Source organism: Enhydrobacter sp. (genome assembly GCF_030246845.1).
GTDB lineage: Bacteria > Pseudomonadota > Alphaproteobacteria > Reyranellales > Reyranellaceae > Reyranella.
The window spans coordinates 110,360-217,986 of record NZ_CP126889.1; the positions used below are offsets into that span (position 1 = coordinate 110,360).

A 107,627-nucleotide genomic window follows, 5' to 3' on the forward strand; every position below is an offset into this window, starting at 1 on the left:
GCGGGCCATGCGCTCGCCGCTCATGGCGTCGAAGTCGTCGGCGACGCCGGTCCGCATCATCGTGGCGATGGCGTTGTGGCGCTCGTCCCGCCGATACCAGCCGTCCCGGAAATAGGTGTCGGCCGAGGGAGCCATGCTCTCGGTATGCGGCATGTCGGGCAGGACGTCGTCCGGCGCCGGCAACAGGACCGCGCCATGCGCCCCGGTCTCCGCCGTCACCACGTCGAGCGCGCGAACCCAGAGCGACGGATCGAGCGCCGCCTCGGCGAACGCGGCTTCCACGCGATCGAGATTCCAGGCCGACATCGGCGCCTCCCCCTGCCCCGACGTTCTCTCGACTCTCCGGCGCCGCCGGCTCACACGGCGCGGGTATCGAACACCAGGATGTCCACGCCGCCGGTGGCGAAGCCCTGCAGGTCCGCCACCGCCGCCTGGCCCTCGGCGCTCGCCAGCGCCTTCTGGATCGCGGCCACGTCGTCGTAATGGAGCAGCGCCACCAGGTGATAGGCCGACGGTCCGGCCGGCGTCGTGACCGGCCCTTGGCTCACCTCGTATTTCCTGAGCCCCGGCGTGCGCTTGGCGAGCGGCACATGCGTCTCGAAATAGTGCCTGTCGAAGGCGGCCGGATCCTTCGGCGCCCGGTACATCACCACGAGCTGGGCCATCGCGATCCTCCCCTTGTCGAAACCGCGCGGGCGGGCGCTACGGCGACTGCAGCACCGCCGCCAGGCCCTGGTCGTCGACCAGCGGCCGCGTATCCAGGATCAGCAGGTCGTTCCAGGCATTGGCCCAGCGGGCCAGCGCCTGCGCGTCGTCGGATTCCGAGATCGCGAAGCCGAACTCGCCGTCCGACGAATGGTAGCGCGCCAGCATCCTGACGCCGGCCGGCGGCGCGCCGCCGGTCTCCATGAAACGCTGTATGGCGGCCTTCCGCGACACGTGCGGGACCGTCCACCGGGTGATGAACAGCATGATCTTCCCCCAGAGTGCATTGCGGCGTACGCGGTACGGCACGCACGGGACCACGCGGCTCGACTGTGCCGAAATCGGCTACAACTGACAGTATAGCAAACGGACACGCCACCCGCATCACACATTCGGGTGACGCGCCTCGTCGAAGCAACGACCGACACCAGCGCGAGGAGCCGGCACCGGCGCAATCGAAGAAGGAGGGGGTGGCGCAGCAGCCTGTACATCCGAGGACCACCGCGCCGAGGCCAGCATGAGCCGTCCGTCGGCGCCGCTCCAGTGACAGATGCGTGTCCCCGGTCGCGATGCGTCGGCGGCGCGCCGCCGCGCGTCAATGGGGATGGAGGGCGCGCCAGTCCTGGGGCCAGGCGCATTTCCGCGCGTGGACGCCGAGGCCGTCGAAACGGGCCAGCCACTCCTCGGGCAGATAGCGGACCGAATAGGCCGACCACGCCAGACCGCGCCTCACCATCGCCGCGCCGATGTCCTCGCCGTTGACGCGGCAGATGGCGACCGTGCGGCCGTAGCGATCCGTCGTCACCCGTTCGCAATCGGGTCGGCCGGCCGCCAGGAGACCGGCCAGAGCATGGCGCGCGGCCGCGCCGGCCTGCCAGCCGTCGGCGCAGGCCTGTCCCGATTCGGGCGCGTCGATGCCATCGACGCGGATGCTCTCCCGGCCGATCCTGAAGGTGTCGCCGTCGACGACGGTCACCGCACCCGAGACCGATCCGGTCACGATCGGCGGCGGCGTCCAGGCCAGCCCGGCCGCCGCGAGCGCGGCGAAGGCGAGGATCAGCAGCGTCGACCGCCGCGGCATCCGCAAGCGCTGCCATGGGCGCGGCCGGCGCCGGCGAAGATCCGTGTCGAACCTCCGCCGCCCGGCCTTGCGCCATCGATCGAATGAAACGGACATCGCGGGTGTCTCGCGCGCTCCCCTGCCGGCGTCATCTCACGTCGCGGGGAACGCCTGCAACCGGCGCGCCGCAAACGATCGACTGCAACAATCGCAACGTTCGGCGATCGGGCCCTCAGCCCGGCGCCCGGGCGAACTGCTGCGCGCCGGCGGTGCGCGGCGTCCAGGGCTGGGCGCTGTCGCAATAGATCTCCATGTTGGGCCTGAGCCAGCCCGTGTCGTCGAGCGTCCCCGCCTTGAGGATCGCGAGGCCGGGCATGGCCTCGACCTCGGTGACGACCGGCGAGCCGCACTCCGGGCAGAACCGGCGCCGCACCGGCTTGCCGCTGTCGCCTTTGTCCTGGAAGGTCTTGATCGGCCCGGTCAGCGAAAGCGCGGCAGCCGGAATGCCGACATTGAGCGAGAACGACGCCCCCGCCTGCTTCTGGCAGTTCTTGCAATGGCAGATCGCGGTGAAGACCGGATCGGCGTCCGCGGTGTAGCGGACCTTGCCGCACAGGCATCCGCCCGACAGATGTCGCATGCTTTGCCCTCCCTTCTCGCGGTTGAAGCGGTTCCGGTCAGTTCGACCAGTGGATGGGCGCGTAGTGGCCGTTCTTGCCGGAGTTGTCCCAGCGCAGGCCATGGTCGGCGAAGGTGCTGTCCCTGCCGCCCACGGCAAGGGCGAGCTTTTCCGGTGCGACCGGATGGCCGAGCGCGGCCCAGATCTCACCGGACGGATGCAGGGTAGGCAGCGGCTCGACCGTCATGTTCATGACGCCAGGAATCTCGACCGTGCGCCTCTTCCCGTTCACGGCATATTCGATCGGCACTTTTTTGGCGCCGAGATTCTTGCCGACCAGCGGCGCGAACACCGCCATCGGCCCGCCCGCGGCGCCGCCGAAGATGGCGCCGAGCGCCTCGGTCTGCTTGTCGTCGGCGCGCTGGTCGACATAGGCGGCGAGCGTCCAGTTGCCCTCGCCCATGGCGCCGGGCGTATGGGCGACGACCACGACGTTGAGACCGTCCAGGGACACGTCGCCGTACTTTCCGCTGTCGACATGGAAGGCGAGCGCCACGTCGCAAACGCCCTGGGTCGGCCGCGCCGTCATCGGCGGCCCGGCCGAGACCAGGCACGGGCAGACCACGTCGCAGTTGCAGTTCTCGAAATAGTCGCCGGACAACTCCCACTTCGCCTGCGTCGCCATCGGTCCCTCCCCTGCGCGAGACGAAAGAGGCGTCGAGCTTACGCCGATGCCGCGCCGGCGGCCAGTGCGCAGCGGCGCGCCGCACGACAGGCCTGCGTCATCCCGAACGAACGCGAGGGATCCGCGAGCGCATGAGCGCAACTGGAGTTGCGCGCTCCGATGAGCGTTCGGAGGAGCGCGCTTCGGGATGACACAGCCTTGCCCAAGAACTTGTTCATTCCCGAGGGGCGACGCTGCCGGTGACGAGCGGCCCGCCTTGGTGGCGGCCGGGCGACCCTGTAGGCTCGCGTCGAAAGCGGCAGGGAGATTTCGCATGACGGCGCTCGGAATCCCGAAGACACCGGAGGCGCTCACGCCGGAATGGCTGGGCGCGGCCCTGCGGACCGAGGTCGTGTCGGCGGCCTACGAGCCGATCGCGGCGGGCGTGGGCTTCCTGGGCAAGCTCGGCCGCCTGCGTCTCGGCTATGCCAATGGCGGTGCCGGCCTGCCGGCGACGCTGATCGCCAAGCAGCCGACGCTCGACGAGAAGTCGCGCCAGCTCGCGATTATGTTCCGCTTCTACGATCGCGAGGTCGCGTTCTATCGCGACATCGGCCCGCAGGCGGGCATCCGCGTGCCGAAGCTGCACCACGGCGCCTCCGATCCGGCGAGCGGCGACTTCGTGATGCTGCTCGAGGATCTGGCGCCGGCCGCGCTCGGCGACCAGGTCGCGGGGTGCAGCACGGAGCAGGCGCGGCGGGCCATTACCGCGATCGCCCGATGCCACGCGCGCTGGTGGCAGGATCCGAAACTCGCGGCCTTCGCCTGGCTGCCGGTCACCAACGATCCGATCCACCATTTCGCGCAGCCGGCGTTCCAGCAGTGCTGGCCGGCCTTCGTCCAGTTCGTCGGCGACAAGCTCACGCCCGAGCTCAAGCGCACCGGCGAGGCCTTGGGCGGCAACGTGATCCGCATGCTCGACGGCGTGGCCGGCTGGCCGCAGACGCTGGTGCACGGCGACTACCGCGCCGACAACCTCTTCTTCGGCGGCGCGCAGGGCGGCGAGTCGCTGGCGGCGGTCGACTGGCAGGTCAGCAGCCGCGGCGGCGGCGCCTTCGACCTCGCCTATTTCCTGTCGGGCAATGTCACGCCGCAGACGCGGCGCGCGATCGAGAAGGACGTGGTGCGGCTCTACGTCGACACGCTCGCGGAGGCCGGCGTCCGGGGCTACGGCTTCGACGAGTGCTTCGAGCACTACCGCTTCGGCGTTCTCTACTGCCTGGTCTATTCGGTGATCGTGATCGGCACGCTCGACCCCTCCAATGCGCGCGGGCTTGCGATGTTCCATGCCAACTTCGAGCGCGTCGCCGCCGCCATCGCCGACCTCGACGCCGCCGCAACGATGCCGCGGTGAGGACTGTCGGCGTGAGGACCGTGTCATCCCTCGCTGCGCCCGGGACGACACCAGTGCTCAGTCGCCTGCGCCGGCAGCGGTCGCGGTCGGGGCGCGCGCACCGGCGGTCTCGGCGAGCAGCTTGTAGGCGAGGCCGGCGATGACCGCGCCCGCGATCGGCGCCAGCCAGAACAGCCAGAGCTGGCCGAGCGCGCCGTCGCCCACGAACAGCGCCGGGGCGGTGCTGCGGGCGGGGTTCACCGAGGTGTTGGTGACGGGGATCGACACGAGATGGATCAGCGTCAGCGCCAGCCCGATCGCGAGCGACGCCGCGGCGGCCGGGGCGCGCCTGTCGGTGGCGCCCAGGATCACGGTGACGAAACCGAAGGTCATCACCACCTCCGACACCAGGCAGGCCAGCAGGCCGTACTTGCCCGGCGAGCGGTCGCCGTAGCCGTTGGTGGCGAAGCTGCCGATGTCGGCGCCCGCCTTGCCGGTCGCGATCACGTAGAGGATCGCCGCGCCCACGATGCCGCCCAGCACCTGGGCCACGATATAAGGCACCACATCGCGCGCCGGCAGGCGGCCGGCCGTCGCGAGCCCGACCGTCACCGCCGGGTTGAAATGGCCGCCCGACACCGGCCCCAGCGCCGCCACCATGGTGAGCACGGTGAGGCCGAAGGCGAAGGCGACGCCGGCGAAGCCGATGCCGAGCCCGGGAAAGGCCGCCGCCAGCACGGCGCTGCCGCAGCCGCCCAGCACCAGCCAGGCGGTGCCGATGAACTCCGCGTAGAGACGATTGGTCAAAGGCATCATGGTCGTTCTCCCTCGAGTCATGGATGCGTGCGCCCGGACCGTTCTTGTGCGAGACCAGGGCAAGGATAAGTAGAATATCGTTGCCGGGCGATGAACAACCCTCGAATGAACGGCCCGCCACTTGACAAACCCTCAGTGCACCGGACGCACAGGCGCCATCGGCGCGCCATGCCGATTGCGGCCAGGTACTGAAGACATATATACAAAGCGAGTATCTATCTCGCGGGAGTGGCGCCATGTCCAAGGAAGCCGTGTTCACCATGAAGCTCGAATCGGAGCTGCGCGATGCCTTCATGGCCGAAGCCGAAGCGGCGCATCGGCCGGCGTCCCAGGTCGTGCGCGAGCTGATGCGCGACTTCGTCCGCCAGCAGCGCGAGACACGGGAATACGACAAGTTCCTGCGCCGCAAGGTCGAGGCCGCGCGCTCATCGGTGCGGGCCGGCCGTGGCCGGTCGAATGACGAGGTCGAGGCCGAGTTCGCCGTCCGGCGGACGAAGGCGACGCGCCGGGCGTGAAGGTCGTCTGGACGCCTGAGGCCGAGCAGGACCGTGCGCACATCTGGACCTACATCGCCGCCGACAATCCGCGCGCGGCCGCCCGAATGGACCAGCTGTTCAGCGACGCCGCCGCGAAGCTGGCCGATTTTCCAATGCTCGGCCGGGCCGGCAGGATTCCCGGCACGCGCGAGCTGATCCCGCACGAGAGCTACCGCCTTGTGTACGGGATCGAAGGCGATGTGGCATGGGTGCTGGCCTTGGTGCACACGGCCCGCCGCTGGCCGCCGCTGCCCGAAGAGTCGCGCAAGAGAGCCAGGAAAAGCCCCTCCGATCGTCAGACGGATCGTCGCCGGAGGGACAGAAGGAAATGAAAGATCGGGACAGGCATCGGCGCCATCCCCTGCTGCGCCGAGCGTAACCGGGGCCTTCGCCGGGCTGCTGATCTTCCGTCGGTCTACAGGAGGACACCGGTCAAGTGGGCGAGGTCATGACCCGGAATATCGTGAACCGCTGCAACCAGGCTCCCGGGCCGGCATTGATCGGCATGAACCGATGAATCGGATTGGACCGGAAAGGAGAGCAGCATGCTCAATCGTTCGATAACCCTTCTCGTCGCCGGCGGGCTGTCTCTCGGCGCCCTCGGCGTGACCACGGCCGCGACCGCTCAGACACAGGACTCTCCGTCGAAGTCGCCGCAGGGACAGGAAATGATGAACGGACACGGCGGCATGATGGGAGACGGCATGATGGGAAACATGGATTCGGAGCACATGAAGCAGATGACGAAGATGATGGAGAACTGCAATCGCATGATGGAGCGGGCCGATTCCTCCAACGGCACGCCGACACAGCAGTAGCATCACCAGTCGATTCGCCCAGTCGATTGGCATCGATCCGATCAGTCGCCCGTGACGGATGCCGTCGGCAGGGGCATGCCATAGGTCAAGGCCGCCTGCAGGTCGATCGCGGCGAGATCGAAGTCGCGCCGCGCGTCGAGGGCAGCGGCGTTGGCCGCGATCCGCGCCCGCTGGTCGGCCAGCACCCTGAAATAGTCGACGCGCATGCTTTCGTTCGCCAGAACGGCGGCGCCGTAGCGCAGCGCCATCTGCTTCGACACGACCTGGCGCAGGGGCAGCACACGCTTCTCATAGAAGCGGGCGATATCCCAGGTGCTGCGATAGGCATCGTAGGCGATGCGCGCCTCGGAACGGGCATTCACCGCCTTCGCGGCGAGCCGGTTGACGGCCCGCATGTAGGTCTCGCGCGCCTTGCGTTCCCGCGCCTCGCCGGTGTCGAAGATCGGGATCTCGAACTCGAGCGCGCCGCCGCCGCGGGTGATCGAGGTGTTGGTGGTGGTGAGCGGGTTGGCGTTCTCGTTGTTCACCAGCCCGGCAAGCTGCAGCATCGAGACGTAGCGCGTCGCCTGCGTGAGCTCGAGCGACTTGGCGAGCGCCACCACATCGTGGCGCGCCATCACGAGATCGACGCGGCGCTCGATCGCCTGCGCCTCGACATCCGCCCTCGCCCGGGGCTCGCCGGGCAAGGGCGGCAGATCGTCGGGCAGCCTGAAGTCGACGTCGGCTCCCCACAGGCCCATGAGCCGGGTGAGGGTTTCACGCTGGCGCCGGGCGGCAAGCCGGGCCTGGCCGAGGCGCACGCTGAGCTCGGCGTAGAAGGCCGCGATCTCCGCCTGCTCGAGCTGGTCGCCGCCGCCCGCCTCGCCGAGCTTCGCCATCAGCCGGGCGGACTCGTCGGCCGTGCGCCGTGCCTCCTCGAGGAAGCGGACCTGACGCTCGGCGGCGATCGTGCGCACCCAGGCGCGCCGCACATCGCCGGCTAGGGCGAGGGTCTTCTGCACGGCGCCGTGTCTCGCGTGCTCGAAATGCTCGGCGGCGATGCGACTGCGCCGGGGCAGCGTGATCAGGCTCAGGATGTCCTGGATCAGCCTCACCTCGAAGTCGGCGACACCGGTGCCGCCGTAGGTCATGAACGAGAATGTCGGATTGGGCGGCAGGCTTTGCTGGACATAGTCCGCCTCGGAGATGCCGAGATCATTGTAGGCCGCCTGCAGATCGCGATTGCCGAGGAGCGCCACCTGCACCGCCGCGTCCGCCGACAGGGGCTCGGCAAGCAGGGCGCTCACCTGTTCGTGCGCCCTGCGCGCCGCCTCGACGCTGTCGATCTTGACGGCGTTCGCGCCCGTTTCGCGCTTCACGTCCTGCACCACCTCGCCCATGCCGCCGTCGGGCGAGAAGGAAGCGCAGCCGGCCAGCAAAGCGGGCGCCACGAGAAGCGACAGGATGGTCCGCGCGCTCATGGCCTGTCTCCGATGCCGTGATACACCGTGCCCGCCATCACGGGCCGATAGGGCTGGGCCGCGGCCGGCGCCGCCGGATCGTCGGGGTTGGGAAAGGCCGATACGGTCGGCAGCGATGGGCCGTTGCCGCAGGCGGCCAGCAGCGCGAGGAGCGCGGCCAGGACGACGATTCTCACGTATGTGCCTCCCTGGCCGGCGCCGGCGCCGGCCCGGCGCGGAGCTGCCAGCCCTTGACCAGGCTGTAGATCACCGGAATGACGACGAGGGTGAGCAGCGTCGAGCTCGCCATGCCGCCCACCATCGGCACGGCGATGCGCTGCATCACCTCGGAGCCCGTGCCGGTGCTCCAGAGCAGCGGCAGCAGGCCGGCGACGATCGCGGTCACGGTCATCATCTTGGGCCGCACGCGCTCGACCGCGCCTTCGATGACGGCGGCGCGCAGATCGGCCGCCGTCGGCGCCCGACCCTCGGCGTCGCAGACCGCCCGGCGGTGCGCCAGCGCCGAGTCGAGATAGATCAGCATCACCACGCCGGTCTCGGCGGCAACGCCCGCCAATGCGATGAAGCCCACCGCCACGGCGACGCTCATGTTGAAGCCCATCAGCCACACCATCCACAGCCCGCCGACCAGCGAAAAGGGCAGCGACAGCATGACGATCAGCGTCTCGGCGATGCGGCCGAAGTTGAGGTAGAGCAGCACGAAGATCAGCAGCAGCGTCGCGGGGACGACGATCTGCAGCCGCGCCTCCGCCCGCTGCAGATATTCGAACTGGCCGCTCCAGAGCGCGACGGTGCCGGGCGGCAGCACGACCTTGTCGCGCACCGCCTTCTGCGCGTCGGCAACGTAGCCCGCGAGATCGCGGTCGCGGAAGTCGACGAAGACGTAGACGGCGAGCCGCGCATCCTCGGTGCGGATCGAGGTCGGGCCCTGCGTCAGCCGCACCCCGGCCAGTTGTCCCAGAGGGACCTGGCCGCCGTTCACGGTCGGCACCAGAACCTCCTGCGCGATGGCGCGCGGGTTCGAGCGCAGGTCGCGCGGATAGCGCACGTTCACCGAATAGCGCTCGCGGCCCTCGACCGTGGTGGTGACGGTCTCGCCGCCCAGCGCACTCGCCACCGCCTGCTGCACGTCGTCGAGCCGGACGCCGTACTGCGCCAGACGCTCGCGGTCGGGCACGACGTCGAGGAAGTAGCCGCCAGTCACGCGCTCGGCATAGGCCGAGGTCGTGCCGGGCACGCCACGGATCGCCGCTTCGACCTCGCGCGCGGCTTTCTCCAGCTCGCCGTAGTCGTGACCCAGCAGCTTGACGCCCACCGGCGTGCGGATGCCGGTCGCCAGCATGTCGATGCGGGCGCGGATCGGCATGGTCCAGGCGTTGCTGACGCCCGGGAACTGCAGCGCCTTGTCCATGTCGGCGACCAGCTTGTCGACGGTCATGCCCCGCCGCCATTCCGACCTGGGCTTGAGGTTGATCACCGTCTCGAACATCTCGAGCGGCGCGGGATCGGTCGCGGTCGCCGCCCGGCCCGCCTTGCCGAACACCGACGCGACCTCGGGGAACGACTTGATGATCTTGTCCTGGGTCTGCAACAGCTCGGCCGACCTGGTGACGGACATGCCGGGCAGCGTCGTCGGCATGTAGAACAATGTGCCCTCGTCGAGCTCGGGCATGAACTCGGTGCCGACATGCATCGCCGGCCAGGCCGTCACGGCGAGGACCGCCGCGGCGAGCGCGACCGTCAGCCACCGGGCGCGCAGCACGAGGCCGATCACCGGCCGGTAGAGCCAGATCAGGACGCGGTTCACCGGATTGCGGCGCTCGGGCAGGATGCGGCCGCGCACGAACAGCATCATCAGCGCCGGCACCAGCGTGACCGAAAGCAGCGCCGCCGAGCCCATGGCGAGGCTCTTGGTCCAGGCGAGCGGCTTGAACAGCCGCCCCTCCTGGGCCTCGAGCGCGAAAATCGGCAGGAACGACACGGTGATGATCAGCAGGCTGAAGAACAGCGCCGGCCCCACCTCGACCGCGGCATCGATGATGGCCCTCATTCTCCTCTCCCCCGATCGGGGGAGAGGTTGGGTGAGGGGGTTGCCCGCAGTGTCGGCTTCCCCCCTCACCCCGCCTCTCCCCCCGACGGGGGGAGAGGAGTTAGAAGACGAAGCGAGCCGCTCGAGGTGCTTGTGCGCGTTCTCGATCATGACGATGGCGGCATCGACCATGGCGCCGATGGCGATCGCGATGCCGCCGAGGCTCATGATGTTGGAGCCGACACCCAGCGCATGCATGGCGATGAAGGCCATCAGCACGCCCACCGGCAGGGTGACGATCGCGACCAGCGCCGAGCGCACATGCAGGAGGAAGACGACGCAGACCAGCGCCACGACGATGCTTTCCTCGAACAGCGTCGATTTCAGCGTGTCGATGGCGCGATGGATCAGCTCCGAGCGGTCGTACACGGTCTCGATGTGGACGCCTTCGGGAAGACTGGCCGCGATCTCCTTGATCCGCGCCTTGACGTGGTCGATCACGTCGAGCGCGTTCTGGCCGAAGCGCTGCAGGACGATGCCGGCCACGACCTCGCCTTCGCCGTCGAGCTCGGTGAGGCCGCGCCGCTCGTCCGGCCCCAGCGACACTTGCGCCACGTCGCCCAGCAGCACCGGCGCCCGGCCGTCGGCGCGCAGCACGATGTTCCGGAGGTCGCCCGGCCCTTTGAGGTAGCCGCGACCGCGCACCATGTACTCGGTCTCGGCCATCTCGACCACGCGGCCGCCCACTTCGCGGTTGCTGGCGCGGATGGCGTCGATCACCTGGCCGAGGGGAATGCCGTAGGCCCGGAGCTTCACCGGATCGACCACGACGTTGTACTGGCGCACGAAGCCGCCGACGCTCGCCACCTCGGCGACGCCCGGCGCCTTGGCGAGGCCGAAGCGGATGTACCAGTCCTGCAGCGAGCGCAGCTCGGCGAGGCTTTTGTCGGCGGCGGTCACGACATACTCGTAGACCCAGCCGACGCCGGTCGCGTCCGGGCCGAGCGCGGGCTTGACGTCAGGCGGCAGCTTGGCGGTGCCCGAGTTGAGGTATTCGAGCACGCGGCTGCGCGCCCAGTAGATATCGGTGCCGTCCTCGAAGATCACGTAGACGAACGACACGCCGAAGAAGGAGAAGCCGCGCACGGCCTTGCTGCGCGGCACGGCGAGCAGCGCCGTCGTGAGCGGATAGGTCACCTGGTCCTCGACCACCTGCGGCGCCTGTCCCGGCATCTCGGTGTAGACGATCACCTGGGTGTCGGAGAGATCGGGAATGGCGTCGAGCGGCAGCCGGCCGGCCGAGTAGAGTCCGCCCGCGACCAGCGCCGCGGCGAGGATCAGCATCAGCAGAATGTTGCGCGCCGACCAGCGGATGACCGACGCGATCATTGGCCGTCGCCCGCCGTGAAGGCAGCCAGCGCCGCGCGCAGGTTGCTCTCGGCGTCGATCAGGAAGGTCGCCGACGTCACCACCCGCTCGCCGGCCCGGAGGCCGGCGCGCACCTGCACATAGCCGCCGGCATGGGCGCCGAGCTCGACGCGGCGCGGCTCGTAGAGCCCCTGCCCGCGCTCGACCAGCACGACCTGGCGCAGGCCGCTGTCGATCACGGCCGACTCGGGGACGGCGACGGCCTTGCCGAGCGGCGACTCGATCTCGACCGTCGCCGCCATGTCGGCGCGCAGCAGGCCGTCTGGATTGGCGACCTCGATGCGCAGCCGGGCCGTGCGGCTCTTCGCGCCGACACTGGGATAGATGTAGGCGACCCTGCCGGCGATCGGCCGATCGGGCCAGGCGTTGATCGTGATCTTCGCGCTGTCGCCCGCCTTCACGAAGGCGAGATCCTGCTCGTAGACGTCGGCGATGACCCACATGGTCGAGGTGTCGACGATGCGGAACAGCACGTCGCCCGGCTGGAAGCGCGCGCCCTCGATCGCCTTCTTCTCGACCACGGTGCCGCTCGCGGGCGACGGAAAGCCGATGACGCGCGGCGGCAGCTCGCCGCGCCGCAGCTTGTCGAACTCGGCCTCCGGATAGTCGAGGTTGCGCAGCCGGTTGTCGGCCACCTGCTGGCGGCCCTGCACGCCGCGCGCCACGAGGTATTCCTGCTGCAGGACGTTCAGCTCGGGGCTATAGACCTCGAACAGCGTCTGTCCGCGCCGCACCGGATCGCCGGTCGCGTTCACCAGCAGCTTCTCGATCCAGCCACCGAACTTGGGCGCCACGACATACTGCCTGCGCTCGTCGAACTGCAGGGTCGCGAAGGCGCGCACCGTGCGCGACAGCGCCATCTCCTCGGCGATCGCGCTGCGCACGCCCAGCCTCTGCACCTTGTCCAGGCTCAGCTTCACCGTGCCGGCTGCCGGCGCGGGACCGGCAGGGTCGTCCTCGGCGCAGACCGGGATGTAGTCCATGCCCATGGAGTCTTTCTTCGGCACCGGCGAGGTGTCCGGCGCACCCATCGGATTGCGGTAGTACTTGACCTTGCCGCCCTTGCAGGCATCGTTGGCCGCCTGGGCCTGCGCAACGGCGCCCAGCGAGAAGGCGGCCAGAAAGACGAGGAAGGCGAGCGCGATCCGCGCCCGATGACGGTCCATTGACATGAGAGACTCCTGTGCGAAACGCACGCACGGGCGCAGCCGCACGGACGGGCGGGCACGCGACCTTCGTTTGTCAGGAGCTCAGGATCGGGGCGGAGACGGGTCGGGCGGCGGCGAGAGACCGCGCAAGGTGGCCAGGCGGACCGGCCAGATCTCGCCGCGGCCGGCGTGAAGCGGCAAGGCTGCGACCGCCGCGACCAGCGACGGCATCGTGCCGATGCAGGCGACCACGCAACCGGCCGCCGTCGGCGGGCACGGCATGCCTTCGCACTCCGGACAATGCTGGCTGCAGAGAGCGCTGACCGTCGTGTGCGCATGGCTTGCAGGCGAGCCGGACGGCATCCAGGCATAAGCCACCGTCGGCAGCCCCGCCGCCACGACGGCGAGGCAACCGAGGAGTCCGGCCAGGAGACGCAGGCGCTTCATGCGTCGGCCAAGATGCCCTGCCCTGCCGGCCTTGCCAACGCCCACGGTGTCACATTCGGGCGATCCGCCCGACCCGCACACCGGCCCGCGCGGATGCAACCGGCCCCCTCGCCGGGTTGTTCACCTTCTGTCGAGAGGGAACCAGGAGGACGCCATGCAAGTGAGCGACGTCATGACCCGGGGCATCACGACCGTCTCGCCCTACGCCAGCGTCTGCGGCGCGGCGCGCACGATGGATCGGCTGAACGTGGGAGCGCTGCCGGTATGCAGCGGCGAGCGGCTGGTCGGCATCGTCACCGACCGCGATATCACGGTGCGCTCGACGGCGGCGGGCGATTCGCCCCATGCGACGCGGGTATGCGACGTGATGAGCGACGATGTGTGCTGGTGCTACGACGACACGCCGGTCGACGCGGCCGAGGACAGGATGGGCCGCCTGCAGGTGCGGCGCCTGCCGGTGGTCGATCGCGGCCGGCGGCTGGTCGGCATGGTGAGCCTGGGCGATCTCGTCACCTGCCAGTCGCCCAACGTCGAAGGCACGCTGCGCGCGATCTCCGAGCCGTCGGAGCCCGACCGCGGCGGCGGGCCGATGCCGCTCGGCGGCCGCTACACCGAGGACTGACCGGCCGAATTGCGTGCCACCGAATTGCGCGCCATCGTCGCGGCGTCGAGGCGCTTCTCCCAGCGCAGCAGCTCGCCGAAGATGCCGTCGAAGTCGCGCTCGAACTCGGTCCTGATCAGCTTCCAGGAGAGGCCCTGCGTCAGCGCCGCGTCGATGCGGCGGATGATCGCCGCCTGGCGCGCCTTGAGGTCGGCGACGAAGGCGTCGCGCAGCTCGGCGAATTCGCCGCGGGTCTCGAACTCGCGCGCCTTGGCGCCGATCTGCCGCTGCAGCGTCGCCAGCGACTGGAGCAGGGCGTCATGTTCTTCCGGGGTCATGGAGGGGTCCTCGCAGGTTGGCCGATATCCGGCATTGGACCACGTCCGCCCGCTTCCCTCATTAATCTAGATGAAAGCCCGCGCGCCGGCGGAACCGCCGCCGCAGCCGGACGTTGCGTTGAGGTCCTCCCCGAAAAAGACAGGAGCGGCCCATGTTCTCCAGACTCTTCGCGATCACTGCGCTTTCCGCCGGCCTCGCCGCGCTGCCGATGCTCGCCTCGGCGCAAACCAGCACCACGACGACGCCGACGCCCCAGACCACCATGCCCCGGACCGCCCAGCCGATGAACCACGGCATGAACACCGGCTCGGGCACCATGGGCTCGGGCAACATGGCGCAGTCGGGCATGCACTCGGGCGGCATGAACATGGGCTCCACGGGCGCGAGCGGCTTCGACGCCCGTCACTACCGCACCGCCGCCGACTGCCTGAACGCCGCCACCGCCGCGCACGTCGATCTCAGCGCCTGCAGCAGCCTCCACAACCGCTGACGCGGAAGCCGGCCGACACAGAACAGCCCGCCTGCCCTTCCCGGGCAGGCGGGCTCTCTGTCGTCCCGGCCCTCAATCCGCAGCGGCGCCGGCGCGGCTCGCGACGGGCTTGCCCTGCTCGAGGTGATGCCCGGTGAGGGAGCGTGTCCGGATCGTGGGCAGGCCCTGCGTCTCGATCTGCTCCACCGTCTTGCTTCGTCTGGGTCCGCTAACCCGGATATCTCAAAGGAGAGAGGTGCATCGGAGGGCTGACTCTGAGAAAGTTGTTTTGCGACAACGACTTTATCCGAGAAAGGAAGCCGCTCCGATGCCGACAGAGTGTATTGCGGATTTGTTTGGATTTGCACCTGTTGAAAGGCGGGCGGTGGTTGCGTCGTTCGACGGCGGGTCGATCACACCGGACGCCGGCGGGCTGTTGCTGGGAGCGACGGATCGGGCGCTCGGACTGATCGATCGGTTAGCCGGCTGCTTTAGGGACTTTCGAGACCCGTCGCTGGTCGAGCACGCGGTGCGGACGCTGGTGGGGCAGCGGGTGTACGGGCTGGCGCTGGGCTACGAGGACCTCAACGACCACGACCATCTGCGCCACGATCGGCTGTTTGCGGTGCTGGCGGGCAAGCTCACGGCGCGCCGCCGGGACTGCGCGCCGGTGGCCGGCAAGAGCACGCTGAACCGGCTGGAACTGAGCGGGCCTGGGCGCTCGCTGTACCACAAGATCGACCACGACCCGGCGGCGATCGAGCGGCTGTTCGTGGCGGTGTTTGTGGAGGCGCACAAGCGGGCGCCGTCGCAGATCGTGCTCGACCTGGACGCCACCGACGATCCGCTGCACGGTGAGCAGGAGGGGCGGTTTTTCCACGGCTACTACGACGGCTATTGCTACCTGCCGCTCTACATCTTCTGCGGCCGTCATCTGCTGGCGGCCAAGCTGCGACGCTCCAACATCGATGCCTCGGCGGGGGCGGCGGAGGAGGTGGCGCGGATCGTGGCGCAGCTCCGCCGACACTGGCCACGGGTGCAAATCCTGCTGCGGGCCGATTCGGGCTTCGCTCGCGAGTCGCTGATGGCCTGGTGCGAGGCCAACGGGGTGGACTACCTCTTCGGCCTGGCGCGCAACGTTCGGCTGGCGGGCGAGATCGAGGCCGAGTTGGCGGCCGCCCAGGCCGAAAGCCGGCGGACCGGTCGGCCGGCCCGCCGCTTCAAGGACTTCCTGTGGTCGACGCGCGACAGCTGGAGCAGCAGGCGACGGGTCATCGCCAAGGCGGAATGGACGCACGGCGAGGCCAACCCGCGCTTCGTGGTGACCTCGCTGAAGGGCGGCAAGGCCCGGGCGATCTACGAGAAGCTGTACTGCGCGCGCGGCGACATGGAGAACCGCCTCAAGGAGTGCCAGGGCGAGCTGTTCGCCGACCGTACCTCGGCCGCCACCATGTGCGCCAACCAGCTGCGCCTGTGGTTTGCCTCGATGGCTTATGTGCTGCTCTGCGCCTTGCGCCGCATCGGGCTCAGGCACACCCGCTTCGCCCAGGCGAGCTGCGGCTCGATCCGCCTGGCGCTGCTCAAGATCGGGGCGCTGATCACCATCAGCGTGCGACGCATCAGGCTCGCCATGGCCTCGGCCTGGCCCAACCAGCGCTCCTTCAAGCAGGCCTGGATCTCACTCGCTGCCGCCGCCCGCTGACGACCCAGACAGCGCATAGGCCACATTCGCCCAGATAGCGTCGCAGCCCGCGGCGTGTTGCCGCTCGCCCGCGTTCACGCCCGCTCCCTCTTCGCCGCATCCACGCGGGCCACCATCTTCGACTGCCCGCCGATCATGACGTCAGAGATGATGGTTTGAGAAATCCGGGCTAACGTCGCGCAGGCGATGATCGTTGCGCGAGGTCGCCGCGCGACAGCGAGCCGCCGCCGGTCGCCTGTCATCCCGGCTGGATGGGGCCCGGCAGCCGGCGCTCGGCCTCGTCGGCCAGGCTCTGCTCGTGACGGCGCAGGAACAAGAGGCCGGCCACCAGGACCGCGGCGGCCAGCACGGTGGTGACGGCGCCGATCGGGCCGGACAGGCGCTCGAACTCGTTGCCCGCGGCATAGGCGGCGAGGCCGTAGAAGGTCGCCCAGGCGGCGCCGCCGCCCATGTTGAACACCAGGAAGCGCCGCCACGGCATGCGGTTCATGCCGGCGAGAAAGGCGCCGATGGCGCGCAGCAGCACCACGAAGCGGGCGAAGAACACCACCTTGGCGCCGTGCCGCCAGAACAGGTACTGCCCGAGCTTGATCCGCCGTTCGGTGAAATGGATGCGCCGGCCGTAGCGCAGCGCCAGCCTGAGGCCGATGCCGCGGCCGATCCAGAAGCCCGTGTTGTCACCCACCACCGCGCCGAGAAAGGCGGCCAGGATGACGGGGCCGATGCCGAGCTGGCCGGTCGAGCCGGCATAGATCGCCGCCCCCACCAGGGTCGCCTCGCCGGGCAGCGGCAGGCCCATGCCCTCGAGCGCGACCACGGCCGCCACGATCCAGCAGCCGTAGAGCTGCAGGAGGTGGGGGAATTCGAGCGCGATCAGCCGATGCATGTCAGAGGATAACAGCGCGCCCGAGAGTGCGCGCGCCACTCCAGTGCCGCCCAAACGGCGCCGAGGCAAGCGAAGATTGCGCCACGGGCGCCGCGCGCCCGCGAGCCGGCTCCGCCGGACGGGTCGGCGCGCGCGCGGGAAAACACAGAATTCCAACATCTCGGCCTGTAGATTTGTATATGCAGTCGTGGTGATAATATCGTGGCGCGACCTTCTCCCGGCCGATCGGGAGGCGAGTTCGTGCCAGCAAGCCGAGGTCCCCGAATGGTCAGGCGCATGCACACGAGTTTGCTCACGGAAACCTCCTTGTCGACGTCGGCCTTGCGCCTGATACCGGCAGCGCTCGTTGCGGCCGGCGCTCTCGCGGCGGCGCTTCCGGCCCGCGCTGCCAATTTCAACGTCGCCAGCGACGCACAGCTTCGCAGCGCCATCGCCAGCGCCGCGAACGGCGACACCATCACCTTCACCGCGAACATCACCTTGAGCTCCAACCTGCCGCAGGTGCAGCGCCATCTCGTCATCGACGGCGGCAACTTCACGCTCTCCGGCAACAACCAGTATCGCGGCCTGATAGTGCAATCGGGCAGCGTGATCATCAGCAACCTCACCATCGCCAACGCCCGGCCCCAGGGCGGCAATGGCGGAACCGGTGGCCAACTGGGTGGTGGCGGCGGCGGCGGCGCGGGACTGGGCGGAGCGCTTTACGTTGCCCGCGACGCGCAAGTGACGCTGAACAACGTCAGCCTGCAAAACGATACGGCGCAGGGCGGCAACGGCGCCGGCACGTCAGTCGCCGGCGGCAATTTCGTCGGCGGTGGCGGCGGCGGCATGTTCGGCGATGGAACCGCAGCAAAAAGCGGCACGGCGGGCCAGGGCGGCGCTGGTGGCGGCGGCAACGGCGGCAGCTTTGCCGGAGCGGGCACGGCTGGCGGCTTCGGCGGCGGTGGCGGCGGCGGCGAGCGAAGCGGAGGCGCTGGCGGGTTTGGCGGCGGCGGCGGCGGCAGCGGCGCTGGCGGCGGCGGCAAATCTCCGCCGGCAAGTGGCGGTTTCGGCGGCGGCAACGGTGGCACGAGCGTCGGTGGAGGAGGCGCCGGTCTGGGTGGCGCGATCTTTGTTCAGGAAGGCGGCATCCTGACTTTGGGGGGCAACCTCACCATCTCGAACAACAAGGTCGCCGGCGGCGCCGGGTCGAACGCCGAGACCGCCGGCCGGGGTATCGGATCAGGCATCTTTCTTCACGGCAACGGCTCCCTCACGTTCGCTCCCGGCGCCGGACAGAGCCAGACGGTAGCCGACACAATTGCCGACCAGACCGGCGTGACCGGCAGCGGCGGGAGCTGGTCGCTGGTGAAGAACGGGGCGGGCACGACCATTCTCACCGGAAAGAACGCCTATTCAGGCGGCGTTACAGTCAACAGTGGCGTCCTGCAGGGCAACACGTCGAGCCTGCGCGGCAATATCGTCCTGGGATGGCCATCGCAGTCTCCAGCCCCCGGAGCCGTCGTCTTCGACATTGCCAGCGTCGAGACCTATGGCGGCAACATCACCGGTAGCGGCAGCTTCACCAAGGCCGGCACCGGCACGTTGGTCCTCGACGGGACCAACACCTATACCGGCGGGACAACCGTCAGGGCCGGCACCTTGTACGGCACGACGCGGAGCCTGCAGGGCAACATCCTCAACGACGGCGCGCTGGTCTTTCGGCAGGATTTCGACGGCACCTATGGCGGCAACATCACGAGCGGCGGCCCCCTCACCACATTCACCAAGCGCGGCAAGGGCAAGCTCAATCTCACCGGCACCGTCGGCGCCGGCCTCACGACGCTCTAGCCCGGATATCTCAAAGGAGAGAGGTGCATCGGAGGGCTGACTCTGAGAAAGTTGTTTTGCGACAACGACTTTATCCGAGAAAGGAAGCCGCTCCGATGCCGACAGAGTGTATTGCGGATTTGTTTGGATTTGCACCTGTTGAAAGGCGGGCGGTGGTTGCGTCGTTCGACGGCGGGTCGATCACACCGGACGCCGGCGGGCTGTTGCTGGGAGCGACGGATCGGGCGCTCGGACTGATCGATCGGTTAGCCGGCTGCTTTAGGGACTTTCGAGACCCGTCGCTGGTCGAGCACGCGGTGCGGACGCTGGTGGGGCAGCGGGTGTACGGGCTGGCGCTGGGCTACGAGGACCTCAACGACCACGACCATCTGCGCCACGATCGGCTGTTTGCGGTGCTGGCGGGCAAGCTCACGGCGCGCCGCCGGGACTGCGCGCCGGTGGCCGGCAAGAGCACGCTGAACCGGCTGGAACTGAGCGGGCCTGGGCGCTCGCTGTACCACAAGATCGACCACGACCCGGCGGCGATCGAGCGGCTGTTCGTGGCGGTGTTTGTGGAGGCGCACAAGCGGGCGCCGTCGCAGATCGTGCTCGACCTGGACGCCACCGACGATCCGCTGCACGGTGAGCAGGAGGGGCGGTTTTTCCACGGCTACTACGACGGCTATTGCTACCTGCCGCTCTACATCTTCTGCGGCCGTCATCTGCTGGCGGCCAAGCTGCGACGCTCCAACATCGATGCCTCGGCGGGGGCGGCGGAGGAGGTGGCGCGGATCGTGGCGCAGCTCCGCCGACACTGGCCACGGGTGCAAATCCTGCTGCGGGCCGATTCGGGCTTCGCTCGCGAGTCGCTGATGGCCTGGTGCGAGGCCAACGGGGTGGACTACCTCTTCGGCCTGGCGCGCAACGTTCGGCTGGCGGGCGAGATCGAGGCCGAGTTGGCGGCCGCCCAGGCCGAAAGCCGGCGGACCGGTCGGCCGGCCCGCCGCTTCAAGGACTTCCTGTGGTCGACGCGCGACAGCTGGAGCAGCAGGCGACGGGTCATCGCCAAGGCGGAATGGACGCACGGCGAGGCCAACCCGCGCTTCGTGGTGACCTCGCTGAAGGGCGGCAAGGCCCGGGCGATCTACGAGAAGCTGTACTGCGCGCGCGGCGACATGGAGAACCGCCTCAAGGAGTGCCAGGGCGAGCTGTTCGCCGACCGTACCTCGGCCGCCACCATGTGCGCCAACCAGCTGCGCCTGTGGTTTGCCTCGATGGCTTATGTGCTGCTCTGCGCCTTGCGCCGCATCGGGCTCAGGCACACCCGCTTCGCCCAGGCGAGCTGCGGCTCGATCCGCCTGGCGCTGCTCAAGATCGGGGCGCTGATCACCATCAGCGTGCGACGCATCAGGCTCGCCATGGCCTCGGCCTGGCCCAACCAGCGCTCCTTCAAGCAGGCCTGGATCTCACTCGCTGCCGCCGCCCGCTGACGACCCAGACAGCGCATAGGCCACATTCGCCCAGATAGCGTCGCAGCCCGCGGCGTGTTGCCGCTCGCCCGCGTTCACGCCCGCTCCCTCTTCGCCGCATCCACGCGGGCCACCATCTTCGACTGCCCGCCGATCATGACGTCAGAGATGATGGTTTGAGAAATCCGGGCTAGGAGGGCGGCCTCGCCGTCAACGGCAGTCTGAGCGGCAACGTGCTGCTGAACGGCGGCATCCTGAGCGGCGTCGGCAACGTCACCGGCAACATCACCCAGAACGGCGGCGAGATCGCGCCGGGCAACTCGATCGGCAACCTCACGATCAACGGCAACCTCACGGTCAATCGCGGCGCTTTCGAGTTCGAGATCAACCCCAGCGGCGCCAGCGACCGCATCACCATCGTCGGCGCCGGCCACACGGCGAATCTGACAGCCGGCGTCCTCCAGGTCGTCGCGCAACCCGGCACCTATGCCCCGAACACGCGCTATACGATCGTCTCGGCGCCGGCCGGCGGCATCGCCAACTTCGGCAGCCTGACCGGCAGTGTCGGCTTGCTGACCCCGACCCTCAGCTACGATGCCAACAACCTCTACCTCTCGCTGCTGCTGCCGCCCGGCGCCTTCTCCGCGGCCGGCCAGACGACCAACCAGCGAGCGGTCGGCGGGGCGCTGGATGCGATCGCCGGCGGCGGCGATCCGGGAGGCCTCGTCACCGCCGTCGCCAACCTCGATCCGCAGCAGGCGCCGGCCGCCCTGCAGGCGCTGAGCCCCGAGGCCTATGCCGGGTTCGGCACCGCCAACGTGCGCGCGGGCCAGCTCTTCATGAACGCCGTCGGCCAGCGGCTCGCCTCCGGCCGCGGCCCGGTGGCCACCGGCGGCGGCAGCGTGGCGCTGGCCGAGCCGTGCGTCGCCGCCTGGGATGCCGGCGCCGACGCGCCCGCGCCCGCGCCGCTGCGCGCCTGGATCAGCGGCCTCGGCGGCGCCGGCAGCGTGCCGGGCGACGGCAACGCCTCCGGCCTCACCTACAATTTCGGCGGCACCGCCGTCGGCCTCGACTACCGCCTCGACCCGCGCTTCCTGGTCGGCCTCGCCGCCGGCTACGCGCACGGCACGCAATGGACCGGCGGCTTCCAGGGCAACGGCACTTCCGACACCTTCAGCGCCGCGCTCTACGGCTCTTACACCGAGGGCCGCTTCCATGCCGACGCACTGGCGGGCTACGCCCATGCCGACAACCGCCTGACGCGGCCGGTGTCGATCCCCGGCCTCGCCCCGCAGGCCGCCACCGGCCGCACCGGCGCCGACCAGTTCCTCGGCCAGCTCGAGACGGGCTACGGCTTCGGCGTCTATGCGCCGGCCCAGGCGACGCTGACGCCGTTCGCCCGCCTGCAGGTGGCGAGCGTCAGCCAGGCGGGCTTCACCGAGAGCGGCGCCAGTCTGTTCGACCTCGCCGTCGCGCCGCAGACCACCACCTCGGTGCGCGGCACGCTGGGCGTCGACCTCGCCGGCGCGATCGAGGTCGGCGCGCGCGCGCCGCTCGCGCTCCGGCTGCGGCTGGGCTGGATGCACGAATACGCCGACACCGGCCGTCCCGTCACCGCCGCCTTCGCCGGCGCGCCGACCGGCGCCTTCACGGTGCTGGGCGCCGCGCCGCCGCGCGACAGCGCCCTCGTCGGCCTCTCCGCCAGCCTCGCCGTGTCGCAATCCATCTCCCTCTATCTCGGCTACGATGGCGAGCTGGGCGGCGGCGCCGACAACCACGCCCTCACCGCCGGCCTCAGCATCGTGTGGTGAGCGCGCGATGGAGAAGACTGCAAGTGCTTTTGGCAAGGCTGTGTCATCCCGAGCGCAGCGAGGGATCTTTGGCTGACGCCGATCAAGCATCCCTCGCTATGCTCGGGATGACACGACACTGGGCGTCTGCTCTTGTTGTCAGTGGCACGCTCCTCCGAACGCTTATCCGGCACCACCTCATCCTGAGGAGCGCGCGAAGGACGGGCGACGGAGACGGTGCTCGTGCCCACCCTTCGAGACGCATCGCTGCGCGATGCTCCTCAGGGTGAGGTCTGCTTCTTGGTGACGCGCTCCGATGAAGAGCGCGCTGCCGTGTCGGCTCAATCGATCAGCCGCACGCCGCGCCACGTCCGGTTGCCCACTTTTCAAGTGCGATCGACGCCTTGAAGGTTGCCTCACTTTCCGGATCGCCGAGAGGATTTTGCGGGACGCTTCAAAATCTGGTGCAGCTCGGGCACGCGATGCTTTGCCGTGAGCCAAACGATCTCAAGGTCCACCGTGAAATAGCCGTGGACGAGAATGTGGAGATTGTGCACAACGGCATCCACGGTCTTCTGATCGGCGCAAAAGGCCGCGAAATCGAGGCCTTCGATATACGTCGCGATACGTGCGATCGACTGTTCGATATCCTCGAGCCATAGCCGCCAAGCCCTAGGCGGCACGAATCGCCTCTTTGAGAATTCGGCGGCGCAATCTGGGATGCATTCCTCCATGCGTGACCAGGTCGACACGACAGTCGAGAAGCTCCTCGAGCCGCAACTTGACGCCGGCGAACTCGATCAGATCGGGCGCACGGTGGAACTCGACCAGCAGGTCGACATCGCTGCCCGGTCGTGCCCGGTCGCGCGCAACCGAGCCGAAAACGGAGAGGGACTTGATTCCCAACCTGTCCAGCTCGGGCTTCACGTCGGCCAAGCGATTAAGCACGTCGCTGCGCTTCATGGCATCGAATTCCCAATATCCTTATTGCATGGCTTTCGTCGTGCATCCAGATGATCCATCGGGCCCCGTGCACGAAGCCGACTGTGTCACAAAGATCGTGGCAGCCCTCAATCGATCAGCCGCACGCCGCGCGAATAGGTGAGGTAGCGCCAGAGCCACTGCACACTGACCAGCGTGCGCTTCTCGAAGTCGATCAGCAGCACGATGTGCACCAGCGCCCAGAAGATCCAGGCGAGCCGGCCCTTCATCGTCCATCGGCCCCAGGCGTAGACGGCGGCGTTGCGACCGACGATCGCCGTGTCGCCGCGGTCGCGGAAGCGGAACGGTACGCCCGGCCGGTCGGCCCTGGCCAGCCAGCGGCCGAGATATGCCCCCTGCTGCTGCGCCACCTGTGCCAGCGCGGGCAGGTTGTCGTCGCCGACGGCGACGTCGCCCAGCGCATAGATGCCGTCGTGGCCCGGCACGGAAAGGTCGACGTCGACCTTGAGGCGGCCGTGCCGGCCGGTGGCGGCGCCGAGCCAGCCCGGGCCGTCGGCGCCTTCCACGCCGGCCGCCCAGACGATCGCGCCGGCGCCCATCTCCTGCCCGCCGGCGCGCACGCGGCCCGCCTCCACCGCCTCGACCTTGGTGTCGAGCCGCACCTCGACGCCCAGCCGCTCGAGCTCCGTCCTGGCGTAGGCCGACAGACGCTCGGGAAAGGCGGCGAGCAGCCGGGGCCCGGCCTCGACCAGCACGATGCGGGCGCGGGCGGGATCGATGCGGCGGAACTCGCGCGGCAGCGTGTAGCGCGCGAGCTCGGCCACCGAGCCCGCCATCTCGACGCCGGTGGGGCCACCGCCCACGATCACGGTCGTGAGCAGCGCCTCGCGCCGCGCCGGATCGGGACAGATCTCGGCCTCCTCGAAGGCCGCGAGCAGCTTGGTGCGAATCCGACGCGCATCGCCGATGCCCTTGAGGCTGAGCGCATGCCGGGCCCATTCGGGATGGCCGAAATAATTGTAGCGCGCGCCGGTCGCCAGCACGAGGACGTCGAACGGAACGTAGCCGCCCTCGGCGAGCGCGACGCGGCGGCGCGCCAGGTCGACGCCCTGCACGCTCGCCATCACGAGATCGACGTTGCGCGCGCGCCACAGGATGCGGCGGACGGGGATGGCGATGTCGGCCGGCGACAGCGCCGCCGTCGCCACCTGGTAGAGCAGCGGCTGGAAGAGATGATAGTTGCGCCGGTCGATCACCGTGACCCGCCGGTCGCTCTTCGCCAGCCGGCGCGCGCAGGCGAGGCCGCCGAACCCCGCCCCCACGATCACGACATGCCGCGCGCCGTCGACCGGCGCCGGCGTGCGATCGGCGGACGGGAAAGGGATCGGCTCGGCGGACATGTCGAAGGTGAACGTGCACCCCCAGATACGGTTCCGCGCCGCCGTCGCGGCCGCCGCCCAGCGCGGCGCGAGCCACAGCGTGGATCGCCAGCACCTCGGCGCGCGCCATCGACTCCACGCCTAGGGTCGGGTTACGGCGCGTCGTCGACCTTTTCCAGCCAGTCGACGGCCTTGCCGTTCAACGCCTCCTGGATCGCGATGTGGGTCCTGCTGGTGGTCGCCTTGGCGCCGTGGCAGTGCTTCTCGCCCGGCGCGGTCCAGATCACGTCGCCCGGCCGGATCTCCTCCACCGGGCCGCCCCGGCACTGCACCCAGCCGCAGCCCGCCATGACGATCAGGGTCTGGCCCATCGGATGGGTGTGCCAGGCGCTGCGCGCGCCGGGCTCGAAGGTGACGCTTGCCCCGCCGAGGCGCGCCGGCTCGCCCACCTGGAACAGCGGGTCGACGCGGACCGTGCCGGTGAAATAGTCGGCCGGCCCCCTGCTGGACGGCTGCGCGCCGTTGCGCTTGATCTCCATCGTCGCTCTCCTTCCTTGCCGGTCGGCGCGGCCCGGTCGACACGGCTGACGCCGCAGTGTTGCTCGCGATGATTTAGGATGCGCGGCGTCCGGGAACAGACGCCATAATCCGCATGCACTCATGACGAGAACCCATAAATGCCGCGCGGCAACCTGAACGACCTGCTCGCCTTCCTGGCCGTGGCGCGCGAGCGCAGCTTCACGCGGGCCGCCGCGAAGCTCGGCGTTTCCCAGTCGGCGCTCAGCCATACCGTCCGCGCGCTCGAGGCGCGGCTCGGCGTCCGCCTGCTCACCCGCACCACGCGCAGTGTCTCGCCGACCGAAGCGGGCGACCGCCTGCTGCAAAAGCTCGGCCCGCGTTTCGACGAGATCGAGGCCGAGCTCGAAGCCTTGAGCGAGCTGCGCGAGAAGCCCGCCGGCACCTTCCGCATCACCGCCACCGACTATGCGGCGGACAGGCTCCTCCTGCCCAGGCTGGCCAGGCTCCTGCACGAGTACCCCGACATCAAGGTCGAGATCGTCATCGACTACGGCCTGACCGACATCGTCGCCGAGCGCTACGACGCGGGCGTGCGGCATGGCGAGCAGGTGGCGAAGGACATGATCGCCGTGCGCATCGGTCCCCATATGCGCATGGCGGTCGTGGGCTCGCCGTCCTACTTCGAGACGCGGCCGATCCCGGAGAAGCCGCAGGACCTCGTCGCCCACAATTGCATCAACCTGCGCCTGCCCACCCATGGTGGGCTCTATGCCTGGGAGTTCGAGAAAGGCGACCACGAGCTGCGGGTGCGCGTCGACGGCCAGCTCGTCTGCAGCGGCGCCATGCAGATGCTGAACGCCGCGCTCGCCGGCCTCGGCCTCGCCTACATCCCGGAAGACCTGGCCGAGCCTCATCTCGCCGCCGGGCGGCTGAAGCGCGTGCTCGGGGACTGGTGCCCGCCCTTCGCCGGCTACCACCTCTATTATCCGAGCCGCCGTCAGTCCTCCGCCGCCTTCGCCCTGCTGGTCGACGCCTTGCGTCACCGGGGGTGACTCGTCGAAGCGCCCTCGAGGGAGCGCGCCACTCCTGTAGCGCAATCATCCTGTTTCATCGACGAGGACGGGCGCCGGCATTCAGTGCGCCCGCTTCTCGAACACGTCCTTCGCGACCGGCAGCGCGGAGAAGACGTTGGGCCAGCCGACATAGAAGGCGAGATGCGCGAGGACCTCGGCCGCCTGCGCCTGCGACAGTCCGTTGTCCATCGCCCGGCCGAGATGATAGGGAATCTGCGCGACCTGGCCTGCGGCGATCAGGGCGCTGACCGTGACCAGGCTGCGGTCGCGCGGCGCGAGATCCGGCCGCAGCCACAGGTCGCGGAACAGGATCTCGGTCGTGTACTGCACGACGCCCGGCGCCGTCCGGCCGAACTGTTGCCCGACGCGTTCCGCGCGCTGCGCCTCGGCCGCCTCGTCGAGCGGCAGAAGTGGCGGCGACGCCTGCGGGAGCTGGTCGGGACCGATGCCACGGCGGGCGAAGACATCCTTCGCGACCGCGGCCGCCGCCATCGCGTTCGACCAGCCGGAATAGAAGGCGAGATGGGTGACGATCTCGGAAATCTCGCGCGGCTCGACGCCCTCGTCGAGCGCGCGGTCGAGATAGTACGGCATCTCGATCGTCTGGTTGCGCGCGATCAGCGCCGCCAGCGTGACGATGCTGCGATCCCGGGCCGAGAGGCCGGGTCTCTTCCACACCTCGCCCAGCAGCCGGTCTTGCGTGTATTTCTCAAGGGCCGGCGCGACCTTCCGGACATCGTCAGGCATCGGCATGGGTTTCTGCTCCGCGTGGACTGCCAGGGAAACAACGAGGGAGAGCGACGCGATCGCCGTCGCGAGAACTTTCATTCGACCTCCTGTTCAGTGCGCCGTGAAGCCGCCATCGACGGCGAGGGCGTGACCGATCACGAAGCTCGCGCCCGGGCTGCACAGCCAGAGGACCGCGGCGGCGATCTCGTCGGCCCGGCCCAGCCGCCCGATCACCTGCTGCTTCATGATCTCGTCCATCGCCTCCTTCTGGCTCTTCAGCATGTCCGCGACCATCGGCGTGTCGATCGTGCCAGGACACACCGCATTGATGCGCACGCCGCGCGGCGCGTATTCGAGGGCGGCGCTCCTGGTGAGCCCGATCACCCCGTGCTTGCTCGCATGGTAGGCGGCGCGCTCCGGCAGGCCGATCAGGCCGCCGATCGAGGAGCAGTTGACGATGGCGCCGCTGCCCCGGCTGCGCATCTGCCGCAGCTCGTGCTTCATGCAGGCCCACACGCCGCGCAGGTTGATCGCGTTGACGCGGTCGAACGCCTCGGCCGGCTCGTCGGCGGCGTCGCTCGGCGGCACCTGCACGCCGGCGTTGTTGAAGGCCATGTCGAGCCGGCCGTACTCTGCGACCGCGCGGTCGACCATCGCGGCCACCTGTGCCTCGTCGGCGACATCGCAGCCCGTGCCGATCGCGGCGCCGCCCTCGGCGACGATCCGCCCGGCCTCCTTCGCGGCGAGATCGCCGTCGAGGTCGGCCAGCACGACGGAGGCGCCGCTTTCGGCGAACATGCGCGCGGTCGCCAGCCCCATGCCTTTCGCAGCGCCTGTGACCAGGGCCACCTGGCCTTTGAAGTCATAGATCGGGTTCATTTGCTCCTCGTTTGACGATGCGGGCGATGGGATCGGCGACTCGCGCCAGCCGATGGCGCGACAGTCCAACCGAACGAGAACGAATCGCCCCCGAATCGGCGGCGGGGCGCAGAGGAGACCACGGCTTCATGCCGGCTAGGCCCCGAACGAGGTCTTGGACAAAGGCAGGCTGCGGACCCGCTTGCCGGTCAGCGCGGCGACGGCGTTGACCACGGCCGGCGGAACGGCGGGCAAGGGCGGCTCGCCGATGCCGCCCATGGGAGCGCCGCTCTCGACGATACGGACATGCACGCGTGCCATCCGGTCCGGCGGCAGGATGGGATAGCCGTCGAAGTTGCGCGCCCGGGGCACGCCGTTCTCGTAGACCACCTCCTCCAGCAGCGCCGAGGAGAGACCCAGCGCCACGGCCGAATTGACCTGGGCCTCGACGATCGCCGGATTGACGATGCGGCCGGGGTCGATGGCGACCCAGATGTCGTGCACGACCACTTCGCCGGACTTCACCGACACCTCGGCGATGGTCGCGACCTCGCTGCCGAACGGCGAGGCCATGGCGACACCGCGGGCGCGCCTTGTGCCGTCGGCGGCGGTGAAGGGTCCGCGCTTCCAGCCGCCCGAGAGCTCGCCCACCGCCTCGAGCAGCGCCTTGTGCCGCGGCTTGTCCGCCAGCAGGCGAAGGCGGAGCGCATAGGGATCCTGCTTGCCGGCATCGGCCATCTCATCGAAGAACGTCTCGTAGAAGAAGTCGTTCATCGAATGCCCGACCGAGCGCCAGAAGCCGATGATCGCTGGGTTCGGCGCCGGCACATGGGCAACGCGCCTGTTGGCGATGGCGTAGGGCTTGCCGGCGATGCCTTCGACCGCCGACGGATCGGCGACATCGGCCTTGCGGCCGAACCAGCGGCCGGACGGTCCTTCGCCCACGGCCTCGGCCTGCAGGGCAACCGGCAGGCCCTCGGCATCGAGCCCGCCGCGGAAGCGCGCCAGGCCCATTGGGCGGAGCGCATCGCGCAGGAACTCCTCCTCGCGGCTCCAGATCAGCTTGACCGGCCGGCCGACCGCCTTGGCGAGCAGGATGGCCTGCGGGAATAGATTCGCGGTCTCATAGAGAAAGTGGCGGCCGAAGAAGCCGCCCAGGATCAGCGAGTGGATCGTCACTTTCCCGGGCGCGATGCCCGCCACCTTGGCCGCCGCTTGCTGGAACATCTCCGGCGCCTGGTTGGGCAGCCAGAGCTCGAGCGTGCCGTCGCTGTTGAAGCGCGCCAACGCCGACGGCGGCTCGAGCTGGCCGTGCGCCAGGAACGGCGCGTCATAGGTCGCCTCGACGGTTTTCGCCGCACCTCGCAGCGCCGCACCAACGTCGCCCTGCGTCTCGGCGGCGACACCGGGACCCGGCGCGGCGGCGAACGCAGCGCGCAGCGCCTCGGAGGAGAAGTCGGCCGGCATGGCGTTGCGCGTGCCGGCGGCCGGCCCGGTCCACGTCACCTTCAACGTCTCGACGGCACGGTGCGCACGCCACCAGCGATCGGCCAGCACCGCCACGGCGCCCGGCAGTCGATGGATGGAATGCACGCCCGGCATCGCCCTCACCTCCGGCTCGTTGGCAAAGGCACCGGGCTCGCCGCCCAGCCGCGGCGCGTGCCGGACGGCGGCCTGCAGCATGCCGTCGACTTTGGCGTCGATGGCATAGATGGCCCTGCCCGTGGACTTGTCGCGCCCGTCGAGCCGCGCGACAGGCTTGCCGATCCAGCGGAAATCCTTGTCGGCGCGCAGCGGCACGCGCTCGGGCACCGGCAGGACCGCGGCTTCCGCCGCGAGCGCACCGTACTCGATCTCGCGGCCCGACGCCGCGTGCCGGACTCGGCCGGGCTCGGTCGACAGGCTCGCCGCCTGGACGCCGAGGCGCGTGGCGGCCGCCTGCAGGAGCATCTGCCGCGCGGTGGCGCCCAGCCGGCGCATCGTCTCGTAGCTCGAACGCACGGCGCGGCTGCCGCCCGTGAACCGCCGGCCGTTCAGCACCAGGTAATCGGGCCCGGGCGGCGCGCACTCGACGGCAAAGCGCGCGGGATCGACATCCAGCTCCTCGCCGACGATCTGCGCCAGCGCGGTGTAGACGCCTTGGCCACCTTCGGCGAACGGGCTCTGCAGCACCACGCTGCCGTCGGCGTCGATCTTCAGAAAGGCGCGCAGTCGCGTGCCGGGTTCGACGTCGGCATCTCGGGCGCGCGCCGGCAACGTCACGGCGAGGACGAATGCGGCCGACGAGGCGGCGAGGAAGCCGCGGCGGGAGAAATCGAACGGGACGGCGTTCATGCTTCCTCCTCAGCCCCGCGCGGCCTGCCGCACGGCGGCGGCGATGGCGTTGTAGGTGCCGCAGCGGCAGAGATTGACCATGGCGCTCGCGATATCCTCGTCACCGGGCCCGGGGTTCTGCTTCAGGAGGGCGGTCGCCGCCATCACCTGGCCCGACTGGCAGTAGCCGCATTGCGGGACCTGATGCGCCACCCAGGCCGCGACGACACGACGGCCCACGGGATCGTCGGTGATCGCTTCGATGGTCGTAACCGGCTGATCGGCGACAGTCTCGACCGTGGTGACGCACGAGCGCGTGGGCTGGCCGTCGACCAGCACCGTGCAGGCACCGCACTGGGCGGCGCCGCAACCGTACTTCGTCCCGGTCATGCCGAGTTCGTCGCGGATCACCCACAGGAGCGGTGTCCCCGCCTCGGCCTCGATCTGGCGGGTCTTTCCGTTGATGGTCAGTTGCATGGGACGGAACTCCTTCCGGCCCCTTAGTTCGTAGCGGGACGCCACAGGGACTAGCCGCCATAATCCGCATGGACTTATGAGCAGGACCGATAAATGACGCGCGGCCCCGGGCGGTTCCCCCGATCCTTTCATCGCGCGCGCTCCCGTGGTCGCGTGAACCACAGGGCGATCGGCATCGAGCAGAGCGCCGCCAGCGCGCCGGCGAGGAACACCGCCGGCAGGCCGGCGCCGCCCGCGACCAATCCCAGGATCGGGCTGCCTGCGCCCAGCGCGATGTCGAGAAAGACGGTATAGGCGCCCATGGCGAGGCCTCGGCTCTCCGCCGGGACGCGAAGCACCGCTTCCACGCCGAAGCCGGGATAGACGAGCGAATAGCCGAAGCCCGTGAGACCAGCCCCGAGCAGCGCGAGCGCCGGAGAAGGTGCGAGCCAGATCAGCGCCTGGCCGGCGGCCTCGATCGGCACGCAGACCAGTGCCACCCTGGCGCCGCCCATCCTGTCCGGCAGATGGCCGAAGGCGAGGCGCGCGAGGATGAAGACTGCGGCGAAGGTCGTATAGGGCAGCCATCCGTCGCGCCATCCGCGGCTCGCGAACAGCAGCGTGACGAAGGCCGTGATCGCCCCAAAGCCGACCGTGCTCAGCGCCGAGCCGAGACCGGGCAACCATACGCTGCCGAGCACCCGCATGAAGCCGGCCCGCGCCTGCGGCAACGGGACGACCGGCGCCAGCGGGGCGACGAGCAGCAGGGTGGCCAGCGGCGCCAACGTGGTCGCGAGCGCGATCGTCCCGAAGCCGTAGGCCGAATAGAAGGCGGCGCCGACCGGCGCGCCGAGAGCAAAGGCCGCGAACATCGCCGCGCCGATCCAGGCGATGACCCGGCCGGTGTCCTGCGGACCGGCGATGGCCAGTCCCCAGCTCACCGCGCCGGTGATCACGAAGCTCTCCGCCCCGCCCAGCAGCAGCCGGCCAAGAAGCAGGATCGTCGCCGAGAGCGCCGGCAGGCCGGCAAGGCGCAGCGACAGGAGATAGAACAGCCCCGAGACTGCCGCGGCCAGCAGGCCCGCGACCACGGTGGGCTTGGTGCCGCGACTGTCGGCATAGTGACCCGCCCACGGCCGCGAGATCAGCGCCGCCGCGAACTGACCGCCGGCGACGAGGCCGACCACGAACGTGCCGAGGCCCAGCCTGTCGTGCACATGAAGCGGCAGCACTGGCATGGCGCAGCCGATGACGAGGAAGGCTGCGAAGACCACGCCCATGATCGGCAGCAGCACCGCGAGCGAACGGGATGCCTCCACCGTGCGGCCCAGCGAAATGCCTTGGTCCATGACCGCCCTGTTATGGACGCGGCCGCGGCCTCCGATTAGACGACGAGTGGCGCAAGGGCTTGTGAGAGGGGTTCATGAATGCGACAGGCCGACATGCCCCCTTTTGCGGCCGCTCAGCGCGGCTCGAGCCGCAGCGTGGTGGCGAGCACGTCGGCGCGCACCATCGACTCGGCATAGGGGCTGGTCCGGTACTTGCGCAGATATTCGCGGCTCGCGCGCTCGATCGCCGCGGCGTCGGTGGCGGGAACCGCCTGCACCGCCACCTGCCGGCCGTCGACATCCAGCGTCGCCGGTCCGCCTGCCGCGAGGTCGCGATACCAGCGGCCCTTGTCGCCACGCACCGAGCGCACGAAGACCTCGCCGTCGGCCACCGTGACCCAGATCGTCACCGGGTTCGCCGGATGCCGGCCCGTCCGGATCGCGATCTCCTGCCGGTCGCGCAGCGCACTGAGGGTGTCCGTGTCGAAACTGGCCATGGTCCCGTCCTCCCGACCAACATTTGCACGCAGCTTCCGAAACCAGTGTCTGGCGCGCCAGCTCTGCTCCTTGTCGGTGGCGCGCTCCCTCGACTCTATTCGTTGGCGAGCTCGTAGCGCAGCCAGACGGCGCCGCCCTCCAGCACCTCGCAGCTCTGCAGCGTCATCGCGGCGAGCGGCGCCGGCACGCCGGCCTCGGCGTCGCCCGAATCGAACACGCTGGGCGCGCCGCGGGCGCCGTCGACGGCCGGCACGATGGCGAGGCTGATCTCGTCAACGAGGCCCGCGCGCAGGAAGGCGCCGTTCGCACTGCCGCCGCCTTCCAGCAGCAGGCGCTCGATGCCGAGCTCGCTGTTCAGGATCTCGAGCGCCAGGGCGAGATCGACCTCCTGTCGGCCGGCAAAAATATAGGACACGCCGTCGCCGTGCAGCCCGGCGAGATGGGCGTCCGGCACCTGCTCGGTCAGCACGACGACGATCGGGTCGCCGCCGATATCGGCGCGTCCCCAGGCGATCTTGCCGTGGGCGTCGAGCACGATGCCCCAGGCGTCGGCGCCGCGCCGCGCGATCCAGGGCTTGCGGGGAAAGGGCCCGGCGGCCTGCGCCGGATAGGCCTCCTTGCGCGCGAACTCGCGGCCGGTCATGCGGCCGACCAGCCAGGCGTCGCCCTCGAGCTGGTCGTGCAGGCGCTCGAACAGGTTGCCCGCGTTGGCGCCCTTGGGCCGCCAGCGGCTGTTCAGGATGCGGCCGTCCACGCTCGAGACCATGTGGCAGATCACGTGCGGCTTCATGGCTCTCCCTCGCGACGTTGCCCGCCGAGGATCGCCCGACGGCGGGCCGATGTCATCCCGGGCGTGGCGAGGGGCGGCGAGTCCGGCCAGCCGCCCCGCAAGCAGTTCAGTGTCATCCCGAGCGACGCGAGGGATCTTTAGTTGGGCGTCGCTGAAAGATCCCTCGCTCGCTGCGCTCGGGACGACACGGTAATCGCTCGGGTGACAGGGGAATCGTCGCAGGCCGATCACTCGGGAGTGATCGGCGCCCGCCCGGGAAGGTCTCGAACGCAGGCGCACAGGATGGGATGATGGGCGGCATCAGCGATGCGGCCGCCGCCATGCGCAAGTCCCGTCTTTTCCTTCTGCTCCTGCTTCCCGCCCTCTTGCCGGCCGCGGCGTCGGCGGAAGGAAGCGACGCCGCCTACTGCGCGGCGCTGTCGGACCAGGCGCAGCGCTACCTCGTCTCCTGCGCCATCGACGGCGACAACAAGCCCGACCTCGAGACGCGGACGGCGATCGACGCCTGCAACCAGGGCCGCACCGCCGTCGGCATCGCCGTGCTGGAACGCAAGCTCCGCACCAGCGGCTTCACGCTGCCGCAGCGATAGCCTTCTTCGCCGGGCGTCGCGGCCCTTGCGGATCGCGACGCCCGATCGCCTTCACTGCCGGAAGGTCATCAGCATGGCGCCGGTGAGCGCCGAGCCGTTCACGAGGATGAACGAGCCGAGCGTCAGCAGCGCGATCAGGATCAGCGCCGCGGAGCCCATGCCCGCCAGCGCCAGGATGCCCAGCACAACCGCCGTCAGGCCGGCCACCGCCTGGATCGCGACCGAACCCGACAGGATGCCGGCCGCCATCCGCTGCGCCTCCTCGCCCAGGCCGACCATGGTCAGCCGCATGAGGTTGAGCTGGGCCGCCGAGCCGCTGCCCAGCACCAGCGCGCCGCCGAAGGCGATGACGGCGATCGCGATCAGGTCCATCGACGAAACCTGCAGCAGGGCCAGGATGCCCAGCACGATGCCGGCCGCGCCGACCAGCAGCTCGAGCGACCACGCCGCGCTGCCGCCGAGATCGGCGGCGGCCGGACGCGTCTCGCCCGGTTCGGCGACCAGGCTGGCATATTCTGTGGCGACCATGCCGCCGCGGAAGATCATGGCGACGCCGACGGCGATGGTGGCGACGGCCATGAGGAAGGTGGGCGAGACATGCGCCAGGCCCAGGATCGTGAGCACGATGGCGACGATGCCGGCGACGGCTTCCGACGCCGAAGCGCCGGACGCCGCCTTCGCGCTGTCGAAATGTCCATGATGGGTGACCGACATGTTGGTTCTCCTTTCTGCGAACGACAGGGAACTGCCTCGCGAGAACGACTTGTCGGCACGATCGAACTGCACCCGGAACGGTCGATAGCGGAACCCGTGGGCAATCAACGACGAAACGCCCTGCCGCCACGGGGCGGAGGGTGTCCCGACTCCTGCCACGCCAGATAAATGGGAATGCGGCCTTCCGGGTTACAGCCCTCGCGCGCAAAACCGGTGCGTCATCCCGCCCTACCCGGCGACATGACGGACGTTCAACCGCGGCTATCCGCCCATGTCCTTCTCGATGCCCGGTCCAACGCACAGCTTCTGGTGCGGATAGCACTTGTCCAGCCTGGCGCGCGACAGCACGACCGTCTGGCCCGGCCGGCGCTCGGTCACGCGGATCAGCCGCGAGGGGGACAGGCCGCGCACGAGCCGCGGCGGCGCAGTCTCGACCAATGCACCTTCGAAAGTGACCCGGTCGAAATCCGGCAGCGGATGAAGGTCCGTTGCGCCGAGCTTGGTCGGCCGCTCGGCGATCCATTCGGCAGTCACGCCCTCGACCGGAAAGATCCTGAAGAAGGGCAACGTGGCGAGCGCCTCCTGGGGCGCAGCAATCGGCTGGTAGAACGGAATGCCCTTCGTGACGTTGGTGATGCTCACTCCGACATGAGTGGAATCCCACACGTCGAGCGCGCATGCGACCTCGTCGCAGGCATCGAGGTCGAGACCGGGAATCAGCACAGGCGGAAACGCGTGGTCCCGCACCCACCACTGATACCAAGCCTCGTAAGTGCATCGTGGCGCGCCATCCCTCAGGATGACGGTCTGGCTGGTGCCCACCTGCGGCATCGAGAACGAGGTTCGCGCGTGGCCGTCAAGGCCGATCCAGACCGAGCAACGATACTCCACGTCGGGCAGAGCGCCTGCGGGCAATTGGACCCTCGGCACATGCCATCCGCCCAGGATTTGGCCGAAGGGTCGCCCGGCCTCGGCTTCGATGACGGCCCCCGACCAGTTGGCGCTCGTCTCCTGACGCGCGCCGCCGGTCAACCGATTGACGGCGATCCTGTAGCTGGGCAACAGCCCGCCGGGGACAGGAAACGAGAAGTCGAGCAGTCGTCCAGGCGCGCTGACGATCTTCTCCCAGATCACGAGGGCTGCCTCGTCTTCCGGTCGCGGCGGAAAGCCGTAGAGCGTGAGTTCGTCCGCCGTAGCATCTATGGCTTGAAATCCCTCTGGTCGCCGAGGCACGACCAGCAGACGCTGCCGCAGGTCGTCGTTCATGCGCGCCGCGAGCTCGTCGCGCTCGGCGTCGGTCAACATCACGCCCACTCCAACTTGGCCTCGTCCACGGCGTCACTGAACAGGCTGCAGGTATTCAGATAATCCAGCACCTTCCCTGCCAGCTCCCGCCCCGCCGCAGAGTCGCTGGGATAATGGAGGCCGGCGATCTCGCGGTTCCGGGCGATCCGCACCGCGAGCTTTTCGAGATCGTGCGATAGCGTGTCGGCAATCCCGTTCGCGCTGGGCAGGGCAAGCTCGACACACTTCGCGACCAGCCACGACTGGGTCGCATGCCCGCTGGGCCAGGAAGCATGGCCAGGGACCAGGATCGGCGGCATCAGGGCCGGGCAAAGCTGCGACGGCCGCGAACGCTTCTTGTCGTACTTGAAGTACATGACGGCGAACTTGCCGACCAGCTCGCCGATATGCAGCAGCCTGCGCGTCTTGGGATACGTTGCCGGATTGATGCCCAGCAGGGCCACGAAGAAGCTCAGGAACTCGTCGGCCTGCGCCACGATCTCACCCAGGGCGTCGGCGCGCTCGTCGATCGCCGCCTTGAGCAGATTGTCGAGCTCGGGCTTGGGGTCGGCCGGAATCTGCGAATCGCCGCCAGTCAGGGTGATCGTCATCCAGTCCGTCTTCGCGAACTGCTGCAGGACGAGCCACGACAGCCACTGCGGATCCCAGAGCATGTCCGGATAGTTCGGCAGCGTCGTAAGGTGATCGGTCCCGCCGGCGTCGAACGCAAACGGCAGGTCGATGCGATCGGGAAAGAACCAGCCGCCGCCCCCGCCGGCATTGCCGATGTTGCCGGTATTGCCGGTGTTTCCCGTGTTTCCCGTATTTCCCGTGTTCCCCGTCATGGTGTCCCCCCTTCGCGTGAACCGTCCGTCAGTCGGGCAATCCGGCCGCCCGCAGCCGTTCGATGAAGGTGTCGCGCATCTCGCCCTGAAGCGGCGTGCGCTTCGCGAAGGTGGCGAGGCTCATGCCCGGATCGAGCTCGAGCAAACGCCTCGCCATCCGGCGCGCCTCCTCCTCCTGGCCGATCGCCATCAGCGCAGCGACGAGGCAGCGGAGGTTGGAGGTCAGGCGATCGTTGTGCTTGGCCGCGCGACGACCCCACACCACGGCCTCGTCGTAGTTGGCGTTGGTGTAATGCGCCTGCGAGAGTATGTGCTCGTGATAGACGACGTGCGGACCGCGCGGCGACAGCTCGAGCCCGCGCTCGGCGCGCACGACGGCGGCCGCACCCTGACCTACAAGCCCGCGCGTGACGCTGCTCAGGGTCCAGGCCATCGCGCAGCTCGGTCCGACCTCGATGGCGCGATCCTGCAGCTCGATGGCGGTGTCGAAATCCTTCCTCAGATAGGAATAGACATGGCCGCAGATCGCCAACGCCAGCGCATCGTTCTCGTCGAGCTCGATCGCCGTGGCGGCGGCCCGTCCTGCCGCTTCTGCGTCCGCCATGATGTCGGGCGACCAGCCCTGGCCGACGCGCAGCAAGTGCCAGTAGGCCGTGTACGAATGGGCTGGCCCGTAGTGCGGGTCGTGAGAGATGGCGCTCTGTAACAGGCCGTGGGCGAGCGAGAACGACTCGTAATCCATGTGGAACAGCGGCCCCAGCGCCTGCAGCACGAAGTCGTAGGCCGTCATGTTCCGCGGATGCTTGCGAAGCGCGCGCAGCCGTTCCCGCTCGCGGACCTGCGGCGCGATCGTCGTCACCACCCGCGCCGCGATCCGCCGTTGCAGGTCGAACAGATCGGTGGTCCGGCCGGTATACTGATCGGTATAGACGATCGCCCCCGACTCGGCGTTGCAGAGCTCGGCGCGAATGCGGATATCGGGCTCGGCGCGCCGCACGTTGCCATGCAGGACGTAGCGAACGCCCAGCTCGCGGCCGATGGCGCGCACGTCGAAGGCGGGATCACGGAAGCCCAAGGTCGAGCCGCGGGCGATGACGAACAGCTCCTTCAGCCCCGCAAGAGCATGGATGATGTCGTCGACGATGCCTTCGGCGAAATACTCCTCGCCGGGCCGGCTCGGCTGCTCGGTGAACGGCAGCACGACGATCGACGCACGCTCGTCGAAGCCCGGCGCCGCGTCGGCCAGGGGCGGCGATATGGACGTGGCGTGCCCCAGGCTGAAAGCCCTGACGGGCCGGCCGATATTGCGCAGCGGCAGATCCCCGAGATCGTGCAGGGCGATACCATCTCCACCCGAGATATGCCGTGCCACCATGTCAGTGACAACGATTCCGCCCGGCTCGGCGTAGGTCTGAAGGCGCGCGGCGATGTTCACGCCGTCGCCGAAGACGTCGTGGTCCTCGACGATCACGTCGGCGACATTGACACCCATGCGATAGTTGATGCGCCGACTGAGCGGCTCCTTCTCGTTCCAGGCGAAGAGGGTCCGCTGCAGCTCGACCGTACAGTCGATAGCATCCTCGACATTGTCGAACGTCGCCAGAAAGCCGTCGCCCGTATGCTTGACGATTTCGCCGCCACGCGCCGCTATCTGCGGTCTCAGGATCTGCGACTCGATCTCCTTCATTCGCGCATGCGTGTCGTTTTCATCGACATGCATGAGACGCGAATATCCGGCGACATCCGCCGCCACCACGGCGACCAGTCGTCTCTTTCCGCCGGAACTGCCGGAGGCGGACCAACCGGCAGGAGGCGCATCGTCAGCTTGCGCTGCGACTAGACCGGGCTCCCGCATCGTTGAAAAGCCCCCTGATCCCGCGTTCCATGCTGGCGGTGTTTGCAGGGCTTCGCAAGGAAAACAGCCCAATCATTCTACACCAAAGCGCGAGCACACCCCATCACGCCATCAGGTAGGATAGCGACGGAAAAAGGAGACGACGATGAACCTCCCGCTCTCCCCGGCCGAGCCGATTGCCGTTCCCGACGAGCTGCGCGCCTGCTTCGAGCGGCAGCGGGCGGCGTATCTGGCGGCGCCGGCGCCGACCGAGCGCGAGCGGCGGGACGATCTCGCGGCGCTGGCGCGGCTTCTCAAGGAGAACCGGGATGCGCTGGTCGCCGCCATCGACGCCGACTATGGCGGCCGCTCCGCGTTCGAGACGCTGTTCGCCGAATACTTCGTCGTGCTCGAGACGATCGCGCACACGGCGAAGCATTTGAAGAAATGGATGAGGCCCGAGCGCCGGCCGATCGACGTCCTGAGCTATCCCGGCGCGCGCAACCGGGTGATCCCGCAGCCGCTCGGCGTGGTCGGCGTGGTCGTGCCGTGGAACTTCCCGCTCAACCTCTCCTTCTGCCCGCTGGCCGCGATCCTCGCCGCCGGCAACCGCGCCATGGTGAAGATGTCGGAGAATTCGCGCCGGCTGGCGGCGCTGCTGGCCGAGCTCTCGCCCAAATACCTGCCGGCCGACAAGCTCGCCTTCTTCGAGGACGGCGGCGGGCCCGATGGCGTTGGCAGAGGGCCGGCCTTCTCGTCCCTGCCCTTCGATCACCTGCTGTTCACCGGCTCGGGCGCGACCGGTCGCGCGGTGATGGCCAACGCCGCGCGCAACCTCACGCCGGTGACGCTGGAGCTGGGCGGCAAGGCGCCGGCGATCGTGGGGCCCGACTTCCCGATCGAGACGGCGGCGAAACGCATCCTCTGGGTGAAGATGCTGAACGCGGGCCAGATCTGCACCAGCGTCGACTACGTCTTCGTGCCGAAGGGCAAGGAGCAGGACTTCGCCGCTCACTGCGTGCGGCTGTTCAGGGAGCGCTATCCCGACATCAACGGGCCGGACTTCACCTCGATCATCGACCGGCGCGCGTTCGAGCGCCTGCACGCCGCGCTCGACGATGCCCGCGCGAAGGGCGCGCGGCTCATCGACCTCGCCGAGGGCCAGGCGCCCGACGCGGCGCGGCGCAGGTTCCCGCCGCATCTCGTGCTCGATCCCGGCGACGACATGGTGCTGATGCAGCGCGAGATCTTCGGCCCCATCCTGCCGGTCAGGACCTACACCGACCGCCAGGAGGTGGCCGACTACATCAACGCCCGCGACCGCCCGCTCGCGCTCTATCCCTTCACCCACGACGCCGCCCTGCGCGACTTCTATATAACGCACGTGATGTCGGGCGGCGTGTCGGTCAACGAGCCGCTCTTGCATGTCGGCCAGCACGACCTGCCGTTCGGCGGCGTCGGTGCGAGCGGCATGGGCCACTATCACGGCCGCGAGGGCTTCCTGACCTTCTCCAAGCTCCGCCCCGTCTTCCACCAGGGCCCCTTCTCCCCCATCCAGCTCCTGCTGCAACCGCCCTACGCCGGCACCCCGATGAAGATCCTGCGCCTGATGCTCAGGCTGCGGACGTGACCGACGATCCTCATGAGCGCCACTGGAGTGGCGCGCTCCGACGAGCGCTCTGCGGAGCGTGCCACCAGCGAGAAGCACGTCATTCGCTGCAGCCACTGCCGTGTCATCCCGAGCGCAGTGAGGAATCCTTTGTCGTCGCCGCGAAAGATCCCTCGCTGCGCTCGGGATGACACGACACTGGTTGAGCGCCTGCTCTTGCTTCTCGTTGGTGGCGCCAGCCCTGGGTGCAGCCGAGGGGCGCTCCGACGGGCGCTCGGCGGAGCGTGCCGCCAGCGAGAAGCAGGTCATTCGCTGCAGCCACTGCCGTGTCATCCCGAGCGCAGCGAGGGATCCTTTGTCGTCGCCGCGAAGGATCCCTCACTACGTTCGGGATGACACGATACTGGTTGGGCCCCTGCTCTTGCTTCTCGTTGGTGGCGCTCGTCGGCGGGCGGAGGCGTGCAGCGTCGGAGGAGGGCCGATATAGTCGGCGCGGCGCCCGGCGTCACAGAACAGGAGGAGATGTCTCATGGCCAAGGGTTACTGGATTGCGTGCTACCGCTCGGTGTCGGACCCGGCGGCGCTGGCCGAATACGCGAAGCTGGGCGGCCCGGCGCTGATCGCGGCCGGAGGGAAGGTGCTGGCGCGCGGCGGCACGGCCAAGGTGTTCGAGGCCGGCATCGAGCAGCGCACCGTCGTCCTCGAGTTCGAAAGCGTCGAGAAGGCGATCGCAGCCTACAACAGCGAGGGCTACAAGGCCGCCCGGGCGGTCCTCGGCAACGCCGCGGAGCGCGACCTGCGCATCGTCGAGGGCGTCGGCTGAGGCAGCCGGCCCGCGTCCGCCTCGAGAGCTTCCCCTACTCCGGCACCCGTCCGCGCACCGCCCAGGCCGTCGCGGTGTAGGAGCGCGGGCCGTCGGGCTCGCCGTCGAGATAGGCGAGCTGCACGAGGTCGTGCAGCTTCGCTTTCGCGGCGGCGTCGAGCGTACGCACGTAGTCGGCGAGCGCGCCGTCGTGGCCTTCGCAGGGCCTCCAGAAGTCGGCGAAGGAGGCGAAATCCATGCGGATGGCGAGCGTGCCGTCGACGACATCGACGAGCCCGATGTCGCGCCAGGCCTGCGCCAGCTCGCCCGGCCGCGTCATCGGTCGCACGAAATAGCGCGCCCGCCGCGCGTTGGCGTCGGGATCGATCACCGCCGCGGTGTCGAGGACGATGCGCATCATCACCAGGTTGCGCGAGTCCCAGGTCACGGCGGCCACGGTGCCGCCCGGACGCGTCACGCGGCGCATCTCGCGCGCGGCGTCCTCGGCGCGCGGGACGAACTGCAGCACGAGCATCGCGGCCGCATGGTCGAACGACGCCGTCTCGAACGGCAGGGCGCAGGCGTCGCCGGTGCGGAAATCGACCCGCGCATCGGCGTTGCGCCGCCTGGCATAGTCGACATAGGCGGGCGAGAAATCGATGCCGGTGACGCGGCCGATGGCCGGGTTGCGCGCAAGCGTGAAGGCGAGGCTGCCGGTGCCGCAACCGACGTCGAGCACATGCGCGCCGCTGTCGATGCCGGCGAAATCGATCAGCAGCGGCGCGAGCCTGCGGCTCCAGCGCCCCATCTGCAGCTCGTAGCCGTCGCCGTCGGCGGACACGAATGTCGACGAAACGGCTGTCGACGAAACGGCCATGCTCCCCTCCCCTGCCGGCCGCGATCATAAAGCCTCCGCGGGGGCGGCTCCATGGGCGTCGAGCGCCACCTGCAGCTCCGCCAGGGTCGTGGCGGGCTCCTCGGCCGGCAGGAAGATGAAATTGTTGACGTAACGGTCGAAGCGCGCGCGCGGCAGGCCGGGCGCGTAGCCCGCGATGTCCTCGCTGCGCTGCATGCGCCGCGGATCGAAGCGCTCGATCGGCGCCAGGCAATGCTGGAAGACGAAGTAGCCGCGATAGGCGCGCCGGCCGAAGAAGGCCTGGACGCGCTGCACCGCGCCCGCCCCGTGGCGCTCCTCGGCCTCGACCAGCACGCGCGGCCGGCAGCGATCGATCGTGCGTTGCGCGCCCTGCAGCACGCTGTCCTCGTGGCCCTCGACATCGATCTTGATGAAGCCGACGTCGCCCTCGTAGATCTCGTCGAGCGGCCGCGTCTCGACGGCGATGTCGCGGCACGGCGCCTCCTGCGCGGCCAGCTCGTCCGACAGCGTCGAGAGCCCGGTGACGGGCGCGCCGTCGACCACCGGGATGTGCAGCGCGGCGGTGCGCGCCTCGCGCGACAGGGCGACCTCCCTGACGACGATCTTCGGCCCGAACTTGCGCGCCAGCATCCGCGCCAGCCACGGCACCGGCTCGAAGGCATAGACGCGCCGCGAGTGCCGTCGCATGGCGTGCAGATAGGTGCCGACATTGGCGCCGACATCGATCGAGTCGCGGTCCGGCCGGCAGAGCGGCCCGACGAGGCGCAGCTCGACCTCGCCGAACCGCGCGAAATAGAACGCCTCGCACCACGCCACCATCGGCCAGGGCAGGACGGCGCGCAGCCAGACCTTGGCCTGCTGCACCACGAAGCGCCGCGTCGAGGGGCCGATGGAAAACCGGCCGATGGAAAGCCGGGCGGCGGACCGCGGGGCGACGGACAACAGAGGCGCAACGGACAAACGCATTCCATCTCAAGCGCCGGGGTTGCCGGCGGTTGCGCCCCGGGCGGTGCATAGTCCAAATGCGCGTCGCTCGGGTCTCGCGCGGAAAGGAGCACGGTGCGGGCAGCTTCATGCCCCCTGCTCCGCCTCTCATGGCGGAGAGGCGGAGAAAGGGCGCCGGACGCGGCGGCAGGCTAGGCCAGCGTCGCCAGGGCCGCCTGCACGCGGTGCCGCTGCGTCTCGGTCGTCAGGCTCGACAGCACCTTGCCGAAATGGGGATGCCGGGCGCCCGAGAGGATGAACTGCCAGCGATACGCTCGGAGGAGGCCGTTCTCGATCGCCCTCGCCTCGTCGCGAGCGACGGTCCGGCCGCAACAGCCGACGAAGTAGCCGGCATCGGCCGCGGCCTGCGCCCTCAGGATGCCGTCCACCGCCTCGACGAGATCGATGAAGTCGTCGACGGCGCGATCGCGCTCGGCCGGAGACAGCCCGGCGTCGCACCGCCGCCACTCCAGCTCGTCGAGCGTCGCATGCTGACACTCCTCCTTCCAGTGATGGAGGAAGACGTCCTTGAACAGCGGCGAGATCCCCTGGCCGTCGCGGATGCTTTCGAGATAGTGCGCCTGCGTGAACAGCTCGATGTGCAGGGTGAGCGCGAGGACCGACCATGTGCTCTTGCCCAGCACGGCGCCGGCCACGGCATCGGGATCGAAATCGAAGCGATAGCCCGCAGGCATCGCTTCGCCGATCAGGAGCTCGATGCGGCGGAACAGCGCCTGATGCTTCAGCTCCTCGTCGCTGAACCGCACCAGCGCCTCGAGCGCGATCTGGTCGCCGAACCAGTGGTCGCGGCTGAGCTCCAGCACCTTGGCGTTGATGAAGCGCTCGACGAGGCCGAAGGCATTGGCATAGGTTCGCCCCTGGACCTGGCTCAGGAAGCGCCGCTCGGGCTCTGACAGGCTCGTGAAGTCGGCGGCGAACGAGAGTCCGTCGGGCAGATACTTGTCGGCGCGGTCGAAGCTGCGCCCGCGGATCACGTCCCGGTCGATATCCCAGCGCACCCGCTGGGAGGCACTGATGCAGCGTGCGTACAGGTCGTGGGCGGGTATGGTCGTCATGGTGGTCATGGCCTGCTCCTTTCGTGCTTGCGCTCATGTCTTGATCGCGGCCGTGATGTAGGTCCGGTCCGGGCGCCGGTATATGACCGCCCGTCCGGGAGTTATGATCGGTCTGCCGGATCGACAGCGGGGAGCCGATGGACGCGCTTTCGGAAGTGCTGCGCGAGGTGCATCTGACGGGAGGCGTGTTCCTCCATGCCGAGTTCAACGCACCCTGGTGCATCACGGTGCAGGTCACGCACGAGCATTGCGGGCCGGTGCTGGGCGGGTCGTCCCACCTCATTCCCTACCACTATGTCGTGGAAGGCATCATGCACGTGCAGGTCGAGGGCGGGGAGGCGGCGGTGCTGCGCGCCGGCGAGATTCTCCTGCTGCCGCGCAACGACCGCCACACCATGGGAAGCGATCTCGCCCTGCCGCCGGCCAGCGCCGGCGAGCTGATCCAGCGCTCGTCCTCGGGCGGCCTGGCGTCGATCCGCCATGGCGGCGACGGCGCCGGCGCGCGCATGATCTGCGGCTTCCTCGCCTGCGACGACTTCGACGGCAATCCGATGCTGTCGGCCCTGCCGAGCTCGCTGACGCTCGACGTCGAGAGTGGTGACGGCGCCGACTGGATCCGCTCGACGTTCCGCTATGCCGCCGCCGAGGTCGGCGCCGGCCGTCCCGGCTCGGAGGCGGTGCTGGTGAAGCTTTCGGAGGTCCTGTTCGTCGAGGCCGTGCGGCGCCATGCCCAGAGCCTGCCGCCGAACGAGACGGGCTGGCTCGCCGGGCTGCGCGATCCGCATATCGCCCGCGCCCTAGCGCTGCTGCATCGCGATTGCGCGCGGGAATGGACGCTCGACGAGATCGGCCGCGAGGTCGGCCTGTCGCGCTCGGTGCTGGCCGACCGGTTCGCGCGCCTGATCGGCCTGCCGCCGATGCAGTATCTCGCCGGATGCCGCATGCAGCTCGCCGCGCGCAAGCTCCGCGAGTCGCAGGCCTCGCTGGCGCGGATCGCCGAGGCCGTGGGCTACGAGTCCGAGGCTGCCTTCTCCCGCGCCTTCAAGAAGACCTTCGGTGCGGCGCCGGCCACCTGGCGCCGGGTGCAGGGCTAGCCGTCGAGCCGCCGCTCCGGCCGCTCGTCCATGCAACGCGGCATGCAACGCGGGCGCTGCGGCGGCCGTTGACGGCCCGACATGGCCGCCACCCCCAAGTCCATCGGCGCGCTGGCTCGCGGCGCGCGGTGCGCGGACGCTGATCGTGACCGGCGGCGAGACCGACGTCTGCGTGCTCGCCACCGTGATGGCCGCGGTCGATCGCGGCTTCCATGTCGTGCTGCCGACCGACGCGCTGTGCAGCGGCAACGACACCAGCCACGACGCCCTGCTGACGCTCTACCGCCAGCGCTTCGGCCAGCAGATCACGACCAGCTCGACCGAGGAGATCCTGTCGCGCTGGGAGTGACGGTCGGTCGCGCAGCGTGCCACCGATCCGCCACCGCATTGCTACAACTCGCCCACACCCGTCGCCCATCGTCGCGCGCTAGGAAGAGCAGGCGATCAACGGGTGTAGCAGCATGGCCGACAATGTCGTGATCCTGTGCGAGCGGCGCGAGGCGCGGGCCGCCGAGGCGAAGACCGCCCTTCTCCACGATCTCCTGTGCAAGGCGGCCGTGGCTTCCGACGTGCGCAACCTGAGCTGGGACGACCGCTACCTGATCGCGCACGAGGTGGTCGCCGCCGCGCTCGGGCCCGGCTGGGCGATCGTCCACGAGCCGTGAGCCGCCGGCCGTGAACCCGCACGATCTCCTGCTCGGCGCCGTCGAGTTCACCGCCGCGCTGGTGCCGTTCCTGGCCGTGATCTTCGTCGGCAGCCTCGCGGCCCTCGTCCGGCCGGCGCTGCGCAAGGCCGCCCGCGGCCCGTCACGCGCCCTCCCCGCCTTCCACCGCCGCCGTCGTCCCTTCTAGCGCCGCCCGGCGCTCCACAGCTACGAGCGCAACTGGAGTTGCGCGCTCCGATGAGCGCTCAAGGGAGCGCGCCACTCCAGTGGCGCAATCTTCTTCCTTCTTCTCCACTGTTCTTTGGCCGCCCTCAAAACCCCTTGCGGCGCATGCAGTCCTGGAAGAAGGAAGTTTCCGCCGAGAACAGGTTGGGGTTCTCGAAGGTCATTTCACGGCCGCGGTTGTTGATACGCTGTGGCGGATAGCGCGCCTCGGCCTGGCGCCGGGCTTCGGCGCGGCAGTCTTGCGTATCGCCGAGCCGTGGCCCCGGGCCGCTCCCGCTTCCCCCGCCGTAGAGCGGCTGCTGCGGCTGGACCGGCTGCTGCTGCGCGTGCGCCGGCAGGACCGACAGGACGACGGTCGCGGCCACCACCAGAACGTTCCTCATGATCGCCTCCGGCGCTTGCAGCAATCATATCATCGCTCGACCCAGCCGGAACGTTGCAGCGCCCGACAGCAAGTCATGCGCTCCAGCCATCTCCGTGTCATCCCGAGCGAATGCGAGGGATCCTTGATCGGCGCCGGCCAAAGATCCCCCTGAGTTCACAAACGAAGTGCAACACCGGACTAGGGTGTTGCCATGGGGAGACATTACAGCCACCTCACCCTCGAGGAGCGGTGCACGATTGCCCAGCTTCGGCAAGCCGGCCAATCGGTCGGCCAGATCGCGGCAGCTCTGGATCGCCCGATCGACGAGGCCGAGCGCGACAGGCTCCGCCGCCTCCACCGCTGGGAAGTGCTGGGCCCCAACCACTGTGAGGGCTCGGCAGCCGCCCACCGGCGGCCTTCGTCATGCCGCCGCGGCGCCCAGGAGTCGCCACCATCGCTTTCGTACTCCCTTCGGACGGGCCACGGGGCCCGCGAACGGAGGCGATCATGCGCTACCTGAAGATGACCATCGGCGCCCTTCTGCTGATGTCGGCCGCCGGCTGCGCCTACTACGCACCGGGCTATCGCTACCCGCCCGGCCACTATTACTATCCCTACGGCCGGCCCGCCTATCACTGGTGGGGATACAGATAGACGCGATGACGCCGCCATCACAGCTTTGTCAGAAGCCGTGCAACATTGGTCACTGGCTGGCCGGGCCGCGGGTTGCAATTCTTCGCGCATGCCCAAGTCCGCCACCATCGACCCGCGCGAGGCGGGTCCGGTCTACGCCCTCCATCAAGGCCTGGAAGCGCTCGGCCGGAGCGGCCGCGGCATCCAGATCGACGATGTCGCCGGCGTCGAGGCCTTCTGGTCGGCCGATGCCATGGACGTGGCCTCGTGCGGCTTCGTGCTGCGGTTGCAGGACAGCCGGCGCCTCTACCTCGATGTCTGGGTCGAGCCCGCGGCCGACCCCGATGACGAGGACCGGGCGCGGCCGCCCAAGGTCGACATCGAGGTCGTGCCGCTCGCGGTCGGGCAGCGCTATCCGCACTTCCCCAGCCCGGCCGACCCGGTGGGCGGCTGGCGCGAGGATGTCGCGACCCTGAACGACTTCCTCGAGCGCGCCTCTCCGGCGGGCTGAGCCGAAGGCTTCGATCGCCGCCAGGCGCCGAGCCGCGTAGCCCATAGCAACCAGCGGGCGGCGACGGTGTTTCCCTTTCCAGCGGCACGCACGCCGTGCGGAAAGCGGAGGCGACCATGAGCGTACCCTATGGAACCGTTCCCGGTCCGGCCGAGGTCGGATCGCCGGTGGCGCCGATGGCGCTGGGACAGTTGACCGGCGTGGTGAAGCGGGTGTCGTGGCCCGCCATCTTCTCGGGCGTGGTGCTCGTGCTGGCGGTCGAGGTGCTGCTGGACATGCTGGGCGCGGGCATCGGCCTCGGCCTGGTCAATCCCGGCGGCGACACGCCCGACGCCCGCGGGCTGGGCATCGGCGCCGGCCTGTGGTGGTTCGCCAGCACCGTCATCGCGCTCCTGTTCGGCTGCTATGTCGCGGCCCGGCTGGCCGGCGTGGCGACGCGCTTCGACGGCGCCCTGCACGGCCTGGTGATCTGGGGGCTGGCGCTCCTGATCACGATCTATCTGCTGAGCACCGCAGTCGGCTCCGTGATCGGCGGCGCCTTCACGCTGGTGGGGGACACCGTGTCGGCGGCCGGCAAGGGGCTGGCCGCGGCGGCGCCGCAGGTCGCGCAGGCGGCCGGCGTCACGCCGGAGATGGTGCAGCGGCAGGCCGAGGCCTATCTGCAGCCCACCAATCCCGATCCGGCGACGATGAGCCCGCAGGACGCGCAGAAGGAGATCGCGCGCGCGATCCCCGATCTCGGGGCCGGCGGCGCGCGCGCCGACCAGGCCAGGGACCGGATCGTCACGATCATGGCGGGCCAGCTCAAGATCGGCAAGGAAGAGGCGGCGCAGCGCTTCGACGAGGCGCAGGCCAGGCTGGTCCAGACCCGCGACAGCACGGTCCGGACGGCCAGGAACGTCGCCGACCGTGGCGCCGCGGCCGCCTCGCGCGCCTCGCTGTGGGCCTTCGCCGCCCTGCTGATCGGCGCCATCGCCGCCGCCATCGGCGGCGCGCTCGCCTCGCCGCGGCTGACGGCCCGGCCCGTGGTCGATGTCGACTAGAAGCTCGCACGGCTTCTCGGGGCGAAGCCGGTTTCTCGTTGGCGGCGCGCTCCCCTGAACGCTCGAAGGGCCGCGATCACGCGCCGCGGTGGAGGAGCGTGCCGATCACGCGGCGCTCGAACCAGAGGAGGCAGAGCGCGAGCACGGCCGTGCCGGCGGCGAGCGCTGCCCACCATCGGGCGTCCCACGTTTCGGGCAAGGCGGCGATGGCGAGCGCCACGGCCGCCGAGCAGAGGAGCGGCGGGACGATCAGGGGAAGCACCGGGTGGCGGAAGATGTCGTGGCGCCGGCGGGCGCTGAGGCCCAGCACGAGCACCAGGGCCTCCGAGCCGATGGTGGTCGCCACGGCGCCCCACGCGCCCCAGAGCGGGATGATCGCCAGGTTGGCGGCGATGTTGGCGACCGCGCCCCAGGCGACGATGCGGAACTGGATGCGGCCATAGCCCCACGGGACGAGGATCTGCGACAGACCGTGATTGACGAACTGCAGCGCGACGGCGAGGCATAGCCATTCGAACAGCCGGCCGGCCTCGGCGAAGGCCGGGCCGTACATCATCGCGACGACATGCCGGCCGACGGCCCAGCCCAGCGCCGCGATCGGGAAGCCGCTCCAGGCGAGCAGCCCGAGATACTCGCGCGACAGGCGGACCGCCTGCGCCGGCGCCTCGCGGCTGCGCGCCAGCACCGGGAAGTAGGCGTTCCACAGCGAGGCGGTGACGAACGCCGAGACCATCATCAGGCGATAGGCGGTCGAGTACTGGCCCACCGCCTCGTCGCCGTCGGTCACGCCCAGGATCAGGGTGTCGGCGTAGAGGAAGACCAGGCCCGCGCCCTGCGCCAGGGCGAGCGGCCAGGCCTCGGCCAGCAGCGCGCGCGCCCCGGCGAGCCCGATCCGCCACGCCGCGACGAGGCGGTGGCGCGCCACGTACCAGACGGTGAACAGCGCCATCAGGCCGGGATAGGAAAGGCCCAGGCCCGCATACCAGTAGACGTCCGCCGGACCGTGAACGAAGGGCAGGAAGAGCGGGAGCTGCAAAGCGTTGAAGGCGAGGTTGGCGAAGCTCGGCGCCACCATGCGCTCGTGCGCCTGCAGGACCCAGCCGAGGTTCCAGGCGACGAAGAGCAGCCCCACCGCCTGGATCGCGAGCAGCAGGCTGCGCACGCGGCCCAGCGCCCCCAGCGCCGCGCAGACGAGGCAGACGGCGACCGCCAGCGCGGCGAGGAGCGTCTGCAAGGTCACGATCAGGCCGGGCAGATCCGCCTTCCTGTCCCTGGCGAGCTCGCGCTGGCCCACCGTCGTGAGGCCGGGATTGATCAGGATCGCGCCGAAGCCCAGCGCGGCCTGGACCCAGTTGACCTGTCCCACCGCCTCGGGGCCGAGGATGCGCCGCACGTAGATGCTGATGCCGATGGTGGCGAGGAAGCCGAGCAGGTAGGTGACGGAGAGGCTCAGGACATTGGTGGCGATGCGCTTCCGATTCGGCGCGACAACGCCCCGGGAGCCAATCCCTCCCGCGACGGCGCGCCCGCCGACCACCACCGTTTCGCTCACGACCCGCCTCCTGCAACAGGCGGTTGCTACGATTTCGTCACAGCAACCGATGTGGACAGTGTGGGCCATCGCGCGATGCGCGGGAGTTGCAAACGGGTGACCATGCCGTGAGCGCGCCGTGACCGGACGTCACGGCCACAACCTCTCCGTGTCCGACGGAGAGGAGCGACGCCCGGGCCTACATCGACGGCTGTTTCTTCGGCATCGCCGCCTCGTCGATCCACTTCAGCGCCTCGGTGCCGCTGATGGTGGCGCAGCGAAAGATCCCTCGCTGCGCTCGGGGGAGCGCGCCACTCCAGTGGCGCAATCTTTGCGTTCCAACAACCCCTGAGCGCAACTGGAGTTGCGCGCTCCGATGAGTGCTCGACGAGGCGCGCCGCTCCGGTGGCGCGATCTTCCCGCCGCTACACCGCATGCGCGCGATCGGGGTCGCGCGCTTGGGTGACCGCCGACGGCGGGCCGAGCACGATGCCCTCGTAGCCGCTCATCGCCACCTGGTTGAGGATCGAGGTGTATTTGGGCTGGCCGCCGTTGTAGACGACGTAGCGCACGTGGCCTTCCTCGTGGCCGGGCACGTTCGAGTTGTAGCCCGTGAACCAGCCCTTGGCCTTGCGCAGCAGCAGCATGGCGTACATGTCCTGCACGTGCTTGGTCCAGCGCGCCTGGGCCGCCAGCGTCGGCTCGCAGCGCGCCTGGCCGTGCTCGCGCATGTGGATCAGCAGGTCCGTGCACCAGTTGACGCCGAGCTCGATGCCGCGCGGGAAGTTGACCGACGCCGAGCCGCTTTGCGGGCCGGTCGGCATCAGCATGTTGGGGAAGCCCGCCACCATCAGGCCAAGGAAGGTCGAGGGACCATCCTTCCACAGCTCGGCCAGCCGCTCGCCGCCGGTGCCGCGGATGTCGATATGGTCGTAGGCGCCGGTGATGGCGTCGAAGCCGGTGGCGTAGACGATGATGTCGAAGTCGTAGTCGCGCTCGGTGGTGGCGAGGCCGGTCTCGGTCACGCGCACGATCGGCGTCGCGCTGACATCGACCAGGTGCACGTTGTCGCGGTTGTAGGCCTCGTAGTAGTTGGTCTCGAGCGGCACGCGCTGCACGCCGAAGCCGTGATCGCGCGGGATCAGCTTCTCGGCCGTCGCCGGATCCTTGACGCGCCGGCGGATGCGCCCGGCGATGTACTCGGAGAACTCGGCGTTGGCCTTCTCGTCGGTGAAGATCTCGCGGAAGTTCCGCAGCCAGATGCCGAAGCCCGGCTCGTCGTAAAGACGATCCCAGAGCCTGAGCCGCTCCTCGCGCGAGACCTCCCAGAAGCCGCGCCGGTCGGGCTCGTGCTCGAAGCCGCCGGGCGTGCGCGCGCAGGTGGCGAAGATCTCGTCGTAGCGGCGGCGGATGTCGGCCATCTCCTCCTCGGAGATCGGCCCGTTGTTCAAGGGCGCCGCCCAGTTGGGCCGGCGCTGGAAAACGGTGAGCTCGGCCGCCGTCTCCGCGATCACCGGGATCGCCTGGATGGCGGTGGCGCCGGTGCCGATCACGGCCACCTTCTTGCCGGCGAACGGCACGCCCTCGTGCGGCCAGTCGAAGGTGTGGAACGAGCGGCCCTTGAACTGCTCCATGCCGGGATAGCGCGGCCGGGCGGGAATGGAGAGCAGCCCCAGCGTCATGATCACGAAGCGCGCGGTGAGCGTGCGGCCGTCCGACACCGTGAGCCGCCAGAAGTTCCCCGCCTCGTCCCAGTGCGCGGCGTCGACGCGGCAGTTGAACTGCATGTGCCGGCGCAGGTCGAACTTGTCGGCGACGTGGTTCAGGTAGCGCAGGTTCTCGGGCTGGCCGGAGAAGCGCTCCTTCCAGTGCCATTCGTCCAGGAGCTCGCGCGAGAAGGAATAGCCGTAGGTGTAGCTCTCCGAATCGAAGCGCGCGCCGGGATAGCGGTTGTTGTACCACGTCCCGCCGAGCCCGCCCGCCGCCTCCAGCACGGTGGCCCTTATGCCGAGATCGACCAGCCGCTTGATCTGATAGATCCCGGCAACGCCCGCCCCGATGACGATGACTTCGTAGTCGAGCATGGGTCTGGTTCCTGTGTACTTGTTCCGATGATGGTAACGCGGGCGGCGGCCGAGTACAGACGGCAAAGATGCCGCTTTCGCGGGCCGGAAGCCAGTAGGCCGGCAGCCAGTATGGCCGATGGTAGTTACCGAGGTCCGGATGAACTGCATGGTGATTTTCGTAGCGCCCGCCCCGAAGCTGCGCCGCTGCTGCTCGCGCTCAGCGGCCGTCATGGCCAAGTGAGCGGCACTGGAGGTCGTCACCGGCAGCGTGACCCTCGAAAATGAAACGGGTGCCTTGGATCGCAACAGGTTGTGTCATCCCGAGCGGAGCGAGGGATCTTTGGCTGGCGCCGATAAAGGATCCCTCGCTGACGCTCGGGATGACACGATACTGGGCGTCTGCTCTTGTCGCTTGTCAGTGGCGCTCAGTGCTTGTGCCCGAACTCGCCCCTGGCCATCGCCAGGTGGTGAGGCTGGTGGTGCGAGCCGCTCGCCATCAGGCCGATGAAGCCGAGCCCGCGGATGTGCCGGATCTCCCCGGGGTCGGTCGCGGTCACCGTGAGCGACTCGCCGTTCGGCAGCGCCGTCGCCTTCGTCGTCCAGCCCTTGTGGCCGTTCATGGTCGCCGCCCAGGCCGGGACCATCCGCTGGATCGCCGCGAGCGTCCGGCCCTCGCCGATGACCGCGATCTCCAGGCCGCCATCGACGACTTTCGGAGTCTCGGCCGCCTTCAGCGTAAGCTCGTTCATGTCGATCAGGTGCTGCCGCAGGGCTTCGAGGTCGACCTTCGACCAGTCGGTCCCGGGATCGGCCTCCAGCATGTGCACGATCTCCTGAATGGCGCCGAATGCATCCTGTCCCGGAGCGGTCGGAAGCGTCGCGCTCCCGGCCGCGCCGGCATGGCCGGCCATCGGCATCATTCCTTCATGACGATGCATCGGCATCGGGCCGGCATCCATCGGCGGCTGGGCCGGCGGGCTTTGCGCCCAAGCAGCGAATGCCCCTGCCGCAACCAGCACGCCGCCGATCGCCATCAGACTGCGGATCGAAGCCATCGATCGTCCTCCAGAAGTCCCGGTTGAATTTACCCGGACGGCGCTGCCGATCGCATGATCAGGATCATGCGCGGCCAACTTATCTCGACGTGTCCCTGGTGATCCTTATGTCGGACTTCGTGCGCGCGATCCGCCCTTCCGCCTCGAGCGATGCGAGCGTGCGATACAGCGCCTCGCGGGTCAGGCCGACCTCTGCCGCAATGTCCTGCAACCGGCTCTCGACGGCGATGCGCCGGCCGCCGGCGCCTGCGCGTGAGCGAAGGTATTGCATTACGCGCTCCCGGGCCGACCGGATGTTCCGCAACTCCATCCGGGCACGGAGGTCCTGAAGCTGCCGTGCCAGCCGGGCCATGAACGCCTCCGAAAGTGCCGGATCCGTCCGGAGCGCGTCCTTGATCGCCTTCTTCGCATAAACGCGAATGCGCGAGGGCGCCGTGGCAACGGCGTCGCAATGGTACGCCTCGGCGAAAAGCGCGGCCTCGGAAAAGAACTCACCTTCCCGGGCGGTGTGGAGGATCACGAGATGGTCGTCGATGGTCCGGCGGACCAGGCGGAGCCGTCCGCTTTCTACCCTGTAGATTGCCGTAACGGGATCGCCCTGGCGAAACAGCGGTTCGCCGTTCGCAAGCTCGCGCATCGTGCTCCCTGCCTCCAGGGAGCGCGGCAGGAGGTGGCCCAGGTCAGTCAATCTGCTCCTTGGGCGCCCGATCGGCGCACCCGGGAAAACGTACAGGATGGCGCTCCCGCGCACACCCGGAACGAGCGTCCCCGAAGCCGCACCTGCCGATGCGGGCAGACGTGCTGGCGATGCAGCGCGCTGCTGCCGCCGGGCAAGTCGCGCCACAGCACTCAAGGCCGCGTCATCCCGAGCGGAGCGCTTGCCCTGAGCGAAGCCGAAGGGAGGGATCCTTGGTCGGCGTCGCGAAGGATCCCTCGCCTTCGGCTCGGGATGACACGGAGATTGCCGGGCCGCTTTCCGTGGGCGCTATCGCGCGGCGGGATGGAAGATCGCCAGCCGTGCGGTGCCTTGCCAGACGGAGGCGCCGTCGCCGAAGCGGGCGAAGTAGATGTTGCCGCGCGAGTCGCGCAGGTCGCTGCCGGCATAGACGGCGGGCGGCACCGGGCCGACCAGGCCGACCGCGCCCGAGGCGATGTCGTAGGCGTAGAGGTTCGAGCCCCGGGCATGGCTGCGGCGGGGAATGCCGTAGAGGCGCGTCTCGTCGGCCGAGAGCGTGATGCCGTAGAGCTGGTCCACCCGCTCGCCGGCCGCGATCTCCTCGCGCGGCAGGAACGTCCCGAGATGCGTGAAGGCGCCGCTCGCGACATCGAGCCGGTAGAGCTCGCCGTTCACCGTCGAGAGCCAGATCGTGCGGCCGTCGCGCGTTTTGGTCTGGCCGTTCCAGAAGCCGCCGCTCGCGGTGTAGGCGGTCGCGGCCATCGCTCCCGTCGCGAGGTCGTAGGCCCAGATGCGATGCACCGCCCCACGCCGCGCCGGATCCTCGGTGCCGCGATAGGTGTATATCCTGCCCGCCTTCGTAGCGACGATCTCGCGGCTCAGGGGATTGCCGAGACGCCACGGAATGCCGGCCACGACCTCGCGCACGCGGTTGCGCTTGGTGTCGAACAGCACGATGTCGCTCGACGGATGGGCGAGACCGACCAGCAGATCGGAGCCCGGCGCGTGGGCGAGCGCGATCAGGCCCTGGTAGCGCGTCACCACGCCGCCCGGCAGCGCGCGGCTCACGTCCTCCAGCTTGTCGCGCGCGATGTCGTAGGCGTAGAGATGCGACCCGCGATAGCCGGGCAGCGCATCGATCGATTCCTTGAGATCGTGGAAGCCCTGCGAGCCCATGTAGATCCGGCCGTCGATCTCGACCAGGTGCGTGTGGCCCTTGGGAATCTCCTCGCCGGGCGCGAGATTGCCGACCGTCCGCGCGGCGTCCATGAAGGTGCCGAGGAAGCGGCGCTCGCCGCTCGCCGGGTCGTAGCGGAAGACGGCGAAATCCTCGCGCCCGTCGGCGCGCCGGCTGGTGAAGCCGATATAGACCCGCTCGCGGCGGTCCATGCCGATCGCGTCCCAGCACTGCTCGAGCACGAGGCCGGCCGGCGCGATGTCGTCGAAGGCGATCGGCCGTTCGCTGGCCGCGAGCGCGCGGCTTGTCGGGCCTGCCTGGGACGGCGATGAGCCGACGATGCACGTGACGGCGATCGCAGCGGCAAGAGCGGCCAGCAGGGCGACCGCAAGAAGGACGTGACGCATCGATTGCTCCTGCCGACGGGGCGGCATCATTGTCTCAAGAGCGCGTCCAGTCTGCGGCTCCATTCGGGATTGAGATGTTTCAGCGGCTTGAGAAGGTTGCTGGTCGAATCGGTGGCGCGTCGCATCGCATCGAAATGCCGTGCCGCCTTCTCGGTCTGCCCGATCTGGGCGCAACAGAGCGCGGCCACCTCAAGGGTCATCTGGGCCTCCGGGCGGATCTCCAACGCCTTGTTGGCCGCCGCCAAAGCGAGGTCCCGCTCCTCCAGGAACAGATGAGCGAGCGCCAGCAGGTCGAACCAGGCGAAATTGTGCGGATCGTAAGCATTCAATCGCAGCCCTTGCCGCAGCGCGTCTCTCGCTTCCTGTGCGCGGCCGGCGTAGAGGTGCGCCATTCCGAGCACGAGATGGCCGAGGGCGAAGCTCGAGCTGAGTTCGATGATGCGATGCGCCGCGTGCACCGCCTGGTCGAGCCGGTGCGCGGCGCAGCTCGTGATGGCGAGGCCGTAATGGGCGTACGGGTTTTTCGCATCGAGGCGGACCGCCGTCATCGCCGCCGTCAGCCCTTCCTGAATCACCGCCTCCGGCCGGTCGCTCCATCCCCATAAGCCGATGCCGCCGCACACGCGCGCCAGCCAGATGTGCGCCTCGGGCAAAAACGGATCCAGCTTCGTCGCCGTCTGGAAAAGCTTGCGAGCCTGTTCGTGCGGCTCCCGGGCGACGCGATGGAACAGCAGGACGCCCCGGCGGACGAGGTTCCATGCCGTCTGCATGTCGCCATGGCGAAGCGCGGCCGGTCCGGTCTCTGACTTCAGAAGCTCGGGCTCGATGGCGCCGACAACGTGATCGGTGATGTCGTCCTGGATGGCGAACACGTCGGACAGGTCGCGCTCGTAGCGCTCGGCCCAGATATGACCGCCGGTCGCGGCATCGATGAGCTGCGCCGTGACGCGAATGCGTCCGCCGGCCGAGCGATAGCTTCCGGCCACGAGATAGCGCACACCCAGCCGGGCCGCGACCTCCCGGACATCGACTGATGCGTCGCGGAAGGCGAAGCTCGTATTGCGCGCTACAACCATGAACCACTTGAACCGCGTGAGAGCCATGATGATGTCGTCGGCAATGGCGTCACCGAAGTGGTGGTGGGCAGTGTGGTCCGACAAATCGACGAACGGCAACACGGCGATCGACGAACGAGCCCGCGTGTCGGGTTCTGCAGTGACAGCCGGGCCGACATAGCGATAGCCACGTCTCGGCAGCGTCTCGATCCATCGCTCCCCGCCCGGCTCGAGGCCGAGCGCCTTGCGCAGCGTCGTCATCTGGGTAGCGAGATTGCCTTCTTCCACCGCCCGACCGCTCCACGCCTGCTCAATGAGCAAGTCCTTGGAGACCGGCAGGCCTGGGTGCTGGAGGAGAACGCGCAGCAGGGACACTGCCCGACCACCCAGGCCGACGAGGTCGTCGCCGTGAAACAGGGCCTTCGTCGTCACGTCCAGGCGAAAGGCTCCAAACGTGTACGAGGTCTCGGCAGGCGGTTCCGGGCTCATTGCCCGGACATTTTAAGAACTTATTGAGCGTCCGTTCAGGACTTTAATGCCGGCAGGCGAGCACGGTGGCATTCCTGGGAAGACGGGAGGAATGACTATGACCGGCATCAAGGATCGGATTCACAAAAGCAATGAGCCGCTGGGAGGTTATATCTGTCTCATCCCTTCAGCGGTAGTGACGCAGGCCTTTGCCGCAGCAGGAGCGGACTGGCTGGTTGTCGACCAGGAGCATGCCCCAATCGGCATCGAGACCCTCCATGCCATGGTCGCAGCGACGGCAGGCACGAACTGTTCGCCATGGGTGCGTGTCCCCAAACGCGACGAAGCCTTCGTCAAGCCGGCGCTCGACGCCGGGGCCGAAGGCATCATGTTTCCACTGGTGCGGACAGCGGAGGAGGCCGCCGAATGCGTGGACCTCACCACCTATCCTCCGAAGGGCCATCGCGGCTGGGGACCGTTCGTCGCCCATTCCCGATGGAACGTCGAGATGATGGACTACTTGCCCAACCGCGGCGGCGAGACGGTGTGCGGCCTTCTCATCGAGACCAGGGCTGCGGTCGACAACATCGAGGAGATCTGCAAGGTCGAGGGCATCGACTACATGATCATTGCCACGTTCGACCTCTCGACCGAACTCGGCGTGTCGGGCCAATTCGACTCGCCTGTCCTCGTGGAAGCGATTCGGCATGCGGAGAACGCGATCCTCAAGTCGGGCATCGCACTTGGCGCCTCCGCGCTGACCAAGGAGCAGGCGCAGGCGAACCGGAGCCGAGGCCATCGCCTTCTGGTCTATGGATTCGACATCGTCATGCTGAAGCAGCACGCGCGTCAGGCGGCCACTTGGGTGACAGAATAGCGCGCTTCTCGTTCCACTTACCGATCACCACCAGCCTCATCCTGCGTCCCAGCACTGCTCGAGCACGAGGCCGGCCGGCGCGATGTCGTCGAAGGCGATCGCGCGCTGCTCGACGGCGCCGGCATGCGAGGGCAGGCAGCCGGCGAGCAGGGCCACGAGCGCCACCAACAAGAAACAAGTCATGTGCTGCAGCCACTTCCGCTCGGGATGACACCGGTTCTTGCAGCCGACCTCTGCGAACGCAAGCCTGTGCATGCAAGGCCGCTTGAGCCGGTGACGGCGGGACGGCATCGTGCGCGGCGCGAAAGGAACGGAGGACCGGAAATGACTCTCCCGAGAATCGTGTGCGGGCTCGCGGTCGCGGCGGCCGGCTGTCTGGCGGCTCTTCCCGCGGCGGCGCAGACGGCGCACGCGGCGCTGAAGGACGCCAAGGGCAAGGCGGTGGGCGAGGTCCGGCTGACCCAGACGCCGCACGGCGTGCTGCTCCGGATCTCGGTCGCGGGCCTGCCGCCGGGCGAGCATGCCGTGCACATCCACGCCGTCGGCAAGTGCGAGCCGCCCGCCTTCACCAGCGCCGGCGGTCATTTCAATCCCGGCCACAGGAAGCACGGCATGGAGGCGGCCGAGGGGCTGCATGCCGGCGACATGCCCAACCTCTCCGTCCCCGCCTCCGGCGCGCTCGCGGTCGAGATCGCCAATCCCATGATCACGCTGGCCAGGGGCCAGCCCAACTCGGTGCTCGACGCCGACGGCTCGGCGATCGTGATCCATGCCCGCGCCGACGACTACAAGAGCGACCCGGCCGGCAATGCCGGCGATCGCATCGCCTGCGGCGTGGTCACGGAGTGAGGCCGAAGAGCGCCGCTTCCACGCGCCGGCTCGGGCGCGCGCCGGATCAGGCCGGCGGATCGACCGTGACGCCGCTGCGCGCGGCGATCGCGACGATCTCCTCGACCGGCGGCATGCCGGCCCCGGCCTTGCGCACGGCCGCGTCGAAGGCGCCGAACATGCGCTCCAGCCCGGCGCCCGGCAGCGCCAGGACCAGCATCTTCGCCTCGGCCGCCGACTCGTTGCGGAAGGCATGCCGGCTGCCGCGCGGGGCGAGGACGAAGCCGCCGGCGCCGAGCCGCAGCGGCCGGGACCGGCCTTCGATCTCGAAGGTCATCTCGCCCGCCACGATGTAGAACGCCTCGTCCTCGCGGCTGTGGGTGTGCGGCGGCGCGCCGATCCCGGGCGGGATGGTCTCCTCGAACACCGAGAGGCTGCCGCCGGTTTCCGCCGCCAATACCTTATAGAGGTGCGTGGCGCCCAGGACATCGTGGCGCGAGCCTTCGCCCGGCGCTCGCACGACCGGAGACATCTGTTGCGTGGCTTCGGCGGTCGTCGTGAGGGCGGTCATCGTGAGGCTCCTGTGCTGATGCTATCCTCGCCGCGAGTCGATACGCCCGCGTCGGCCGATGCGGAAATCGAATGATCGTATGGGTCCGATCGATGCCATGAATTTCGCCGCCTTCGACCTCAATCTCCTGCGCGTCTTCGACGCCCTGATGCGCGAGCGCAGCGCCACGCGCGCGGGCGAGCGCGTCGGGCTCAGCCAGCCGGCGGTCAGCGCCGCGCTCGGCCGGCTGCGCCATCTGCTGGGCGACGAGCTGTTCGTGCGGCAGGGCAACGAGATGGTGCCGACGCCGCGCGCGCTGGCGCTGGGCGAGCCGCTGCGCGACGCGCTCGCCCGCATCGAGCAGGCGCTCTCCGCCGGCGCCCGCTTCGATCCCGCCGCCGAGAAGCGCGGCTTCACCCTGCTCGGCGCCGACTTCTTCTCCATGCTGATGATGCCGGATCTGTCCGAGACGGTGGCGCGCGCCGCGCCCGGCATCACGCTGCATTTCCTCGACAGCGCGCGCGGCGATGTCGACCGGCTCCTGAGCGACGACAAGATCGACATGGCGATCGAGCGGCCGCTCGACCTGCCGGACTGGGTCTCGCGCCGACCGCTGTTCCGCGGGCCGTTCGCGGTCATCGCAGCCAGAGGCCATCCCGATCTCGCCGCCGCCGGCGTGCGCGAGGGCGAGCCCGTCCCGCTCGATCTCTTCTGCGCCCTGCCGCACGCGCTGCGCTCGATCGACGGCAGCACCACCGGCTCGGCGGTCTCCGATGCGCTGGCGGCGATCGGCCGGCGACGGCGCGTCGTCCTCACGCTGCCGCAGTTCCACGGCGTGGCGCTCGCCGTCGCGCGCGGCCGGCTGCTGGCCGCGGTGCCGGTGCAACTGGCCCGCGCGGTCGCGGACGAGCTCGCGCTCGGCGTCTACCAGCCGCCGATCCCGGTCCCGGTGCCGGAGGTGCACCTCTACTGGCACCGCCGCCACGACCACGAGCCCGCGCACCGCTGGCTGCGCGAGCAGGTCGTGAAGGCCACCGAGGTCTTCGCCTGATCCAGCCGCCACACCGCACACGGCGCCTGCAGATTGACGCCGCACCTTCGCCGATTTTGCCGGCGACAGTGCGCGGCCCTTGGGAAAACACCAGCACGGGCAACGCAGCACGGGGATGACTCATCGATTTGTTGCGCCTGGAATCCGATCGGATGGCGGCTAGCCAGCCGGTCACGGACATCCATCTCTTCATGCGCGCGCTCGCGCTCGCGGTGACGCGCGGGCTGGCGCCACGCGACATCCAGTGCGTCGAGGCGCGCTGGACCCTGACGCACGGCGATCTGCTGGCCGGCGGCTTCATCCTCGCCCTGCCCGAGCGCCGGCGGGTCTACCTGGAATACAGCCGCGACGAGACGCGCCCCGCGCTCGCCGAGCACATCGCCCTCGAGCCGCTCGACGCCGCCACGCTCTACCCGCGCCCCAGCCCACATCTGCCGCCGGCGCGGTGGTCGACCAGGGTCGGCCACCTCAACCTGCGTCTGCCCAAGGTGGGATAGCTAGCGACTGTAGGAACCGCCCCGGTCGCGGTCATAGCTGCCGTTGTCGTAGCGCGGCTGCTGGTACGGGCGGGCCTGGCGGGCTTCGTCGTCACGGCCGCGCCGGTATCCCCGTTCGTAGGCCTGTTGCACGGCGTTGTCGCGATCCTGATTGCCGGTGAGCAGGTTGCCCACCGCCTGCCGCCAGTCCGGCGCCTGCGAGGAGGTCTGGGCGACCGCGGGAACGGCGAAGGCGAGGCTGACGAGCATGGCCGCAAGGACTCGTTGCATGATTCCTGGCATGATTCGTGATCCTTCGACTGTGGAAAGGGTCGTCCAGAAAAAATGGTCGTCGCACCGGCGGGGTTGCCCGCGAAGGCAGGCACCTCGGTCGGGAACACCGGGCACGCGGCACGTTGAGCGGCGCCCTCGCCGCCGATCGAAGTCCCTGAGCCCGAAGCTGAGGGACGGCAGCCAAGCGGCTACAATCGTTACAATTTTCCAGACGACTGTTACACCTTCGCTGCAGACTTTCCCCTGCGATTCGAGGCATAAGCACACCGTTCGCTCCGAGGGGTCGGGGCGGGCAGATGTCCCGAGGGGTCGGGACGCAAGGTGTGTGGACCATGAATCGCATCGCATTGGCGATCCTCGGATCGCTGCTGGCGGCCGGCTGCGCGACGCAGGCCGAGCCGCAGAAGACGTCCCTGCAACCGGACGCCAAACATATCCGCCTGTGCGACCAGCGCGTCGCCTATGCCATCAAGCCGTCCGATGCCGCGCGGCCGGAGGATCGGCCCTACTACGGCATCTGGAAGGGCGACGTCATGCTCGGCGGCTCGTCGGGAACGATGTGCGTCGCCATGGTCGTGCAGGACATCCGGCAGGGCAAGGCCGACAACTGGTGGGTGTGGAACCTCGGCGACGGCCAGGACATGACCAACTTCCAGGGCATGGGCGTGGCCAACTGGTGGGGCCGCATGGAAGGCGGCCGCATGTTCCTCGACTCCGACCAGCCGTACCTCGACAACCTCTACGGTTTCGAGTTCGGCCCGCCCGATGCCAGGGGCGAGATCCGCGGCAAGTTCAAGGTCGAAAGCACGGACCGCGCGCGCAAGGCCGCCTATCCGGTCGTTCTGTATCGCTACCCGACGCCGGCCCCGACGGCCGCGCCGAGCGTGGCCGCGAAGTAAGGGGGCTCGCCGTGCTCGATCTCATCACCAGCCACGAGGTCGGCCTCTGCGCCCTCCTCGCCGTCCAGACCGTCTACGCCCTCACCTTCGCGGCCGACCTCTATCTCTTCTCGCTGCCGGTCAACATGGTCGACATGAGCGAGGAGGCCGACCTGCGCAAGGGCGACGACGCCGACTGGCCCTTCATCGTCATGTTCTACCCCGTGCTCCGGGAGGCGCGGGAGACGATGGAGACGACGTTCCGCGCGCTGGCGAAGATGGAATATCCGCGCCATCGCTACAAGGTGGTGGCCATCCCCAATGCGTCCGACGAGGCGACGATTGCGTCCCTGCGCGACCTGCAGCGCCAGTTCGACTTCCTCGACCTGATGGTCGTGCCGCCGACCAGCGATCCCTCCTGGAACGTCGTGTGGGCGTCGTGGGAAACGGTCCGGCTGCCCAACGGCAAGCCCGCCGCCTACTGGTGGCACGAGGGCGCGCGCGCCCGCAACCGCGACCTGCCGCCCAAGAAGACGCGCCAGCTCATCTACGCCTTCTACAACACGCTGCTCGAGCGCGGCTCGAGCGACTTCCTGGTGAGCTACATCGACGCCGACTCCGCGCCGCCCAGCGACCACTTCCTGGCCGCCGCCATCGGCATCCGCCGCTACGACGTGCTGCAGGCCAAGAACATCGCCGGCAACCTGCTCGACAGCTGGACGGCCACCTTCTGCGCCATGGACCACATGGCCTGGGACGGCTTCAAGTACCAGCATCTCTCCAGCAACGGCCGCAACCCGTACTGGGTGCTGGGCAAGGGCCTGATCTTCAAGGCCAGGGACCTGCTGGCGCTGGGCAGCTTCCACCCCTGGCTCACGATCGAGGACCCCGAGGTCGGCATGCGGTTCTGGAAGAACGGCCGGCGGCTCGGCATCATCGAGGGCTCGCTGATCGAGGAGGCGCCCAAGGCGCTCTCGACCTGCATCCTGCAGCGCAAGCGCTGGGTCGCGGGCTTCTTCCAGAGCCTCACCGTGCCGCTCGACGCGATGGGCTTCACCTTGGTCGAGAAGCTGAAGGCGTGGGCGATCTTCGTGCCCTGCCTCAGCCTGTCGTTCAACGTGATCGGCCTGCCGGTCGGCGTCTGGACGGCGTGGAACTTCTTCAGCGGCGCCGACCAGCTTCCGGGATGGACGGTCTATCTCGCGCTCGCCAACCTCTGGATGCTGGTGACCTCGCTCACCTGCCTCTACGTCAACACCTGGAAGCGCACGCGGCTGGTCGAGACCAGCGTCTGGCGCCGCCTCCGCTTCATGCTGCGCGTGAACCCGCTGTTCCTGATGGCGTGGTGGACCTTCTGGACGCTGCCGCTCGTGATCGGCTTCCGCATGTGGCGCCGCGACGAGGGGCTGGTGTGGGAGCGCACGCTGAAGCTCGACCGCAACCGCGAGCTGGTGCCCGAGCTGATCCGGCTCGGCACGCTGGGCTACGACTCGAAGAACCGGATCATCGCTCCGCCGGCGGGGGCCGGCATCGGGGTGCCGCACGCAGCCAACGAGGCGGCGTAGCGCGACGGTTTTGTGTGGTGATCCGCCGGCCTGGGAACCGGCGGTGCGTAGAGTGTCAATGTGGGAACGAAAGGGTGTGTGGAAGATGTCTGCGACGAAGGAAAAGCATGCGCTGGTGACCGGCGGGGCCGGGTTCATCGGCTCCCATCTGGTCGACGACCTGATCGACAACGGCTTCAAGGTGACGGTGCTCGACGCGCTGCTGCCGCAGGTCCATGCCGACGGCGACAACGACGCCGACGGCTGGCCGAAGTACCTCAACCGGAAGGCCATCCGCATCAAGGGCGACGTGCTGGAGCCGGGCCTGGTGGCCAATGCGCTCGAGGGCGGCGTCACCCATCTCGTGCACATGGCGGCCTCGGTGGGCGTCGGCCAGAGCGCGACCGATCCCTACCTCTATACGCGCAACAACGACCTCGCCGCGGCGGTCATCATGGAGGCGCTGAACAACACCGACCGCCATTCGCTCGAGCGCATGGTGGTGGCGTCCAGCATGTCGATCTACGGCGAGGGCGCGTACGTCGCGCCGGGCGGCCGGCTGCAGGCGCGCGTGCGCGAGCGCTCGATGGAGCAGCTCAGGAACCGCCAGTGGGAGGTGACGGACGGCGCCGGCAACCCGTTCAGCCCGGTGCCGACGGCCGAGGACAAGGCGCTGGAGCCCGCGTCGATCTACGCGCTCGGCAAGTACGTGCACGAGCGCATGTTCCTGGTGCACGGCAAGGCGCGCGGCATCCCGACGGTGGCGCTGCGCCTGTTCAACGCCTACGGCTCGCGCCAGGCGCTCAGCAACCCCTACACCGGCGTGTGCGCCATCTTCATCGGCCGGCTGTTGAACGACCAGGCGCCGCTGATCAACGAGGACGGCGAGCAGAAGCGCGACTTCGTGCACGTGAAGGACGTGACCGACGCCTTCATGCACGCCATCACCTCCGACCAGGAGATCTGGGACGCCTTCAACGTCGGCAGCGGCGAGGCCATCACCGTCAACCGGGTGGCCCGCGTGCTGGCCGAGAAGCTGCACAAGAACATCGCGCCCGAGATCACCAACAAGTATCGCGTCGGCGACATCCGCCACTGCTTCGCCGACATCGGCAAGATGCAGCAGCGCTTCGGCTGGACGCCCAAGCGCTCGTTCGAGGACGGCATGCCCGAGCTGATCGACTGGGTGCGCAAGGCCCCCCGCCCCGTCGACCGCACCCTCGCCATGCGCGCCGAGCAGGCCCGCGCCGGCGTCGTGGTGTGAGGCTTCGCGAAAGATCCCTCGGCTTCGCCTCGGGATGACACACTTTCCGTGTCATCCCGAGCACAGCGAGGGAGATTCGTCGGAGCGCGCCACTCCAGTGGCGCAATCTTCTGGCGGCTAGCCCGACGGCATGACGCCGACATCGAACTGACGGACGATCCAGACGATCTGGTAGATCAGGCCAAGGGTGAGAAAGGTGCCCTGGAAGATCCGGTTGCCGACGATCATCGCCACCAGCGACAGGACGCAGAACAAGGCTGTCCGTACGAGATACTCGGACCCGAGCGCCGCCAGATGGGCCGAGCCCTTGAAGACCGCGTCGCCGAGGTCGACGAGAAAGACGGCGGCCAGGAGGCCGAAGAACCATCGTTGCTGCCGCCGCCGGCTCTCCTCCGAGTCGGCATATTCGTCGTCGTCGTCGGGAAAGAGCACCGTGCAGACGACGAACAGCAGGATCGCGTAGAAGATCACGAAGAGATAGAGCTCGAACGTCCACTTCTCGACCTTCAGCAGGCCGAGCTCGAACCACCAGAAGTGGACGATGAACAGCAGCAGGAACAACGCCCATCCGACATGAAGCGTGCCGTTTCCCTGCCATTCGGCCCGCCGGACGACCCGCGCCAGTCCGGTCAGCAGGCGCGAAATGGCGAGACCGGTGACGATGCCGATGATGATCCTGACGTGAAGAAATGCATCGAGGTGTGTCATGCCGTCGAACTATTGGCACGCACCGGTCGATCCGATCAATCTCGGCCCGCCCGCCCGGACTCCATCACCAGGAGAATTTGAGCCCCGCGGTTCCGGCGATGCCCTGGCCGCGGCCGGAGAGCTCGGCGCTGGCGCTGGCGAACAGCGAGGTCCGGTCGCCGATCGCATAGGTGAGGCCGAGGTCGAGCCGCGCCGCGTCGCTGGCCGCGCGGGCGCCGTCGACGATGAAGGAGGTTCCCGGCAGCGCCGTGAATCCCGCCGTGACGCCTCGGCCGGTCATGAACTCGTGCACCCAGCTCGTGCGCAGCCACGCCTTCAGCGGCTTGCCGTCGAGCGCGCTTTGCAGGTCGAACTGGGCGCCCAGGAACAAGGGCAGCGAGGTCGTGGCCGCGGGTTGGTAGTCGAGCGCAAAGACGCCCGGCGCGCCCGACAGGGTGACGCTGGTTTCCCTCGTGCCGGAGGTCCAAAGCTGCGTGGGCTGCAGCGCGGCGAGCGGCGTGATGCCGAACCGGCCGTCCTCGAAGGTCGCCACCTCGAACGGGCGCCCGATCTCGAGCCGCCCACCGAGCTCGTTGGAGGTGGCAGAGGACCTGGCCGTCTCCGTGGCGCCGATGCCGGCGATCGGCCGGGTGGCGTTGCCGTCGAAATGGCTGTAGGCGATCGCGGCGGCGAGATAGAAGCCGCGCCAGTCGTGTTGCCCGTAGAGGCCGAAATGCGCGCCCGTCGCCCGGCCGGTGGCGCCGGTCGCGGACGCCCAGTAGGTCGAATCGCTGGCCCCGGCGCCGACGCCCAGGACCGTGTCGGCATCGATGCGATAGTCGATACCGACGCCGCCGCCGCCGATGCTCTGCTGCGCGGCGGACGAGCCGGCCAGGGGATCCGCGTTCAGCCACTGCCCGCCCCCGAATCCCGCCGCCCAGACGCTCCACTCGCGCGGCAACTCGCAGAACGATACCCCGCAAGGAGCGGCAGCCAGGGATTGCGCACGGCCCGCCGTCGCCTGGCCGGCACGACCCGTGACGGCGCCCGCGCGGTTGGCCAGCAGGGTGACGAACTGGCCGCCGGCGGCGATCTCCATCGATTGACCGACGCTGGCATTGTCGCCGGACAGCATCGACAACGCGGCCGGCAGTTGGCCGGTCGAAAGGCCGAACAGGGCCGGCATGGCGTCCCAGCCGGGGCCGGCGTTGAAGGCGGAATCGAGGACGCGCGCAACGGCGATCTGGTCGCCGCCCAGCCCCGGCGTGGCGGCCATTGCCGATTGCAGGTTCAAGGTGACGTCGGTTGCCGAATAGCCGAGGCTGGTGTCGAAGAAGCCCGGCAAGCCGAAGCTGGCGAGACCCTGGAAGCCGCCGTCGAGGCCGCCGGCCGCCGACAGGATGGTGTAGCTGCGCGCCAAGCCGGCGCCCGAGAAGGAAGCTTCCGCCGTCCCGCCGAGGACCGCCGCGCCGGTGACGTTGGCGCGCGCCGCTACCGTCGTTCCCGCGATCGCGACCTGATAGGCGCTCCCGGGATTGAAGGTCAGGTTGCCGTTGACCGTGAGGTTGCCCGTGGGATTGCCGGCGGGATTGCCCGCCGGATTGCCGGGCGCCAGCACGCCGCTTACCGTCGTCGTCGGCACGATGCCGGTGCCGCCCAGCGTGCCGGCCGCATCGACGAACAGCGCACTCGAGCTGGTGAGATTGCCGTTGGCGATCAGCCGCCCGCCCAGCACGCCGGTCGTGCCGGTATAGGAAGTGGTGCCGTCGATGGTCAGGGTGCCCGTGCCGACCTTCTCGAGGTTGCGGCTGGCGTAGTCGCCGTTGGTCAGGATCGAATCGGGCGGCGTCGAGTCGTTGTCGGCGAGGCCGAAGCGCAGCACGAGCGCCGAGGGGAAGTAGGCCGTCACGTCGTACAGCAGCCACGCTCCCCTTCCCCACAGGCTGACCGCCAGCACGTCGGCGTCGGGATTGTAGACGAGCTGGTTGGCGATCGTGTTGGGCAGGCCGAAGCCGAAGGCGCGCCACGGCGAAAGCGCGCCGGTGCCGTCGCTGTCGGCCACGGCAAGCGGACCCTGCGCCCCGTTGCCGAAGCCGCCCGCCAGCAAGGCATTGACGCCGTTGCTGGAGATGAATTCGAGCGCCGTCGGCCGGCTGAGCGTGGATGGGCCGATGTCGTTGAAGGAGCCGCCGGTATCCGTCGTGCCCCATACAGCCGCGGTGTCGGCGGCATAGAAGCGCGCCATCGTGCGCGGATCGAAGACCAGGGAGGTCGGCGCGCCGCCGCCGTAGCTCGTGAGATGGTGCAGCGATCCCGGCGCGGCCGTCGCGCTGAGGAAGAGGCCGCCGGCCGAGCCCGCGAGCAGCGCGTTGACGTTGTCCTGCGTGCCGTAGGCCAGCGCGGTGACGGGGCCGATCTTCGGTCCGAGGTTGGCAAGATGCAGCGTGTCGGCCGACGCGTTCGGGTCGACGGCGGTATAGACGTAGTTCGTGCCGAACGCGATCATCGAGGGATCGATCCTGTTCAGCACGATCTTGCTGGAGAAAGGCAGGCTCTTCTCCGCCGGACGTTCCTCGCTCTCGTCGGTGAAGTCGTCGCTCGCGTAGCCCTGGACCTCGAGGGTGGTGTTGGCGACCGTGCGGCCCTGCGCGTCGACGATCCGCCGCTGCAACGGATCGAGGCCCTGCGAGCTCGTGTAGATCGCGCTCTCGCCCTGTCCGCGCAGCGTCTTGTCGTTCACCACGGCGTTGAGCCCGTCGCCTTGCCCGATGGCCTCGTACTGCGCGCTGTTGGGCGCATTCTGGAAGGCGACGCCGGTGTCCTGCGACGCCACGACCAGACGCTTGCTGATCGCGTCGTAGGCAACTGCATAGGCCTCGCGTATCGCGAGCGTGGAGTTCAGCCCTGTCCACACGCCGTTGGGGCCCGACGGATCGCTGAGCGCATAGACGCCACCGTCGCCCACCATGATCAGGCGCCCATTGGCGTCGAAGGCGAAGTTGCGCACGTCGGCATGCACGGTCGTGTTCGAGGTGAAGCTGTCGGTCATCGGCACGGTGGTCGTCGTGCCGTCGGCGTTCAGGGTGACGCGGTAGGCCGCCAGGGTGGGATTGCCGCCCTCCTTCGCATCGCCCGCGACGTAGACGATGTTGGGGTTGCTGCGGTCGATCGCGACGGCGAGGTCGGTCGAGGCCTGGCCGCCCGGATTGACGTTGGGCGCGCCGAGATTGACCCATGTGCCGGCGGCGCCGCCCGCCTTCGACAGCATCAGCGCCACCAGCCTGTTGTTGCTGTCGGGCCTGGTGACGTCGGCCGGCGCATAGACCGCCGCCACGACCGAGCCGTCGGGTCCCGCGGCCAGCCGCGCGATCTGCCCCGGGGCGAGATCCAGCCCCTTGGTCCAGCTCGCCCCGGTGTTGCTGCTGAAATAGACGCCGCGATCGGCCGTCACCGTCGAATTGACGGCGGCGTAGAAGACGTTCCGGTTGCCGGGATCGGCCGCCAGAGCCGTCACCGCCACCGTCCCTCCTCCCGAGCCGAGCGTCACCGGCTGGAAGCTGCCGCCGCCGTTGTCGCTGATGAACAGGCCGCCCGCGGCGGAAGCGGCATTGGGTTCGGCGGCGGCGGCGAGGATGGTGCTGCCGCGCACCGCGACGCCGACGATGCTCTTGCCAGCCAGCACGGCGCCGCCTGCCTCGCTCCAGGAGGCGCCGCCGTTGGTGCTGAGGAGAAGGCCGATGCGCGCGCCGCCGCGGTTCGCCAGATTGCTCGGGTCGGCGAAGGCGCCATTCGAGGTGAGGCCGGTTCCGGCGACCAGGACGTTGGGATTGCCCGGATCCATGGCGAGGCTGGCGATCGACAGCGAGCGCTGGTTGTCGCCGAGCGGCGTCCAGCTCGCCCCGCCGTCATGGGTCGCCCACACCCCGCCATTGACGGCACCGATATACAGGGTGCTCGGATCGGTCGGGCTGGCGACGATCGCCTGCACGGCGCCGGACACCGAGCCGGTCTGGCCGTCCGGCCCGTCGCCGCTTTGAACGGTGCCGGCCGGGCCGGCACTCGGCGCCGGTCCTTGCGAGACGAAGGTCTGGCCTGACGCCGCCGGTGCGACCACAAGGACGGCAAACGCGAAAGCGACTACTGAAGCGCGACTCATCGCGCCACGATAGCGCCGGCGGAATCACGGAAGAAGAAGGTGGAAACTACCAAGGCATGGTAGATTGCGACTAGCTTCGCCCCGGTGTCGTGGTGCGACACCGCACGAGCGCAGCTGGAGTTGCGCGCTCCGATGAACGCTGGAGGAAGCGCGCCGCTCCGGTGGCGCAATCTTCCTGTCTCGACGCGCCGCCCCGTCACCCGACGACGTGCTCGGTCCGGGGTGTCGCCGCCGCGAAAGATCCCTCGGCTTCGCCTCGGGATGACACACTTTCCCGTGTCATCCCGAGCGTAGCGAAGGATCCTTGACTCATCGGAGCGCGCCGCTCCAGTGGCGCAATCTTCCTGTCTCGACGCGCCGTCACCCCGCGATGTGCTCGCTCGCCACCCGGATGCGGCCGGAGCGACGGGCGGCGGCGAGCGCGTCGTGGTCGCGCTCGGTCTGCTTCAGGTACGCCATCGCGAACTTCCCGATCGCCTCGTCGAGCGCCGCGCCGCGCCCGCAATAGCCCGCGATCATCGCCGGGTCGCCCGACTTGGCGTGGGCCAGCGCCAGCGCCCAGCCGCAGAGCCCGCAATACTCGACGAAGCCGTCGAGGTCGCGGTCGTCGCCTTCGGTGAACTTGATGCCGCCCTTCATGTCGGCGAGCTGGCGGACGTAGAGGTCCTTGCCGTCGGCCTCGCCCCAGCCGAGGAAGATGTCCGGCGAGCCCTGCGTCAGGCGCTGGCCGACCACCACGCGCTGGCCCTGGTTGGCGAACGGGAAATCGTGCACGACGTACGGCGCCAGCACCGAAGCCTGCGCCTCCTTGACCTGGAGAAAGAGCGGGTCGTCGCCGTCGACGCCCTGCAGCATCACCACCCAGCAGGCCGTGCCGACGCTGCCAACACCCACCACCTTGCGCACCACGTCGACGATGCGATAGCGCGCCAGCAGCACCCGGCGGTCGAGGCCGAGCGAGGCGGCGTACGATCGCAGCACGCGGTCGAGCGCCACCCGGGCCGGCGTGCCGGCGTCGGTGTGGGTCTCGCGCACGATGAGCGGCACGTCCTCGATGATCCGCGGCTCGCCGTCGACCTGCTCGGTGAGCTTCTCCAGCACGGCGACGTGGTTCTTCTGCCGCGCCTTGTCCATGACCTGGCGGGCGACCTTGCCCGCACGGGGCGTCAGGACGTCGAGCACGGCGCGCTCGTCGATGCGTGCGTACCAGACCTGCAGATGGCCCATCCCGGCGTAGCGGCGCATCCGCCTGCGGTAGCTGCACACGGTCGCGCGGGCGGCCCGTTCGGCAGCCGGCTTGTCGCCGCCGCGGAAGCGCACGGCGACCGCGGCGCTCGCCGCCAGGCGCTTGAGATCCCATTCCCACGGTCCGGGATGGACCTCGTCGAAATCGTTGATGGCGAACACCAGGTTCCGCTCGGCCGATGCGAACACGCCGAAGTTCGAGACATGCATGTCGCCACAGGCGGCGACGGCGAGTCCGCTGGCCGGCGTGGACGCGAGATCCGCCGCCATGACCGCCGCCGAGCCGCGCAGGTAGGCGAAGGGCGATGCGAGCATGCGCGCATAGCGCACCGGCACGAGCTTCTGCACGCGCGTGCGGTTTTGCCGCTCGAGAATGTCCACGGGATCCGCCCAGTCGCCGCGCGGCTCGAACGCGGCATGGTCGGCGCGCGCGACCTTCTTGCGCAACTGCCGGCCCTGTTCCAGGCGCTCGGCCACGGAGCTGCGCGGGGCGACGAAGCTCTCCGACAGCGAGCGCGCCGAGTCCGGCGACGCCAGCCGGCTCAAGGTCTGATCCACGTGCGTGCGCAGGTCGGTGATCGTCATGTCGGGATCCCCCCGGGACGGCCGAGGATAGGGGGCGAGGCGACGGCAATCCACCGCCAGGCGCCGTCGAAGGGCAAGAAAGGGAACGAGCGTGGTGTCGCCGCCGCGAAAGATCCCTCGGCTGCGCCTCGGGATGACACACTTTCCCGTGTCATCCCGAGCACGGCGAGGGATCCTTGATTCATCGGAGCGCGCCACTCCAGTGGCGCAATCTTCCTGTCTCGACGCGCCGCCCCGTCACCCGACGACGTGACACGATCCTTTGGGTCAGCAAGCCCGTGTCATCCCGAGCGTCAGCGAGGGATCTTTCCTGCCGCGCTCACGCCGCCTTGGGCGCGGCGCGGGCGTCGGGGATGCGGTAGACGTTGAGGCCGTCGCGGATGCCGCGCAGCTTGGCCAGTTGCCGCTCGGCCGGCCATTCGGCCAGGATCGGCCGCACGTCGTCCGCCTCGAAGACGTCCTCGGAGACGAAGATCTCGTCGGCGTCGGCCAGCGCCTGCACGCGCGCGGCGACGTTCACCGTCTGGCCGAAATAGTCGAGCCGGTCGTTGAGCGTGACCACGATGGCCGGCCCCTTGTGGATGCCGATCTTGAGCACGATCTCCCGGTCGGGCCGGTCGCGGTTGAACGCCGCGATCTCGCTGCGCATCTCCAGCGCGGCGCGGACCGCGTCGGCCGGCCCGAGGAAGGCCGCCATCACCGCATCGCCGATCGTCTTGATGATGGCGCCGCGATGGCGGACCGTCACCGCCTGCAGGCGCTCGAAATGCTGGTGGACGAGGGCGAAGGCGTTGAGATCGCCGATCCGGTCGTAGAGCGCGGTCGAGCCCTTGAGGTCGGTGAACAGCAGCGTGATGTCGGTGACGCCCAGGCCCTCGCTGGCGCGGATCACCTCCGAGCGGAACAGGTCGCGGAAGGTCTGGGTCGTGAGCAGGCGCTTGCCGGTGAGGAAGGGCACGAACTGCAGCGGCTGGCCGGGGACGAAGCCGGGCGGCAGGACGGCGAGCACGAAGGTGCCGCGCGCGCGGGTCGTGTTGGTGACGGCGAAGGTCATGGCGCCCGGCGCCACCTTCGCGGTGGCGTATTGCCGGACCGGCTCGCCGAACTCGATGTCGAAGCGCTGCGGCCCGGTCGCCGGGGCGCCTTCGATCGCATAAAGAAGTGCCGCGCCGCCCTCGTGGCTGACGCCGATCACGGTGCCTTCGCTGGCATCGATCGACATCAGCGTCGTCTCGCCCGGCGGCAGGTGGCTCGCCGCGCGCGCCACCGCCTCCTGTGCCTTGACGAAGGGGGTTCCGTCGGGCAGCCGGCCGTCGCTGATGGCGCCGTACTCGAGAAAATAGTCGCGCGGCGACAGCTCCTCCGGGCGATGGAATTTGATCGGCCGCACGCTCGGCAGCACGGTGAAGGTGACGGCGACGAACTCGTCCAGCCTCGACGTGAAATCGGCCTGGCAGACGTTGCAGTGATAGTGGCTGTGGACGCCCTTCAGCTCGCGGAAGCTTTCGACGACGCACGAGCAGAGCGGGCACACCAGCAGCCAGTTCATCTCGACCAGCCGCTGGGCCGTGGCATGGAGGAAGAGATCGATGGTCTCGGTCTCGGACAGGTTGCGCTCGCGGGCGAAGGTCAGCGGATTGATGCGAAACAGCGCCTCGTCGGGCGCGCCGCGCAGATGGCTCTCCAGCTTCGACACCAGGCGCGGGCTCCAGGGGCGCACCGCCTCCAGGGCGGCCAGCCGTTCGTCGAGCAGCTTCTCGTCGAGTTGAGCGACCATCGGTTCCTCCCGCACGCAGGGCCTGCAAACACGGACGCGCCGGCAACTCGCCAGCCGCCAGTTGCGCACCATTCGGGCCGGATTGCAACGGTTCGCCCCTCTTCTCGACATGTAGGCACCACGAAAGATCCCTCGGCTCCGCCTCGGGATGACACATCTCCCCGAGCGCAGCGAGGGATCTTTTATCCCTTCCCCCCGAGGTGGCGTCGCGGCAACCGGCTGACCTATGCTCGCGGCGGAGGAGATCGCCGATGCCCAAGCTTGGATACCTGCTGCCGACGCGCGAGCGCGTGATGGAGAACCAGCCCGAGACCGGGTCGCTGCTGGCGCTCGCCGAGCGCGCCGAGGCGCTGGGCTTCGATTCGATCTGGGTGGGCGATTCGGTGACGGCGCGGCCGCGCCACGATCCCTTGACCCTGCTGGCCGCCGTCGCCGCCCGCACGCGCCGCGCCGAGCTCGGCACCGCCGTGCTGCTGCCGGCGCTGCGCAACCCGGTGCTGCTCGCCCACCAGGTGGCAACGCTAGACCGCATCGCCGAGGGCCGGCTGATCCTGGGCATCGGCATCGCCGCCGACATGCCGGCGATCCGGCGCGAGTTCGAGGCCACGGGCGTGCCGTTCGACAAGCGCGTCGGCCGCATGAACGAGGCGATGCGCCTCTGCAGGGCGCTGTGGAGCGGCAAGCCGATCGACTGGGAGGGGCTCTGGACGGTGAAGCAGGGCACGGTCGGCCCGACGCCGCACCGGCCGGGCGGACCGCCGATCTGGTTCGGCGGCGGCCTGCCGGCGGGACGCCAGCGCACCGGCCGGCTCTACGACGGCTGGTTCCCCAACCTGCCGACGCCCGAGGAATATCCGGTGCAGATGGAGGAGGTGCGCGCGGCGGCGCGCGCTGCCGGCCGCGATCCGAAGGCGATCACGGCGGCGATGTATCTCACGCTCGCCATCGACGACGACGCGGCGCGCGCCGATGCGCGCATCAACTCCTATCTCGAGCACTACTACAACGTGCCGGCCGCCGGCATGCGCGCCCGCCAGCGCGCCTTCGCCGGCCCCGCCGCGAAGGCCGCCGCCTGGATCGAGAGCTACGCCAATGCCGGCGTCGGCCACGTTATGCTGCGCTTCGCCGGCGACCACGAACGCCATCTCGAGGTCGCGTCGAGGATCAGGCGCGACCTCGGCTGGTGACGCTTCGCTGGCCAATCATCGTTGGATCTCACTTCAAGCCGTCGGCTCGTCAGCACCCAAAGCGGACGTAGCTTATGCTGGCAAAGTGGGCGCGCGCCGGCAACTCACGCAGTCTCCTTTTGGCGCCGGCGACCATGAGCGGCTCCTCGACGTCGCGCGAAGATCAAGCGCGATCCCGGATGGTGATGCTCCGCTGGTTTCCGTATTGCGCTCAGCCGAGTTCCTGGGCGAGTCCGATGAGAAGCCCTCCGGGCCCGCGGATGTAGCAGAGCCGATAAGCGTCTTCATACTGGACCACTTCGCCTACGAGCTGGGCGCCGCGCTTGCGGAGCCTTTCAAGCGTCTCGTCGATGTCGTCCACGGCGAACATGACGCGCAGGTAGCCGAGAGCGTTGACCGGGGCGTTGCGGTGATCCGCGACGGCAGGCGGCGCGAGGAAGCGGGACAGCTCGAGCCGGCCGTGACCGTCCGGCGTGCGCATCATGGCAATCTCGACGCGCTGATCGCCCAGTCCGGTGACGCGTCCCGCCCATTGTCCTTCGATCGTGGTCCGCCCTTCGAGCTCGAGGCCGAGCTCGCGAAAGAAATCAATCGTCCCTCCGAGGTCATCGACGACGATTCCTACGTTGTCCATCCGTTTGAGCGCCATGTGTCCAATCTACAGGGTGCCGCCCAGGCCGTGAACCCATGGAACCGCCTTACGCTTCGCACAGGCCCGCCTTGCGCAGGCCGTCGAGGAAGTGCTTTCGATCACGCGGAGTGGCACGCGAGTGGTTCGCCGATCCGCGCGGCTTCGTCGCCGCGACCGGCGCCGGCGGCACGGCGACGCCCGTCGAGGGAGGCTATCGCGTCACCGGACGCTGGCCGTTCGAACGCGGCGCCCATCACGCATCGCTGTTCACGCGCCTCGGCCTCGCTGCGCGACCGCGAAGCCGTGCAGGCGACCGTCGGGCGTGCCGAGGCGATGCACCGCGCCGCCCGTACGGGCTGCGCCTCGACCCGGGGACGTCGAGATTTTTGAAGGGCAGGCGTGGGTCCGGCCCGCGCTTCGCCGGCGACCACGAACGCCATCTCGAGGTCGCGTCGAGGATCAGGCGCGACCTCGGCTGGTGACGCGTCACCCCGGCGGCTTCATGCTCCGCGCGTGAAGCAGCAGCGATTGCAACCTCGGACCGCGCCGGGCATTTAGAGAGGGAGGCGCTCTTGCCCATGGGTGTGTGGAGGTTGGGCAATGGGAGAGGAAGAGTTCGCCCGCCGAAAGAATATCGAGCGATACGAAACGCTGCTTGCCGAAACCACGGAGGAAGCGGAGCGCAAGGTTCTCCTGGAACTGTTGCGCGCCGAGAAGGACAAGACGCCGCCGCCCGGAGGGCGGCGCGCCAAAGATTGCTGAGCAAGGCTGCCCGGGCATGGCCATACGGCAAGTGTGGGGCCGGTAGCCTGCTCGGCCGCGGGCACGGGAGGATCGCGGCGACCTGCATCCTCCCGTAGCCGCCGCCAATCGGCCGGTCGTGGGCCGTGCCCGCTGTCCCTCGTGGATTGAAGGCGATTGGATCACCCTTGATCTGAATCAACGACTCCGACGCTCGCGATGCATTCATTGCCGGATATTTCGACGAGGGAAGAATGACAGTGGGAAGGTGAGGAGAAATGCTCAGCTAGTCTCGTTGCTCAAGGGAGATACCAATAATGACGACACCGCCCGATGTATCGCGGAAGGCGGCCGCTATTGCCAAGGCTGCTGCGGACCTCGCAAGACGCATGGCGGCCGGCCTGGAAGGGCCTCCGAATGGCAAGTTGCTGCTGATTGCGGAGAGGCTCGACGCGGAGGCTGCCGAACTGGCGGCGTCGGCGAATGACGGGCCCGGCAACCCGGCGCCGGTCAAGGCGTTGAACGAAGTAGAGTCTTTTGCGTCAGTACAATCGATGCCTCCCCGCTATACCATTTCGAGCCGCGCCCTTTTCGGCGATGAAATCCTCAAGATCCTCAAAGGATTCGATGCCTACGTGCGCGCCGAGCTTGCGAAGGGTTCTCAACCGTCGGTCGCCGGCTTCCATTCGCTGCATGGCGCAGAGCTCAAGTTTTCCGAGCAGTCGCTGCTGAGATGGCTGGACCTGCGACGGCGGCACGGCCAGCGCCGAGAGGATTGAATCCAAATCGCGCCGCGGCGCATGGCTCGAGCTGGATCGTATGCCAAGCTCCGCGGGGCGATAGGCGGGGCGGACAACCAACCTGGTCGCCTCGCCTCGAGTTCGGCGAAGCGCTTTCGTCGCCAGCGCCTGATGCGGCGGCCCGAGCTACGCCACCTTCTCCACTGCTGGCGGGGTCCAGGTGCCGTCGATGATCGACGGCGCTGTCTCGGTCGGCCAGTAGAGCCGCATCATGAGAACGAACTTGCCCGTCGGCGCCGGGAGCCAATTCGACTCCTTGTCCGTCCCCGGCGACTGGTTCTGGATGTAGAGATCGACTGAACCGTCGTCGTTGACCTTCAGGTTCTGGCGAGCGCTGATCGAGTAGCGATCGATCGGATTGGCGACGAAGAAGTAGTTGGCGTCGTACATGGTCAGCGACCAGAACCCGCGAGCCGGCGGAAGCTGACCCTTCGGAAAGCGCACGACGTACCGGTTCGCGCCGGAGTAGTCGTTGCCATTGGCGTCCTTCGGGGACGTGGGATAGACGGCATCCTGCATGCGGTTCGCGCCGAGCCCGATCGCCGTGACGAAGGCGCGGTTGAGGTAGTCCGTGCCGTAGACGCCGGTGACCGTATCGAACATCCAGCCCTTGATGTTCCTGACCGACTTGCCGACCTTGAACTGCAGCATGATGCGGTCGAAGGCGATCTGCGGGATGCGTTTGGCGAAGTCGGCCCCGAGCTTGCCGGCGTCGAAAGTCTTGCCGGGCACGAGGCCGATCCGCGCATAGCGCGAAGCCTCCGCGGCGTCCTCCGCCGCGGGCGGATTGCTCTTCATGAGATCGGCCAGCAGGGTGAAATACTGGATGGCGTCCATGCCGTTCACCTGATCGCGCACCGCCGTCTTCATGTCGATCGAGGGATCGGCCGTCCCGGCCGGCGGCGCATACTCCTTGCCCCACGAGCCGAGCGGCACGAGCTTGCACTGGTCCTGGAGGGCATGGACGGCCGCATAGTCCTCGGGCGTGCCGGTGCAATAGATGCGGCCGAGGATCCAGACGAGTGCCGTGGGCGACTTGTATTCCGTCACGCCGGCCGGCAGCGTGCCGCTCCAGCCCGGGCCGGTGATGGCATAGGCCTGCGCGCCCGTTCCCGTGGTGCGCGTGCCGGGGACCTGGAACACGTTGGTCCATCCGTCCAGCAGCGGGAACAGAAAGTAGCGATCCTTCATGTCGGGCAGGCTCAGCACCCACGGCTCCTTGCCGACATCGATCCAGGCCGTGGTGTAGAGCGTGTCGGCGTTGGGCGCCGTGACATCGCGGAACGTGGCGTCAGGATACTGGCGTGCCTTGACGAACTGGCCCATTGGCCCGCGGGTGCCTGCGGGTGCGACGACGTTCGTCATGACCCGCCGCGTCATCTCCATCGTCACCAGCGGGTAGCCGAAGACGTAGGCATCCGTCGCGAGCCAGAAATCTTCCAGGCCGTCCATGGCCCTGGAAAGAAGCCCGTCGTCGGCGCGCGACGCCGGCGGCGAGAAGGCGGAAAGTGCGCCGCCGAGGCCGGCGCCCACAACGAAACGACGCGAGACGTCCATGATCGTCCTCCTTCATCCTCCGCCGGGCCGGTGGATCAATGCGGGCTCTCTCGAGTACATCGGCATCTCCCCACGGGGTGGTACAGCCTGCACCGAGAGCCGGTCCGGCAAATGATCTGGATCAAGGCAAGCTCACTGCCGGTCGAACCGGCATCCCGGCTTCGAGCGCTCGGCGACCGGCATGACCTTGGCGAGGATAACGGCATTGACGCCTGCGAAGCGCTGCGCGACGAACCCATGTCCGACTCGCCCGGGATCACGGCCTCATCGAGAACGAGGAGTCCGAGCACCATCCAGAGGTGGACGAACATGACCAGGAAACGGTGAGGTTCGTGGATTCCCCGATCTGCAGAATGGCCGCGCCGGTCTCGGTGCGGTTGCCGACATGCCGGTGAAGCACGCGATGCGCCGATCGAAGCCGACGTCGTGGCTCATGGCAGCGGGAATGGCGTTCACCGTTGCCCTGTCGCAACCGACGCCGGCGCGCGCCGCTCCTCCCTCCGTCGACGAGGTCTGCCGCACGCTGGCGCAGGCGGCGGCCGACAACAGGCTCCCCGAGGCGTTCTTCACGCGCCTGATCTGGCAGGAGAGCCGCTTCGATCCGGCAGCGGTCAGCCCGGCGGGAGCGCAGGGCATCGCGCAGTTCATGCCGCAGACCGCCGCGACACGCGGGCTCACCGACGCCTTCGAGCCGCTGCAGGCGCTGCGCGAGTCGGCGAGCTACCTGCGCGAGCTGCGCACCACCTTCCACGGCAACCTCGGTCTGGCCGCGGCCGCCTACAACGCCGGGCCCGACCAGGTCGAGGCCTGGCTCGCCGGCCGCCGTCCCCTTCCGGCCGAGACGCAGGCCTATGTCCGCATCGTCACGGGCTACAGTGCCGAGGCGTGGACCTCGAAGCCGCCACCGCAGGTCGAGCCCTCGAACACGACAGGAGGCGCGCGCTGCATCGAGGTCGCCAGGCTGATGATCGAGAGCACCCGGCACCGTCCCGACCTCACGGGCAACCCGGCCTGGGGACCGTGGGGCGTCCAGCTCGCCGGCAACTGGTCCGAGGGGCGCGTGCTCGCCACCTACGAGCGGCTGCGGCGCCGCTACGCCGCCGTCCTGGGCGACCGGCTGCCGCTGGTCCTGCATGCGCGCCGGCCCGATCTCCCGACCTTCGCCGTCCGGGTCTCGGAAAAAAGCCGGGCCGAAGCGGACGCGCTGTGCGCGAAGCTGCGCGCCGCCGGCGGCGCCTGCGTCGTCTTCCGCAACCCGCGCAATTAGAGCATGTCCCGTTTGGGCAGAATCACCTCACCCTGGGGAGCGGCCGCCGGCCGCGTCTCGAAGGGTGGGAACAAGCACCGCGTCTGTTGCCGACCCTTCGAGACGCATCGCTACGCGATGCTCCTCAGGGTGAGGGTAGGATGGGTCCACCATTCGGAATCCGCTCCTGGGTAAGGACCCAAAAACTGAACAAGAACCCGGAGGACGACTTCCGGCCCGGGACGGACTTCAATCGGCCGGTCGGTGGCTTGCAGCGCAGACCGCCAGTTGGGCGGCGAAGGCCCGCTGGTAGGCGGGCCGCGCTTCGCCGCGGGCGACATAGGCGGCGAGGTTCGGGTATTCGCCCAGCATGCCCGACGATTTCAGCCGGAGCAGCACCGAGACCATCATCAGGTCGCCCGCGCTGAACCCGCCGTCGAGCCAGTCGGCCTCGTCCAGGCGACCGGCGAGCTGCCGCAGCCGGTGGCGGACACGATCCTCGACCAGAGGCAGGCGCGCCTCGGACCAGGGCTCGCCGCTTTCCAGCAGCCTGGCGTTCGCGAGCTCGAGGATCGGCGGCTCCACCGTGTTGAGCGCGGCGAACATCCAGGCGATCGCGCGCGCCCGGGCATCGGCATCGTCCGGCAGCAGGCCGGCATGGCGCTGGGCGACATGCAGCACGATCGCCCCCGTCTCGAACAGGGCGAGATCGCCTTCCTCGTAGGTCGGAATCTGGCCGAAAGGATGAAGGGCGAGGTGCGCGGGTTCCTTCATGGCGCGGAACGAAAGGAGGCGCACCTCGTAGGGCTGGCCCACTTCCTCGAGCGCCCAGCGAACGCGCGTGTCGCGCGCCAGCCCCCTGCCGCCGTCGGGCGACCGCTCGAAGGCGGTGATGGTGATGGTCATCGTGAGGCTCCTCCTCGGCGAAAAGCATCGGCCGCAGAGCCGGCGAGCTGTCAAGGCAAACTCAGCGAGCTTCCTGTCCCTATTCTCCGAGCGCGGAGAGCTGGTCCGTGTCGTACCGCGCGCGCAGGCTCGCGATCTTGTCAGGCTCCGCGGCGCCGCCGCGTGCTACCGCGTGGGCCAGCTCCTCGAAATAGTGCTCATGGCCGGGCGGTGACACCGTCATCAGGACGCGTGCCGGCCTGTCGCTTGCGTTGGCGATGTCGTGCGGCACGCCGGGCGGCAGGAACAGATAGGTACCGGACACGGCGCGCACGCGCTCGGCACCGACCTGCCAGTCGCATTCGCCCTCCAGCACATAGAACGTCTCCTCCTGCACGCGATGCACGTGCAGCCCGGTGGAGAAACCGGGTGGGATCGTCCACTCGAACATCGAGGTGTGTTTCGTGTCCTCGCCCGTGACGAGGAACGCCATGGGGTGGCCTGAAAGTCTTACACTCTTGCCTTCGCCGGGTCGTCGGATGATCGCCTTTGCTGACATGTCGGGTCCTCCGCAGTTGGGGGTGCGCATTGAAGGCACGTCCCTACCCTGCCTCGGCCCTTGCCCAAAGGTCGTGAAAGCGGTCCGAAATTGTTGCAAAATTTTGCCGAAATGGATCGCCCGCCGCCGTCAGCCGCCTACAAGTTCGGCACCTTCACGCTCGATGCTGAGGCCGGCTTGCTGTTCCGCGGCGGGAAGCCCGCGCTGCTGGGCCAGCGCGCCGTCGCGCTGCTGCGCCTTCTCCTGGAGCGCACCGCCTCTCCTGTCTCCAAGGATGCGCTGATCGCGGCGGCATGGCCGGGACTTGCCGTCGAGGACAGCAATCTCACGGTCCAGATCGCAGCCCTCCGCCGCGTGCTGGAGCAGGACGGCGGCGCCGGCTGGATCGAGACGCTGCCGCGCCGCGGCTATCGCTATGTCGGGCCGCCGGCATTGCGCGTCGACGCCGATGCGAGCGAAACGCCAAGAACGCCTGCGCTGCCGGCGCCCGAGAAGCCGTCGATCGCGGTCCTGCCGTTCGAGCATTCGGGTGACACCGCCTGGTTCGCCGACGGCATGGTCGACGACATCATCACCGGGCTGTCGCGCATCAAGTGGCTGTTCGTGATCGCGCGCAACTCGAGCTTCGTCTATCGCGACCGGATGATTGACGTGAAGCAGGTCGGCCGCGACCTCGGCGTGCACTATGTGCTCCAGGGCAGCGTTCGGCGGAGCGACAATCGCGTCCGCATCAACGCCCAGCTCGCCCACAGCACGAGCGGCGCGCAGGTCTGGGCCGAGCGTTACGATCGCACCTTGCACGACGTGTTTGCGCTGCAGGACGAGATCGCGCTCTCGGTGGTGGGCGCCATCGAGCCGAGTCTGCGCCGCGCCGAGGTCGAGCGCATCAAGCGCAAACGGCCCGACAGCCTCGACGCCTACGAGCTCGTGCTGCGTGCACAGCCCGATGTCGATTCGGGCATGCCCGATCGCGCCGCATCGGCGCTGCCGCTGCTGATGCGCGCCCTCGCGCTCGATCCCACCTACGCTCTCGCCCATGGCCTCGCGGCGATGGCCCATCACAATCGCTTCCTGCGCGCCGGCCTGAAGGAGGAGGATCGCCTCGCCTCGATGCGTCACGCGCGTCTCGCGCTGGAACACGGTCGCGACGATGCGCTGGCACTCACCTTCGCCGGCTTTTCGCTCGGCATGGATGCCCACGATCGCGCCGCCGCATTCGCCGCATTCGAGGCCGCGCTCGCGCTCAGCCCGTCGACCGCGCTTGGCTTCATTCTCGGCAGCGTCGTTCATAGCTGGGCGGCGGAAGCAGAGCCCGCGATCGCTTGGGGCGAGCGCGCGCTCCGCCTCTCGCCGTTCGATTCCTGGGCGTTCGCGGCGTTCGGCTCGCAGGCGCTCGGTCATTTCCTGCTGGAGCGGCCGCACGAAGCGGCAAAGGCGGCCTACCAGGCGGTGCAGGCCAACCTTGGCCACAGCATCAACTATGTGATCCTGATCGGGCCGCTGGTTGTGCTCGGCCGGCTAAGTGAAGCGAAGACCGCCGCCTCACGCGTGATGGAACTGCAGCCCACGTTCCGCATCAGCCGGCAATTTGCCGGTGTAGACTGCGCGCCCGTGCTCGCCGCGAAGCTGGGTGCCGCGCTGCGTGCGGCCGGATTGCCCGAATAGGAAGATATGAATAAGAAGATATGGAAGTGAAGAAGCCCGTCGCACGGGTCGGACTCGCGTCGATCGGGAGCATGTGCTGAAAGGTGTGGTGGCGATCGCCTTGCCCAGCGGGCTTGTCCGTTGCCCTATCGGCTACTGCTGATCGCCGGTAGCCTCTACGTGATCGCGTGCCGCCGTACGAACATTCGGCGGCCCTTGGCCGGGACAGAGCCACGCCTGGGCAAAGTGGCCCGGAACTGAAAGCAGAATCGAAGAACAGGGAGATCTTCATGAAAAAATTGCTACTGCTGGCGGCGATCGGCCTGGCCGCGATCTCGTCCTCGGGCCCGGCGCTGGCCGGCAAGGACCTCGACACGGTCCGGGCCCGCGGCACGCTGATCTGCGGCGTGGCGGCGGGCGGCCTGGCCGGCTTCATGACGGTCGACAGCCAGGGCAAGTGGACGGGCATGGACGTCGATGTCTGCCACGCCGTGGCGGCGACGATCTTCGGCGATTCGGAGAAGGTGAAGTTCGTGCCGGTGTCGGGCCAGCAGCGCTTCACCGCGCTGCAGTCGGGCGAGGTCGACCTGCTGTCCAACAACACGACCTGGACCCTGACGCGCGACACCGCGCTCGGCCTCGACTTCACCGGCGTCACCTACTACGACGGCCAGGGCTTCATGGTGAACAGGAAGCTCGGCGTGAAGAGCGCCAGGGAGCTGAACGGCGCCTCGATCTGCGTGCCCTCGGGCAGCACCACCGAGCTCAACATCGCCGACTATTTCCGGGCGCAGAAGATGACCTTCAAGCCGGTCGTGTTCGACGACGCCGACCAGATCCGCGCCGCCTTCTTCTCCGGCCGCTGCGACGTCTATACCGGCGACCGCGCCCGCCTGTTCGCCACCCGCGCCGCCAACCCGCCGCCGCCGCTCAAGCCCGACGACTTCGTCGTGCTGCCCGAGATCATCTCCAAGGAGCCGCTGGGCCCGGCCGTGCGGCACGGCGACAACCAGTTCGCCGACATCGTGCGCTGGGCGCAGTACGCGATGATCGAGGCCGAGGAGTACGGCATCACCTCGAAGAACGTCGACGAGATGCTGAAGAGCGACAATCCCAACATCAAGCGCATCCTCGGCGTCACGCCGGGCATGGGCAAGGCGCTGGGCGTCGACGAGAAGTGGGTCTACACCATCGTCAAGCAGGTCGGGAACTACGGCGAGGCCTTCGACCGCAACCTCGGCGCCGGCAGCCCGCTCAAGATCGACCGCGGCCTCAACAAGCTGTGGAAGGACGGCGGCCTGCAATACGCCCCGCCGATCCGATGAGGGCGATATCGTCGTTGTCCAGAGACAGGTGTCATCCTGAGCGCAGCGAAGGATCTTTGATTGGCGGCGCGAAAGATCCCTCACTTCGTTCGGGATGACACCCATCTTGCGGCGAGCAGCGCCGTTTCATCCCCGAGGGTCGACGCGGCCGGCGACGAACTCCGGTGGCGCTCGTCTTGCCGTTGCGGCGGGCGGCTCCTACCCTGCGGCTCGGGGAGGACGATGCCATGACCCATGTCTCCATGACCGTGCTGATCGGGCTGGTCGCGTGGACGCTGCTGCTCGTGATCGTGATGGAGGTCCTCAGGGCGCGGCTGATCCTGACCGGGGCGGTCGCGGTGACGGCGCTGAAGCCGGACAATGCCAACCTGTCGCCGTTCATGCAGCGGCTGACGCGGGCGCACGCCAATTGCGTCGAGAGCCTGCCGGTGCTGGCGACGCTGCTGATCGCGGCGCTGGTGGCCGACCGCGCCGCCGTCACCGACCCGCTGGCGCCGTGGCTGCTGGCGGCGCGGGTCGCGCAGTCCTGCGCCCATCTCGCCTCGTCCGGCGCCTTCGCCACCAACACCCGCTTCGCCTTCTTCGTCGTGCAGGTGGCGATCGCCGTCTACTGGATCTGCGCGCTGCTCGCGGGCTGACGGCCGTGCCGGAGCGGCGGCGGCTCGCGGCAATCGTGGCGGCGGACGTCGCGGGCTACTCGCGGCTGATGGGACGCGACGAGAGCGGCACGCTGGAGGCACTGCGGACGGTGCGCCGCAAGATCGTCGACCCGGCGATCGCCGCGCACGGCGGGCGGCTGGTGAAGACGACCGGCGACGGGCTCCTGATCGAGTTCGCGAGCGCGGTCGATGCGGTGCGCTGCATGGTCGGGCTGCAGACGGCGATGGCGGCGCACAATGCCGGCCTGCCGGAGGACCGGCGCCTGGTGTTCCGCGTCGGCGTCAATCTCGGCGACATCATCAGCGAGGACGACGACATCTTCGGCGACGGCGTCAATGTCGCCGCGCGCCTGCAGGCGATCGCGCCGCCGGGCGGCCTCTGCCTCGCCGCCCGCGTGCACGACGAGGTGCGCGACCGGCTGGAGGTCGCGTTCGAGGACGGCGGCGCGCAGAGCCTCAAGAACATCGCCCGGCCGGTCCAGGTCTGGTGCTGGTCTCCGGAAGGAACGGCCGCGGCGCCGGCGCGGCCGGCCGCGGTCGAGCCGGCCGCGATGGCGCGCACGCTCGCCGGCAAGCCGTCGGTCGCGGTGCTGCCGTTCCGCAACCTGAGCGGAGATTCCGGCCAGGACTATTTCACCGATGGCGTCACCGAGGAGATCATCACCGCGCTCGCGCGCTTCCACGCGCTCAGGGTCGCCGCGCGCAGCGCGAGCTTCCCGTTCAAGGGCGGCACGCTCGAGGTGCGCGAGATCGCCCGCCGGCTCGGCGTGCAATACCTGCTCACCGGCAGCATGCGGCGCGCGGCGAACCGCATCCGCGTCACCGCCGAGCTGACGAACGCGGAGAACGGCCTGCAGGTCTGGACCGACCGCTACGACCGCGACCTCGCCGACATCTTCGACCTGCAGGATGATATCGGCCGCACCGTCGCGGCGGTGGTCGAGCCCGCCGTGCGCGGCGCCGAGATCGAGCGTGCGCGGCGCAAGCCGACCGGAAGCCTCACCGCCTACGATCTCTACCTGCGCGCGCTGCCGCCCATGTGGGAAGGCACGCGCGAGGCGATCCCGCAGGCCATCGCGCTCTTGCGCCAGTCGCTGGCGCACGACCCCGAGAGCGTGCCCACCCTGGCGGCGCTCTCCTGGTGCCTGTTCATGGCCCCGATCGCGGGCGCCGCACGTCCGGGCGAAACCTGGGCCGAGGCGCTGGAGCTGGCGCGCCGGGCCGTCGAACGGGACGGCGCCGACGCCTTCGCGCAGGCGATCTACGCCCAGGCCCTGTCGGGGCTCGGCGACCAGCACGATCAGGCCCTCCTGCACGCCGAGGAGGCGGTGCGCCTCAATCCCGGCCTGGCCCTGGCCTGGGGCGCACTGGGCTATGCCTGCAACAGGACCGGCGATTTCGCGCGCGGCGTCGAAAGCCTCGAGCTCGCCATCCGCCTCGCGCCGGCCGACGCGTTCGCCTATTTCTCGCTGACCGGGCTCGCCGCCGCCCACTTCGCGCTCGGTCGCCACGACGACGGCATCGCCTGGGCGCGCAAGGCGGTGCAGCGCAACCCGGGCTACGGCACCGCGCACCGCCTGCTCGCCGCCCATCTCGCCCTGGCCGGCCGCCTCGACGAGGCGCGCGAGATCACCCGCCGGCGCGACGCGGTGCAGCGCACGACGCTCACCGAGCTGCGCGCGCTGCGCCTGTTCCACCGCCCCGACATCCTCGACCGCTACCTCGCCGCCCAGCGCGCCTGCGGCGTCAGCGAGTAGCTTCGAGGGAGCGCGCAATCGATTTCCGTGTCATCCCGAGGCGAAGCCGAGGGATCTTTACTGTTCACGAAAGATCCCTCGCTGCGCTCGGGATGACACGACTTTGCTACTCGCCCCGCGGCCGCCGCACGGCGCGCACCTTGCCGCTGCGGCCGCCGCCGCAGAAGAAGCGGTCGGCGCCGTCGGACTCGAGGCCGGACACCCCGGCGCCGGCCGGCATCTCGAGCCGCTCCAGCACCTCGCCGGTCTGCGGATCGATCCGCCGCACGTCGCTTTCGTCGCCTTCCCACGTGCCGTGCCACAGCTCGCCGTCGACCCAGGTGACGCCCGTCACGACGCGGTTGGACTCGATGGTGCGCAGGATCTTGCCGGTCTCGGGATCGATCTGATGGATCTTGCGGCCGCGATGCTGGCCGACCCACAGCGTGCCCTCGGCCCAGGCGAGGCCCGAATCGCCGCCGTTGCCGGGCGCCGGGATGGTGGCCAGCACGCGGCCGGTCGCGGGATCGATCCGGTGGATGCGGTCCTCGGCGATCTGGAACAGGTGCCGACCGTCGAACGCGGTCCCGGCGTGGGCTGCGACCTCGATCGATCGCACCACCTTGCCGTTCGCCGGATCGAGGGCGTTCACCTTCTCCCCCGACGCGAACCACACCTGCCGGCCGTCGAACGTGACGCCGTGCACGGCCTCGACGCCGGGAAAGGGTCCATACTCCTCGATGATCTCGGCGGCCGATCGCTTCATCGCTGTCACTCCGGTTTTCATGTCACCCGGACCGCATCGGAAAGATCCCTCGGCTTCGCCTCGGATGCCGTCGGTCCCGAAGACCGTGTCATCCCGAGCGTCGGCGAGGGATCTTTTCCTCTCGCTCCGATCGACATGACCCTAGCCGCCCGGCAGCGGGCCGGGGAGTAACAAGGTTGTCGGGAAGCCGGGCACGGGCGGGCTCATCCAGCGGCGCGCGCGGCCGCGGCCGAACGACTGGACCTTGCCCGCCTCGGCGAGCGCCTCGAGCGCGCGCTGCACCGTGCGCGCGCTGGCGCCCAGCGCCAGTGCCAGCGCCGAGCTCGACCACGACTCGCCGTCGGCGAGAAAAGCGAGCACCGCCGCATGCTTTTCCTCGACCGGCGGGGCCAGCACCACGACCTCGCGCGCGCCGACCGGCGCCAGGGCGAAGCCCCGCTCCGTCGCATTCACCTCGGCGAGCGGACGGAGCGCGGCGCGCAGCCGCCCGACCTCGACGCGCAGGCGCGCGCGGTGCGAGTCGTCGGCGTGCCGCGCACGAAAGGCGCGTGCGAGCAGCGCACTTCGCGGCACGTCGGCCGGCCACGCCTCGGCCAGCGCGCGCACGATCGCGAACAGCACCGGGCGCGTCGCGAGCGAGACCACCGTGTCGGCTTCTCGCACGACATTGCGGCAGGCGTCGACGACCAGCGCGCCCGATGCCAGCAGCGTCTCGACCTCGTCGAGCAGGAGGGCGCGCTCCGTGCCGCGCGCGATCAGCCGCGCCGCCGGCCTGTCGAGCGTCGCCGTCGTGCCCTCGACCTCCGCCATCAGCGCCGGCACACCCGCCTCGCGCGCCGCGGTGCCGGCCCGCGCCAGCGCCGCGCGCGCGGTCCTGGTGTGCAGCCGCCGCATCGCGATGCCGGCGACGACCAGCTCGTGGGCGGCGCGCAGCGCGGGCGGCAGCGCCATGGGCTCGAGCGCGGCCAGCGCCCGTTCGGCCTCGTCGAGCCGGCCGATCAGCAGCAGGCGCCGCACCTCGAGATGCCGCGCGTGGGCCGAATTCACGCGATCGCCGTGCGCCTCGAGTGCGGCCCGCGCCGCCGCCAGCGTCCTGGCCGGCCAGCCGAGCTCGCGCGACACGAGCGCGATCTCGGCCTCGGCGACGACGCAGCGTGCGCGGGCCACCGCTTCGCGCGGGCCGAAGCCGCGCGCCGCGCGATGCAGCAAGGCCCTGGCGCGCGCCAGATCGCCGAGCTGGGCCATGGCGATGCCGCGCAGCGCCAGCGCCGGCGGGTCGTCGCGCAGCGCCACCCGCTTCAGCGCGCCCAGCAGATCGCCGGCCGCCAGCGCCCGCGCCGCCGCGTTGATCAGCGAATCCATCGCACTCCCGTCACACTTGTAACTCCCGCCGTCCGCCTCCCCTCCGTATCTATCCCACGACCCGCGACCGCCCAAGGGAGGGAAGACCATGACGACATCGACGATCGGCACGACCGAGGAAAGATCCCTCGCTGCGCTCGGGATGACACGGTCTTCCGGATCGATGAAATCGTGTCATCCCGAGCCGAAGGCGAGGGATCTTTCGTCAGCCGCCGACTGGCTCGGGCTCGCCGCCGCGCCGACCTTCGCCGCCATGGCGCTGCTGACGGGCGTCCTCGAAGGCGGCGCGCCAGCCATGATGTGCGCGCCCGACGCCTCGCCGCTCGGCAGCATGGCCTGGATGTATCTGCTGATGAGCGCCTTCCATTCGGCGCCCTGGCTGCGGCGGATCTCGCGATCGAGAAAGATCCCTCGCTGACGCTCGGGGCGACACCACCTTGGCCGTGTCATCGCGAGCGAAGGCGAGGGATCTTTCGCCGGTGCCTTCTACCGCTTCCCCCACTTGTTCCAGCACGAGCCGATCTGGTGGGCCTCGCGCTGGACGGCGATCCAGCGGCGGGAGAAGCGCAGGCCGGTGCGGGCCTCGATGGCGCGGGCGATCTCGCCGTCGGTGAGGCCCTGCGCGTTCAGCCGCTCCAGCAGCGCGCTGCATTCGGCGGTCCACCGCTCGCCGATCGGTCGGCGGATCGCGCGCATCGCTTTCGGGCGCGGCCGGCTCACGGTCCGGCCTCGCGCCACTCGGCGAGGATCGGCGGCGGCACGCGGGCGCGGCCGCTCTCGGGGCGCGGGCCCCAGTCGCCCTCGAGCCAGAAGCCGCCCGGCCGGTAGCCGCGCAGGCGCGCCCGCCAGTGCGCCTCGCTGTCGCGATCGGCGGTGATCCCGGCGGCCGCGCTTTTCGTCGTCGCGGCGGGCTTCGGCGCATGGGCGCGCGTGATCCAGTTGCGCCAGTACGGCCCCCAGCGCTGCGCGGTGCGGCCGGTGGCTGCGGCGTGGTTGCGGAAACGCTCGGTCTCGGCCGCGATCGCCTCGGGTGCGAGATCGGGCCGGGCTGTCGCTGCCCAGGCAAGATCGGCGGCGTCGGGCTGCCAACCCTCGGGCAAAGCGTGAGCGGTCGGGCGTGGGGGCCGCGACGCGACGCGTGGCGGCGCGTCGCCCGCTCCCTCCCCTTCCTTTCCTTTCCCGTTCCCTTCCCCTTCCCTTCCCATGGAAGCGGAGTCGTCGACGCGTGCCGACGCGTCGGCCGCGCGTGGCGACGCGTCGCCCTCCGGCGCCGGCAGCCGCGAGGCGGCCTCGCGCGGATTGAGGATCTGGTGCCGGGCGAGCGTGGGGATCCACGCATAGCCCTCGCCGTAGGGCACGACCAGGCCGCGCTCGATCAGCTCGGCCGCGACCGCATCGCCGTCGCAGGCATCGTCGGGCAGATAGCGCCGCTTGAAGACGCGCGGCGTCCAGACCAGCCGTCCCTCGCGGTCGGCCTCGCACCACAGGCCGATATAGAGCAGCCGGGCCAGCGGCGAGAGCGCGCAGATGTCGTCGGAGGTGAAGAACTCCGGCTTGATCGTGCGGATGCGCGCCATCAGCGACGCCCGGGACAAGAGGTGCGCGGGCGCCGGTGGGGGAGCCGGCGGCCCGCGCCGGCGACCGTGGAAGGGAACGATGCGGGAGGGAACATCGTCACGGCCGCCGTTGGGAATTGGGGGAAGAGGATCGCGGGAGCACCATCCCGAGCGCGGCCTCGCGGCCCACCGCCTCGCGCAGCAGGCGGTACTTCCAGCGCTGCTGCGGCGTCATCGGCGGCAGGCGCCGGCCGTCCCACCAGCGCTTCATGCCCTCGCGGCAGGCGGCGCTGATGCGGGCGCGCATCACCGGATCGGCGTTCATGCGCCGGATGTTCTTGCCGAAGCCGCAGGCTCGCGCCGTCATGGCCGCTTCTCCGTGCCGGCCGGCCCGCCGCGGCCTTCCGCGGGCGTCAGGCGGCGGGCGAGCTCGATCAGCAGCACCGCGGTCGCGCCCGGCCCGCGCTCCTCGATCAGCCGCGCCGCCGCCCGCTCCAGCGCCTCGGCGCCGGCCATCGTGCGGTCGATCAGCTCGAGAGCGCGCGCCCGCCGCGGCAGGCGGCGCAGGAAGCCGCGCTCCACCAGGCGGTCGATCACCGCGCTCACCCGCGCCTTCGAGCGCAGGCCGAGCGCCACCGTGATCTCGTCATGGCTTGGCATCACGCCGCCATGCGCGGCCGCGTAGGCGCGCAGGAAGGCCAGCAGCTCGGCCTGGCGCGGCGTCAGCATCGGCCGCTCCGGACGGGATGCCCCGCCGGCGCGGCCGGTGAAGGCGGCCGGGACGAAGACGGGGGAGGGCCGAAATGGTCGGGCCGGATGTCGTAGCGCGTGACGCGGCCCGCAGTCAGCGCCTCGATCTCGATCGCGCGCCGGACCGGCACCACGCCGTTCCAGCGGCTGACCGCCGAGGGCGTAATGCCGAGCAGCCGCGCGATGTCGATGTCCTTGCCGCCCGCCGCATGGCGGGCCCGCTTCATGCCGTCGGGAATGCTCATGGCCCGAAGTTAATCCTTGATTAACATTCGGTCAATTAACAATGTGCGGGAAGTTAACCGCAGGTCAAGTCAAAATGGACATCATGTCGGAGCTGGGCGATGCCATCAGCGAAGGCCGCAGGCGCCGCGGTCTGACCCAGGCCGAGCTCGCGCGCGAGTTCGGCATCTCGAAGTCGGCCGTGAACCAGTGGGAGTCGGGCAAGAACGTTCCCGACCAGCGCAAGCTCGGCAGGCTGGTGCAGCTCCTCGGGCTCGATCCCGCCGTGGCCGCCGGCGTGCCCCCCGAGACGAGAAACACGGAGACGAGACAAACGGAGGCGGGGCACGCGGAGACGGGGGGCCCGCGCAGCGACGCAGCGCCCGCCGCCACGCGCCTGCTGCGCGAGATGCCGGTCAACGGCCGGCCCGACATCGCGGTGTGGGCCAGCGCCGAGGCCGGGCACGACGGCGCGATGGTGCTGGTGAACGAGCCGATCGACTATATCCGCCGCTCCGAGCGCATGCTGGGCGTGCGCAATCCCTTCGCCTTCTACGTCATCGGCACCTCGATGAGCCCGGCGATCGAGCACGGCGACCAGGTCGTGATCCATCCCGGCATGCCGCCGCAGCCGGGCAAGGACCATGTCTTCCTGCAGCAGCAGCCCGACGGCACCATGCTCGCGCTGGTGAAGCGCCTGCTGCGCTCGACCACGACGGCGTGGCGGGTGCGCCAGTTCAACCCGCCGCGCGACTTCGACCTGCCCAAGAGCAAGTGGTCGAAGGCGCTCATGATCACCGAGAAGCGGGTGGGGTAGCGCGGCGGCGAGGCGGATAAAGATCCCTCGCTGACGCTCGGGATGACACAACCTTCTGAGCGACAAACCGTGTCATCCCGAGCGCCAGCAAGGGATCTTTCCGCACCGCCGGCGATCGATGTCCAGTGACAGCGCTTGACCGGTAGTTAATTAATAATTAACATCGGTTCATGCCCGACGCCCCCTCCCCCATCGTCCGCACCGTCACCGCCGACGGCTTCGTCGTGGTCGCGGCCTTCCGGGACCCCAACGCGGTGCTGCCGCCGCGGCGGATCGCCTACACCTACGACCACCATGCGCATCTCAACGATGCGGCCGACGCCTATGCCGCCTACGAGCGCGGCGAATATCGGGGCTTCTCGGCGGTCGGCCTGTTCCCGGTGCGCGGCGGGCTGCCGTTCGGCCCCGCGCTGGGCGCTCTCGAGCTCGCCCGCCTGGTCCGCGAGACCGAGGCTGCCTGAGGCAAGCGCCGTTCAGCGTTGCCAGTCCTCTTCCGGCGGCAGGCCGTCATGGACGTCGGCGTGGGCGGCATCGTCGGGCGTGCCGAGCCGCCGGCCGCTGAAACGGATGCCGAGCACGCGGCCGTCGTCGGTGCGCAATCGGAGGTCGCGACGGCGAAGGGCGTTGCTGAGCTGGCCGGCGGCCATGCGGATCTCGCCCGAGGCGACGACCTCGCCCGGCCGCATGAGATAGCCGTCGAGCTCGTAGTCGGCGCGGCCCATGACTTCGCCCCGGCTTTCCAGCGTGCCGCTGCCGCGCAGGACCCCGATATGCCGCATCGTCCTTCTCCTTGTCGACGGTGGGCGATGCTCTACACCCTGCCGATGCCGGCGTCGATGACGCGGCTTGCCACCGGCCCCCGATGCGTCCATATGGATGATGTCGATACACGGACCGATGATCTGGCCGCGCCGCGTTGGGTTGGCGCCTCGCCATCGACCTTGATCCCGAAACAGATGCGAATTCGACGACCGGCCTCCCTTGGCGGGTCAGCATGTCTACGTTTGTGAAAGGTTATTCCCATGTCCAGGGGAACCGTGAAGTGGTTCAACAGCACCAAGGGCTTCGGCTTCATCGCGCCGGATGACGGCGGCAAGGACGCCTTCGTCCATATCAGCGCCGTGGAGCGCGCCGGCCTCGACCGCCTGATCGAGGGCCAGAAGGTCGAGTACGATGTCGTCGCCGACCGTCGCACCGGCAAGGCCTCCGCCGAGAACCTCAAGAAGGTCGACTGAACCCCGTACCTCCCGCGCCGGCCGCCGCGAATGCGCGGCGCCGGTCGCGGGACTTTCGCTCGCCCGATGGATCCTCGCCTCCTGCTACGCCGTCGGCAGCCACAACGTGGCCCATAGCCCTTCCCGTTCGTAGCGCAGCAGGCGATAGAGGTCGTCCTTCACCTCGGAACCTCCTCCGCTATCGCGACAGCCGGTCGAAGTCATCGAGCACCGCGGCGATGAGCCGGGCGATACGCGCATCGCCTCTCGCCGTGGAGGCGGCGTAGAGGCCGAGCAGGTAGCGCGCCTTGTCCGCGGCCTGCGACCAGCTCTCGGCGGGCTCGGCCAGCAACCGGCGCTCGACCTCCTCCTGCGCGCGCCGCAGCGCCGCCTGATTGGCCTCGACTTCCGAAATATGGCGGCGCAGCTCGGTCTCGTGCTGTGCCGACAGGCCCCGATGCAGGTCGAGATCGATCGTCTTGTCGGTCATGATCGTCCCTCCTCGCTGCGATTGCGCGGCGCTTTGCGCGGCGATGTCCAGCACATTCGCCGTCGTCCGCGAAGAAATAGATCCGGCGCCGCCCCTGACAATCGCGGGATTCGTCCCCACCTGCCGCAAGCGTCGTTTGAACGATGATCGTTCAAGGGGCAGCAAACCCGAACAACCGGAGACAACATGGCCAATGCCCCGACAGCAGGCAGCCGCTCGCCCGCAGACGACACCGACCGGCAGGACGTTCTCAACCAGATCGGCACCAGGTGGAACAGGTTCTCGAAGCAGGAGCTCTCCGCCCTCAAGTCCAATGACGAGCTCGTCGATCAGGTCGTCGCAAAATACGGCATCGCGAAAGATGCCGCCCAGAGCCAGGTCGACGCGCTGATGGACGGCCGCAACCTTACGGCGTGACCCGCATGCCGACCGAGACGCCGCGAGGGGCGTCCGTCGTCCCCGGGGAAGTGCCGGCGACCGGCATCGCCCGGCGATGGCGTGGCCCAGCGCTGCACTGACGCCGTAGGGGGCATTGCGCGGCGTCGCGCAAAGGCCCATGTAGGGAATGCATTCCCCCGAAAGGACCCCCTCATGAACACCGACCGGGCTTTTGCCCGCTCGGGTGCCGAGGTGCGACGGGCGGCAGCCGCGTTCGCACAACCGATCGCCGGACAAGGCGCGTTGCAGCTCCTGACTTCCTTCGGTCCGTTCATCGCCGCGTGCGTGGCGATGTATCTCGTCTTCCCGATCTCCTATCCGCTCACCCTCGCCCTCGCCGTGCCGACCGGGGCGCTTCTGGTCCGCATCTTCATCATCCAGCACGATTGCGGCCACGGCTCGTTCTTCGCCTCGCGCCGGGCCAACGCGCTGGTCGGGCGGTTGTGCAGCCTGATCACGCTGACGCCGTTCGCGAACTGGGGGCGCCAGCACGCCCTGCACCACGCCGACTGGAACAACCTCGACCGCAAGGGCGGCGGCGCCGACATCTATTCGTCCTGCCTGACGGTGCGCGCCTATCGCGCGCTGTCGCAGCGGCGGCGCCTGCTCTACCGCCTGCCGCGCCATCCGCTGGTGGCCAACCTGCTGCTGCCGCCGCTGATCTTCGTGTTGCTCTATCGGCTGCCGTTCGACACGCCGAACGAATGGCGGCGCGAGCGCCGGTCGGTGCATTTCACCAACCTGGCGCTGGTCGCGCTGTTCGGCGCGCTGGTCGTGCTGTTCGGATGGCGCGCGGTGCTGCTCGTCCATCTGCCGGTCATGACGGTGGCCTCCATTGCGGGCGTCTGGCTGTTCTCCCTGCAGCATCGCTTCGAGACGGCGCGCTGGACGACCGAGGGCGACTGGAGCTTCGCCGACGCCGCGCTGCAGGGATCGTCGTGGTTCGGCCTGCCGCGCGTCCTGCACTGGCTGACCGGCAACATCGGCTTCCATCACGTCCATCACCTCAATCCGCGCGTGCCGAGCTATCGGCTGCGCGCGGCGCACGAGGCCGTCCAGGCGCTGCTGCCGGTGAAGCCGCTCAGCCTGCTCGGCGGGCTGCGCGCGCCGTGGCTGACGCTGTGGGACGAGGCGGCCGGCCGGCTGGTCCGCTTCCGCGACGTGGCGACGGCCCCCGTCTGACTGCGGCGCTGCGGTCGCCGCCGTCTGTCCCTTTCACGCCTGCGCTGCCTCGCGGAAATGGCCGGCTCTTTCGACGAGGTCGATCATGTGGGCGGCGGCGTGGATCGTCAGCGGATGAGGCGTGAAGCCGGCCTTGGGCGAGATGTAGGCCGCCATGTCGCGGACGACGCCAACTTGCCGCTCGGATGCCTCGGCAAGCAGCGCGATCACCAGATTCTCCAGCGCGATCACGCGGACGCGCAACTGCGTCAGCTCGGCATTCGTGGGTCGAGACATCGCGGATGGCCTCTCGGCGTAGAGCGCCGCGGCCTGCGGCCCGCGGGGCCCGCGCTGTCGCGAAGAGGCTGAGGAACGCTGCTTCCTGCCGGCCATAGGCGACCTCCTCTGAAACAAGGGAGAGACGGCACGCTTGCGTCCTAGCGCCTTTCACCCGGCCTTTCCAGCCGAGGATGGGCGCCTGCCATTGAGCGAAAGGACGATGTTCTAGCGCATAAGGAGGCTGCGCGTTGCCGAGGCCATGACCGGCATCACGGCGCGCGCGATCCATGGCTGCAGGCCGAGAGGCTTCAGCAGCATCTTGATCGCCATGTCGTGCGGCAGGTGGCGCTTCGCGAACTGCAGGACGTCGGCGCGCCAGATGTCGTAGTCGCCACGCCGGAAGGCACGGTCGGGGTTGCAGGCGAGGAACACGGCCTTGAAGGCGCAGAAGGCGTCCTCCGTATCGACGGCCGCCAGCCGGCTCCAGAGCGTGCGCAGCACGGCAGCCCGGCCCGGACATTCGAGCGCCTGGTAGCGCAGGAAATAGCGGTAGAAGTGCTTGTAGTGGCCCACCTCGTCGGCGCTGATCCGCGCCGCCAGCCCGCTCAGCACCGGCTCCTCGCTCGCCTCCGACAACATGCGGTAGAACGCGGCGGTGCCGGTCTCGACGACGCAGCGCGCCGCCATCTCCAGCGTGCGGGTGCCGGCGAGCTGCTCGACCGTGCAAAGCGGCGTGTACTCGGCGAGAAATGTCCGATAGGCGCCCTCCCAGTCGAAATCAGGCCACGCCGCCCGGACGTAGCGTTTCAGCGCCGCGCCATGCCGCAGCTCCTCGCTCTCCCACTCGCGCTCCAGCCACTCGACGACCTCGCTGTCGCAGCGGAAGTAGTCGACCAGGTTGCGCGTATAGAGGCCCGACGTGATCTCGATGAAGGAGGCCGAAGCCACGAGATAGAAGAGCCGCCGATCGACGCCCGCCGCGCCGGGCGCCAGCGCATGGTACGGGATGTCCTCGAGGGACCAGGAAGCTGCACGCTTCTTGCCGGGGCGCCGGGCCGCCATGTCGGCCATCTCCGCGGTAGTGATGTCCGAAAGGGCGGCGCGATTGCGAAGTCGCTTGCGCGGTCGCGAGCGCGGCCACCCGATCGTACCTGGCGCCGATGCTAGCAGGTTCGCGCGCGGCCGGAAGCGCCGCGCCATCGCAGGCCGGATCGCTCCGATGTCCGCGATCTACTTCTCGCGGAAACACCAGCTCGCGAGCGCCAGGACCAGCACCAGCACGAGGACGATGCCGAGCGACAGGCCGCCGATCAGCCTCTCCACGCGATGGCCGATGTAGAGATCGTCGAACCAGAACCAGTAGAGGACCTGTCCCAGCAGGCCGGCGATCGCCGGCAAGGCGAGCCTCGAAGCCCAGAGGACGACGCGTTCCATGTCTTCCTCCCGCGTCGCGGACGGCCCGGCGGAGGGCAGGGGGTCGTGTCGCCCGCCCGAAAACCCTGGCTGGCAAGCGGAACGATCGGACCATCCGGTCGAGGGAACTCCGGCGCCGGCGAGTCTCGTGCTGCCCCCAACGTGACGAACCCGCACCGGCGATGTCCGATCGTTCACGCCTCCCACGCTCTTCGAGCAGACTAGTCGTCGAGGTCCGGGGCGTCTGTCCAATATTGACCGAAGCAACGTCGGAAAGCGTACAATCGCCGCCGATGCTCCGCGCATTGGAGGTTCGCCATGGCCCGGCAGGCTAAGTCCACCTTCAATCCCAAGGCGTTTCTCGGCACCGCGGCCCGCGGGCGCACCATCTCCGACTATCCCCGGGAAAGCGTCGTCTACCGGCAGGGCAGTGCGGCGGACGCCGTGTTCTACATCCAGAAGGGCCGGATCAAGATCACGGTCGCGTCGCAGCAGGGCAAGGAGGCGATCATCGCGATGCTGGGACCGGACGAGTTCTTCGGCGAAGGCTGCCTCATCGGCCAGCCGCAGCGGCTGGGAACGGCCACCGCGATGATCGACAGCAGGCTCACGCGCGTCAGCAAGGCCGAGATGATCCGCGTCATCCGCGAGGAAGCCGCGTTCGGGGAGCTCTTCACGGCCTACCTGCTGACCCGCAACAGCCGCATCCAGGAAGACCTGATCGACCAGCTTTTCAATTCGAGCGAGAAGCGGCTGGCGCGCACGCTGCTGCTGCTGGCGAACTTCGGCAAGCGCGGCGGGCCGCAGCCGATCGCCGGGCGCATCACCCAGGCCACGCTGGCCGAGATGGTCGGCACGACGCGCCCGCGGGTCAGCTATTTCATGAACAAGTTCAGGAAGGCGGGCTTCATCAGCTACAACAGCCACCTGTCCAATGGTCACCTGCAGGTCCACAGCTCGCTGCTGACCGTCGTGCTGAACGAGCGGGCCTGACGGCCCGCTGTCGGCAGCCACGCCCGCACGATTAAATTTCCGCGATTCGCCGGCCAGCCCCTTACCGACGTGCCGGGCGCGTCCCATATGCCCGACGAGACTTGTGGCGCAGCGTCTCGTGTTCCCGCTCAGAGCAACCACACACCATCTGAGAGGGGGAGTTCCATGACAATCGATCCGGGGAAGCCGGCCTTCGGCCCGGCCGCCATCGACCGTCGCGCCGCCGGCAGCGCGAAGACCGCATCCGCTCCGACGACAAGGATGCCCCTTGCCTATCTTGCCATCGTGGCCGGCCTCATGAGCCTGTTCGCAGGCGCCATGCTGGCCGGCCGTACCGATCGCGCCCTGCCCGATTTCGAGACCGAGGACGCGCCGGCGGACGTCGCGACCCTCGCCAGACGCGTCGTCGAATGCCGGCAGTGGCTGAACTTCGCCGTCATCGACGAGGCGACCGACCGCGCGGTCCAGGACGCCGTCGTCCATCTGCGATGCGACGCGCTGGCCGCCGATCAGCAGCGCCTGCGCCGCAAGTACGCGCAATGGCCGACGACGCTGCAGGCCCTCGACAGCGCGGGCGGCGACCGCGCCGATCCCGATCCGTGAACGGCCCGGAGCCGGCGCCGGGTCGACAATTCATTCGACCGGGCCGCCTTTCGCCCTTACTATCGGCTCCGCCCGTCCCCATATCCTTTCTTCGGCGTGGGACGAGGCGTTGCAAGGCGGCGCTTCGCCCGGTCCCGATGCGACGAGCGCGCCCCACCCCGGGAAGGAATTTCATGACAGTCGATCCGACGCCGCCGGCCCTCGGCCCGGCCAACATCGAGCGTCGGCCGGTTACCCGGCTCGAGGTCAGGCGCCGCGAGAGCATCTGGGAGATCACGAGCGACGGTCGTCTCTGCGGTCACTACGACGACGATCAGCCGGCCTTCGACGCGGCGGAAGCGATGGCGCTCGCCCTCGTCGCGGACGGAGGCGCAGCCGACCTTCTGTGGACCGACGCACGACCGCAATCCGGCGTTCCCGATCGGATCATCGAGTTCAGATCCGGATCGACGACCATCGTGTGCCAACGCACGGGAAGTGCATCGTGAAGAACTTCAAGAGCTGGCTCGTGCCGCCCGTCCTGTTCCCGGCACTGCTGATCGTGCTCATCGTCGCCTACGCACTGCTGCGCGCGCCGACCTGACAACCCGAACACAGGAGCATCGATGGAATCCTTGACCCAGAAGCGCTCCCGCCTGCGCGGCGAGCTGCGGGAAGCCTACAGCGACTGGCTCGGCGCCACCCGTGGCGCGGGCGAATTCGACGACGTCGGGACGCCGGGGATCGATATCTCCGGATGCCCGGACGCCAGCAAGATGAAATGGTTCGCCTACCAGGCCGCGAAGCTCCGCCTCGTGCAGGCCTACGCCGAGGGACCGGACAGGACCTCCGGGACCGCTCCATGACAGATCGCGCGACCTTGCACTCCCGTCTCGTCGCCGCCGAGGCGCACGCGGCGGAAGGCCATCGCGATATCGCGCGGCAACTCCGTCTGATCGCGGATCTGGAACGGGACGGCCGCCACACGGCGCACGCGAAGCAACGGCTCGACTCTCTGGAGAAGGTCCAGGCGCGGCATCTGAGCAGGCTGGCGACGATCGCCGACCGGCTGGAGAAGCTGCCGTAGAGCCGGAAGGACGGAAGGGAACGAACATGCCCGATCATCTCGAAGCCGGAACGCTGGCCCGTCGCACCTACGAACTGTTCCTGCCCAATGCGACCGACGCCAGCGTCGCCATCACGCTCGGCGATATGGCGCACGACTCGCCGGCGGCCTCCTTCGCCCGCCACAGCGGAGCGACGCACTACGGTCTCATATCGATGCGCAACGTGCCCGACGGTCCCAGGCATCCGGTCGTCTGGAGCCTGCACGAGACCATGCTCGCGGTGACGGGCGTCGGCGACGATGAAGATGTCGGCCAGGATATGAGGCGAGTGATCGTCCGGCTGCTGGCGGTGTTCTTCCACGAGATCTGCGCCATTGCGCCCGGTCTTTCGACGTCGGAGTTCGCCGTCGCCAACGACAGGCCGCTGAACTAGCGGATCCGGACGCTGCGCCCCGACGAGCCAGCCAGTCAGGGCCAGTGCAGGATCATGTAGGCCGTCTTGCCGGCGACGACGACGACCATGATGGCTGTCGTTCCTATGAGCGCGAACACGATTCTACGGAACATGCCTGTGCCTCGACGCTGAAAAGAAGGATATTGGTCGGACGTCCGCCTCGTCGAACATCACCAGCCCAACAGCCGGGCGACGAGGGAGCTCGCCAGGATGACTGTCGTGAGGGATACAAAGGCTGTCAGGGTCATCAGCAGCACCGCGCCCGCTGCCAGCCCGACGGTCCGAAATGCTCGGGCCAACGCTTGTACTCCCATTGCCGGCCAAATTGGAGAGCGTTGCCTGAGCCGAACAGGTCCGCGGCACCCTCATCCTCCGGCGGCCGACTGTCCATGACGTTCTTTGCCGGCATCGGCGGGACGGTCCATCGAAAAGACATCATCCCGGCGACGGGAGCGACAGCAGGAAAGGAGCCGGACATGACGACGATCGACGACGTCAGGGCGGCCATTCTCGAGACCCGGATCTACGAAGGCATGCTGAAGGACGGCGAGCCGCTCGAGCTGACGGCCACGCTCCTCGATCTTCGCAACGACGGCCTGCCGCTGGCCAGCGACGTTCGCGAGCGCGGCGCGCGGGCCTTCGGGATGCTGTTCTTCGATTCTCGCTCGCCGGTGTGCCCGGAGCTCGGCGTCACCTGGCAGCGGTTCGACACCGGCCTCGAGCTGGTCCCGGACGAAAGCGAGCGTCACTTGCTCGACAACGAAGGCGTGTTCGACCTCTGCATCCAGATCGTCGTCAACTTCCTCAGCGCCCTCGCCGAACGGGACGCGAAGTACGCCTGGCTCGCCCCGCCGCGCGTGCACTAGAGGAGGATCGCGCATCGCCGATGCCGCAGTCCGTCCTTGTGCCGCCCGGGACCGGCGCGCACACTCGGTGCCGGCGCATGACGGGGTGCCGTTCCGATCGTGGAAGCGCAGGCTCGTGGAGACTTCGCCGTCCAACAGGCCGGGAGCACGGCAGATGAGCGACAACGTCATCAGCCTGGACAAGCGCCGCCGCGACAAGGCGGCCGCCCTCGACGCGGCCGTCCTGACGCCGTCCGCCGAGGAAATCGCCGCCGGGGCGGTCGTCGCGGCTCAGGTCGCCGCCGATCAGGAGGAGCGCGGCCGGATGCATATGGCCCTGGTGAACGCGACCACCCAGGTGCTCGACGCCCGGCCGCTCTCGATCGAGAATCGCCTCGACATTGCGCGCGGCATCGTCCGCGCCATCATGGGCCCCGGCTGGAAGATCGTGCGCAAATGAGCATGAGCGCCACCGGGAGTTCGTCACCGGCCACGGCCGCCCGCAAATGATCGCTTGCTACGCTCGCGGGCGGCGCCTTCCGGCCGGCCGCGCCCCCTGGGCCGGCCGCGGGCGGATGCGGACCGCGCGTCCCTCGGCCTGGTCGATCTCGAAGGCGCCGCTCTCGCGCACGAGGTCGCTCAGCTTGCGGTAGCCGTAGGTGCGCGGATCGAAGTCCGAGGCGATGTTGGCGAGGCGCCGGCCGACCACGCCGAGACCGACCCAACCGTCCTCCGTCTCGATCTGCTCGATCGCCCTCATCAGGATCGGGACCGCGGCGCCGGCCGGCTCGAGCGCCCGCCGCGGCGCGCCGCCGTCCGGCTCCCTCGCCGACGCCGCCGTCGTCTCCGGCAGCAGGTTCTCGGTGTAGACGAAGCGGCGGCAGGCTTGGCGGAAGCTCTCCGGCGTCTTCTGCGCGCCGAAGCCATAGACGTCGGCGCCCTCCTCGCGCAGCCGCGAGGCGAGGCGCGTGAAGTCGCTGTCCGACGAGACGAGGCAGAAGCCGTCGAAGCGGCCGCTGTGCAGCAGGTCCATCGCGTCGATGACGAGGGCGATGTCCGAGGCGTTCTTGCCCGAGGTGTAGGCGAACTGCTGGTAGGGATCGATGGCGTATTTCTGCAGGATGTCGGCCCACGACCTCAGCCGCGGGCTGGAGAAGTCGCCGTAGATGCGGCGCACGCTCGCCTCGCCGAACTTCGCGATCTCCTCGAACAGCCCGGCGGCGATGCGCGGCGAGGTGTTGTCGGCATCGATCAGCACCGCGAAGCGGCGGGAGCGGGCGTCGTCGGCCATGGGTGTCGCACTATCCCCTCATAATCATCGACTTTGTGCCATCCCTATGGGGGTCGTGTCATCCCGAGCGCAGCGAGGGATCTTTTGCGGCGCCGATCAAGGATCCCTCGCGTTCGCTCGGGATGACACAGCTTGTTGCGCTGTTGGTGACGAACTCGGTGGCGCTCGGGCGGCGCGGTCAGCGGCCCCTGTCGCGCAGCAGGTGCGCCATCTCGCGCAGCATGTCGTCGACGCGCCGGGGCGAGTCGCGCCCGGCCGCCTTGGGCAGGCCATTGAAGACACTGCGGCCGGCTTCGGTGAGCCGCGGCCCGTCCTTGGCGTCCTCGATCAGCCCCAGCTTGCGCAGGCGCGCGAGATCGCGGGCGCGCATCGCCTTCACCTCCGATTCGCCATAGGCGACGCGGCGCAGCGTCACCTCCTCCTCGTCGGTCAGGACACCCGGCCGGCCACCGTTGCCGGCGAGCGTCATGGCCGGCCTCCGGAATGCTCGGTGCGCGTCGACATGGGCGGCCTCGTCGGAAAGGAGTTTGCGGGCGGGTCTCGGGAAGGCGACCGCGTGAACACCGCTCAGACGACGCCTGACTCCATATGGGCCTTCACGCGCCCTTTGTCATCAGCCGTCAGCGCGGCGGCTCGCGCCAGGCGCGCAGCGCGGCCATTGCATAGGCCACGACGCACCAGAGCGGCAGCACCAGCATCGGGATCGGATGGGCGGCCAGCGCCTGCCTGAGGTCGCGCTGGAAGGCGACGCTCGCCACGATCGGCACCATCAGCAGCGCCTCGCCGATCTGGCGCACGATGCCGTCGCGAACCTCGCCCAGCCGGCGCTTCTTGGCCGAGCGGCAGGCGAGCGCGGCCAGCACGACGCCCGGTCCCGCCGTCAGGCCCGGGCCGGGCGGCACCAGGTTCATCAGGAAATAAATCGCCCCCAGGCCCATCGCGAGCGTCGTGCCCGCATGTCGATACCAGGGCCGCCGCGCCGCGCCCCCGATCGAACGACCGATCTCCGTCACCACACTCCCCGCTCCCCAGGCGCGGTATCCTAACGTGTCCGCGCGGGCGGGAAAATGCCGAGGATCCCTCGCCTTCGGCTCGGGATGACACCGTCTTCCGGTCAGAGAGGTCGTGTCATCCCGAGCGCAGCGAAGGATCCTTGACGGCCAGCGCCGCCTGCAGCGCCTGCGCGAGGTCGCCGGGCTGGAGGGGCTTGGGCAGGATCGGCGTGCCGGCGAGCGCCGGCGGCAGGCGGTCGGCACCGTAGCCGGTCGCGAAGACGAAGGCGCGGCCGTGCCCGGCCAGCAGCTCGGCGATCGGGAAGGTGCGCCGGCCGTCGAGATTGACGTCGAGGATCGCGACGTCGAAGGCGAGCGAGCGCGCCTTCTCCAGCGCCTCGTCGAAGCGCGCCGCCGTGCCCGCCACCGTGCAGCCGAGACCGCCGAGCGCGTCTTCGATCAGCATCGTGACCAGGAACTCGTCCTCCACGATCAGCACCTGCTTGCCGGTCAGGTTCGCGGCATCCGCCATCCTTCTTCTCCCATCTCGCCGATCGGCGCCTCGATCGTGCAGACGAGGCCCGCGGGCTCGAACGAGAGCCGCACCTCGCCGGCGAGATCGTAGGCCAGGCCCTGCTCCAGAAGCCGCGAGCCGAAGCCGCGCCGGGTGGGCGGCGCGACCGGCGGCCCGTCGATCTCGCGCCATTCGAGGCGGAAGCGGCGCGCATCGCCGTCCGCTGGCCCCCAGGCGATCGCGACCCGGCCGCGCGCATTGGAGAGCGCGCCGTACTTCACCGCGTTGGTCGCGAGCTCGTGCAGCGCCATCGCGATCGCGAGCGCCGCCTTGGGCCGCAGGAAGATCTCCGGTCCGCGGCCCTCGATGCGCGGCAGCCTCCCGGCGGCGCCGCGGTAGGCCGAGGTCGCGCCGGCCACGATCTCGCCGAGCGAGGCGCGGCCCCAGTGCTCGCGCGTCAGCACGTCGTGCGCGCGCGCCAGCGCCAGCAGCCGCGCGTCGAGCGCGGCGCGCCCGTCCTGCGCGCTGGCCGCGCCGCGCAGCGATTGCGCGGCCAGCGACTGCACCGTGGCGAGCGTGTTCTTCACCCGGTGGTTGAGCTCGTCGACCATCAGCTTGAGCTGCGCCGCGCGCTGTTGCAGTGCCTCGCGCTCGGCGTCGCGCTCGATGGCGATGGCGGCGAGGTGGGTGGCGATATCGACCGCCTCGGGATCGGCCGGCGCGGGATCGCGCGCCCGATCGTAGTAGACCGCGAGCGAGCCCAGCACCCGGCCGCCGCTGCCGCAGATCGGCGTCGAGCGGCCGGCCCTGATGCCGAACGACAGCATCAGGGTGCGCCATGCGTCGCCGTAGCGGGCTTCGCTTGCGATGTCGGGCACCGTCACGACCGCGCAGCGATGCGCCGCCTCGGCGCACGAGCCGGCATAGGGCGGCCCGATCGGCGTCCCGTCGAGCGCCACGTGATAGGCCTCGGGCAGGCTCGGCCCGCTGCCGCGGCGGAGACGGGCGCCGTCCTCGTCGAGCAGCAGGATGCCGCAGCGCGTCCCCGGCTCCTGCGCCTCGAGGAACAGCACCACGGCATCGAGCACCTTCACCAGCGGCGCCGCCGTGGCCACCATCTCCAGGATGCGGGCCTGGACGAGCGCCTGCTGCTCGTCGCGCTTGCGCTGGCTGATGTCGCGCGCGACCTTCGAGGCGCCGATGATGCGGCCGGCCGCGTCGACGACGGGCGAGACGGTCAGCGAGATGTCGATCAGCCGCCCGTCCTTGTGCCGCCGGACGGTCTCGTAGTGGCTGATCCGCTCGCCGCGCCGGATGTGCGCCAGGATCGTCGGCTCCTCGTCTGGACGGTTCACGGGAACGAGCATGGTGACCGACCGGCCGACCGCCTCGTCGGCGGTATAGCCGAACAGCCGCTCCGCCCCCTGGTTCCAGGTCTGGATGACGGCGTCGAGATCGATGCTGATGATGCCGTCGTCCGACGATTCGACGATCGCGGCGAGGCGCGCCCTCGCCTCGTCCATCCGCCGGCGCTCGGTGATGTCGGCCGCCGTGCCGATCCATTCCGTCACCTCGCCCGCCGCGTCGAGCAGCGGCACGGCGCGCGAATGACTCCAGCCCGGCGAGCCGTCGCGCAGGATGACGCGATGCTCGAGCTCGAACACGCTCCTGTCGCGGATCGCCACCGCGACGGCGGCCGTGACGGCCGCACGGTCGTCCGGATGGATGTACTTCTCCAGCCATGTCGAGATCGGATCGGTCGTGTCGGCCATGAACTGGCGACCGACGAGCTGCCGCATCTCGCTCCAGTCGGGACTCATGCGGTAGACCGCGTCGGAACCCGCCATCACCAGGCTGCGGAAGCGCAGCTCGCTCGCGCGCAGCGCGTCCTCGGCCAACACGTGCCGGACCGCGGCCCGGGTGCGCTCGGCCGTCTCCTCGACCAGCGCCACCTCGTCCTCGCTCCAGGCGCGCGGGCGCGCCGAGTGGACGCCCAGCGCCGCGACCGGCCGCCCGGACTTGAGGAGCGGCACGACGACATAGGCCCCGACCCGCAGCTCGCCGTAGAGCGCGCGCTCGGCCGGCGTCAGCATGGGATCGGCCTCGACATCGTCCGACCAGACGGCGAGACCGCCGTCCAGCGCGGCGCGCATGCCGGGACCGAAGGCCGCGACCGGATGGCGGCCCGTGATCGGCGGCAGGCCGTCGGCATAGTCGCCCTCGACGAGGCAGTGATCGCCGTCGACGCTGAAATAGGCGACGCGGCTCGCCCCCAGGCGCTGGCCCAGCAGCCGGCTCGCCGCCGCCTTGATTTCCTCCGGCCGGATGAGCGGCCGCAACGCGTCGCTCAGCCGGAGCAGGAAGGCCTGCCGCTCCTCGCCCGCCCTGAGCGCCTGCGTGGCGGCGCGCCGGGCCTGCGCGATCTTGAGATGGGCGCCCGCGCGCGCGATCAGCTCGCGCGCCGAGAACGGCTTCACCAGATAGTCGTCGGCGCCGGCCTCGAGGCCCTCGACGCGGCTCTCCTCGCCGGCGCGGGCCGACAGCATGATCACCGGGATGTCGGCCAGCGCCGGATCGGCACGGATCGCGCGCAGCAGGCCGAAGCCGCCGAGCCCCGGCATCATCACGTCGGCCAGCACGAGGCCGGGCCGTGCGGCGCGCATCGCCGCGAGCGCCGCCTCGCCGTCCGGCACCGCCTCCACTGCGCAGTGCGGCTCCAGCAGCCGGCGCAGATAGGCGCGCATGTCGGCATTGTCGTCGGCCAGCAGGATGCGCGCGCTCTTGGGCAGGGCCGACGCCGCGCTGTCGCCTTCGGTCCCGTGCGGCGCTCGCGGAATCTCCGCCCCTTCCTCCTCCGGCAGCCAGCGCAGCGCCTCCTCGAGGTAGGCCTCGGCGCGCACCGCGGTCGAGGCTGGGCCGGGTGTCGTGCCGACGCGGTCGGCCGGCAGATGCGCCGTGCCAAACGGAATCGCGACCGTGAAGCTGGTGCCGCGGCCCTCCTCGCTCTCGGCGCGGATGCTGCCGCCATGCAGCTTCACCAGCTCCTGCACCAGCGCGAGGCCGATGCCGCTGCCCTCGTAGGTGCGGCTTTTCTGGCCCTCGATGCGATGGAAGCGCTCGAACAGGCGCGGCAGCTCGGCCGCGGGAATGCCGACACCGCTGTCGCGCACCGTGAGCTCGGCGCGACCGTCGTCGGCGCGCAGCCGCACCACGATCTCGCCCGCGAAGGTGAACTTGAAGGCGTTTGAAAGAAGATTGAGGATGATCTTCTCCCACATCTCGCGATCGACGAAGACCGGCTCGGGCAGCGGCGCGCAATCGACCACCAGCGCCAGCCGCGCGCGCTCGCAGGCCGAGCGGAAGGTGCTGGCGATGTCCTGGGTGAGCGGCGCGAGATCGAGCGGCGCGTACGAGGCCCGGGCGCGGCCCGCCTCGATGCGCGAGAAATCGAGCAGCGAGTTCACGAGCTTCAGCAGCCGCAGCGAGTTGCGATGGGCGAGCTCGAGCCGCGGCCGCTCCATCATCGGCAGGTCGCGCGCCGCCAGCGCCTCCTCCAGCGGCCCCAGCATCAGGGTGAGGGGCGTGCGGAACTCGTGGCTCACATTGGAGAAGAACATCGTCTTGGCGCGGTCGATCTCGGCCAGCGCCTCGGCCCGGCGGCGCTCCTGCTCGCGCGCGCGGGCGGCGGCGACCGCGGCCGCGATCTGCGCCGCCGCGAGATCGAGGAAGCTGCGATACTGCTCGTCGAGCGCGAGCCTGGGACTGACGCCCGCCACGAGGAAGCCCGCGAGCCGATGGGCGTCGTCCGACCGGATCGGCACGACCAGGGCGGTGTGCGGCGGGTCCGGCCAGGGGCCGGCCGGCACCTTGTCGAGACGCTGCGCGAGGTGTTCGACCGTCAACGCTTGCCCGGCGTGCAGCGCTTCCGCCAATGGCCAGGGCGCGCCACCCGCAGACACGGGATCGAGACCGATCGCGACCGGCGCCGCCGGCTCGTCCGGCGCGACGCCGCTGGCGCCGGCGAGCCGCGCCTCGGCCCCGGCCTCGTCGATCAGGTAGACGAGGGCGAAGGGGATGTCCTTCGGGTGCGTCGCCAGGGCGCCGGCGGCGATGGCACAGGCCTCCTCCGCCGTCCGCGCCTCGCCGGTGCGCGCGCCGAGGTCGCGCAGGGCGGCGATCCGCCGCTCGCCCACGACCTTCTGGGTGATCTCGTGCACCGTCGCCAGCACGCCGCCGATGCCGCGCGGCGCGGTTTCGTCCGGTACCGGGCTGTAGGCGACGGTGAAATGCGTCTCCTCGACGAAGCCGTGCCGGTTGAGCTCGAGCGCCAGGTCCTCCATCCAGGTCGAGGGCCCGCCCTCGAACGGCGAGTCGATCAGGGGCTTCAGGATGTCCCAGATCTCGGCCCAGCACTGGCGGACCGGCTGGCCGAGCGCGCGCGGATGCTTGGCCCCGAGCACCGGCCGGTAGGCGTCGTTGTAGAGCGAGATGTAGTGCGGTCCCCACCACAGCAACAAGGGGAAGCGGTTGGCCAGCAGGAAGCCCACCATCATGCGCAGGCTGAGCGACCATCGTTCGACG

At 69.3% G+C, this 107,627-nt stretch carries 119 protein-coding genes and 2 pseudogenes (2 of these 121 running past the window's edge); 53 read left to right on the forward strand and 68 right to left on the reverse strand.

Annotated features, from left to right (window positions below; all coding sequences use genetic code 11):
* From OJF58_RS00620 to OJF58_RS00645, 6 genes are all read right to left on the reverse strand, one after another.
* Window positions 1-306: the 5' end (the start) of a helix-turn-helix transcriptional regulator gene (locus OJF58_RS00620; RefSeq protein ID WP_300781114.1), read on the reverse strand. 807 nt of this gene lie to the left of the window's left edge; only the first 306 of its 1,113 coding nucleotides appear in the window; it begins with the start codon at window positions 304-306; its stop codon lies beyond the left edge, outside the window.
* Window positions 307-356: 50 nt separating this feature from the next.
* Window positions 357-665 (reverse strand): EthD family reductase, encoded by a 309-nt coding sequence (locus OJF58_RS00625; protein WP_300781115.1) that lies wholly within the window; start codon window positions 663-665, stop codon window positions 357-359.
* Window positions 666-702: 37 nt separating this feature from the next.
* Window positions 703-972 carry a DUF3303 family protein gene (locus OJF58_RS00630; RefSeq protein ID WP_300781116.1) on the reverse strand — a complete coding sequence of 90 codons (270 nt, stop codon included), beginning with the start codon at window positions 970-972 and terminating at the stop codon, window positions 703-705.
* 328 nt (window positions 973-1,300) lie between these two features.
* The gene (locus OJF58_RS00635) at window positions 1,301-1,786 is read right to left on the reverse strand and encodes a thermonuclease family protein (RefSeq protein WP_300781117.1); all 486 of its coding nucleotides are present in this window, start codon (window positions 1,784-1,786) and stop codon (window positions 1,301-1,303) included.
* A 211-nt stretch (window positions 1,787-1,997) separates the two neighbouring features.
* Window positions 1,998-2,405 (reverse strand): GFA family protein, encoded by a 408-nt coding sequence (locus tag OJF58_RS00640; RefSeq protein WP_300781118.1) that lies wholly within the window; start codon window positions 2,403-2,405, stop codon window positions 1,998-2,000.
* Window positions 2,406-2,442: 37 nt separating this feature from the next.
* Window positions 2,443-3,069, reverse strand: a complete 627-nt coding sequence (locus tag OJF58_RS00645; RefSeq protein WP_300781119.1) for a DUF1326 domain-containing protein — start codon at window positions 3,067-3,069, stop codon at window positions 2,443-2,445.
* A 313-nt stretch (window positions 3,070-3,382) separates the two neighbouring features.
* Here OJF58_RS00645 and OJF58_RS00650 point away from each other — a divergent pair, with 313 nt between their 5' ends.
* Entirely contained in the window at window positions 3,383-4,462 is a 1,080-nt protein-coding gene (locus tag OJF58_RS00650; protein WP_300781120.1) for a phosphotransferase, read from the forward strand.
* 57 nt (window positions 4,463-4,519) lie between these two features.
* Here OJF58_RS00650 and aqpZ read toward each other — a convergent pair whose 3' ends face one another.
* Window positions 4,520-5,248: an aquaporin Z gene (aqpZ, locus tag OJF58_RS00655; RefSeq protein WP_300785124.1), complete on the reverse strand. Its 729-nt coding sequence runs from the start codon at window positions 5,246-5,248 to the stop codon at window positions 4,520-4,522.
* A 245-nt stretch (window positions 5,249-5,493) separates the two neighbouring features.
* On the opposite strand from aqpZ, the gene OJF58_RS00660 reads away from it, so the two are divergent.
* The 3 genes from OJF58_RS00660 to OJF58_RS00670 all read left to right on the forward strand — a co-directional run bounded on the left by OJF58_RS00660 (window position 5,494) and on the right by OJF58_RS00670 (window position 6,611).
* Complete coding sequence (locus OJF58_RS00660) at window positions 5,494-5,772, forward strand: antitoxin of toxin-antitoxin stability system (RefSeq protein WP_300781121.1); 279 nt, start codon at window positions 5,494-5,496, stop codon at window positions 5,770-5,772.
* Window positions 5,769-6,125 (forward strand): type II toxin-antitoxin system RelE/ParE family toxin, encoded by a 357-nt coding sequence (locus tag OJF58_RS00665; RefSeq protein ID WP_300781122.1) that lies wholly within the window; start codon window positions 5,769-5,771, stop codon window positions 6,123-6,125. The genes OJF58_RS00660 and OJF58_RS00665 overlap by 4 nt, the downstream gene beginning before the upstream one ends.
* Before the next feature lie 213 nt (window positions 6,126-6,338).
* Window positions 6,339-6,611 carry a hypothetical protein gene (locus tag OJF58_RS00670; protein WP_300781123.1) on the forward strand — a complete coding sequence of 91 codons (273 nt, stop codon included), beginning with the start codon at window positions 6,339-6,341 and terminating at the stop codon, window positions 6,609-6,611.
* Between the two features lie 41 nt (window positions 6,612-6,652).
* On the opposite strand, the gene OJF58_RS00675 is transcribed toward OJF58_RS00670, so the two are convergent.
* The 5 genes from OJF58_RS00675 to OJF58_RS00695 form a co-directional block, all read right to left on the reverse strand.
* Window positions 6,653-8,071, reverse strand: coding sequence for a TolC family protein (locus OJF58_RS00675; RefSeq protein ID WP_300781124.1), 1,419 nt, complete (start codon window positions 8,069-8,071; stop codon window positions 6,653-6,655).
* A complete protein-coding gene (locus tag OJF58_RS00680) occupies window positions 8,068-8,247 on the reverse strand; it encodes a hypothetical protein (RefSeq protein WP_300781125.1) in 180 nt (59 codons plus the stop codon). The genes OJF58_RS00675 and OJF58_RS00680 overlap by 4 nt, the downstream gene beginning before the upstream one ends.
* Window positions 8,244-11,489 carry a CusA/CzcA family heavy metal efflux RND transporter gene (locus OJF58_RS00685; RefSeq protein WP_300781126.1) on the reverse strand — a complete coding sequence of 1,082 codons (3,246 nt, stop codon included), beginning with the start codon at window positions 11,487-11,489 and terminating at the stop codon, window positions 8,244-8,246. The genes OJF58_RS00680 and OJF58_RS00685 overlap by 4 nt, the downstream gene beginning before the upstream one ends.
* A complete protein-coding gene (locus OJF58_RS00690) occupies window positions 11,486-12,700 on the reverse strand; it encodes an efflux RND transporter periplasmic adaptor subunit (RefSeq protein WP_300781127.1) in 1,215 nt (404 codons plus the stop codon). The genes OJF58_RS00685 and OJF58_RS00690 overlap by 4 nt, the downstream gene beginning before the upstream one ends.
* Window positions 12,701-12,778: 78 nt before the next feature.
* Window positions 12,779-13,123 (reverse strand): hypothetical protein, encoded by a 345-nt coding sequence (locus OJF58_RS00695; RefSeq protein WP_300781128.1) that lies wholly within the window; start codon window positions 13,121-13,123, stop codon window positions 12,779-12,781.
* Between the two features lie 154 nt (window positions 13,124-13,277).
* On the opposite strand from OJF58_RS00695, the gene OJF58_RS00700 reads away from it, so the two are divergent.
* Window positions 13,278-13,745 (forward strand): CBS domain-containing protein, encoded by a 468-nt coding sequence (locus tag OJF58_RS00700; RefSeq protein ID WP_300781129.1) that lies wholly within the window; start codon window positions 13,278-13,280, stop codon window positions 13,743-13,745.
* Here OJF58_RS00700 and OJF58_RS00705 read toward each other — a convergent pair.
* Complete coding sequence (locus OJF58_RS00705) at window positions 13,730-14,062, reverse strand: hypothetical protein (protein WP_300781130.1); 333 nt, start codon at window positions 14,060-14,062, stop codon at window positions 13,730-13,732. The genes OJF58_RS00700 and OJF58_RS00705 overlap by 16 nt on opposite strands.
* A gap of 152 nt (window positions 14,063-14,214) precedes the next feature.
* On the opposite strand from OJF58_RS00705, the gene OJF58_RS00710 reads away from it, so the two are divergent.
* Window positions 14,215-14,553: a hypothetical protein gene (locus OJF58_RS00710; protein ID WP_300781131.1), complete on the forward strand. Its 339-nt coding sequence runs from the start codon at window positions 14,215-14,217 to the stop codon at window positions 14,551-14,553.
* Window positions 14,554-14,860: 307 nt separating this feature from the next.
* Window positions 14,861-16,234: an IS1380 family transposase gene (locus tag OJF58_RS00715; RefSeq protein ID WP_300778536.1), complete on the forward strand. Its 1,374-nt coding sequence runs from the start codon at window positions 14,861-14,863 to the stop codon at window positions 16,232-16,234.
* A 238-nt stretch (window positions 16,235-16,472) separates the two neighbouring features.
* On the opposite strand, the gene OJF58_RS00720 is transcribed toward OJF58_RS00715, so the two are convergent.
* Window positions 16,473-17,120, reverse strand: a complete 648-nt coding sequence (locus tag OJF58_RS00720) for a DedA family protein (protein WP_300781132.1) — start codon at window positions 17,118-17,120, stop codon at window positions 16,473-16,475.
* 306 nt (window positions 17,121-17,426) lie between these two features.
* Between OJF58_RS00720 and OJF58_RS00725 the strand changes: the two genes are divergently transcribed.
* The 3 genes from OJF58_RS00725 to OJF58_RS00735 all read left to right on the forward strand — a co-directional run bounded on the left by OJF58_RS00725 (window position 17,427) and on the right by OJF58_RS00735 (window position 22,209).
* The gene (locus OJF58_RS00725) at window positions 17,427-18,950 is read left to right on the forward strand and encodes an autotransporter-associated beta strand repeat-containing protein (RefSeq protein ID WP_300781133.1); all 1,524 of its coding nucleotides are present in this window, start codon (window positions 17,427-17,429) and stop codon (window positions 18,948-18,950) included.
* 95 nt (window positions 18,951-19,045) lie between these two features.
* A complete protein-coding gene (locus tag OJF58_RS00730; protein WP_300778536.1) occupies window positions 19,046-20,419 on the forward strand; it encodes an IS1380 family transposase in 1,374 nt (457 codons plus the stop codon).
* Window positions 20,420-20,631: 212 nt separating this feature from the next.
* Window positions 20,632-22,209, forward strand: coding sequence for an autotransporter outer membrane beta-barrel domain-containing protein (locus OJF58_RS00735; protein ID WP_300781134.1), 1,578 nt, complete (start codon window positions 20,632-20,634; stop codon window positions 22,207-22,209).
* A 395-nt stretch (window positions 22,210-22,604) separates the two neighbouring features.
* Here OJF58_RS00735 and OJF58_RS27045 read toward each other — a convergent pair whose 3' ends face one another.
* From OJF58_RS27045 to OJF58_RS00755, 4 genes are all read right to left on the reverse strand, one after another.
* Window positions 22,605-22,922: a HepT-like ribonuclease domain-containing protein gene (locus OJF58_RS27045; protein WP_366526834.1), complete on the reverse strand. Its 318-nt coding sequence runs from the start codon at window positions 22,920-22,922 to the stop codon at window positions 22,605-22,607.
* Window positions 22,861-23,151: a nucleotidyltransferase family protein gene (locus tag OJF58_RS00745; protein WP_300781136.1), complete on the reverse strand. Its 291-nt coding sequence runs from the start codon at window positions 23,149-23,151 to the stop codon at window positions 22,861-22,863. Before OJF58_RS00745 ends, OJF58_RS27045 begins: the two co-directional genes overlap by 62 nt.
* Window positions 23,152-23,258: 107 nt before the next feature.
* Window positions 23,259-24,530, reverse strand: a complete 1,272-nt coding sequence (locus OJF58_RS00750) for an NAD(P)/FAD-dependent oxidoreductase (RefSeq protein WP_300781137.1) — start codon at window positions 24,528-24,530, stop codon at window positions 23,259-23,261.
* Window positions 24,531-24,661: 131 nt separating this feature from the next.
* Complete coding sequence (locus OJF58_RS00755; RefSeq protein ID WP_300781138.1) at window positions 24,662-25,048, reverse strand: cupin domain-containing protein; 387 nt, start codon at window positions 25,046-25,048, stop codon at window positions 24,662-24,664.
* Window positions 25,049-25,186: 138 nt separating this feature from the next.
* Between OJF58_RS00755 and OJF58_RS00760 the strand changes: the two genes are divergently transcribed.
* The gene (locus OJF58_RS00760) at window positions 25,187-26,080 is read left to right on the forward strand and encodes a LysR family transcriptional regulator (protein ID WP_300781139.1); all 894 of its coding nucleotides are present in this window, start codon (window positions 25,187-25,189) and stop codon (window positions 26,078-26,080) included.
* Window positions 26,081-26,161: 81 nt separating this feature from the next.
* Here OJF58_RS00760 and OJF58_RS00765 read toward each other — a convergent pair whose 3' ends face one another.
* From OJF58_RS00765 to OJF58_RS00795, 7 genes are all read right to left on the reverse strand, one after another.
* Window positions 26,162-26,929, reverse strand: coding sequence for a carboxymuconolactone decarboxylase family protein (locus tag OJF58_RS00765; protein ID WP_366526804.1), 768 nt, complete (start codon window positions 26,927-26,929; stop codon window positions 26,162-26,164).
* Between the two features lie 12 nt (window positions 26,930-26,941).
* Complete coding sequence (locus OJF58_RS00770; RefSeq protein WP_300781140.1) at window positions 26,942-27,709, reverse strand: SDR family oxidoreductase; 768 nt, start codon at window positions 27,707-27,709, stop codon at window positions 26,942-26,944.
* Window positions 27,710-27,844: 135 nt separating this feature from the next.
* On the reverse strand, window positions 27,845-30,022 hold the full coding sequence (locus OJF58_RS00775; protein ID WP_300781141.1) for a xanthine dehydrogenase family protein molybdopterin-binding subunit: 2,178 nt from the start codon (window positions 30,020-30,022) through the stop codon (window positions 27,845-27,847).
* 9 nt (window positions 30,023-30,031) lie between these two features.
* Window positions 30,032-30,478 carry a (2Fe-2S)-binding protein gene (locus tag OJF58_RS00780; RefSeq protein ID WP_300781142.1) on the reverse strand — a complete coding sequence of 149 codons (447 nt, stop codon included), beginning with the start codon at window positions 30,476-30,478 and terminating at the stop codon, window positions 30,032-30,034.
* Window positions 30,479-30,606: 128 nt separating this feature from the next.
* On the reverse strand, window positions 30,607-31,806 hold the full coding sequence (locus tag OJF58_RS00785) for an arabinose transporter (protein ID WP_300781143.1): 1,200 nt from the start codon (window positions 31,804-31,806) through the stop codon (window positions 30,607-30,609).
* 113 nt (window positions 31,807-31,919) lie between these two features.
* Window positions 31,920-32,282 carry a DUF2255 family protein gene (locus OJF58_RS00790; protein WP_300781144.1) on the reverse strand — a complete coding sequence of 121 codons (363 nt, stop codon included), beginning with the start codon at window positions 32,280-32,282 and terminating at the stop codon, window positions 31,920-31,922.
* Window positions 32,283-32,377: 95 nt separating this feature from the next.
* Complete coding sequence (locus tag OJF58_RS00795) at window positions 32,378-33,073, reverse strand: RibD family protein (protein ID WP_300781145.1); 696 nt, start codon at window positions 33,071-33,073, stop codon at window positions 32,378-32,380.
* Window positions 33,074-33,363: 290 nt separating this feature from the next.
* On the opposite strand from OJF58_RS00795, the gene OJF58_RS00800 reads away from it, so the two are divergent.
* Window positions 33,364-33,663: a hypothetical protein gene (locus tag OJF58_RS00800; protein WP_300781146.1), complete on the forward strand. Its 300-nt coding sequence runs from the start codon at window positions 33,364-33,366 to the stop codon at window positions 33,661-33,663.
* Window positions 33,664-33,714: 51 nt separating this feature from the next.
* On the opposite strand, the gene OJF58_RS00805 is transcribed toward OJF58_RS00800, so the two are convergent.
* The 4 genes from OJF58_RS00805 to OJF58_RS00820 all read right to left on the reverse strand — a co-directional run bounded on the left by OJF58_RS00805 (window position 33,715) and on the right by OJF58_RS00820 (window position 38,361).
* Window positions 33,715-34,377, reverse strand: coding sequence for a hypothetical protein (locus tag OJF58_RS00805; protein ID WP_300781147.1), 663 nt, complete (start codon window positions 34,375-34,377; stop codon window positions 33,715-33,717).
* 261 nt (window positions 34,378-34,638) lie between these two features.
* Window positions 34,639-35,682 carry a G1 family glutamic endopeptidase gene (locus tag OJF58_RS00810; RefSeq protein WP_300781148.1) on the reverse strand — a complete coding sequence of 348 codons (1,044 nt, stop codon included), beginning with the start codon at window positions 35,680-35,682 and terminating at the stop codon, window positions 34,639-34,641.
* A complete protein-coding gene (locus OJF58_RS00815) occupies window positions 35,682-36,506 on the reverse strand; it encodes a hypothetical protein (protein ID WP_300781149.1) in 825 nt (274 codons plus the stop codon). The genes OJF58_RS00810 and OJF58_RS00815 overlap by 1 nt, the downstream gene beginning before the upstream one ends.
* A gap of 28 nt (window positions 36,507-36,534) precedes the next feature.
* A complete protein-coding gene (locus OJF58_RS00820) occupies window positions 36,535-38,361 on the reverse strand; it encodes an adenylate/guanylate cyclase domain-containing protein (protein WP_300781150.1) in 1,827 nt (608 codons plus the stop codon).
* A gap of 145 nt (window positions 38,362-38,506) precedes the next feature.
* Between OJF58_RS00820 and OJF58_RS00825 the strand changes: the two genes are divergently transcribed.
* Window positions 38,507-39,970 (forward strand): coniferyl aldehyde dehydrogenase, encoded by a 1,464-nt coding sequence (locus OJF58_RS00825; RefSeq protein ID WP_300781151.1) that lies wholly within the window; start codon window positions 38,507-38,509, stop codon window positions 39,968-39,970.
* Between the two features lie 508 nt (window positions 39,971-40,478).
* The gene (locus OJF58_RS00830; protein WP_300781152.1) at window positions 40,479-40,772 is read left to right on the forward strand and encodes a DUF1330 domain-containing protein; all 294 of its coding nucleotides are present in this window, start codon (window positions 40,479-40,481) and stop codon (window positions 40,770-40,772) included.
* Window positions 40,773-40,806: 34 nt separating this feature from the next.
* On the opposite strand, the gene OJF58_RS00835 is transcribed toward OJF58_RS00830, so the two are convergent.
* The 3 genes from OJF58_RS00835 to OJF58_RS00845 all read right to left on the reverse strand — a co-directional run bounded on the left by OJF58_RS00835 (window position 40,807) and on the right by OJF58_RS00845 (window position 43,697).
* The gene (locus OJF58_RS00835; RefSeq protein WP_300781153.1) at window positions 40,807-41,628 is read right to left on the reverse strand and encodes a class I SAM-dependent methyltransferase; all 822 of its coding nucleotides are present in this window, start codon (window positions 41,626-41,628) and stop codon (window positions 40,807-40,809) included.
* Window positions 41,629-41,652: 24 nt separating this feature from the next.
* Complete coding sequence (locus OJF58_RS00840; RefSeq protein WP_300781154.1) at window positions 41,653-42,594, reverse strand: FkbM family methyltransferase; 942 nt, start codon at window positions 42,592-42,594, stop codon at window positions 41,653-41,655.
* A gap of 170 nt (window positions 42,595-42,764) precedes the next feature.
* Window positions 42,765-43,697, reverse strand: a complete 933-nt coding sequence (locus OJF58_RS00845; protein WP_300781155.1) for a hypothetical protein — start codon at window positions 43,695-43,697, stop codon at window positions 42,765-42,767.
* 128 nt (window positions 43,698-43,825) lie between these two features.
* Here OJF58_RS00845 and OJF58_RS00850 point away from each other — a divergent pair, with 128 nt between their 5' ends.
* The 4 genes and pseudogenes from OJF58_RS00850 (at window position 43,826) to OJF58_RS00865 (ending at window position 45,634) form a co-directional block, all read left to right on the forward strand.
* Window positions 43,826-44,782, forward strand: coding sequence for an AraC family transcriptional regulator (locus OJF58_RS00850; protein ID WP_300781156.1), 957 nt, complete (start codon window positions 43,826-43,828; stop codon window positions 44,780-44,782).
* A 115-nt stretch (window positions 44,783-44,897) separates the two neighbouring features.
* Window positions 44,898-45,131 (forward strand): annotated as a pseudogene (locus OJF58_RS00855) (isochorismatase family protein); the annotation flags it as partial.
* A 112-nt stretch (window positions 45,132-45,243) separates the two neighbouring features.
* Window positions 45,244-45,447 carry a hypothetical protein gene (locus OJF58_RS00860; protein WP_300781157.1) on the forward strand — a complete coding sequence of 68 codons (204 nt, stop codon included), beginning with the start codon at window positions 45,244-45,246 and terminating at the stop codon, window positions 45,445-45,447.
* A 10-nt stretch (window positions 45,448-45,457) separates the two neighbouring features.
* Window positions 45,458-45,634 carry a hypothetical protein gene (locus OJF58_RS00865; protein ID WP_300781158.1) on the forward strand — a complete coding sequence of 59 codons (177 nt, stop codon included), beginning with the start codon at window positions 45,458-45,460 and terminating at the stop codon, window positions 45,632-45,634.
* Between the two features lie 124 nt (window positions 45,635-45,758).
* Here the strand turns inward: OJF58_RS00865 and OJF58_RS00870 are convergent, their stop codons facing one another.
* Entirely contained in the window at window positions 45,759-46,055 is a 297-nt protein-coding gene (locus OJF58_RS00870; protein WP_300781159.1) for a hypothetical protein, read from the reverse strand.
* 192 nt (window positions 46,056-46,247) lie between these two features.
* Between OJF58_RS00870 and OJF58_RS27050 the strand changes: the two genes are divergently transcribed.
* From OJF58_RS27050 to OJF58_RS00885, 4 genes are all read left to right on the forward strand, one after another.
* On the forward strand, window positions 46,248-46,556 hold the full coding sequence (locus OJF58_RS27050; protein ID WP_366526805.1) for a helix-turn-helix domain-containing protein: 309 nt from the start codon (window positions 46,248-46,250) through the stop codon (window positions 46,554-46,556).
* Entirely contained in the window at window positions 46,544-46,690 is a 147-nt protein-coding gene (locus OJF58_RS00875) for a hypothetical protein (protein WP_300781160.1), read from the forward strand. Before OJF58_RS27050 ends, OJF58_RS00875 begins: the two co-directional genes overlap by 13 nt.
* Before the next feature lie 88 nt (window positions 46,691-46,778).
* Window positions 46,779-47,180, forward strand: a complete 402-nt coding sequence (locus OJF58_RS00880) for a hypothetical protein (RefSeq protein ID WP_300781161.1) — start codon at window positions 46,779-46,781, stop codon at window positions 47,178-47,180.
* A gap of 116 nt (window positions 47,181-47,296) precedes the next feature.
* The gene (locus OJF58_RS00885; RefSeq protein ID WP_300781162.1) at window positions 47,297-48,223 is read left to right on the forward strand and encodes a hypothetical protein; all 927 of its coding nucleotides are present in this window, start codon (window positions 47,297-47,299) and stop codon (window positions 48,221-48,223) included.
* Between the two features lie 76 nt (window positions 48,224-48,299).
* Here the strand turns inward: OJF58_RS00885 and OJF58_RS00890 are convergent, their stop codons facing one another.
* The 6 genes from OJF58_RS00890 to OJF58_RS00915 form a co-directional block, all read right to left on the reverse strand.
* Window positions 48,300-49,775 (reverse strand): flippase, encoded by a 1,476-nt coding sequence (locus tag OJF58_RS00890; protein WP_300781163.1) that lies wholly within the window; start codon window positions 49,773-49,775, stop codon window positions 48,300-48,302.
* A gap of 404 nt (window positions 49,776-50,179) precedes the next feature.
* Window positions 50,180-51,838, reverse strand: a complete 1,659-nt coding sequence (locus tag OJF58_RS00895) for an NAD(P)/FAD-dependent oxidoreductase (RefSeq protein WP_300781164.1) — start codon at window positions 51,836-51,838, stop codon at window positions 50,180-50,182.
* Between the two features lie 407 nt (window positions 51,839-52,245).
* Window positions 52,246-52,875 (reverse strand): hypothetical protein, encoded by a 630-nt coding sequence (locus OJF58_RS00900; protein WP_300781165.1) that lies wholly within the window; start codon window positions 52,873-52,875, stop codon window positions 52,246-52,248.
* A 79-nt stretch (window positions 52,876-52,954) separates the two neighbouring features.
* A complete protein-coding gene (locus OJF58_RS00905; protein ID WP_300781166.1) occupies window positions 52,955-53,512 on the reverse strand; it encodes a Crp/Fnr family transcriptional regulator in 558 nt (185 codons plus the stop codon).
* 348 nt (window positions 53,513-53,860) lie between these two features.
* On the reverse strand, window positions 53,861-55,135 hold the full coding sequence (locus tag OJF58_RS00910) for a hypothetical protein (RefSeq protein ID WP_300781167.1): 1,275 nt from the start codon (window positions 55,133-55,135) through the stop codon (window positions 53,861-53,863).
* A gap of 26 nt (window positions 55,136-55,161) precedes the next feature.
* Window positions 55,162-56,622 carry a FlgO family outer membrane protein gene (locus OJF58_RS00915; protein ID WP_300781168.1) on the reverse strand — a complete coding sequence of 487 codons (1,461 nt, stop codon included), beginning with the start codon at window positions 56,620-56,622 and terminating at the stop codon, window positions 55,162-55,164.
* A gap of 103 nt (window positions 56,623-56,725) precedes the next feature.
* Between OJF58_RS00915 and OJF58_RS00920 the strand changes: the two genes are divergently transcribed.
* Complete coding sequence (locus tag OJF58_RS00920) at window positions 56,726-57,535, forward strand: aldolase/citrate lyase family protein (protein ID WP_300781169.1); 810 nt, start codon at window positions 56,726-56,728, stop codon at window positions 57,533-57,535.
* 36 nt (window positions 57,536-57,571) lie between these two features.
* On the opposite strand, the gene OJF58_RS00925 is transcribed toward OJF58_RS00920, so the two are convergent.
* The gene (locus OJF58_RS00925; RefSeq protein WP_300781170.1) at window positions 57,572-57,790 is read right to left on the reverse strand and encodes a hypothetical protein; all 219 of its coding nucleotides are present in this window, start codon (window positions 57,788-57,790) and stop codon (window positions 57,572-57,574) included.
* Window positions 57,791-57,859: 69 nt separating this feature from the next.
* On the opposite strand from OJF58_RS00925, the gene OJF58_RS00930 reads away from it, so the two are divergent.
* The gene (locus tag OJF58_RS00930) at window positions 57,860-58,384 is read left to right on the forward strand and encodes a superoxide dismutase family protein (protein ID WP_300781171.1); all 525 of its coding nucleotides are present in this window, start codon (window positions 57,860-57,862) and stop codon (window positions 58,382-58,384) included.
* A gap of 46 nt (window positions 58,385-58,430) precedes the next feature.
* On the opposite strand, the gene OJF58_RS00935 is transcribed toward OJF58_RS00930, so the two are convergent.
* A complete protein-coding gene (locus OJF58_RS00935) occupies window positions 58,431-58,934 on the reverse strand; it encodes a cupin domain-containing protein (RefSeq protein ID WP_300781172.1) in 504 nt (167 codons plus the stop codon).
* 79 nt (window positions 58,935-59,013) lie between these two features.
* On the opposite strand from OJF58_RS00935, the gene OJF58_RS00940 reads away from it, so the two are divergent.
* Both OJF58_RS00940 and OJF58_RS00945 read left to right on the forward strand, forming a co-directional pair.
* Entirely contained in the window at window positions 59,014-59,964 is a 951-nt protein-coding gene (locus OJF58_RS00940) for a LysR family transcriptional regulator (RefSeq protein WP_300781173.1), read from the forward strand.
* Between the two features lie 152 nt (window positions 59,965-60,116).
* Window positions 60,117-60,461: a hypothetical protein gene (locus tag OJF58_RS00945; protein ID WP_300781174.1), complete on the forward strand. Its 345-nt coding sequence runs from the start codon at window positions 60,117-60,119 to the stop codon at window positions 60,459-60,461.
* Here OJF58_RS00945 and OJF58_RS00950 read toward each other — a convergent pair whose 3' ends face one another.
* Entirely contained in the window at window positions 60,462-60,731 is a 270-nt protein-coding gene (locus OJF58_RS00950) for a hypothetical protein (protein WP_300781175.1), read from the reverse strand. It abuts the gene before it with no gap.
* 335 nt (window positions 60,732-61,066) lie between these two features.
* Between OJF58_RS00950 and OJF58_RS00955 the strand changes: the two genes are divergently transcribed.
* The 3 genes from OJF58_RS00955 (at window position 61,067) to OJF58_RS00965 (ending at window position 64,420) form a co-directional block, all read left to right on the forward strand.
* Complete coding sequence (locus OJF58_RS00955; RefSeq protein ID WP_300781176.1) at window positions 61,067-61,633, forward strand: hypothetical protein; 567 nt, start codon at window positions 61,067-61,069, stop codon at window positions 61,631-61,633.
* An 11-nt stretch (window positions 61,634-61,644) separates the two neighbouring features.
* On the forward strand, window positions 61,645-63,177 hold the full coding sequence (locus OJF58_RS00960; protein WP_300781177.1) for a glycosyltransferase family 2 protein: 1,533 nt from the start codon (window positions 61,645-61,647) through the stop codon (window positions 63,175-63,177).
* A gap of 85 nt (window positions 63,178-63,262) precedes the next feature.
* Window positions 63,263-64,420: an NAD-dependent epimerase/dehydratase family protein gene (locus OJF58_RS00965; protein ID WP_300781178.1), complete on the forward strand. Its 1,158-nt coding sequence runs from the start codon at window positions 63,263-63,265 to the stop codon at window positions 64,418-64,420.
* Between the two features lie 117 nt (window positions 64,421-64,537).
* Here OJF58_RS00965 and OJF58_RS00970 read toward each other — a convergent pair whose 3' ends face one another.
* The 4 genes from OJF58_RS00970 to OJF58_RS00985 all read right to left on the reverse strand — a co-directional run bounded on the left by OJF58_RS00970 (window position 64,538) and on the right by OJF58_RS00985 (window position 72,870).
* On the reverse strand, window positions 64,538-65,128 hold the full coding sequence (locus OJF58_RS00970) for a hypothetical protein (protein WP_300781179.1): 591 nt from the start codon (window positions 65,126-65,128) through the stop codon (window positions 64,538-64,540).
* Window positions 65,129-65,192: 64 nt separating this feature from the next.
* The gene (locus OJF58_RS00975) at window positions 65,193-69,263 is read right to left on the reverse strand and encodes an autotransporter domain-containing protein (protein ID WP_300781180.1); all 4,071 of its coding nucleotides are present in this window, start codon (window positions 69,261-69,263) and stop codon (window positions 65,193-65,195) included.
* A gap of 360 nt (window positions 69,264-69,623) precedes the next feature.
* Window positions 69,624-71,093, reverse strand: a complete 1,470-nt coding sequence (locus tag OJF58_RS00980) for a DUF2252 domain-containing protein (protein ID WP_300781181.1) — start codon at window positions 71,091-71,093, stop codon at window positions 69,624-69,626.
* 319 nt (window positions 71,094-71,412) lie between these two features.
* Entirely contained in the window at window positions 71,413-72,870 is a 1,458-nt protein-coding gene (locus tag OJF58_RS00985; RefSeq protein ID WP_300781182.1) for an adenylate/guanylate cyclase domain-containing protein, read from the reverse strand.
* 251 nt (window positions 72,871-73,121) lie between these two features.
* Here OJF58_RS00985 and OJF58_RS00990 point away from each other — a divergent pair, with 251 nt between their 5' ends.
* Window positions 73,122-74,057, forward strand: coding sequence for an LLM class flavin-dependent oxidoreductase (locus OJF58_RS00990; RefSeq protein WP_300781183.1), 936 nt, complete (start codon window positions 73,122-73,124; stop codon window positions 74,055-74,057).
* Between the two features lie 211 nt (window positions 74,058-74,268).
* Here OJF58_RS00990 and OJF58_RS00995 read toward each other — a convergent pair whose 3' ends face one another.
* Window positions 74,269-74,706, reverse strand: a complete 438-nt coding sequence (locus OJF58_RS00995) for a VOC family protein (RefSeq protein ID WP_300781184.1) — start codon at window positions 74,704-74,706, stop codon at window positions 74,269-74,271.
* Between the two features lie 110 nt (window positions 74,707-74,816).
* Between OJF58_RS00995 and OJF58_RS01000 the strand changes: the two genes are divergently transcribed.
* The 3 genes from OJF58_RS01000 (at window position 74,817) to OJF58_RS01010 (ending at window position 76,208) form a co-directional block, all read left to right on the forward strand.
* Window positions 74,817-75,170: a hypothetical protein gene (locus OJF58_RS01000; RefSeq protein ID WP_300781185.1), complete on the forward strand. Its 354-nt coding sequence runs from the start codon at window positions 74,817-74,819 to the stop codon at window positions 75,168-75,170.
* Between the two features lie 118 nt (window positions 75,171-75,288).
* On the forward strand, window positions 75,289-75,450 hold the full coding sequence (locus tag OJF58_RS01005; protein WP_300781186.1) for a hypothetical protein: 162 nt from the start codon (window positions 75,289-75,291) through the stop codon (window positions 75,448-75,450).
* A gap of 296 nt (window positions 75,451-75,746) precedes the next feature.
* Window positions 75,747-76,208, forward strand: coding sequence for a hypothetical protein (locus tag OJF58_RS01010; protein ID WP_300781187.1), 462 nt, complete (start codon window positions 75,747-75,749; stop codon window positions 76,206-76,208).
* Window positions 76,209-76,355: 147 nt separating this feature from the next.
* Here the strand turns inward: OJF58_RS01010 and OJF58_RS01015 are convergent, their stop codons facing one another.
* On the reverse strand, window positions 76,356-77,786 hold the full coding sequence (locus OJF58_RS01015; protein ID WP_300781188.1) for a DUF1254 domain-containing protein: 1,431 nt from the start codon (window positions 77,784-77,786) through the stop codon (window positions 76,356-76,358).
* A gap of 445 nt (window positions 77,787-78,231) precedes the next feature.
* On the opposite strand from OJF58_RS01015, the gene OJF58_RS01020 reads away from it, so the two are divergent.
* The gene (locus OJF58_RS01020) at window positions 78,232-79,053 is read left to right on the forward strand and encodes a lytic transglycosylase domain-containing protein (protein ID WP_300781190.1); all 822 of its coding nucleotides are present in this window, start codon (window positions 78,232-78,234) and stop codon (window positions 79,051-79,053) included.
* Window positions 79,054-79,281: 228 nt separating this feature from the next.
* Here OJF58_RS01020 and OJF58_RS01025 read toward each other — a convergent pair whose 3' ends face one another.
* Together OJF58_RS01025 and OJF58_RS01030 are read right to left on the reverse strand one after the other, a co-directional pair.
* Window positions 79,282-79,938, reverse strand: coding sequence for a glutathione S-transferase family protein (locus tag OJF58_RS01025; protein WP_300781191.1), 657 nt, complete (start codon window positions 79,936-79,938; stop codon window positions 79,282-79,284).
* A gap of 79 nt (window positions 79,939-80,017) precedes the next feature.
* The gene (locus OJF58_RS01030) at window positions 80,018-80,476 is read right to left on the reverse strand and encodes a cupin domain-containing protein (protein ID WP_300781192.1); all 459 of its coding nucleotides are present in this window, start codon (window positions 80,474-80,476) and stop codon (window positions 80,018-80,020) included.
* A gap of 111 nt (window positions 80,477-80,587) precedes the next feature.
* Between OJF58_RS01030 and OJF58_RS01035 the strand changes: the two genes are divergently transcribed.
* From OJF58_RS01035 to OJF58_RS01055, 5 genes and pseudogenes are all read left to right on the forward strand, one after another.
* Window positions 80,588-82,141, forward strand: coding sequence for a winged helix-turn-helix domain-containing protein (locus OJF58_RS01035; protein WP_300781193.1), 1,554 nt, complete (start codon window positions 80,588-80,590; stop codon window positions 82,139-82,141).
* A gap of 117 nt (window positions 82,142-82,258) precedes the next feature.
* A pseudogene (locus tag OJF58_RS01040) lies at window positions 82,259-82,381 on the forward strand (acyl-phosphate--glycerol-3-phosphate O-acyltransferase); the annotation flags it as partial.
* A gap of 29 nt (window positions 82,382-82,410) precedes the next feature.
* Window positions 82,411-83,445 (forward strand): amino acid ABC transporter substrate-binding protein, encoded by a 1,035-nt coding sequence (locus tag OJF58_RS01045; RefSeq protein ID WP_300781194.1) that lies wholly within the window; start codon window positions 82,411-82,413, stop codon window positions 83,443-83,445.
* A gap of 227 nt (window positions 83,446-83,672) precedes the next feature.
* On the forward strand, window positions 83,673-84,083 hold the full coding sequence (locus tag OJF58_RS01050) for an MAPEG family protein (RefSeq protein WP_300781196.1): 411 nt from the start codon (window positions 83,673-83,675) through the stop codon (window positions 84,081-84,083).
* A gap of 5 nt (window positions 84,084-84,088) precedes the next feature.
* On the forward strand, window positions 84,089-85,861 hold the full coding sequence (locus tag OJF58_RS01055; RefSeq protein ID WP_300781197.1) for an adenylate/guanylate cyclase domain-containing protein: 1,773 nt from the start codon (window positions 84,089-84,091) through the stop codon (window positions 85,859-85,861).
* A gap of 106 nt (window positions 85,862-85,967) precedes the next feature.
* On the opposite strand, the gene OJF58_RS01060 is transcribed toward OJF58_RS01055, so the two are convergent.
* Together OJF58_RS01060 and OJF58_RS01065 are read right to left on the reverse strand one after the other, a co-directional pair.
* Entirely contained in the window at window positions 85,968-86,606 is a 639-nt protein-coding gene (locus OJF58_RS01060) for a PQQ-binding-like beta-propeller repeat protein (RefSeq protein ID WP_300781198.1), read from the reverse strand.
* A 141-nt stretch (window positions 86,607-86,747) separates the two neighbouring features.
* Window positions 86,748-87,968, reverse strand: a complete 1,221-nt coding sequence (locus OJF58_RS01065; RefSeq protein WP_300781199.1) for a helix-turn-helix domain-containing protein — start codon at window positions 87,966-87,968, stop codon at window positions 86,748-86,750.
* Window positions 87,969-88,131: 163 nt separating this feature from the next.
* On the opposite strand from OJF58_RS01065, the gene OJF58_RS01070 reads away from it, so the two are divergent.
* Window positions 88,132-88,386, forward strand: coding sequence for a hypothetical protein (locus OJF58_RS01070; RefSeq protein WP_300785127.1), 255 nt, complete (start codon window positions 88,132-88,134; stop codon window positions 88,384-88,386).
* A 68-nt stretch (window positions 88,387-88,454) separates the two neighbouring features.
* Here the strand turns inward: OJF58_RS01070 and OJF58_RS01075 are convergent, their stop codons facing one another.
* The 5 genes from OJF58_RS01075 to OJF58_RS01095 all read right to left on the reverse strand — a co-directional run bounded on the left by OJF58_RS01075 (window position 88,455) and on the right by OJF58_RS01095 (window position 90,519).
* Complete coding sequence (locus tag OJF58_RS01075) at window positions 88,455-88,688, reverse strand: hypothetical protein (RefSeq protein WP_300781201.1); 234 nt, start codon at window positions 88,686-88,688, stop codon at window positions 88,455-88,457.
* Complete coding sequence (locus tag OJF58_RS01080) at window positions 88,685-89,545, reverse strand: hypothetical protein (RefSeq protein ID WP_300781203.1); 861 nt, start codon at window positions 89,543-89,545, stop codon at window positions 88,685-88,687. The genes OJF58_RS01075 and OJF58_RS01080 overlap by 4 nt, the downstream gene beginning before the upstream one ends.
* A gap of 97 nt (window positions 89,546-89,642) precedes the next feature.
* Window positions 89,643-89,891, reverse strand: a complete 249-nt coding sequence (locus OJF58_RS01085) for a hypothetical protein (protein WP_300781205.1) — start codon at window positions 89,889-89,891, stop codon at window positions 89,643-89,645.
* Window positions 89,888-90,253: a hypothetical protein gene (locus tag OJF58_RS01090; RefSeq protein WP_300781206.1), complete on the reverse strand. Its 366-nt coding sequence runs from the start codon at window positions 90,251-90,253 to the stop codon at window positions 89,888-89,890. Before OJF58_RS01090 ends, OJF58_RS01085 begins: the two co-directional genes overlap by 4 nt.
* On the reverse strand, window positions 90,247-90,519 hold the full coding sequence (locus OJF58_RS01095) for a Cro/CI family transcriptional regulator (RefSeq protein WP_300781207.1): 273 nt from the start codon (window positions 90,517-90,519) through the stop codon (window positions 90,247-90,249). The genes OJF58_RS01090 and OJF58_RS01095 overlap by 7 nt, the downstream gene beginning before the upstream one ends.
* Window positions 90,520-90,593: 74 nt before the next feature.
* Here OJF58_RS01095 and OJF58_RS01100 point away from each other — a divergent pair, with 74 nt between their 5' ends.
* Window positions 90,594-91,313 (forward strand): LexA family transcriptional regulator, encoded by a 720-nt coding sequence (locus OJF58_RS01100; protein WP_300781208.1) that lies wholly within the window; start codon window positions 90,594-90,596, stop codon window positions 91,311-91,313.
* Window positions 91,314-91,483: 170 nt separating this feature from the next.
* Window positions 91,484-91,774, forward strand: a complete 291-nt coding sequence (locus OJF58_RS01105) for a hypothetical protein (protein ID WP_300781209.1) — start codon at window positions 91,484-91,486, stop codon at window positions 91,772-91,774.
* A gap of 12 nt (window positions 91,775-91,786) precedes the next feature.
* On the opposite strand, the gene OJF58_RS01110 is transcribed toward OJF58_RS01105, so the two are convergent.
* Window positions 91,787-92,092, reverse strand: a complete 306-nt coding sequence (locus OJF58_RS01110) for a hypothetical protein (RefSeq protein ID WP_300781210.1) — start codon at window positions 92,090-92,092, stop codon at window positions 91,787-91,789.
* 243 nt (window positions 92,093-92,335) lie between these two features.
* Here OJF58_RS01110 and OJF58_RS01115 point away from each other — a divergent pair, with 243 nt between their 5' ends.
* A complete protein-coding gene (locus OJF58_RS01115) occupies window positions 92,336-92,548 on the forward strand; it encodes a cold-shock protein (RefSeq protein ID WP_300781211.1) in 213 nt (70 codons plus the stop codon).
* 178 nt (window positions 92,549-92,726) lie between these two features.
* Here OJF58_RS01115 and OJF58_RS01120 read toward each other — a convergent pair whose 3' ends face one another.
* Window positions 92,727-93,071 (reverse strand): hypothetical protein, encoded by a 345-nt coding sequence (locus tag OJF58_RS01120; RefSeq protein WP_366526806.1) that lies wholly within the window; start codon window positions 93,069-93,071, stop codon window positions 92,727-92,729.
* A 132-nt stretch (window positions 93,072-93,203) separates the two neighbouring features.
* Here OJF58_RS01120 and OJF58_RS01125 point away from each other — a divergent pair, with 132 nt between their 5' ends.
* Both OJF58_RS01125 and OJF58_RS01130 read left to right on the forward strand, forming a co-directional pair.
* Window positions 93,204-93,434, forward strand: a complete 231-nt coding sequence (locus tag OJF58_RS01125) for a hypothetical protein (protein WP_300781213.1) — start codon at window positions 93,204-93,206, stop codon at window positions 93,432-93,434.
* A 174-nt stretch (window positions 93,435-93,608) separates the two neighbouring features.
* Window positions 93,609-94,637 carry a fatty acid desaturase gene (locus tag OJF58_RS01130; RefSeq protein WP_300781214.1) on the forward strand — a complete coding sequence of 343 codons (1,029 nt, stop codon included), beginning with the start codon at window positions 93,609-93,611 and terminating at the stop codon, window positions 94,635-94,637.
* Window positions 94,638-94,670: 33 nt separating this feature from the next.
* Here OJF58_RS01130 and OJF58_RS01135 read toward each other — a convergent pair whose 3' ends face one another.
* The 3 genes from OJF58_RS01135 to OJF58_RS01145 form a co-directional block, all read right to left on the reverse strand.
* Entirely contained in the window at window positions 94,671-94,913 is a 243-nt protein-coding gene (locus OJF58_RS01135; RefSeq protein ID WP_300781216.1) for a hypothetical protein, read from the reverse strand.
* A gap of 207 nt (window positions 94,914-95,120) precedes the next feature.
* Window positions 95,121-95,957 carry a ferritin-like domain-containing protein gene (locus OJF58_RS01140; protein WP_300781217.1) on the reverse strand — a complete coding sequence of 279 codons (837 nt, stop codon included), beginning with the start codon at window positions 95,955-95,957 and terminating at the stop codon, window positions 95,121-95,123.
* A gap of 168 nt (window positions 95,958-96,125) precedes the next feature.
* Entirely contained in the window at window positions 96,126-96,329 is a 204-nt protein-coding gene (locus OJF58_RS01145) for a hypothetical protein (RefSeq protein ID WP_300781218.1), read from the reverse strand.
* A gap of 297 nt (window positions 96,330-96,626) precedes the next feature.
* Between OJF58_RS01145 and OJF58_RS01150 the strand changes: the two genes are divergently transcribed.
* From OJF58_RS01150 to OJF58_RS01175, 6 genes are all read left to right on the forward strand, one after another.
* Entirely contained in the window at window positions 96,627-97,301 is a 675-nt protein-coding gene (locus OJF58_RS01150) for a Crp/Fnr family transcriptional regulator (RefSeq protein ID WP_300781220.1), read from the forward strand.
* Between the two features lie 165 nt (window positions 97,302-97,466).
* Window positions 97,467-97,904, forward strand: coding sequence for a hypothetical protein (locus tag OJF58_RS01155; protein WP_300781222.1), 438 nt, complete (start codon window positions 97,467-97,469; stop codon window positions 97,902-97,904).
* A gap of 173 nt (window positions 97,905-98,077) precedes the next feature.
* On the forward strand, window positions 98,078-98,392 hold the full coding sequence (locus tag OJF58_RS01160; RefSeq protein WP_300781223.1) for a hypothetical protein: 315 nt from the start codon (window positions 98,078-98,080) through the stop codon (window positions 98,390-98,392).
* Window positions 98,393-98,509: 117 nt separating this feature from the next.
* Entirely contained in the window at window positions 98,510-98,749 is a 240-nt protein-coding gene (locus OJF58_RS01165; protein WP_300781225.1) for a hypothetical protein, read from the forward strand.
* The gene (locus tag OJF58_RS01170; protein WP_300781227.1) at window positions 98,746-98,970 is read left to right on the forward strand and encodes a hypothetical protein; all 225 of its coding nucleotides are present in this window, start codon (window positions 98,746-98,748) and stop codon (window positions 98,968-98,970) included. The genes OJF58_RS01165 and OJF58_RS01170 overlap by 4 nt, the downstream gene beginning before the upstream one ends.
* Window positions 98,971-98,996: 26 nt before the next feature.
* Window positions 98,997-99,383, forward strand: coding sequence for a hypothetical protein (locus OJF58_RS01175; RefSeq protein ID WP_300781228.1), 387 nt, complete (start codon window positions 98,997-98,999; stop codon window positions 99,381-99,383).
* 191 nt (window positions 99,384-99,574) lie between these two features.
* On the opposite strand, the gene OJF58_RS01180 is transcribed toward OJF58_RS01175, so the two are convergent.
* Complete coding sequence (locus tag OJF58_RS01180; RefSeq protein WP_300781230.1) at window positions 99,575-99,703, reverse strand: hypothetical protein; 129 nt, start codon at window positions 99,701-99,703, stop codon at window positions 99,575-99,577.
* 177 nt (window positions 99,704-99,880) lie between these two features.
* On the opposite strand from OJF58_RS01180, the gene OJF58_RS01185 reads away from it, so the two are divergent.
* Together OJF58_RS01185 and OJF58_RS01190 are read left to right on the forward strand one after the other, a co-directional pair.
* Window positions 99,881-100,270 carry a hypothetical protein gene (locus OJF58_RS01185; protein WP_300781232.1) on the forward strand — a complete coding sequence of 130 codons (390 nt, stop codon included), beginning with the start codon at window positions 99,881-99,883 and terminating at the stop codon, window positions 100,268-100,270.
* Between the two features lie 154 nt (window positions 100,271-100,424).
* On the forward strand, window positions 100,425-100,709 hold the full coding sequence (locus OJF58_RS01190; RefSeq protein WP_300781233.1) for a hypothetical protein: 285 nt from the start codon (window positions 100,425-100,427) through the stop codon (window positions 100,707-100,709).
* Between the two features lie 57 nt (window positions 100,710-100,766).
* On the opposite strand, the gene OJF58_RS01195 is transcribed toward OJF58_RS01190, so the two are convergent.
* From OJF58_RS01195 to OJF58_RS01215, 5 genes are all read right to left on the reverse strand, one after another.
* Window positions 100,767-101,540, reverse strand: a complete 774-nt coding sequence (locus tag OJF58_RS01195) for an NYN domain-containing protein (RefSeq protein ID WP_300781234.1) — start codon at window positions 101,538-101,540, stop codon at window positions 100,767-100,769.
* A gap of 178 nt (window positions 101,541-101,718) precedes the next feature.
* Window positions 101,719-102,009 (reverse strand): hypothetical protein, encoded by a 291-nt coding sequence (locus OJF58_RS01200; RefSeq protein ID WP_300781235.1) that lies wholly within the window; start codon window positions 102,007-102,009, stop codon window positions 101,719-101,721.
* A gap of 151 nt (window positions 102,010-102,160) precedes the next feature.
* The gene (locus OJF58_RS01205; protein ID WP_300781237.1) at window positions 102,161-102,553 is read right to left on the reverse strand and encodes a hypothetical protein; all 393 of its coding nucleotides are present in this window, start codon (window positions 102,551-102,553) and stop codon (window positions 102,161-102,163) included.
* A 115-nt stretch (window positions 102,554-102,668) separates the two neighbouring features.
* On the reverse strand, window positions 102,669-103,064 hold the full coding sequence (locus OJF58_RS01210) for a response regulator (protein WP_300781239.1): 396 nt from the start codon (window positions 103,062-103,064) through the stop codon (window positions 102,669-102,671).
* Window positions 103,043-107,627 carry the 3' portion of a PAS domain S-box protein gene (locus tag OJF58_RS01215; protein WP_300781240.1) on the reverse strand. Its footprint extends 95 nt past the window's final position, so the window shows 4,585 of its 4,680 coding nt (coding positions 96-4,680); its start codon lies beyond the right edge, outside the window; its stop codon occupies window positions 103,043-103,045. The genes OJF58_RS01210 and OJF58_RS01215 overlap by 22 nt, the downstream gene beginning before the upstream one ends.

Excerpts from the sequence above, each read along its gene's own strand:
- OJF58_RS00750 (WP_300781137.1), bottom strand. The coding sequence starts at position 24,530 with ATGTCCGCCGAGCCGATCCCTTTCCCGTCCGCCGATCGCACGCCGGCG.
- OJF58_RS01145 (WP_300781218.1), bottom strand. The coding sequence starts at position 96,329 with ATGGAACGCGTCGTCCTCTGGGCTTCGAGGCTCGCCTTGCCGGCGATC.
- OJF58_RS00710 (WP_300781131.1), top strand. The coding sequence starts at position 14,215 with ATGTTCTCCAGACTCTTCGCGATCACTGCGCTTTCCGCCGGCCTCGCC.
- OJF58_RS01090 (WP_300781206.1), bottom strand. The coding sequence starts at position 90,253 with ATGCTGACGCCGCGCCAGGCCGAGCTGCTGGCCTTCCTGCGCGCCTAC.
- OJF58_RS00640 (WP_300781118.1), bottom strand. The coding sequence starts at position 2,405 with ATGCGACATCTGTCGGGCGGATGCCTGTGCGGCAAGGTCCGCTACACC.
- OJF58_RS00730 (WP_300778536.1), top strand. The coding sequence starts at position 19,046 with ATGCCGACAGAGTGTATTGCGGATTTGTTTGGATTTGCACCTGTTGAA.
- OJF58_RS00860 (WP_300781157.1), top strand. The coding sequence starts at position 45,244 with ATGGCCGACAATGTCGTGATCCTGTGCGAGCGGCGCGAGGCGCGGGCC.
- OJF58_RS00880 (WP_300781161.1), top strand. The coding sequence starts at position 46,779 with ATGCCCAAGTCCGCCACCATCGACCCGCGCGAGGCGGGTCCGGTCTAC.
- OJF58_RS01115 (WP_300781211.1), top strand. The coding sequence starts at position 92,336 with ATGTCCAGGGGAACCGTGAAGTGGTTCAACAGCACCAAGGGCTTCGGC.
- OJF58_RS01130 (WP_300781214.1), top strand. The coding sequence starts at position 93,609 with ATGAACACCGACCGGGCTTTTGCCCGCTCGGGTGCCGAGGTGCGACGG.
- OJF58_RS00910 (WP_300781167.1), bottom strand. The coding sequence starts at position 55,135 with ATGCGTCACGTCCTTCTTGCGGTCGCCCTGCTGGCCGCTCTTGCCGCT.
- OJF58_RS01095 (WP_300781207.1), bottom strand. The coding sequence starts at position 90,519 with ATGAGCATTCCCGACGGCATGAAGCGGGCCCGCCATGCGGCGGGCGGC.
- OJF58_RS00790 (WP_300781144.1), bottom strand. The coding sequence starts at position 32,282 with ATGGCCAGTTTCGACACGGACACCCTCAGTGCGCTGCGCGACCGGCAG.
- OJF58_RS00990 (WP_300781183.1), top strand. The coding sequence starts at position 73,122 with ATGCCCAAGCTTGGATACCTGCTGCCGACGCGCGAGCGCGTGATGGAG.
- OJF58_RS00970 (WP_300781179.1), bottom strand. The coding sequence starts at position 65,128 with ATGACACACCTCGATGCATTTCTTCACGTCAGGATCATCATCGGCATC.
- OJF58_RS00645 (WP_300781119.1), bottom strand. The coding sequence starts at position 3,069 with ATGGCGACGCAGGCGAAGTGGGAGTTGTCCGGCGACTATTTCGAGAAC.
- OJF58_RS00845 (WP_300781155.1), bottom strand. The coding sequence starts at position 43,697 with ATGACCACCATGACGACCATACCCGCCCACGACCTGTACGCACGCTGC.
- OJF58_RS00930 (WP_300781171.1), top strand. The coding sequence starts at position 57,860 with ATGACTCTCCCGAGAATCGTGTGCGGGCTCGCGGTCGCGGCGGCCGGC.
- OJF58_RS00685 (WP_300781126.1), bottom strand. The coding sequence starts at position 11,489 with ATGATCGCGTCGGTCATCCGCTGGTCGGCGCGCAACATTCTGCTGATG.
- OJF58_RS00920 (WP_300781169.1), top strand. The coding sequence starts at position 56,726 with ATGCCGGCAGGCGAGCACGGTGGCATTCCTGGGAAGACGGGAGGAATG.
- OJF58_RS00690 (WP_300781127.1), bottom strand. The coding sequence starts at position 12,700 with ATGTCAATGGACCGTCATCGGGCGCGGATCGCGCTCGCCTTCCTCGTC.
- OJF58_RS00660 (WP_300781121.1), top strand. The coding sequence starts at position 5,494 with ATGTCCAAGGAAGCCGTGTTCACCATGAAGCTCGAATCGGAGCTGCGC.
- OJF58_RS27050 (WP_366526805.1), top strand. The coding sequence starts at position 46,248 with ATGGGGAGACATTACAGCCACCTCACCCTCGAGGAGCGGTGCACGATT.
- OJF58_RS01165 (WP_300781225.1), top strand. The coding sequence starts at position 98,510 with ATGGAATCCTTGACCCAGAAGCGCTCCCGCCTGCGCGGCGAGCTGCGG.
- OJF58_RS00715 (WP_300778536.1), top strand. The coding sequence starts at position 14,861 with ATGCCGACAGAGTGTATTGCGGATTTGTTTGGATTTGCACCTGTTGAA.
- OJF58_RS01200 (WP_300781235.1), bottom strand. The coding sequence starts at position 102,009 with ATGACGCTCGCCGGCAACGGTGGCCGGCCGGGTGTCCTGACCGACGAG.
- OJF58_RS00935 (WP_300781172.1), bottom strand. The coding sequence starts at position 58,934 with ATGACCGCCCTCACGACGACCGCCGAAGCCACGCAACAGATGTCTCCG.
- OJF58_RS01050 (WP_300781196.1), top strand. The coding sequence starts at position 83,673 with ATGACCCATGTCTCCATGACCGTGCTGATCGGGCTGGTCGCGTGGACG.
- OJF58_RS00675 (WP_300781124.1), bottom strand. The coding sequence starts at position 8,071 with ATGAGCGCGCGGACCATCCTGTCGCTTCTCGTGGCGCCCGCTTTGCTG.
- OJF58_RS00840 (WP_300781154.1), bottom strand. The coding sequence starts at position 42,594 with ATGCGTTTGTCCGTTGCGCCTCTGTTGTCCGTCGCCCCGCGGTCCGCC.
- OJF58_RS00775 (WP_300781141.1), bottom strand. The coding sequence starts at position 30,022 with ATGAACGCCGTCCCGTTCGATTTCTCCCGCCGCGGCTTCCTCGCCGCC.
- OJF58_RS01110 (WP_300781210.1), bottom strand. The coding sequence starts at position 92,092 with ATGCGGCATATCGGGGTCCTGCGCGGCAGCGGCACGCTGGAAAGCCGG.
- OJF58_RS00635 (WP_300781117.1), bottom strand. The coding sequence starts at position 1,786 with ATGCCGCGGCGGTCGACGCTGCTGATCCTCGCCTTCGCCGCGCTCGCG.
- OJF58_RS01025 (WP_300781191.1), bottom strand. The coding sequence starts at position 79,938 with ATGACCATCACCATCACCGCCTTCGAGCGGTCGCCCGACGGCGGCAGG.
- OJF58_RS01080 (WP_300781203.1), bottom strand. The coding sequence starts at position 89,545 with ATGGCGCGCATCCGCACGATCAAGCCGGAGTTCTTCACCTCCGACGAC.
- OJF58_RS01185 (WP_300781232.1), top strand. The coding sequence starts at position 99,881 with ATGACGACGATCGACGACGTCAGGGCGGCCATTCTCGAGACCCGGATC.
- OJF58_RS00785 (WP_300781143.1), bottom strand. The coding sequence starts at position 31,806 with ATGGACCAAGGCATTTCGCTGGGCCGCACGGTGGAGGCATCCCGTTCG.
- OJF58_RS00965 (WP_300781178.1), top strand. The coding sequence starts at position 63,263 with ATGTCTGCGACGAAGGAAAAGCATGCGCTGGTGACCGGCGGGGCCGGG.
- OJF58_RS00985 (WP_300781182.1), bottom strand. The coding sequence starts at position 72,870 with ATGGTCGCTCAACTCGACGAGAAGCTGCTCGACGAACGGCTGGCCGCC.
- OJF58_RS00950 (WP_300781175.1), bottom strand. The coding sequence starts at position 60,731 with ATGCAACGAGTCCTTGCGGCCATGCTCGTCAGCCTCGCCTTCGCCGTT.
- OJF58_RS00885 (WP_300781162.1), top strand. The coding sequence starts at position 47,297 with ATGAGCGTACCCTATGGAACCGTTCCCGGTCCGGCCGAGGTCGGATCG.
- OJF58_RS00825 (WP_300781151.1), top strand. The coding sequence starts at position 38,507 with ATGAACCTCCCGCTCTCCCCGGCCGAGCCGATTGCCGTTCCCGACGAG.
- OJF58_RS00695 (WP_300781128.1), bottom strand. The coding sequence starts at position 13,123 with ATGAAGCGCCTGCGTCTCCTGGCCGGACTCCTCGGTTGCCTCGCCGTC.
- OJF58_RS01030 (WP_300781192.1), bottom strand. The coding sequence starts at position 80,476 with ATGTCAGCAAAGGCGATCATCCGACGACCCGGCGAAGGCAAGAGTGTA.
- OJF58_RS00760 (WP_300781139.1), top strand. The coding sequence starts at position 25,187 with ATGCCGCGCGGCAACCTGAACGACCTGCTCGCCTTCCTGGCCGTGGCG.
- OJF58_RS00650 (WP_300781120.1), top strand. The coding sequence starts at position 3,383 with ATGACGGCGCTCGGAATCCCGAAGACACCGGAGGCGCTCACGCCGGAA.
- OJF58_RS01085 (WP_300781205.1), bottom strand. The coding sequence starts at position 89,891 with ATGACGGCGCGAGCCTGCGGCTTCGGCAAGAACATCCGGCGCATGAAC.
- OJF58_RS00810 (WP_300781148.1), bottom strand. The coding sequence starts at position 35,682 with ATGTTGACCGACGCCGAGCGCGACGAGCTCGCGGCGCGCATGAACGAC.
- OJF58_RS01020 (WP_300781190.1), top strand. The coding sequence starts at position 78,232 with ATGGCGTTCACCGTTGCCCTGTCGCAACCGACGCCGGCGCGCGCCGCT.
- OJF58_RS01060 (WP_300781198.1), bottom strand. The coding sequence starts at position 86,606 with ATGAAGCGATCGGCCGCCGAGATCATCGAGGAGTATGGACCCTTTCCC.
- OJF58_RS00870 (WP_300781159.1), bottom strand. The coding sequence starts at position 46,055 with ATGAGGAACGTTCTGGTGGTGGCCGCGACCGTCGTCCTGTCGGTCCTG.
- OJF58_RS00625 (WP_300781115.1), bottom strand. The coding sequence starts at position 665 with ATGGCCCAGCTCGTGGTGATGTACCGGGCGCCGAAGGATCCGGCCGCC.
- OJF58_RS00955 (WP_300781176.1), top strand. The coding sequence starts at position 61,067 with ATGAATCGCATCGCATTGGCGATCCTCGGATCGCTGCTGGCGGCCGGC.
- OJF58_RS00705 (WP_300781130.1), bottom strand. The coding sequence starts at position 14,062 with ATGACCCCGGAAGAACATGACGCCCTGCTCCAGTCGCTGGCGACGCTG.
- OJF58_RS01105 (WP_300781209.1), top strand. The coding sequence starts at position 91,484 with ATGCCCGACGCCCCCTCCCCCATCGTCCGCACCGTCACCGCCGACGGC.
- OJF58_RS00835 (WP_300781153.1), bottom strand. The coding sequence starts at position 41,628 with ATGGCCGTTTCGTCGACAGCCGTTTCGTCGACATTCGTGTCCGCCGAC.
- OJF58_RS00720 (WP_300781132.1), bottom strand. The coding sequence starts at position 17,120 with ATGCATCGGCTGATCGCGCTCGAATTCCCCCACCTCCTGCAGCTCTAC.
- OJF58_RS00700 (WP_300781129.1), top strand. The coding sequence starts at position 13,278 with ATGCAAGTGAGCGACGTCATGACCCGGGGCATCACGACCGTCTCGCCC.
- OJF58_RS01125 (WP_300781213.1), top strand. The coding sequence starts at position 93,204 with ATGGCCAATGCCCCGACAGCAGGCAGCCGCTCGCCCGCAGACGACACC.
- OJF58_RS01155 (WP_300781222.1), top strand. The coding sequence starts at position 97,467 with ATGACAATCGATCCGGGGAAGCCGGCCTTCGGCCCGGCCGCCATCGAC.
- OJF58_RS00745 (WP_300781136.1), bottom strand. The coding sequence starts at position 23,151 with ATGAAGCGCAGCGACGTGCTTAATCGCTTGGCCGACGTGAAGCCCGAG.
- OJF58_RS01140 (WP_300781217.1), bottom strand. The coding sequence starts at position 95,957 with ATGGCGGCCCGGCGCCCCGGCAAGAAGCGTGCAGCTTCCTGGTCCCTC.
- OJF58_RS01135 (WP_300781216.1), bottom strand. The coding sequence starts at position 94,913 with ATGTCTCGACCCACGAATGCCGAGCTGACGCAGTTGCGCGTCCGCGTG.
- OJF58_RS00925 (WP_300781170.1), bottom strand. The coding sequence starts at position 57,790 with ATGCACAGGCTTGCGTTCGCAGAGGTCGGCTGCAAGAACCGGTGTCAT.
- OJF58_RS00670 (WP_300781123.1), top strand. The coding sequence starts at position 6,339 with ATGCTCAATCGTTCGATAACCCTTCTCGTCGCCGGCGGGCTGTCTCTC.
- OJF58_RS00975 (WP_300781180.1), bottom strand. The coding sequence starts at position 69,263 with ATGAGTCGCGCTTCAGTAGTCGCTTTCGCGTTTGCCGTCCTTGTGGTC.
- OJF58_RS01015 (WP_300781188.1), bottom strand. The coding sequence starts at position 77,786 with ATGGACGTCTCGCGTCGTTTCGTTGTGGGCGCCGGCCTCGGCGGCGCA.
- OJF58_RS01210 (WP_300781239.1), bottom strand. The coding sequence starts at position 103,064 with ATGGCGGATGCCGCGAACCTGACCGGCAAGCAGGTGCTGATCGTGGAG.
- OJF58_RS01190 (WP_300781233.1), top strand. The coding sequence starts at position 100,425 with ATGAGCGACAACGTCATCAGCCTGGACAAGCGCCGCCGCGACAAGGCG.
- OJF58_RS00765 (WP_366526804.1), bottom strand. The coding sequence starts at position 26,929 with ATGAAAGTTCTCGCGACGGCGATCGCGTCGCTCTCCCTCGTTGTTTCC.
- OJF58_RS01170 (WP_300781227.1), top strand. The coding sequence starts at position 98,746 with ATGACAGATCGCGCGACCTTGCACTCCCGTCTCGTCGCCGCCGAGGCG.
- OJF58_RS00805 (WP_300781147.1), bottom strand. The coding sequence starts at position 34,377 with ATGTCGGTCACCCATCATGGACATTTCGACAGCGCGAAGGCGGCGTCC.
- OJF58_RS00820 (WP_300781150.1), bottom strand. The coding sequence starts at position 38,361 with ATGCGGGAGCCCGGTCTAGTCGCAGCGCAAGCTGACGATGCGCCTCCT.
- OJF58_RS00995 (WP_300781184.1), bottom strand. The coding sequence starts at position 74,706 with ATGGCGCTCAAACGGATGGACAACGTAGGAATCGTCGTCGATGACCTC.
- OJF58_RS00900 (WP_300781165.1), bottom strand. The coding sequence starts at position 52,875 with ATGGCTTCGATCCGCAGTCTGATGGCGATCGGCGGCGTGCTGGTTGCG.
- OJF58_RS00850 (WP_300781156.1), top strand. The coding sequence starts at position 43,826 with ATGGACGCGCTTTCGGAAGTGCTGCGCGAGGTGCATCTGACGGGAGGC.
- OJF58_RS00940 (WP_300781173.1), top strand. The coding sequence starts at position 59,014 with ATGGGTCCGATCGATGCCATGAATTTCGCCGCCTTCGACCTCAATCTC.
- OJF58_RS00755 (WP_300781138.1), bottom strand. The coding sequence starts at position 25,048 with ATGGAGATCAAGCGCAACGGCGCGCAGCCGTCCAGCAGGGGGCCGGCC.
- OJF58_RS01195 (WP_300781234.1), bottom strand. The coding sequence starts at position 101,540 with ATGGCCGACGACGCCCGCTCCCGCCGCTTCGCGGTGCTGATCGATGCC.
- OJF58_RS00905 (WP_300781166.1), bottom strand. The coding sequence starts at position 53,512 with ATGCGCGAGCTTGCGAACGGCGAACCGCTGTTTCGCCAGGGCGATCCC.
- OJF58_RS00770 (WP_300781140.1), bottom strand. The coding sequence starts at position 27,709 with ATGAACCCGATCTATGACTTCAAAGGCCAGGTGGCCCTGGTCACAGGC.
- OJF58_RS00800 (WP_300781146.1), top strand. The coding sequence starts at position 33,364 with ATGGGCGGCATCAGCGATGCGGCCGCCGCCATGCGCAAGTCCCGTCTT.
- OJF58_RS00980 (WP_300781181.1), bottom strand. The coding sequence starts at position 71,093 with ATGACGATCACCGACCTGCGCACGCACGTGGATCAGACCTTGAGCCGG.
- OJF58_RS00830 (WP_300781152.1), top strand. The coding sequence starts at position 40,479 with ATGGCCAAGGGTTACTGGATTGCGTGCTACCGCTCGGTGTCGGACCCG.
- OJF58_RS00795 (WP_300781145.1), bottom strand. The coding sequence starts at position 33,073 with ATGAAGCCGCACGTGATCTGCCACATGGTCTCGAGCGTGGACGGCCGC.
- OJF58_RS01005 (WP_300781186.1), top strand. The coding sequence starts at position 75,289 with ATGGGAGAGGAAGAGTTCGCCCGCCGAAAGAATATCGAGCGATACGAA.
- OJF58_RS01045 (WP_300781194.1), top strand. The coding sequence starts at position 82,411 with ATGAAAAAATTGCTACTGCTGGCGGCGATCGGCCTGGCCGCGATCTCG.
- OJF58_RS00945 (WP_300781174.1), top strand. The coding sequence starts at position 60,117 with ATGGCGGCTAGCCAGCCGGTCACGGACATCCATCTCTTCATGCGCGCG.
- OJF58_RS00875 (WP_300781160.1), top strand. The coding sequence starts at position 46,544 with ATGCGCTACCTGAAGATGACCATCGGCGCCCTTCTGCTGATGTCGGCC.
- OJF58_RS00780 (WP_300781142.1), bottom strand. The coding sequence starts at position 30,478 with ATGCAACTGACCATCAACGGAAAGACCCGCCAGATCGAGGCCGAGGCG.
- OJF58_RS01070 (WP_300785127.1), top strand. The coding sequence starts at position 88,132 with ATGAAATCGTGTCATCCCGAGCCGAAGGCGAGGGATCTTTCGTCAGCC.
- OJF58_RS01065 (WP_300781199.1), bottom strand. The coding sequence starts at position 87,968 with ATGGATTCGCTGATCAACGCGGCGGCGCGGGCGCTGGCGGCCGGCGAT.
- OJF58_RS01150 (WP_300781220.1), top strand. The coding sequence starts at position 96,627 with ATGGCCCGGCAGGCTAAGTCCACCTTCAATCCCAAGGCGTTTCTCGGC.
- OJF58_RS01175 (WP_300781228.1), top strand. The coding sequence starts at position 98,997 with ATGCCCGATCATCTCGAAGCCGGAACGCTGGCCCGTCGCACCTACGAA.
- OJF58_RS00815 (WP_300781149.1), bottom strand. The coding sequence starts at position 36,506 with ATGACGGGGAACACGGGAAATACGGGAAACACGGGAAACACCGGCAAT.
- OJF58_RS00895 (WP_300781164.1), bottom strand. The coding sequence starts at position 51,838 with ATGCTCGACTACGAAGTCATCGTCATCGGGGCGGGCGTTGCCGGGATC.
- OJF58_RS01100 (WP_300781208.1), top strand. The coding sequence starts at position 90,594 with ATGGACATCATGTCGGAGCTGGGCGATGCCATCAGCGAAGGCCGCAGG.
- OJF58_RS01035 (WP_300781193.1), top strand. The coding sequence starts at position 80,588 with ATGGATCGCCCGCCGCCGTCAGCCGCCTACAAGTTCGGCACCTTCACG.
- OJF58_RS01160 (WP_300781223.1), top strand. The coding sequence starts at position 98,078 with ATGACAGTCGATCCGACGCCGCCGGCCCTCGGCCCGGCCAACATCGAG.
- OJF58_RS27045 (WP_366526834.1), bottom strand. The coding sequence starts at position 22,922 with ATGGAGGAATGCATCCCAGATTGCGCCGCCGAATTCTCAAAGAGGCGA.
- OJF58_RS01010 (WP_300781187.1), top strand. The coding sequence starts at position 75,747 with ATGACGACACCGCCCGATGTATCGCGGAAGGCGGCCGCTATTGCCAAG.
- OJF58_RS00630 (WP_300781116.1), bottom strand. The coding sequence starts at position 972 with ATGCTGTTCATCACCCGGTGGACGGTCCCGCACGTGTCGCGGAAGGCC.